The sequence below is a fragment of the Chitinimonas viridis genome, assembly GCF_030409555.1.
GTDB classification, from domain to species: domain Bacteria; phylum Pseudomonadota; class Gammaproteobacteria; order Burkholderiales; family Chitinimonadaceae; genus Chitinimonas; species Chitinimonas viridis.
In genome coordinates this window covers 1-109,470 of record NZ_JAUFPU010000007.1, presented here as the reverse complement: position 1 = coordinate 109,470, position 109,470 = coordinate 1, and the positions used below count along the sequence as shown (strand labels likewise).

110 protein-coding genes (1 of these 110 only partly in view) are annotated in these 109,470 nt (G+C 62.5%); 62 read left to right on the top strand and 48 right to left on the bottom strand.

The features are described 5' to 3' along the window. The 5 genes in view from rpsM to rplQ are tightly spaced (at most 52 nt apart) and all read left to right on the top strand, a layout consistent with a single transcriptional unit that may run on beyond the window. Positions 1 to 99 carry the final stretch of a 30S ribosomal protein S13 gene (rpsM, locus tag QWZ03_RS08625; RefSeq protein WP_284197189.1) on the top strand. 264 nt of this gene lie to the left of the window's left edge, so only the last 99 of its 363 coding nucleotides appear in the window; its start codon lies off the left edge, out of view; its stop codon occupies positions 97 to 99. Positions 100 to 116: 17 nt separating this feature from the next. Then, positions 117 to 509 carry a 30S ribosomal protein S11 gene (rpsK, locus tag QWZ03_RS08620; protein WP_072428309.1) on the top strand — a complete coding sequence of 131 codons (393 nt, stop codon included), beginning with the start codon at positions 117 to 119 and terminating at the stop codon, positions 507 to 509. Positions 510 to 524: 15 nt separating this feature from the next. Next, positions 525 to 1,145: a 30S ribosomal protein S4 gene (rpsD, locus tag QWZ03_RS08615; protein ID WP_284197190.1), complete on the top strand. Its 621-nt coding sequence runs from the start codon at positions 525 to 527 to the stop codon at positions 1,143 to 1,145. A gap of 52 nt (positions 1,146 to 1,197) precedes the next feature. Then, the gene (locus tag QWZ03_RS08610) at positions 1,198 to 2,181 is read left to right on the top strand and encodes a DNA-directed RNA polymerase subunit alpha (RefSeq protein ID WP_284197191.1); all 984 of its coding nucleotides are present in this window, start codon (positions 1,198 to 1,200) and stop codon (positions 2,179 to 2,181) included. Between the two features lie 30 nt (positions 2,182 to 2,211). Beyond that, positions 2,212 to 2,601, top strand: a complete 390-nt coding sequence (gene rplQ, locus QWZ03_RS08605) for a 50S ribosomal protein L17 (RefSeq protein ID WP_284197192.1) — start codon at positions 2,212 to 2,214, stop codon at positions 2,599 to 2,601. An 81-nt stretch (positions 2,602 to 2,682) separates the two neighbouring features. On the opposite strand, the gene QWZ03_RS08600 is transcribed toward rplQ, so the two are convergent. Beyond that, positions 2,683 to 3,585: an HDOD domain-containing protein gene (locus QWZ03_RS08600; RefSeq protein ID WP_290332332.1), complete on the bottom strand. Its 903-nt coding sequence runs from the start codon at positions 3,583 to 3,585 to the stop codon at positions 2,683 to 2,685. 105 nt (positions 3,586 to 3,690) lie between these two features. Between QWZ03_RS08600 and QWZ03_RS08595 the strand changes: the two genes are divergently transcribed. Further along, complete coding sequence (locus tag QWZ03_RS08595) at positions 3,691 to 4,515, top strand: symmetrical bis(5'-nucleosyl)-tetraphosphatase (protein WP_290332331.1); 825 nt, start codon at positions 3,691 to 3,693, stop codon at positions 4,513 to 4,515. Here QWZ03_RS08595 and QWZ03_RS08590 read toward each other — a convergent pair. The 9 genes from QWZ03_RS08590 to QWZ03_RS08550 form a co-directional block, all read right to left on the bottom strand. Continuing rightward, positions 4,499 to 5,317: a lysophospholipid acyltransferase family protein gene (locus tag QWZ03_RS08590; RefSeq protein WP_290332330.1), complete on the bottom strand. Its 819-nt coding sequence runs from the start codon at positions 5,315 to 5,317 to the stop codon at positions 4,499 to 4,501. The genes QWZ03_RS08595 and QWZ03_RS08590 overlap by 17 nt on opposite strands. A 77-nt stretch (positions 5,318 to 5,394) precedes the next feature. Further along, positions 5,395 to 6,150 carry a GNAT family N-acetyltransferase gene (locus QWZ03_RS08585; RefSeq protein WP_290332329.1) on the bottom strand — a complete coding sequence of 252 codons (756 nt, stop codon included), beginning with the start codon at positions 6,148 to 6,150 and terminating at the stop codon, positions 5,395 to 5,397. A 107-nt stretch (positions 6,151 to 6,257) separates the two neighbouring features. Next, the gene (locus QWZ03_RS08580) at positions 6,258 to 6,449 is read right to left on the bottom strand and encodes a DNA gyrase inhibitor YacG (protein WP_290332328.1); all 192 of its coding nucleotides are present in this window, start codon (positions 6,447 to 6,449) and stop codon (positions 6,258 to 6,260) included. 3 nt (positions 6,450 to 6,452) lie between these two features. Next, positions 6,453 to 7,211 (bottom strand): cell division protein ZapD, encoded by a 759-nt coding sequence (zapD, locus tag QWZ03_RS08575; RefSeq protein ID WP_290332327.1) that lies wholly within the window; start codon positions 7,209 to 7,211, stop codon positions 6,453 to 6,455. Between the two features lie 70 nt (positions 7,212 to 7,281). After that, positions 7,282 to 7,896, bottom strand: a complete 615-nt coding sequence (gene coaE, locus QWZ03_RS08570) for a dephospho-CoA kinase (protein WP_290332340.1) — start codon at positions 7,894 to 7,896, stop codon at positions 7,282 to 7,284. 31 nt (positions 7,897 to 7,927) lie between these two features. Continuing rightward, positions 7,928 to 8,797, bottom strand: a complete 870-nt coding sequence (locus tag QWZ03_RS08565; RefSeq protein ID WP_290332326.1) for a prepilin peptidase — start codon at positions 8,795 to 8,797, stop codon at positions 7,928 to 7,930. Between the two features lie 4 nt (positions 8,798 to 8,801). Next, on the bottom strand, positions 8,802 to 10,025 hold the full coding sequence (locus QWZ03_RS08560) for a type II secretion system F family protein (protein ID WP_290332325.1): 1,224 nt from the start codon (positions 10,023 to 10,025) through the stop codon (positions 8,802 to 8,804). A 25-nt stretch (positions 10,026 to 10,050) separates the two neighbouring features. Then, positions 10,051 to 11,763, bottom strand: coding sequence for a type IV-A pilus assembly ATPase PilB (gene pilB, locus QWZ03_RS08555; RefSeq protein ID WP_290332324.1), 1,713 nt, complete (start codon positions 11,761 to 11,763; stop codon positions 10,051 to 10,053). A 193-nt stretch (positions 11,764 to 11,956) separates the two neighbouring features. Beyond that, complete coding sequence (locus tag QWZ03_RS08550; protein WP_290332323.1) at positions 11,957 to 12,775, bottom strand: cytochrome C assembly family protein; 819 nt, start codon at positions 12,773 to 12,775, stop codon at positions 11,957 to 11,959. Between the two features lie 261 nt (positions 12,776 to 13,036). On the opposite strand from QWZ03_RS08550, the gene ffh reads away from it, so the two are divergent. The 5 genes from ffh (at position 13,037) to rplS (ending at position 16,664) form a co-directional block, all read left to right on the top strand. Further along, positions 13,037 to 14,386 (top strand): signal recognition particle protein, encoded by a 1,350-nt coding sequence (gene ffh, locus QWZ03_RS08545; RefSeq protein ID WP_284197204.1) that lies wholly within the window; start codon positions 13,037 to 13,039, stop codon positions 14,384 to 14,386. A gap of 245 nt (positions 14,387 to 14,631) precedes the next feature. Further along, entirely contained in the window at positions 14,632 to 14,874 is a 243-nt protein-coding gene (rpsP, locus tag QWZ03_RS08540; RefSeq protein ID WP_284197205.1) for a 30S ribosomal protein S16, read from the top strand. Between the two features lie 24 nt (positions 14,875 to 14,898). Further along, positions 14,899 to 15,447 (top strand): ribosome maturation factor RimM, encoded by a 549-nt coding sequence (gene rimM / locus QWZ03_RS08535; protein WP_290332322.1) that lies wholly within the window; start codon positions 14,899 to 14,901, stop codon positions 15,445 to 15,447. Between the two features lies 1 nt (position 15,448). Continuing rightward, on the top strand, positions 15,449 to 16,222 hold the full coding sequence (gene trmD, locus QWZ03_RS08530) for a tRNA (guanosine(37)-N1)-methyltransferase TrmD (protein ID WP_308447534.1): 774 nt from the start codon (positions 15,449 to 15,451) through the stop codon (positions 16,220 to 16,222). 61 nt (positions 16,223 to 16,283) lie between these two features. Beyond that, on the top strand, positions 16,284 to 16,664 hold the full coding sequence (gene rplS / locus QWZ03_RS08525) for a 50S ribosomal protein L19 (RefSeq protein WP_284197207.1): 381 nt from the start codon (positions 16,284 to 16,286) through the stop codon (positions 16,662 to 16,664). Between the two features lie 70 nt (positions 16,665 to 16,734). Here rplS and QWZ03_RS08520 read toward each other — a convergent pair whose 3' ends face one another. Beyond that, complete coding sequence (locus QWZ03_RS08520; RefSeq protein WP_290332321.1) at positions 16,735 to 17,622, bottom strand: AEC family transporter; 888 nt, start codon at positions 17,620 to 17,622, stop codon at positions 16,735 to 16,737. A gap of 53 nt (positions 17,623 to 17,675) precedes the next feature. Between QWZ03_RS08520 and QWZ03_RS08515 the strand changes: the two genes are divergently transcribed. After that, positions 17,676 to 18,656, top strand: a complete 981-nt coding sequence (locus QWZ03_RS08515) for a site-specific tyrosine recombinase XerD (RefSeq protein ID WP_290332320.1) — start codon at positions 17,676 to 17,678, stop codon at positions 18,654 to 18,656. 45 nt (positions 18,657 to 18,701) lie between these two features. Here QWZ03_RS08515 and QWZ03_RS08510 read toward each other — a convergent pair whose 3' ends face one another. Next, a complete protein-coding gene (locus tag QWZ03_RS08510) occupies positions 18,702 to 18,992 on the bottom strand; it encodes a PsiF family protein (protein ID WP_290332319.1) in 291 nt (96 codons plus the stop codon). Next, entirely contained in the window at positions 18,989 to 19,114 is a 126-nt protein-coding gene (locus tag QWZ03_RS08505; RefSeq protein WP_284197211.1) for a hypothetical protein, read from the bottom strand. The genes QWZ03_RS08510 and QWZ03_RS08505 overlap by 4 nt, the downstream gene beginning before the upstream one ends. Here QWZ03_RS08505 and QWZ03_RS08500 point away from each other — a divergent pair. The 5 genes from QWZ03_RS08500 to QWZ03_RS08480 all read left to right on the top strand — a co-directional run bounded on the left by QWZ03_RS08500 (position 19,113) and on the right by QWZ03_RS08480 (position 23,664). Further along, the gene (locus tag QWZ03_RS08500) at positions 19,113 to 19,838 is read left to right on the top strand and encodes a YebC/PmpR family DNA-binding transcriptional regulator (protein ID WP_290332318.1); all 726 of its coding nucleotides are present in this window, start codon (positions 19,113 to 19,115) and stop codon (positions 19,836 to 19,838) included. The two genes, QWZ03_RS08505 and QWZ03_RS08500, sit on opposite strands and share 2 nt — an antisense overlap. Before the next feature lie 161 nt (positions 19,839 to 19,999). Beyond that, a complete protein-coding gene (locus QWZ03_RS08495; protein WP_290332317.1) occupies positions 20,000 to 20,371 on the top strand; it encodes a hypothetical protein in 372 nt (123 codons plus the stop codon). Positions 20,372 to 20,439: 68 nt separating this feature from the next. Next, positions 20,440 to 22,311, top strand: a complete 1,872-nt coding sequence (locus QWZ03_RS08490; RefSeq protein WP_290332316.1) for a CHASE2 domain-containing protein — start codon at positions 20,440 to 20,442, stop codon at positions 22,309 to 22,311. A 4-nt stretch (positions 22,312 to 22,315) separates the two neighbouring features. Continuing rightward, positions 22,316 to 22,816, top strand: a complete 501-nt coding sequence (locus QWZ03_RS08485) for an SH3 domain-containing protein (RefSeq protein ID WP_290332315.1) — start codon at positions 22,316 to 22,318, stop codon at positions 22,814 to 22,816. 20 nt (positions 22,817 to 22,836) lie between these two features. Then, on the top strand, positions 22,837 to 23,664 hold the full coding sequence (locus QWZ03_RS08480) for a M48 family metalloprotease (protein ID WP_290332314.1): 828 nt from the start codon (positions 22,837 to 22,839) through the stop codon (positions 23,662 to 23,664). A 249-nt stretch (positions 23,665 to 23,913) separates the two neighbouring features. On the opposite strand, the gene QWZ03_RS08475 is transcribed toward QWZ03_RS08480, so the two are convergent. From QWZ03_RS08475 to QWZ03_RS08430, 10 genes are all read right to left on the bottom strand, one after another. Next, positions 23,914 to 26,664, bottom strand: a complete 2,751-nt coding sequence (locus QWZ03_RS08475; RefSeq protein WP_290332313.1) for a TonB-dependent receptor — start codon at positions 26,662 to 26,664, stop codon at positions 23,914 to 23,916. Between the two features lie 90 nt (positions 26,665 to 26,754). Continuing rightward, positions 26,755 to 27,867, bottom strand: a complete 1,113-nt coding sequence (locus tag QWZ03_RS08470; RefSeq protein ID WP_290332312.1) for an ABC transporter ATP-binding protein — start codon at positions 27,865 to 27,867, stop codon at positions 26,755 to 26,757. A gap of 280 nt (positions 27,868 to 28,147) precedes the next feature. Further along, a complete protein-coding gene (nagZ, locus tag QWZ03_RS08465; protein ID WP_290332311.1) occupies positions 28,148 to 29,638 on the bottom strand; it encodes a beta-N-acetylhexosaminidase in 1,491 nt (496 codons plus the stop codon). Further along, a complete protein-coding gene (locus QWZ03_RS08460) occupies positions 29,635 to 30,528 on the bottom strand; it encodes a carbohydrate ABC transporter permease (RefSeq protein WP_290332310.1) in 894 nt (297 codons plus the stop codon). The genes nagZ and QWZ03_RS08460 overlap by 4 nt, the downstream gene beginning before the upstream one ends. After that, positions 30,525 to 31,394 carry a carbohydrate ABC transporter permease gene (locus tag QWZ03_RS08455; RefSeq protein ID WP_290332309.1) on the bottom strand — a complete coding sequence of 290 codons (870 nt, stop codon included), beginning with the start codon at positions 31,392 to 31,394 and terminating at the stop codon, positions 30,525 to 30,527. The genes QWZ03_RS08460 and QWZ03_RS08455 overlap by 4 nt, the downstream gene beginning before the upstream one ends. Before the next feature lie 153 nt (positions 31,395 to 31,547). After that, a complete protein-coding gene (locus QWZ03_RS08450; RefSeq protein ID WP_290332308.1) occupies positions 31,548 to 32,813 on the bottom strand; it encodes an extracellular solute-binding protein in 1,266 nt (421 codons plus the stop codon). 179 nt (positions 32,814 to 32,992) lie between these two features. Further along, the gene (locus QWZ03_RS08445; RefSeq protein WP_308447533.1) at positions 32,993 to 34,015 is read right to left on the bottom strand and encodes an SIS domain-containing protein; all 1,023 of its coding nucleotides are present in this window, start codon (positions 34,013 to 34,015) and stop codon (positions 32,993 to 32,995) included. Continuing rightward, complete coding sequence (gene nagA, locus QWZ03_RS08440) at positions 34,016 to 35,128, bottom strand: N-acetylglucosamine-6-phosphate deacetylase (protein ID WP_284197223.1); 1,113 nt, start codon at positions 35,126 to 35,128, stop codon at positions 34,016 to 34,018. It lies immediately after the preceding gene. Between the two features lie 16 nt (positions 35,129 to 35,144). After that, complete coding sequence (locus QWZ03_RS08435; protein ID WP_284197224.1) at positions 35,145 to 35,891, bottom strand: GntR family transcriptional regulator; 747 nt, start codon at positions 35,889 to 35,891, stop codon at positions 35,145 to 35,147. Beyond that, positions 35,892 to 36,767, bottom strand: coding sequence for a glucosamine kinase nucleotide-binding domain-containing protein (locus QWZ03_RS08430; RefSeq protein ID WP_290332307.1), 876 nt, complete (start codon positions 36,765 to 36,767; stop codon positions 35,892 to 35,894). A gap of 299 nt (positions 36,768 to 37,066) precedes the next feature. Between QWZ03_RS08430 and QWZ03_RS08425 the strand changes: the two genes are divergently transcribed. From QWZ03_RS08425 to QWZ03_RS08410, 4 genes are all read left to right on the top strand, one after another. After that, positions 37,067 to 37,330: a hypothetical protein gene (locus tag QWZ03_RS08425; RefSeq protein WP_290332306.1), complete on the top strand. Its 264-nt coding sequence runs from the start codon at positions 37,067 to 37,069 to the stop codon at positions 37,328 to 37,330. Between the two features lie 231 nt (positions 37,331 to 37,561). Next, positions 37,562 to 38,089, top strand: coding sequence for an NUDIX hydrolase (locus tag QWZ03_RS08420; RefSeq protein WP_290332305.1), 528 nt, complete (start codon positions 37,562 to 37,564; stop codon positions 38,087 to 38,089). Between the two features lie 111 nt (positions 38,090 to 38,200). Next, entirely contained in the window at positions 38,201 to 39,271 is a 1,071-nt protein-coding gene (mnmA, locus tag QWZ03_RS08415) for a tRNA 2-thiouridine(34) synthase MnmA (RefSeq protein ID WP_290332304.1), read from the top strand. 191 nt (positions 39,272 to 39,462) lie between these two features. Next, the gene (locus QWZ03_RS08410; protein ID WP_290332303.1) at positions 39,463 to 41,076 is read left to right on the top strand and encodes a methyl-accepting chemotaxis protein; all 1,614 of its coding nucleotides are present in this window, start codon (positions 39,463 to 39,465) and stop codon (positions 41,074 to 41,076) included. Positions 41,077 to 41,149: 73 nt separating this feature from the next. On the opposite strand, the gene QWZ03_RS08405 is transcribed toward QWZ03_RS08410, so the two are convergent. Continuing rightward, positions 41,150 to 41,575: an acyl-CoA thioesterase gene (locus tag QWZ03_RS08405; protein WP_290332302.1), complete on the bottom strand. Its 426-nt coding sequence runs from the start codon at positions 41,573 to 41,575 to the stop codon at positions 41,150 to 41,152. Between the two features lie 243 nt (positions 41,576 to 41,818). Here QWZ03_RS08405 and QWZ03_RS08400 point away from each other — a divergent pair, with 243 nt between their 5' ends. The 8 genes from QWZ03_RS08400 to hutG all read left to right on the top strand — a co-directional run bounded on the left by QWZ03_RS08400 (position 41,819) and on the right by hutG (position 51,804). After that, positions 41,819 to 43,957, top strand: coding sequence for an AsmA family protein (locus QWZ03_RS08400; protein ID WP_290332301.1), 2,139 nt, complete (start codon positions 41,819 to 41,821; stop codon positions 43,955 to 43,957). 365 nt (positions 43,958 to 44,322) lie between these two features. Continuing rightward, positions 44,323 to 45,852 (top strand): histidine ammonia-lyase, encoded by a 1,530-nt coding sequence (gene hutH, locus QWZ03_RS08395; RefSeq protein WP_308447532.1) that lies wholly within the window; start codon positions 44,323 to 44,325, stop codon positions 45,850 to 45,852. A gap of 148 nt (positions 45,853 to 46,000) precedes the next feature. Next, complete coding sequence (hutC, locus tag QWZ03_RS08390; RefSeq protein ID WP_284197232.1) at positions 46,001 to 46,696, top strand: histidine utilization transcriptional repressor HutC; 696 nt, start codon at positions 46,001 to 46,003, stop codon at positions 46,694 to 46,696. 8 nt (positions 46,697 to 46,704) lie between these two features. After that, on the top strand, positions 46,705 to 47,208 hold the full coding sequence (locus QWZ03_RS08385) for a GNAT family N-acetyltransferase (RefSeq protein ID WP_290332299.1): 504 nt from the start codon (positions 46,705 to 46,707) through the stop codon (positions 47,206 to 47,208). A 32-nt stretch (positions 47,209 to 47,240) separates the two neighbouring features. Continuing rightward, positions 47,241 to 48,914: a urocanate hydratase gene (gene hutU, locus QWZ03_RS08380; protein ID WP_284197234.1), complete on the top strand. Its 1,674-nt coding sequence runs from the start codon at positions 47,241 to 47,243 to the stop codon at positions 48,912 to 48,914. Positions 48,915 to 49,054: 140 nt separating this feature from the next. Next, positions 49,055 to 50,257, top strand: a complete 1,203-nt coding sequence (hutI, locus tag QWZ03_RS08375) for an imidazolonepropionase (protein WP_290332298.1) — start codon at positions 49,055 to 49,057, stop codon at positions 50,255 to 50,257. A gap of 138 nt (positions 50,258 to 50,395) precedes the next feature. Then, positions 50,396 to 50,818: a hypothetical protein gene (locus QWZ03_RS08370; protein ID WP_290332296.1), complete on the top strand. Its 423-nt coding sequence runs from the start codon at positions 50,396 to 50,398 to the stop codon at positions 50,816 to 50,818. A 47-nt stretch (positions 50,819 to 50,865) separates the two neighbouring features. Continuing rightward, positions 50,866 to 51,804 carry a formimidoylglutamase gene (hutG, locus tag QWZ03_RS08365; RefSeq protein WP_290332295.1) on the top strand — a complete coding sequence of 313 codons (939 nt, stop codon included), beginning with the start codon at positions 50,866 to 50,868 and terminating at the stop codon, positions 51,802 to 51,804. A 95-nt stretch (positions 51,805 to 51,899) separates the two neighbouring features. Here the strand turns inward: hutG and QWZ03_RS08360 are convergent, their stop codons facing one another. After that, positions 51,900 to 52,232, bottom strand: a complete 333-nt coding sequence (locus QWZ03_RS08360; RefSeq protein ID WP_284197239.1) for a DMT family transporter — start codon at positions 52,230 to 52,232, stop codon at positions 51,900 to 51,902. A 3-nt stretch (positions 52,233 to 52,235) separates the two neighbouring features. Beyond that, a complete protein-coding gene (locus QWZ03_RS08355) occupies positions 52,236 to 52,862 on the bottom strand; it encodes a TetR/AcrR family transcriptional regulator (protein ID WP_290332294.1) in 627 nt (208 codons plus the stop codon). A 128-nt stretch (positions 52,863 to 52,990) separates the two neighbouring features. Here QWZ03_RS08355 and QWZ03_RS08350 point away from each other — a divergent pair, with 128 nt between their 5' ends. Further along, positions 52,991 to 54,058, top strand: coding sequence for an MBL fold metallo-hydrolase (locus tag QWZ03_RS08350; RefSeq protein WP_290332293.1), 1,068 nt, complete (start codon positions 52,991 to 52,993; stop codon positions 54,056 to 54,058). A 34-nt stretch (positions 54,059 to 54,092) separates the two neighbouring features. Here QWZ03_RS08350 and QWZ03_RS08345 read toward each other — a convergent pair whose 3' ends face one another. The 4 genes from QWZ03_RS08345 to mpl all read right to left on the bottom strand — a co-directional run bounded on the left by QWZ03_RS08345 (position 54,093) and on the right by mpl (position 58,635). Further along, positions 54,093 to 55,820 (bottom strand): ABC-F family ATP-binding cassette domain-containing protein, encoded by a 1,728-nt coding sequence (locus QWZ03_RS08345; protein ID WP_290332292.1) that lies wholly within the window; start codon positions 55,818 to 55,820, stop codon positions 54,093 to 54,095. Between the two features lie 325 nt (positions 55,821 to 56,145). Beyond that, on the bottom strand, positions 56,146 to 56,685 hold the full coding sequence (locus QWZ03_RS08340; RefSeq protein ID WP_290332291.1) for a DUF1697 domain-containing protein: 540 nt from the start codon (positions 56,683 to 56,685) through the stop codon (positions 56,146 to 56,148). Positions 56,686 to 56,731: 46 nt separating this feature from the next. After that, entirely contained in the window at positions 56,732 to 57,244 is a 513-nt protein-coding gene (locus QWZ03_RS08335; RefSeq protein WP_290332290.1) for a Crp/Fnr family transcriptional regulator, read from the bottom strand. A gap of 8 nt (positions 57,245 to 57,252) precedes the next feature. Next, a complete protein-coding gene (mpl, locus tag QWZ03_RS08330) occupies positions 57,253 to 58,635 on the bottom strand; it encodes a UDP-N-acetylmuramate:L-alanyl-gamma-D-glutamyl-meso-diaminopimelate ligase (RefSeq protein ID WP_290332289.1) in 1,383 nt (460 codons plus the stop codon). Positions 58,636 to 58,704: 69 nt separating this feature from the next. On the opposite strand from mpl, the gene QWZ03_RS08325 reads away from it, so the two are divergent. The 11 genes from QWZ03_RS08325 (at position 58,705) to QWZ03_RS08275 (ending at position 73,862) form a co-directional block, all read left to right on the top strand. Next, positions 58,705 to 59,661, top strand: a complete 957-nt coding sequence (locus QWZ03_RS08325; RefSeq protein WP_290332288.1) for a GGDEF domain-containing protein — start codon at positions 58,705 to 58,707, stop codon at positions 59,659 to 59,661. 209 nt (positions 59,662 to 59,870) lie between these two features. Next, on the top strand, positions 59,871 to 60,284 hold the full coding sequence (locus tag QWZ03_RS08320) for a YjfI family protein (protein WP_290332287.1): 414 nt from the start codon (positions 59,871 to 59,873) through the stop codon (positions 60,282 to 60,284). Between the two features lie 18 nt (positions 60,285 to 60,302). Then, the gene (locus tag QWZ03_RS08315) at positions 60,303 to 61,019 is read left to right on the top strand and encodes a PspA/IM30 family protein (protein WP_290332286.1); all 717 of its coding nucleotides are present in this window, start codon (positions 60,303 to 60,305) and stop codon (positions 61,017 to 61,019) included. Beyond that, positions 61,012 to 61,341: a hypothetical protein gene (locus QWZ03_RS08310; RefSeq protein ID WP_290332285.1), complete on the top strand. Its 330-nt coding sequence runs from the start codon at positions 61,012 to 61,014 to the stop codon at positions 61,339 to 61,341. The genes QWZ03_RS08315 and QWZ03_RS08310 overlap by 8 nt, the downstream gene beginning before the upstream one ends. A 36-nt stretch (positions 61,342 to 61,377) precedes the next feature. Further along, on the top strand, positions 61,378 to 62,007 hold the full coding sequence (locus QWZ03_RS08305; protein WP_290332284.1) for a ubiquinone biosynthesis protein: 630 nt from the start codon (positions 61,378 to 61,380) through the stop codon (positions 62,005 to 62,007). Positions 62,008 to 62,097: 90 nt separating this feature from the next. Then, positions 62,098 to 64,197 carry a flotillin family protein gene (locus QWZ03_RS08300; RefSeq protein ID WP_290332283.1) on the top strand — a complete coding sequence of 700 codons (2,100 nt, stop codon included), beginning with the start codon at positions 62,098 to 62,100 and terminating at the stop codon, positions 64,195 to 64,197. Between the two features lie 10 nt (positions 64,198 to 64,207). Continuing rightward, entirely contained in the window at positions 64,208 to 64,768 is a 561-nt protein-coding gene (locus QWZ03_RS08295) for a hypothetical protein (RefSeq protein WP_290332282.1), read from the top strand. A gap of 52 nt (positions 64,769 to 64,820) precedes the next feature. Then, positions 64,821 to 70,058 carry a DNA repair ATPase gene (locus tag QWZ03_RS08290; RefSeq protein ID WP_290332281.1) on the top strand — a complete coding sequence of 1,746 codons (5,238 nt, stop codon included), beginning with the start codon at positions 64,821 to 64,823 and terminating at the stop codon, positions 70,056 to 70,058. 51 nt (positions 70,059 to 70,109) lie between these two features. After that, positions 70,110 to 70,352, top strand: a complete 243-nt coding sequence (locus QWZ03_RS08285; protein WP_290332280.1) for a hypothetical protein — start codon at positions 70,110 to 70,112, stop codon at positions 70,350 to 70,352. Positions 70,353 to 70,561: 209 nt separating this feature from the next. Next, positions 70,562 to 73,321, top strand: a complete 2,760-nt coding sequence (gene ppc, locus QWZ03_RS08280) for a phosphoenolpyruvate carboxylase (protein WP_290332279.1) — start codon at positions 70,562 to 70,564, stop codon at positions 73,319 to 73,321. A gap of 82 nt (positions 73,322 to 73,403) precedes the next feature. After that, on the top strand, positions 73,404 to 73,862 hold the full coding sequence (locus QWZ03_RS08275) for a hypothetical protein (RefSeq protein ID WP_290332278.1): 459 nt from the start codon (positions 73,404 to 73,406) through the stop codon (positions 73,860 to 73,862). A 49-nt stretch (positions 73,863 to 73,911) separates the two neighbouring features. Here QWZ03_RS08275 and QWZ03_RS08270 read toward each other — a convergent pair whose 3' ends face one another. From QWZ03_RS08270 to QWZ03_RS08245, 6 genes are all read right to left on the bottom strand, one after another. Next, positions 73,912 to 74,397 carry a DoxX family protein gene (locus tag QWZ03_RS08270; protein WP_290332277.1) on the bottom strand — a complete coding sequence of 162 codons (486 nt, stop codon included), beginning with the start codon at positions 74,395 to 74,397 and terminating at the stop codon, positions 73,912 to 73,914. Beyond that, entirely contained in the window at positions 74,394 to 75,152 is a 759-nt protein-coding gene (locus QWZ03_RS08265) for an HvfC/BufC N-terminal domain-containing protein (protein ID WP_290332276.1), read from the bottom strand. The genes QWZ03_RS08270 and QWZ03_RS08265 overlap by 4 nt, the downstream gene beginning before the upstream one ends. Next, positions 75,149 to 75,979: an MNIO family bufferin maturase gene (bufB, locus tag QWZ03_RS08260; RefSeq protein WP_290332275.1), complete on the bottom strand. Its 831-nt coding sequence runs from the start codon at positions 75,977 to 75,979 to the stop codon at positions 75,149 to 75,151. The genes QWZ03_RS08265 and bufB overlap by 4 nt, the downstream gene beginning before the upstream one ends. 132 nt (positions 75,980 to 76,111) lie before the next feature. Then, the gene (locus QWZ03_RS08255) at positions 76,112 to 76,384 is read right to left on the bottom strand and encodes a BufA1 family periplasmic bufferin-type metallophore (RefSeq protein WP_290332274.1); all 273 of its coding nucleotides are present in this window, start codon (positions 76,382 to 76,384) and stop codon (positions 76,112 to 76,114) included. 289 nt (positions 76,385 to 76,673) lie between these two features. Beyond that, positions 76,674 to 77,669: a 2-hydroxyacid dehydrogenase gene (locus QWZ03_RS08250; protein WP_290332273.1), complete on the bottom strand. Its 996-nt coding sequence runs from the start codon at positions 77,667 to 77,669 to the stop codon at positions 76,674 to 76,676. Further along, a complete protein-coding gene (locus QWZ03_RS08245) occupies positions 77,666 to 78,406 on the bottom strand; it encodes a substrate-binding periplasmic protein (protein WP_290332272.1) in 741 nt (246 codons plus the stop codon). The genes QWZ03_RS08250 and QWZ03_RS08245 overlap by 4 nt, the downstream gene beginning before the upstream one ends. Positions 78,407 to 78,669: 263 nt before the next feature. On the opposite strand from QWZ03_RS08245, the gene murB reads away from it, so the two are divergent. From murB to QWZ03_RS08215, 6 genes are all read left to right on the top strand, one after another. After that, a complete protein-coding gene (gene murB / locus QWZ03_RS08240; protein WP_290332271.1) occupies positions 78,670 to 79,668 on the top strand; it encodes a UDP-N-acetylmuramate dehydrogenase in 999 nt (332 codons plus the stop codon). A gap of 2 nt (positions 79,669 to 79,670) precedes the next feature. Then, a complete protein-coding gene (locus QWZ03_RS08235) occupies positions 79,671 to 80,237 on the top strand; it encodes a P-loop NTPase family protein (RefSeq protein WP_290332270.1) in 567 nt (188 codons plus the stop codon). Positions 80,238 to 80,325: 88 nt separating this feature from the next. Beyond that, positions 80,326 to 81,336 carry an ABC transporter permease subunit gene (locus tag QWZ03_RS08230; protein WP_290332269.1) on the top strand — a complete coding sequence of 337 codons (1,011 nt, stop codon included), beginning with the start codon at positions 80,326 to 80,328 and terminating at the stop codon, positions 81,334 to 81,336. A 10-nt stretch (positions 81,337 to 81,346) separates the two neighbouring features. Beyond that, positions 81,347 to 82,252, top strand: coding sequence for an ABC transporter permease subunit (locus QWZ03_RS08225; protein ID WP_290332268.1), 906 nt, complete (start codon positions 81,347 to 81,349; stop codon positions 82,250 to 82,252). A 9-nt stretch (positions 82,253 to 82,261) separates the two neighbouring features. Next, positions 82,262 to 83,233 carry an ABC transporter ATP-binding protein gene (locus tag QWZ03_RS08220; RefSeq protein WP_290332267.1) on the top strand — a complete coding sequence of 324 codons (972 nt, stop codon included), beginning with the start codon at positions 82,262 to 82,264 and terminating at the stop codon, positions 83,231 to 83,233. After that, positions 83,226 to 84,227, top strand: a complete 1,002-nt coding sequence (locus tag QWZ03_RS08215) for a peptide ABC transporter ATP-binding protein (protein ID WP_290332266.1) — start codon at positions 83,226 to 83,228, stop codon at positions 84,225 to 84,227. The genes QWZ03_RS08220 and QWZ03_RS08215 overlap by 8 nt, the downstream gene beginning before the upstream one ends. 220 nt (positions 84,228 to 84,447) lie before the next feature. Here the strand turns inward: QWZ03_RS08215 and QWZ03_RS08210 are convergent, their stop codons facing one another. Then, positions 84,448 to 85,575, bottom strand: coding sequence for an ABC transporter substrate-binding protein (locus tag QWZ03_RS08210; RefSeq protein ID WP_290332265.1), 1,128 nt, complete (start codon positions 85,573 to 85,575; stop codon positions 84,448 to 84,450). A gap of 375 nt (positions 85,576 to 85,950) precedes the next feature. Here QWZ03_RS08210 and coaD point away from each other — a divergent pair, with 375 nt between their 5' ends. The 10 genes from coaD to QWZ03_RS08160 all read left to right on the top strand — a co-directional run bounded on the left by coaD (position 85,951) and on the right by QWZ03_RS08160 (position 95,180). Then, positions 85,951 to 86,445 carry a pantetheine-phosphate adenylyltransferase gene (gene coaD / locus QWZ03_RS08205; protein WP_284197271.1) on the top strand — a complete coding sequence of 165 codons (495 nt, stop codon included), beginning with the start codon at positions 85,951 to 85,953 and terminating at the stop codon, positions 86,443 to 86,445. A gap of 171 nt (positions 86,446 to 86,616) precedes the next feature. Continuing rightward, a complete protein-coding gene (locus QWZ03_RS08200; protein WP_290332264.1) occupies positions 86,617 to 87,552 on the top strand; it encodes a class I SAM-dependent methyltransferase in 936 nt (311 codons plus the stop codon). 435 nt (positions 87,553 to 87,987) lie between these two features. Further along, a complete protein-coding gene (locus tag QWZ03_RS08195) occupies positions 87,988 to 89,325 on the top strand; it encodes an aminopeptidase P N-terminal domain-containing protein (RefSeq protein WP_290332263.1) in 1,338 nt (445 codons plus the stop codon). 25 nt (positions 89,326 to 89,350) lie between these two features. Next, positions 89,351 to 89,920, top strand: coding sequence for a GDP-mannose pyrophosphatase NudK (gene nudK, locus QWZ03_RS08190; RefSeq protein WP_290332262.1), 570 nt, complete (start codon positions 89,351 to 89,353; stop codon positions 89,918 to 89,920). Beyond that, positions 89,920 to 91,083 (top strand): FAD-dependent monooxygenase, encoded by a 1,164-nt coding sequence (locus tag QWZ03_RS08185; RefSeq protein ID WP_290332261.1) that lies wholly within the window; start codon positions 89,920 to 89,922, stop codon positions 91,081 to 91,083. Before nudK ends, QWZ03_RS08185 begins: the two co-directional genes overlap by 1 nt. After that, positions 91,080 to 92,234, top strand: coding sequence for a UbiH/UbiF family hydroxylase (locus QWZ03_RS08180; RefSeq protein ID WP_290332260.1), 1,155 nt, complete (start codon positions 91,080 to 91,082; stop codon positions 92,232 to 92,234). Before QWZ03_RS08185 ends, QWZ03_RS08180 begins: the two co-directional genes overlap by 4 nt. A gap of 29 nt (positions 92,235 to 92,263) precedes the next feature. Next, a complete protein-coding gene (locus QWZ03_RS08175; RefSeq protein ID WP_284197277.1) occupies positions 92,264 to 93,001 on the top strand; it encodes a DsbC family protein in 738 nt (245 codons plus the stop codon). 17 nt (positions 93,002 to 93,018) lie between these two features. Further along, complete coding sequence (locus tag QWZ03_RS08170) at positions 93,019 to 93,702, top strand: TonB family protein (protein ID WP_290332259.1); 684 nt, start codon at positions 93,019 to 93,021, stop codon at positions 93,700 to 93,702. 59 nt (positions 93,703 to 93,761) lie between these two features. Further along, positions 93,762 to 94,424: a substrate-binding periplasmic protein gene (locus QWZ03_RS08165; protein WP_290332258.1), complete on the top strand. Its 663-nt coding sequence runs from the start codon at positions 93,762 to 93,764 to the stop codon at positions 94,422 to 94,424. A 24-nt stretch (positions 94,425 to 94,448) separates the two neighbouring features. After that, entirely contained in the window at positions 94,449 to 95,180 is a 732-nt protein-coding gene (locus QWZ03_RS08160; RefSeq protein WP_290332257.1) for a substrate-binding periplasmic protein, read from the top strand. On the opposite strand, the gene QWZ03_RS08155 is transcribed toward QWZ03_RS08160, so the two are convergent. The 3 genes from QWZ03_RS08155 to ppa form a co-directional block, all read right to left on the bottom strand. Beyond that, complete coding sequence (locus tag QWZ03_RS08155) at positions 95,177 to 96,211, bottom strand: NADP(H)-dependent aldo-keto reductase (RefSeq protein WP_290332255.1); 1,035 nt, start codon at positions 96,209 to 96,211, stop codon at positions 95,177 to 95,179. The two genes, QWZ03_RS08160 and QWZ03_RS08155, sit on opposite strands and share 4 nt — an antisense overlap. 126 nt (positions 96,212 to 96,337) lie before the next feature. Further along, positions 96,338 to 98,347, bottom strand: a complete 2,010-nt coding sequence (locus QWZ03_RS08150; RefSeq protein WP_290332254.1) for a M13 family metallopeptidase — start codon at positions 98,345 to 98,347, stop codon at positions 96,338 to 96,340. Positions 98,348 to 98,667: 320 nt separating this feature from the next. Then, positions 98,668 to 99,192, bottom strand: a complete 525-nt coding sequence (ppa, locus tag QWZ03_RS08145) for an inorganic diphosphatase (protein WP_290332253.1) — start codon at positions 99,190 to 99,192, stop codon at positions 98,668 to 98,670. Positions 99,193 to 99,368: 176 nt separating this feature from the next. On the opposite strand from ppa, the gene QWZ03_RS08140 reads away from it, so the two are divergent. The 3 genes from QWZ03_RS08140 to QWZ03_RS08130 all read left to right on the top strand — a co-directional run bounded on the left by QWZ03_RS08140 (position 99,369) and on the right by QWZ03_RS08130 (position 102,872). After that, a complete protein-coding gene (locus QWZ03_RS08140; protein ID WP_290332252.1) occupies positions 99,369 to 99,575 on the top strand; it encodes a heavy-metal-associated domain-containing protein in 207 nt (68 codons plus the stop codon). A gap of 152 nt (positions 99,576 to 99,727) precedes the next feature. Further along, positions 99,728 to 102,433, top strand: a complete 2,706-nt coding sequence (locus QWZ03_RS08135) for a bifunctional acetate--CoA ligase family protein/GNAT family N-acetyltransferase (protein WP_290332251.1) — start codon at positions 99,728 to 99,730, stop codon at positions 102,431 to 102,433. A 28-nt stretch (positions 102,434 to 102,461) separates the two neighbouring features. Then, complete coding sequence (locus QWZ03_RS08130) at positions 102,462 to 102,872, top strand: MAPEG family protein (protein ID WP_290332250.1); 411 nt, start codon at positions 102,462 to 102,464, stop codon at positions 102,870 to 102,872. A gap of 244 nt (positions 102,873 to 103,116) precedes the next feature. Here the strand turns inward: QWZ03_RS08130 and rfbC are convergent, their stop codons facing one another. Beyond that, complete coding sequence (gene rfbC / locus QWZ03_RS08125; RefSeq protein ID WP_290332249.1) at positions 103,117 to 103,662, bottom strand: dTDP-4-dehydrorhamnose 3,5-epimerase; 546 nt, start codon at positions 103,660 to 103,662, stop codon at positions 103,117 to 103,119. A 21-nt stretch (positions 103,663 to 103,683) separates the two neighbouring features. Further along, positions 103,684 to 104,190: an RDD family protein gene (locus tag QWZ03_RS08120; RefSeq protein WP_290332248.1), complete on the bottom strand. Its 507-nt coding sequence runs from the start codon at positions 104,188 to 104,190 to the stop codon at positions 103,684 to 103,686. A 112-nt stretch (positions 104,191 to 104,302) separates the two neighbouring features. On the opposite strand from QWZ03_RS08120, the gene bioF reads away from it, so the two are divergent. Then, positions 104,303 to 105,448 (top strand): 8-amino-7-oxononanoate synthase, encoded by a 1,146-nt coding sequence (gene bioF, locus QWZ03_RS08115; RefSeq protein WP_290332247.1) that lies wholly within the window; start codon positions 104,303 to 104,305, stop codon positions 105,446 to 105,448. 2 nt (positions 105,449 to 105,450) lie between these two features. After that, positions 105,451 to 106,215, top strand: a complete 765-nt coding sequence (gene bioH / locus QWZ03_RS08110; RefSeq protein WP_290332246.1) for a pimeloyl-ACP methyl ester esterase BioH — start codon at positions 105,451 to 105,453, stop codon at positions 106,213 to 106,215. 96 nt (positions 106,216 to 106,311) lie between these two features. On the opposite strand, the gene QWZ03_RS08105 is transcribed toward bioH, so the two are convergent. The 6 genes from QWZ03_RS08105 to QWZ03_RS08080 form a co-directional block, all read right to left on the bottom strand. After that, positions 106,312 to 106,674: a GFA family protein gene (locus QWZ03_RS08105; RefSeq protein ID WP_441302635.1), complete on the bottom strand. Its 363-nt coding sequence runs from the start codon at positions 106,672 to 106,674 to the stop codon at positions 106,312 to 106,314. 119 nt (positions 106,675 to 106,793) lie between these two features. After that, on the bottom strand, positions 106,794 to 107,783 hold the full coding sequence (locus QWZ03_RS08100) for an NAD(P)H-dependent glycerol-3-phosphate dehydrogenase (RefSeq protein WP_290332243.1): 990 nt from the start codon (positions 107,781 to 107,783) through the stop codon (positions 106,794 to 106,796). Next, positions 107,780 to 108,232: an SH3 domain-containing protein gene (locus QWZ03_RS08095; protein ID WP_290332242.1), complete on the bottom strand. Its 453-nt coding sequence runs from the start codon at positions 108,230 to 108,232 to the stop codon at positions 107,780 to 107,782. Before QWZ03_RS08095 ends, QWZ03_RS08100 begins: the two co-directional genes overlap by 4 nt. Further along, complete coding sequence (secB, locus tag QWZ03_RS08090) at positions 108,210 to 108,671, bottom strand: protein-export chaperone SecB (protein WP_284197293.1); 462 nt, start codon at positions 108,669 to 108,671, stop codon at positions 108,210 to 108,212. Before secB ends, QWZ03_RS08095 begins: the two co-directional genes overlap by 23 nt. An 82-nt stretch (positions 108,672 to 108,753) precedes the next feature. Beyond that, positions 108,754 to 109,011, bottom strand: coding sequence for a glutaredoxin 3 (gene grxC / locus QWZ03_RS08085; RefSeq protein WP_290332240.1), 258 nt, complete (start codon positions 109,009 to 109,011; stop codon positions 108,754 to 108,756). An 82-nt stretch (positions 109,012 to 109,093) separates the two neighbouring features. Further along, positions 109,094 to 109,470: hypothetical protein (locus QWZ03_RS08080; protein WP_290332239.1), on the bottom strand; the 377-nt coding region annotated here is incomplete at its 5' end.

The following is a 109,470-nucleotide window of genomic DNA, read 5'->3' as shown; positions in this document are numbered from 1 at the left end:
CTGCGCCATCGCAAGGGCTTGCCCGCGCGTGGTCAGCGCACCCGCACGAACGCGCGTACCCGCAAGGGCCCGCGTAAGTCGATCGCAGGGAAGAAGTAAGCACTTAAGGAATAGCAATGGCTAAAGCAAACACAGTGCGTGTACGGAAGAAAGTCAAAAAGGTCGTGTCGGAAGGCATCGTGCATGTGCACGCTTCCTTCAACAACACGATCGTGACCATCACTGATCGCCAAGGAAATGCTCTCTCCTGGGCTACCTCGGGCGGTGCTGGTTTCAAGGGCTCTCGGAAAAGTACACCATTCGCCGCCCAGGTGGCAGCGGAGCATGCTGGTAAAGTTGCCCAGGAATATGGCGTCAAGAACCTCGAAGTCCGCATCAAGGGACCCGGCCCAGGCCGTGACTCCGCTGTGCGTGCGTTGAATGCGCTGGGTTTCAAGATCACCAGCATTTCCGACGTTACCCCCGTACCGCACAACGGCTGTCGTCCGCCGAAAAAGCGTCGTATCTAATTCCGGAGACCCGAGATGGCACGTTATATCGGACCGAAATGTAAACTTTCGCGCCGCGAAGGCACAGATCTGTTCCTGAAGAGCGCACGTCGCGCTCTGGACAGCAAGTGCAAGCTGGATAGTAAGCCTGGTCAACACGGTGCTAAGCAGCCCCGTCTGTCAGGTTTTGGTGTGCAACTGCGTGAGAAGCAAAAGATTCGCCGTATTTACGGCGTTCTTGAGCGTCAGTTCCGCCGTTATTTTGAAGAGGCTTCCCGCCGTAAGGGCTCGACCGGTGAAAACCTGTTGAAGATCCTGGAAGCGCGTCTCGACAACGTTGTGTACCGCATGGGCTTCGGCTCGACCCGCTCGGAAGCTCGTCAGCTGGTCAGCCACAAGTCGATCACCGTGAATGGTGTGGTGGTGAATATCGCCTCCTATCAGGTCAAGGCTGGCGACGTGGTGTCTGTTCGCGACAAGTCGAAGAAGCAGGTTCGTATTCAGGAAGCGCTCGCGCTGGCTGAGCAGATCGGTTTCCCCGGCTGGGTTAGTGTCGATGGCAAGAAGATGGAAGGCGTTTACAAGAGCGCCCCAGAACGCAGCGACCTGTCCAGCGACATCAACGAGCAGCTCGTCGTCGAGTTCTACTCGAAGTAATCGAACCGTAAATACGGATCGTCGCTCGTTTCGATAAAGGGATTGATTGTTTATGCAAAGCAACGCGAATGACTTGCTGAAACCGCGCATCATCGATGTGCAGGCATCGTCGTCTACCCAGGCGCGTGTCGTGATGGAGCCGTTTGAGCGTGGCTACGGCCATACGCTCGGCAATGCGTTGCGCCGTATCCTGCTGTCGTCGATGCCCGGCTATGCGCCGACCGAAGTTAAGATCGAAGGCGTGTTGCATGAGTATTCGGCACTTGACGGTGTTCAGGAGGATGTCGTTGATATCCTCTTGAACCTCAAGGGTGTGGTGCTCAAGCTGCACGGCCGTGGTGAAGCCCTGCTGACCCTGAAGAAGGATGGCGAAGGCGTTGTGAAGGCCAGCGATATCGAAGTCCCTCACGACGTCGAGATCGTCAACCCTGATCACGTGATTGCCAACCTCTCTGCTGGCGGCAAGCTCGCCATGGAGATCAAGGTTGAAAAGGGCCGCGGCTACCAGCCGGCTGTCGTGCGTCTGGACAAGGAAGAGGGCCGTAACATCGGCTCCATCCTGCTGGATGCGTCGTTCAGCCCGATACGTCGCGTCAGCTACGCGGTTGAGAGCGCTCGTGTTGAGCAGCGTACCGACCTCGACAAGCTGGTGATGGAGATCGAAACGAACGGTGCCATCGATCCGGAAGAAGCGGTTCGTTTTGCCGCCCGCGTCCTGGTCGAGCAGCTGGCCGTGTTCGCTGACCTGAAGAGCACTGAAGTCGAACCTGAGGCGCCTCGTGCGCCGCAGGTCGACCCGATCCTGCTCCGCCCGGTTGACGATCTGGAATTGACCGTGCGTTCGGCGAACTGCCTGAAGGCTGAAAACATCTATTACATCGGTGACCTGATCCAGCGTACCGAGACCGAATTGCTGAAGACCCCGAACCTGGGTCGCAAGTCCTTGAATGAAATCAAGGAAGTGCTGGCCTCCAAGGGTCTGACGCTCGGCATGAAGCTGGAAAACTGGCCGCCGGTCGGCCTGGAAAAGCCGTAATCCAGGCTGGAAAGACAAGGGATAAACACCATGCGTCATCGTCAAAGTAACCGCAAACTGAATCGCACGACGAGCCATCGTCTGGCGATGCTGCGCAACCTGGCCAACGCACTGCTGAAGCACGAAGTCATCAAGACGACGCTGCCTAAGGCAAAGGAACTGCGTCGCGTGGCTGAGCCGCTGATCACTCTGGGCAAGCAGGAGCGCACTGTCGCCAACCTGCGTCTGGCCTTCGACCGCACTCGCGATCGTGAGCTGACCCTGAAGCTGTTCGACGTGCTGGGCCCACGCTACAAGAACCGTAACGGCGGCTACCTGCGCATTCTGAAGTACGGTTTCCGTCAGGGCGACAATGCTCCTATGGCATTGGTCGAACTGCTGGACCGTCCGGAAGTTGCTGAAGTGGTGGAAGCTGCCTAAACCGCAGTGTTCCAATGAAAAAGCCAACCTTAGGGTTGGCTTTTTTACGTCTAGCGTACTGCTTTCGGCATAGCGGCAGCATTAGCTGGGGTGGGCCGATATCTGTATGGGTGGTGGCGGCTCGGCGGGATCATCGCCAAACCAGTCCCAGCTTATCTGCGCTTTGCGGCTGGCTTCGTGGCACAGGTGCTGCGCCTTGTCGTAACCCATGCCGGCCAGGTCGGCGACGGCCTGATAGTCGTCAGGAAGCGCCTCATCGTTCCAGCCATTGGCACTATGGCGGGCATAGGCCACGGCGGTGGTGACGGTACGCACCCTGGGGTGTTCTGCGTGGCCTTCATCCATCAGCATCTTCAGTATCGGGGGCAGGTGCCAAGCTTCGATCAGCGCCAGCTGTAGCTCGAGCAAAGGAAAGCCCAGCACGGTCTTTTGCGCCAGTTGGCTGCGCAGACGCTTGTCCAGTTGTTGCATGGCGCGTATCCGTAGCAGCAACTTGGGGGCGAAGCAGCCCACCAGTACTTCGGCGATATCGCGCAGCAAGGCGGCGGTGCCCACCTCGCCGCCGTCGATATCGTGTCGGTGGCCGGCCCAGAGTTCGGCGCTGATGGCGGCATGGAAGGCTCGCTGCAGCACTCGAAGGACCTGCTTCAGGCCTTGTGGGTGCCCCTGCAGCATATGCTCGACTGTGTCGCACTCGACAAAGGCGCGCAGCAGGGGGTCGACCCCCACCATCAGGATGACCCGTTCTACGGTGGTGACGTCGGTCAGTTGCTGGGCGGAACGGTGTCGCTGCAGATAGCGCAGTATCTTGAGTGCCAGCAGGGCGTCGTGGTGTGCGACGGCCGCCAGATCCAGCACCGTGGCATCCTCGCCTTTCTCCACCAGCTTGACCAGCTCTGCCTTGCTGCGGGCGAGTATGGGGAAGGTGCTGGCTTCGAAGAAGCGTGTCCAGGCATCAATACTGGCTAAAGGGTGCTCTATCATCTGTCCTCCTCGCATGAGTCTAGTGCTCGCTGCCAGCGATAGCCAGCCCAGCACGCAAGCTGCCGATATCACTATAATCGACGGCTTCCCCTTATCGAGTTCACCATGGCCAGCTATGCAATAGGCGACCTGCAGGGTTGTTATCAGGAGTTTCTGGACTTGCTGGCCGCCATGGCGTTTCAGCCGGGTAGGGACCGGCTGTTCCTGGTAGGTGATCTGGTCAATCGTGGGCCAGACTCACTGGCGGTGTTGCGTTGGGTGTATCAGCACCGGGACTGTGTCGATATCGTGCTTGGCAATCATGATTTGCACCTGCTGGCGGTGCAGGCGGGCCTGGCGAGGCAGAAGGGTAGGGACACCCTGGCCGAGGTGTTGGCGGCGCCTGACGCCCCCTTGCTGTTGGACTGGCTGCGTTGTCAGCCGCTGGTGCGGCGATGCGGTGGCTATCTGCTTGTCCATGCGGGCTTGCTGCCCGACTGGACGCCGCAACAGGCGGTGGCGCTGTCGGCGGAGGTCGAGGCGGTGCTGGCCTCCGCGGGGTATAAGGAATTCCTGGGGCAGATGTATGGCAATCAACCCAGCCGGTGGCATGAGGGGCTGGTCGGCATGGACAGGCTGCGCCTGGTGGTGAATGTCTGCACCCGCATGCGCCTGCTAACGGACACAGGGGCCTTGGACCTGGATTTCAAGGGTGAGCTGGACGATGCGCCGGCCTATCTGCATGCCTGGTTTGATGCACCGGATAGGCAGCACCAGGATGTCTGTATAGTCAGCGGCCATTGGTCGGCCTTGGGCTTGATGCTGAGGCCTGACGTCATCGCGCTGGATACCGGCTGTGTCTGGGGTGGCAGCCTGGCTGGTGTGCGGCTGGAGGATAGGCAGGTGTTTCAGGTGCCATCACGCCAAGCGCGCTCTAGCGACTGGGGCTGATGTCGTCCCCGTTAGCCGGTTGCGAGGGCTCAGGTGCTGCGACGACCAGCTCGATGTCGCTACGCACCCGTTCGGCGATGCGTTGCTGCGCCAGCTGCGCCAGCTCTCGCCGGCCATATTCCTGGGCGGCCAGGGTGGGCAGGTAATCGAGGGTGACGCGCATGCGCGGTTCAGCCAGCAACAGGCCCATGGATTCAATCAGGCTCATTTCCCCCACATAGGCGGCAGCCGTGCTGCGCAGGCCGTGCTGGTCGTAGTAGCGCAGGGCGATGGGCTGCAGCTGGGCGCCAGCTTCTATGGCGGGCTGCAGCAGCGAGGCATTGAAGCTGGCGACATCCAGCCCATGGGTGGTACTGCCTTCGGGGAAGACAGCAATGCAATCGCCGCTGCTGAGCGCATGGGCAATCTGGCGATTGACCCGCACGGTGTCATGGCGGCGTTCGCGGGCCACGAACAGGGTGCCGGTCCGATGGCATAGCCAGCCTATCAGGGGCCAGCGGCGGACCTCGGATTTGGCCACGAAGCGCGATGGGCAGACCGCATTCATGACAAAGATATCCAGCCAGGACACGTGGTTGGCCACCAGCACGGTATTGGTAGGCACCAGCTCAGGGTGGTCGCCGCGTGCTTCCACCTCGATGCCCAGTATCTGGCACAGGCGCCGAGACCAGCGCGCGATGGCGCGCGCCCGGCTGGCGGCATCCCTGCGCTTGAACAGCAGGGCTACCTCGGTCAGGCCAAGCAGCAGATGCAGGAAGAGGCGGGCGGAACGCCACGCGCGTAATAGTCGCGGTGTTTTCATGGTGACAAGCCGCGAGTGTAATGTCGCGAGCAGCGGCTTGTCAGCAAACCGTGCGCTGATACCGGCCAGCACCCCGGTCATGCGGTGGCGATGAAGTGACGGGCGTAACGGTTATTCATCCGGCTCATGGGCAGCAGGATCAGCAGGTCGGCGGTGTTGAAGTCCGGATCCCATGCCGGCAGGCCGCAGATATAGGCCCCCACGCGCATATAGCCCTTGATCAGCGGCGGGATCTCGGCCGGCACGGCATCATCGAGTGCATCCAGGGGCAGCGGGCAGCGTGGATGGGCGCGCCACTCTACCGGCGACATGGATTTTTTGCTCAGCTCCCGGTAGATGCTGGCGGCAGCATGCCCGCCGTCCGCCATGCTGATGCTGGCGCAGCCGACCAGGTATTCGTAGCCGTGGCGGCTCATGTAGTCGGCTAGGCCGGCCCACAGCAGGGTGATAGTGGCGCCGGTGCGGTAGTCAGGATGTACGCAGGAGCGCCCCACTTCGACCATGCTGTTGCGGATGTGCTGGAAGCGGGTCAGGTCGAACTCGGTTTCGGAGTAGTAGCTGCCTAGTGCCTTGGCTTGGTGGGGCGGCAGGATGCGATAGGTGCCGACGACTTCGTTGCTGGCTTCGTCCCGTACCAGCAGGTGTTCGCACCAGGGGTCGAACAGGTCTACGTCCAGGCCGCTATGGCGGCTGTTGAGCCGAGCGCCCATCTCTTCGCCAAACACCTTGTAGCGCAAGGCCTGCGCTGCGCGTACGTCGCTGTCGCTGCTGGCCAGGCTGACGCTAAGCTTGGGCCGGACCGGGGTGGTGGGTTGCAGTTCGATATGCAGCATGGCGCTGGGGCTCCAGGTCTGTTCGTGGTCTCAGGAACAAACTTAGAGTGCTGCCATGACGGTCAGGTGACCGTGGAATGAAGGATTTCTTACCGGCCTAACGACGCCTAGGCGCGGTGGTCGCTACCGTCGTCAGCCAGTGGATCGACCGGGCTGCCTGCAACCCGGTACTGCTCGGCAGCCCATAGGCCCAGGTCTATCTGCTTGCAGCGTTCGCTGCAAAACGGACGCCAGGGATTATCGCTGGACCATGGGCTGAGCTTGCCGCAACACGGGCAGGGGACTTGACGTTGGGACATGGATCAGAGGTTGCAGAAGGCCAGGACGAAATCGATATCGTGATCGCACTGCCTGGGGCGGTCGGAGCCGGCGGCAGGCGTGACGAAACGCACATTGATGGCGTACTTGTTGGCCGAGAGTTCGGGAACGTAGGGAATGTCGGAGGCCAGTGTTACCTTGAGCAGCTGCACCAGCTTGCCGCCCGACATCTGCTGGAAGGCACCATTGCGGGCCACCAGGGGTACTACCTTGGCGCTGTTGCGCAATATCCGCAGCACGATGTCTATGCCGTCCTTGATGGGCAGCATGGGGCCTAGCCAGCCACCCAGTTCGTGCCGGCGTTCTTCTACCGGTTTTTGTTGCCAGTAGTGGTAGGAGGGTAGGTCGAACTCGCAAACGCCGCCGGGAATGCCGGAGCGCTGCTTGATGGCCATCAGCCACTCATTCTCACGCAGGTGCTGGGCGAACTTGCCGGTGGGCTCCAGCAGGCGGCCATGGGTGTGCTCGATATCGGCCAGTACCATATCCAGCGCTTCTTCGGAAATCTGCGGATTGTCGCGCAGTCCTTCCAGTGTCTGGCGCTGGCGGTCCAGCTCCTGCAGCAGATCTGATTTCAGATCGGCGCGGCCGGCCACTTCCATGATTTCGAACAGGCACAGCAGGGAGGCGTGATGCTCCAAGGGGTGATCGCGACCGGCAAAGAAGGCGGCACGGTCGTACAAATCCTCCAGCCGCAGCAAGGTGCGGATACGTTCGTTGACGGGGAATTCGTAGCTGATCACGTTGGGCGTGGAATGGTTAGGCCTGTATTAGCGCTCGATTGTGCAAGATTCGCCCCATTTTTACAAACGATTAAGCTGAATCGGTTTCCGATTCAGGTGCTTGCAGATACTTCTTATGTAAAACCTTAACTTTATCCGCGAGTTGCGCGAGGTCGCCGTCGTTGGTGATCACGTCGTCGGCTCGAGCCAAACGTTCGCTGCGGCTCATCTGGCCGGCCATGATGGCCCTGACCTCGGCCTCGCTGAGCTGGCTGCGCTGCATCACACGGGAGATCTGCAGTGCCTCGGGGACATCGACCACCAGGGCGCGCGTGATCGTATTGGCGTAGGCGCCCGTCTCGAACAGCAGGGGCACGGCCAGCAGGCAATAGGGTGTGGTGGTGGGCAGGTCGGCCAGATCGGCCAGTGCAGTCTGGCGTATCAGGGGGTGGAAGGCGGATTCCAGGCTGGCCTTGGCCTGGGGATCGCTGAAGATGGCTTGTCTTAGCCTGGGACGGTCGATGGCGCCATCTGGCGTCAGGTAATCTGATCCGAACAGTTGCGCTACGCAGGCGGCACCAGCCTGCCCGGGCTGGCTCAGGCGATGGGCGATCTCGTCGGTATCGACCAGGGGCACGCCCAGCACCTGGAAAGCCCGGGCGACGACGGATTTGCCCGAGCCTATACCGCCGGTCAGGCCTATCACGCGCAAGAGGGGCGCTCCGGCAGGCGAGGCATCAGTAGCCGCCCCAGATCAGTCTTTGCAGTTGCGGGCCCCAGAACAGGGTGGCGAGGCCGGCTATGGCCAGGTAGGGGCCGAAAGGCAGGGGCTTGCCCCAGCCGCGCCGCGCCAGCAGGGTCAGACTGATGCCTATGATGGCACCGGCTACCGACGACATGAGGATGATGACAGGCAGGCACTGCCAGCCCATCCAGGAGCCCAGGGCAGCCAACAGCTTGAAATCGCCATAGCCCATGCCGTCCTTGCCGGTGACCAGCTTGAAGGCCCAGTAGACCAGCCAGAGCAGCAGATAGCCGGCCATGGCACCGACGACGGCATCCTGCAAGGGAACGAAGATGCCGTGCAGGTTGAACAGCAGGCCCAGCCAGAGCAGGGGCAGGGTCAGGCTGTCGGGCAGCAGATAGGTATCGGCATCGATGCAGAACAGGGCTACCAGGAACCACACCAGCAGGATGGCGCCCACTGCCAGCAGGGAGGGGCCAAAGTGCCAGGCCATGGCGGCAGTGAGCAGGCCGGTCGCCAGCTCCACCAGCGGATAGCGCGGGCTGATGGCAGTCTGGCAGTGACGGCAGCGTCCGCGTAGCCATAGCCAGGAGAGTACGGGGATATTGTCGCGGGCGGTGATGAGGGCGCCACAGCCCGGGCAGGCTGAGCGCGGTACCGCCAGGTTGTAGCGTGGCCTGGCGGGCTCTTCGGCATCTTCGGGCAGATCGATGACCGCGCATTCGTGACGGAATTCGCTCTCCATCATCTTGGGCAGGCGATGGATCACCACGTTCAGAAAGCTGCCTACGATCAGGCCCAGGCATAGCGAGAAGACAATGAAGAACGCCGGCTCAATGCCGGCGAGGTTGAGTAGCGTCATTGCATCAGCCGCCGACGGCGGCACCCATCTTGAAGATGGGCAGGTACATGGCAATGATGATGCCACCGATGATGGGGCCCAGTACCATCATGATCATGGGTTCCATCAGGCTGGTCAGTGCATCGACGGCCTCGTCCACTTCCTGTTCGAAGAAGTCGGCGATCTTGCCCAGCATGGCGTCCAGTGCACCGGATTCTTCGCCGATGGCAACCATCTGCATCACCATGGGGGGGAAGACTTCGCTGTTCTGCATGGCGACAGTCAGGCTGGTGCCGGTGCTGACTTCGGTCTGGATGCGTTTGGTGGCGTCGGCATAGATGATATTGCCGGCGGCGCCGCCGACGGAATCCAGTGCTTCAACCAGCGGTACGCCGGCGGCAAACATGGTGGACATGGTGCGCGTCCAGCGGGCGATGGTGGCCTTGCGCATCACATCACCCAGCACCGGCAACTTGAGGGAGGTGCGGTCGATGAATTGCTGGAACTTACGTGACCGTTTCTTGAGCTGAATGATGCCGTAGATACTGCCACCTATGGCGCCAAAGATGGCCCACCAATAGGCCAGGAAGATTTCGGATATGTTGATGACCAGCTGGGTGGGGCCGGGCAGTTCGGCGCCAAAGTTGGAGAACAAATCCTTGAATGCCGGAATCACGAAAATCATGATCACGGTGATCACGATAAAGGCTGCCACCAGAATGGAGATTGGGTAGAACAGGGCGGATTTGATCTTGCCCTTGATGGCCAGGATCTTTTCCTTGTAGGTCGCCAGTCTATCCAGCAGCGCATCGAGAATACCGGCCTGCTCGCCCGCCTGTATCAGGTTGCAGAACAACTGGTCGAAGTAGAGCGGGTGTTTGCGGAAGGCCTGGGTGAGGCTGGCGCCGGTTTCCACGTCGTTCTTGATCTCGGTCAGCAGGCGGGTCACGCTGGGATTGGCGTGACCCTTGGCGACGATGTCGAAGGCCTGCAGCAGTGGTACGCCGGACTTCATCATGACCGCCATCTGGCGGGTGAAGAAGGTGATGTCCTTCTCGGTGATGCGCTTGCCCATGGATCGGGATTGCTTCTTGATCTTGAGCACGGTAACGCCCTGGCGGCGCAGACTGGCACGCACCACGGCATCGCCACCGGCGCGCATTTCACCCTTGATGGTTTTACCCGTCTTGTCCTTGCCTTCCCAGGAAAAGGTTTGTTCCTTGACCTGGCTTTTCTTATCGACCGCCATGCGGTTACTCCTTGGCTTAACAGCCTTATTCGTTGGTGACGGCTTCTACTTCGGTCAGCGAGGTCATGCCTTGCTTGACCTTGAGCAAGCCGGATTGGCGCAAGTCGCGAATACCCTCGCGCTTGGCCTGGTCTGCGATGTCTATAGAGTTACCCTGGCGCATGATGATGCGCTGCATTTCTTCAGAGATGGGCATGACCTGATAGATGCCCACCCGGCCCTTGTAGCCCGAGCCCTTGCAGATATCGCAACCGACAGGACCATAGGGCTGCCAGCTGCCGTCCAGATCGTCCTCGGTGTAGCCGGCGCGCAACAGCACGTCGTGCGGTATGTCCACCGGTTTCTTGCAGGCCGAACATAGGCGCCGTGCCAGCCGCTGGCCGGTGATCAGGATGACCGACGAGGCGATGTTGAACGGGGCGATGCCCATGTTCAGCATACGTGACAGGGTGGCGGGCGCGTCGTTGGTGTGCAGGGTGGAGAACACCATGTGACCGGTCTGGGCGGCCTTGATCGAGATATCGGCGGTCTCCAGGTCACGGATTTCACCGACCATGATGATGTCGGGATCCTGCCGCAGGAAGGATTTGAGTGCGGCCGCGAATGTCAGGCCGGCCTTGTCGTTGACGTTGACTTGGTTGATGCCGGGCAGGTTGATTTCGGCCGGGTCTTCGGCGGTAGAAATATTGATGCCGGGTTCATTCAGGATATTGAGGCAGGTATAGAGCGACACTGTCTTGCCGGAGCCCGTGGGGCCGGTTACCAGCACCATGCCGTAGGGGCGATGGACGGCGTCCAGCAAGGCCGCTTTCTGATCCGGCTCGTAACCCAGCGCGTCGATACCCAGCGTGGCGGAGCTGGGGTCGAGAATCCGCATACAGATCTTCTCGCCGAACAGCGTGGGCAGGGTGGAGACCCGGAAGTCGATGGCGCGTGTCTTCGATAGCACCAGCTTCATCCGGCCATCCTGCGGGATGCGCTTTTCCGAGATGTCGAGCTTGGAGATCACCTTGATACGGGAGGAGATTTTCTCCTTGATGGCCAGCGGAGGCTGGGCCACTTCGCGCAGCACGCCGTCGATGCGGTAGCGGACGCGGTAGAACTTCTCGTAGGGCTCGAAGTGGATATCCGAGGCGCCGCTATTGATGGCATCCAGCAACAGCTTCTGGATGTATTTCACCACCGGGGCGTCATCGACTTCGTTGGTGCTGGTGTCGGCCTCTACCTGGCTCTCCTCGGGCACGTTGAGGTCCAGGTCGTCCTGGTCGTTCACCATGTCCTTGAGGTTGGCGCCACTGGCCTCGACCAGCTTGTCGATCAACTGTCCCAGCTTGGGGTCTTCGACAATGATGGGTTCGATGACGGCGCCGCTCTGGAACTTGGCATCTTCCAGCGCTTGCAGATAGGTTGGATCGGAGATGGCTACGAACAGCTTGGTGCCGCGCTTGTACAGCGGGGCGATGCGGCGGGTCTGCATCAGTTTGCGATCCAGCGCGCCGGGCGGGATATAGGCCGGGTCGAGTTGGGCCAGGTCCAGCATGGGATAGCCGAAGGTCTGGGCGGCGAACTCGGCCACCTGCAGGCCGCTGAGTTTCTTGCTGGCAACCAGGGCCTGCACAAAGCTGGTCTGGTTGGCCTGTGCCTGTGCCTGGATGGCATCCGCATCGGCTTCCTGCAAGCGGCCTTGCTGAACCAGCGCGCGGGCGATGCCAGAGAGGGTGGATGGGGATTGCGCCATAGGTAATGCGTCCTTGCGGAAGGTGACGCGAACTGCGCCGTATTTAGAAGGCTGGCATAAATAATGCCTTTGTCAAGTTCGTATGTAAAGCCGAAAACCCTTGCGCCGTCTGGCTTTGATGGGTTTTTTATGGCGTAGGCATATATTTCGCCTTGCATAATCGCCGGATGGCGCTGCCGCTTGGCTGCGGCGATCAGTGTTGCAGCAGCGCATCCAGTACGAACCGACTACCAATATAGGCCAACAGCAGCAGGGTGAAGCCCGTCAGCGTCCAGTTCACGGCAATGCGGCCGCGCCAGCCGCGCGTTTGCCTGCCCCAGAGCAGGGCGGCGAATACCAGCCAGGCGGCCAGCGAGAACAGGGTTTTGTGATTGAAGGTGACGGCTTTGTGGAATAGCGCCTCGGAGAAGACCGTGCCGGTGACCAGGGTGGCGGTCAGCAGCACAAAGCCCAGCGCCAGGGTGGAGAACAGCAGCCGCTCAAGTGCCAGCAAGGGTGGTAGCTGGCTGAGCAGGCCGCGGCCTGGGTGGTGAAGCTGGCGATCGGCCAGCCGCATCAGGACGGCCAGCCCCGCCGCCACGGCGAAAAACCCATAGGCCAGCATGGCAATGGCGAAATGAGCCTGCATCAGGGGGGCGGACAGCCACGGTGTCGGGTGGCCGGCAGGCATCAGCAGGCTGGCACCCAGGCTGAAGGTTGCCACGGGTAGCAAGATGACCTGCAGGCCTTCCAGCTTGATCAGGAAGGCTGCTGTCCAGTAGATCAGTACCGCTATCCAGGTCAGCATGCCCAGGGCTTCGCGCGCGCCGAAATGGGGGGCAAGGCTGATCAGGGGGGTGAAGGCCAGGGGGGCGTGCAGCAGCAGCAGCAGGCCCAGCAGGCTGTGCTCCAGCTTGAGGCGGGTGGCCGGCAAGTCCTGGATGGGCGGCCGGCGTGATGCCCACAGCCAGCCGGCCAGTGCAAGGTAGCCTAGCCATACCAGCAGGGGGAGCAGGGTGAGGTACTGAGTCATGGGGCGTGTTGGCAAGTCGGGTTGCGGCAAGTCAGGTAAACTGCCGGGTTTAAACAGCCTTTGGGAATCTGTTTACGCGCTTGCCGGCATCGCTAGTGCACTGCGGCAGCTACCCCGTGCGGCTGCGGCTGCCGTGTTTGCGGCCCTGCTTCTGGCGGGCAAGATAGCGGTAAACAGTTTCCGAACCAGTCTTCGGCCTCGTGTCGAGAGGCTGCTCAAGTCTAACAGAGCACCGCTGGGTGCCGATTGAGAATTGCTCCCATGTTTGACAACCTGCAAAGCCGTCTTTCCACTGTCGTCAAAACCCTGCGCGGTCACGCCCGGTTGACGGAGGACAATATCTCGGACGCCATGCGCGAGGTGCGCATGGCCCTGCTGGAGGCCGATGTCGCCTTGCCTGTGGTGAAAACCTTCGTGGCGCAGGTGAAGGAGCGCGCTCTGGGGCAGGAGGTGATGGGTAGCCTGACGCCGGGCCAGGCGGTGATTGGTGTGGTGCACGATGAGCTGAAGAAGCTGATGGGCGACCACAACGACAGCCTCAACCTGGCTGCAGTGCCGCCGGCAATCGTGCTGATGGCAGGTTTGCAGGGGGCGGGCAAGACCACGACCACCGGCAAGCTGGCCAAGCGCCTGAAGGAAGATTCCAAGAAGAAGGTGCTGGTGGTCTCGGCTGACGTGTATCGGCCTGCCGCCATCGAGCAGCTCAAGCTGTTGGCGGGCCAGGTGGGGGTGGAGTGGTTTCCTTCCGACCCCAAGCAGGCGCCGGCCGATATCGCCCGTGCTGCGCTGGATCATGCCAAGCGGCATTTCTTTGATGTCCTGATTGTCGATACTGCGGGCCGCCTGGCGATAGACGAAGCCATGATGGCCGAGATCAAGCAACTGCATGCGCTGCTCAACCCGATAGAGACGCTGTTCGTGGTGGATGCCATGCAGGGGCAGGATGCGGTGAATACGGCGCGGGCCTTTGGTGAGGCCTTGCCGCTGACCGGCGTGGTGCTGACCAAGCTCGATGGCGATGCCCGTGGTGGTGCGGCGCTGTCGGTGCGGCATGTGACCGGCAAGCCGATCAAGTTCATCGGCGTGGGCGAGAAGGTGGGCGGGCTGGAGCCTTTTCACCCCGAGCGCATGGCTTCGCGCATCCTGGGCATGGGCGATGTGCTCAGCCTGATCGAACAGGTGCAGCAGACGGTCGATGTGGAAGAGGCCGAGAAGCTGGCTAAGAAGATGAAGTCTGGCAAGGGTTTTGACCTTGAGGACTTCCTGGCGCAGATACAGCAGATGAAGAAAATGGGCGGCATGTCCGGCCTGCTCGACAAATTGCCGGGCATGGGCCAGATGAGCCAGGCCATGCAGGGGCCGGAGGCTGAAAAAGCCATGCGCCGGGTGGAGGGCATCATACGCTCGATGACGCCGCTGGAGCGGCGCAAGCCTGAGTTGCTCAAGGCCAGCCGCAAGCGCCGTATCGCTGCCGGCGCCGGGGTCAGCGTGCAGGAAGTCAATCGCCTGCTCAAGCAGTTCGAGGACATGCAGAAGATGATGAAGCAATTCTCCGGCAAGAATATGTTCAAGCTGATGAAGGGCATGAAGGGCATGCTCCCCGGCATGTAAAAGCCTTTTCACGATTTTCCCCCGGGGAAAAGATCGTGAATAGACTCTAGGCGCCTGTTCAAGGCTTGCCGCTTTGTCGTTGTGCAACGAGGGTGCGCTGGCTGTGCGCCCCGTCTGGCAGCCGCCTGTGTGGTTTGCCGATACGGTCTAATTACTTGAGTTGCAAGATCTTCTTGCTGCTTTGTGCCGGGTGGTTGTAGAATGCCCGGCTTTCTCCGCCTAACCAGAATTTTAGGAACAACATAATGGTTGTGATTCGTCTTGCCCGTGGTGGCGCCAAGGATCGTCCGTTCTTCAACGTGGTCGTGGCCGACAAGCGCTGCCGCCGTGACGGTCGCTTTATTGAACGCATTGGCTTCTACAACCCCCAAGCCAAGGATGGCGAAGAGGGTCTGCGCATTGCTGCTGACCGCCTGAGCCACTGGATTGGCAACGGTGCCCAGCTGGCTGACAGCGTCAAGAAGCTGGTCAAGCGTCTGCCGGCCTAAGTGCCGAAGGACGTGAGCGCCGACATGAAGCCGGCGGACCAAAAGCCCATCGCAGCATCACCGGCCGGTGTACCGGCTGATCTGGTGCCGATGGGTTTTGTCGCAGGTGCGTTTGGTATACGCGGCTGGGTGAAGGTGGTTTCCGACACCGAGTACGCCGATAGCCTGTTTGATTACGATACCTGGTGGCTGGGCCGTAATGGCAACTGGCGCGCCTATCGTGTCGAAGAGGGTAATCGCCAGCCCAAGAATCTGTCTGCCAAGCTGGAAGGCGTGACGGATCGTGATGTCGCCCATGGTTTCAAGGGGATGACGGTTGCGATCCCGCGCTCCGCCATGCCGCCGGCAGATGAGGGTGAATACTACTGGGCCGATCTGATCGGCTTGGCCGTTGTCAACCTGCAGGGCGAAAGCCTGGGCAAGGTAGACAACCTGCTCAGCACCGGCGCCAATGACGTGCTGGTGGTGAAGGATGGCCAGGCTGAACGCCTGATCCCGTTCGTGGGCCCGGTCATCGACAGCGTTGACCAGGTAGCCGGCGTGATCAAGGTCGATTGGGGCCTGGATTACTGACGTGCGCTTTGATGTCGTCACGATTTTTCCTGCCATGTTCGAGGCGATTGCCCAGCATGGCGTGACGCAGCGGGCGCACGAGCAAGCCTTGTTTGGCCTGCAGTGCTGGAACCCACGCGACTACAGCACGGGCAATTACCGGCGGGTGGATGATCGCCCCTATGGTGGTGGCCCCGGCATGGTGATGCTGCCAGAGCCGCTGGAGGCCGCCATCGAGGATGCCAGGGCAGCGCAGGCTGCTGCCGGCGCCGCGCGTAGCAGAGTGGTTTATATGTCGCCGCAGGGCGCGCCGCTGACCCATGAGTCGGTGATGCGACTGCTGCAGGAGCCCGGCCTGATCATTCTGGCCGGTCGCTACGAAGGCATAGACGAGCGTGTGATTGCGCGCCAGGTGGATGAGGAAATCTCCATCGGCGACTATGTGCTGTCGGGCGGCGAATTGCCGGCCATGGTGCTGATCGATGCGCTGGTCAGGCAGTTGCCCGGGGTGCTGAATGATGCGGCCTCGGCGCAGGAAGACAGTTTTGTGGACGGGTTGCTGGATTGCCCGCATTACACCCGTCCAGAAGAATATCGCGGCATGGCGGTTCCGGAAGTCCTGCTTTCGGGCAATCATGCAGCGATCAGGCGTTGGCGGCTTAAGCAGTCGCTGGGGCGGACGTGGTTGCGTCGGCCCGAGTTGCTGCGGGATCGCCAACTGACAAAAGAGGAAGCTCGTCTTCTCCGTGAGTTCCAGTCCGAACAGGACCAGGATGCGCGTAAAGAGGATGCCTGAGCGCACCGAGAGGTGGCTGGCAGCCCGAGAAGGAACAAGCTTCACACTGGAGTATTGAACGATGAATCTCATCGCCAAGCTGGAACAAGAAGAAATCGCCCGTCTGGGCAAGACCCTCCCCGAATTCGCCCCCGGTGACACCGTCATCGTGCAAGTGAAGGTGAAGGAAGGTAACCGCGAGCGTCTGCAGGCTTACGAAGGCGTGGTTATCGCCAAGCGTAACCGCGGCCTGAACAGCTCCTTCATCGTCCGTAAGATTTCGTCGGGTGAAGGCGTTGAGCGTACTTTCCAGACCTACTCGCCGCTGGTTGCTTCGGTTGAAGTGAAGCGTCGTGGTGATGTGCGTCGCGCCAAGCTGTACTACCTGCGCGACCGCTCGGGCAAGTCCGCACGTATCAAGGAAAAGCTGCCGGCCCGCAAGGTCGCTGTTGCCGCCGCTTAAGCGACGGACACTGCTGCTGCTTGAAAGACGGTCGTCGCAAGACGGCCGTTTTTTTATGCCCGCGGGACCTTCATCCCCATAGGGCGAGGTTGAGCGGCACGGTCAGCATGGCGCCCAAGGTAGTGGCGGTGATGGTGGCGGCGACCAGCTGGCCGTCACTGCCCAGGCGCACGGCCAGGATATAGGCGGTGGTGGCAGAGGGCAGGCAGGCCAGTACCAGCGCTGCCTGGTAGTACACGCCGGTCACCCCCAGCAGGCGGCAGCAGGCAACGGCCAGCAAGGGCAGCAGCAGCAGCTTGACCACCGACCACCAGGCAACCAGCCAGGGCGCGCCGCGCCAGGCAGCCAGGCGCAGGGCGCCGCCTACGGTGATGAGACCCAGTGGCAGGGCGGCACCTGCCAGCAGGCCCAGGCCGTGGTGCAGCCAGGTGGGCAAGGACCATTCGTTGAGATTCCAGCACAGCCCCAGGGTAATGGCGATGATCAGCGGGTTGGCCAGCAGCTCGCGCCAGATGCGGTTGCCCTGGCCCTGGGTCAGTTGCAGGATGGCGACGAGGTTGACCAGTGGAATCAGCAGGCCGACCAGCACGGCGAAGGCGGCAATGCCTTGCTGGCCGTGCAGGCCGCCGATGATGGCCAGGCCCACATAGGTATTGAAGCGGTAGGCGCATTGCGTACCGCTGTTCAGAGCGGTGGGTGTGGCCTGCAGTAGCCAGCGGGCGGCATAGCCCAGCAACAGTCCGCCCAGGGTAAACAGCAGACCGGCCAGCAGCATGGGGCCGCTTTGCGCCATGTCCAGCGGTGCGCGTGACACCGCATTGAAGAGCAGCGGCGGAAACAGGACGTAGTAGATAAACTGTTCCATGCCTTGCCAGAAACCATCGTCGCGAAAGCTGCTGCGCCTGAGCGCATAGCCCAGCAGTATCAGCAGGAAGTCAGGTAGCAGCAGGGTGATCATGGGCTGGAATTATCGGCCTGTTCGAGCAAAATGCAGCATGAGGTGGTGACTTTATGTCCGCCATGACGGATCGGGACAGAATAGACGGTTTTATCGATGCTGCCTGGCTGGCGGAGGGGTGGAGCGGCCACACTGCAGATAGCTACCGGCGCGATCTGACGCAATGGGCCGATTGGCTGGCGCAATCGGGTAGCGACAGCCTGAGCGCTGGCCCCGACCAGATAAGGGATTACCTGGCCTTGCTGGCGGCGCGCTACGCCGAGACCGCGGCGTTGAGCGAGGTGGACAAGCGCCGTCTGCCCGCCTTGATGCGGGGCAAGAATGGGGCATCCCGTGGCCGCTTGTTGTCGGCCTTGCGTCGCTATTACCGGCATTTGCTGGAGGAGGAGACGATAGCCCTGGACCCCACCGGCGAGCTGGATGGGCCCAGGCTGGTGCGGCCCCTGCCCAAGACGCTGTCTGAGGTGGAGGTGGAGGCGCTGATGCGTGCGCCCGCGCTGGATACGCCGCTGGGCCTGCGTGATGCGGCCATGCTGGAACTGATGTATGCGGCTGGCCTGCGGGTGTCGGAGCTGGTGGTCTTACCGCTGGCGGCCATGAACCTGGCCGAAGGTTCGGTGCGGATAGAGCATGGCAAGGGCGACAAGACGCGGTTGGTGCCCATGGGCCAGCCGGCACAGCAGGCGTTCCGGCGCTACCTGGCCGAAGGGCGGCCTCAGTTGTTAGGTGGCCGTGCCCACCCGATTGCCTTTGTGAATGCCCATGGCCAGCCGCTGACCCGGCAGGGCTTCTGGTATATCGTCAAGCAATACGCACTGCGGGTGGGCATAGCGGCCCAGCGCCTGAGCCCGCATGTGCTGCGGCACGCCTTTGCCACCCATCTGGTCAACCACGGCGCGGACCTGCGGGTGGTGCAACTGCTGCTGGGGCATGCGGACATTACCACCACCCAGATCTACACCCATGTGGCCAAGGCCAGGCTGGCAACCTTGCATGCAGCGCATCATCCGCGTGGCCGTCGCGGTGGCGGATGACAGTGGCTCGCCAGGCGAGCCACGCCGGCAGGGGTGATGGCTGGGTTACTTCTTCAGACACTCGCTCATGAACTTCTTGCGCTCGTCGCCCTTCTTGCCTTCGGCCTCTTTGTTACAAGCTTTCATCTTCTCCTGCTGAGGATTGGCGGGCTTGGCTTTGAGGCATTCGCTCATGAATTTCTTGCGCTCGTCGCCTTTCTTGCCCTCGGCATCCTTGTTGCACTGAACCATCTTGCTCTGTTGTTTGGTGGGTTCCTTGGCCGTGGCGGGGGCGTCGGCAGCATGGGCGAGGCTCAGGCCCAGCAGGGCGGGAACGATAAGGGCAAGCAGTTTCATGGTGAACTCCAGTAGGGAAATGGCAAAGCCAAGGCAGTGTAGAAGAGCTGCCAGCCAGCAGCAAATGCCGCTGTGATAAAATGCCGGCCTTCTTCTGATTCGTTTTCGAGGATTTTTATCATGGCCGGCCATTCCAAGTGGGCGAATATTCAACACCGCAAGGGTCGTCAGGACGCCAAGCGCGGCCAGCTGTTCACGCGGCTGATCAAGGAAATCACGGTTGCCGCCAAGATGGGTGACCCTGACCCTGCCACCAACCCGCGCCTGCGACTGGCGGTGGACAAGGCCCTGGGCGCCAATATGCCCAAGGACAATATCCAACGCGCCATTGATCGCGGTGCCGGCAACCTGGAGGGCGTGGACTACATGGAAACGCGCTACGAGGGTTATGGCATAGGCGGTGCCGCCGTGATGGTGGATTGCCTGACCGATAACAAGACCCGTACCGTGGCCGATGTGCGCCATGCTTTCAGCAAGTACGGCGGCAATATGGGCACTGACGGTTGCGTGTCGTTCCAGTTCAAACACTGCGGCTACCTGATCTTTGCCCCTGGCACCAATGAGGATGCCTTGATGGAGGCGGCGCTGGAGGCTGGCGCTGACGATGTGGTGAGCAATGACGATGGTTCCATCGAGGTGATCACCCCTCCCTATGACTTCGTCACCATCAAGGAAACCCTGGAGGCTGCCGGTTTCAAGGCTGAAATGGGCGAAGCCACCATGAAGCCGCAGGCGGAGACACCGCTGTCCGGCGACGATGCCGTGAAGATGCAGAAGCTGTTGGATGCGCTGGAAAGCCTGGACGATGTCCAGGAGGTCTACACCACCGCCCTGATGGACGAGTAACAGACCAGTAGACGGGGAGTCTGCGGGCGGGCTGGCATGGCCGCTGTGACGGATTCAGTACTTCCCGACCGAGGGCCGGTTATCCGGCCCTTACGCATTTGAGCTGTGGCTTGCCTAAGATAGAGCAGGCACAGAGGCTTGTTGAGGAACGGATTGCCGCCATGTATCACACGCCAAATTATCGAAATCGTGGTAACAGCCGCTGGCGTGATCGCCTGCGCGGCTTGCTGGGCATGCGTGTCAGCCGGCAATTGCCTGACCCTGGCCCCCGGCCCCATATTGGCGACTACATCGCCTATCGTGACCTGGTCATGAAGATAGGTGAGCCGGTGGCTGATGAGCTGTGGGATTGGCTGGTGTTCAACCGCTGGCGGCAGGTCCACCCGCAACGGGATCGCCGGCGCTATCGCCGCCTGCCCAGTGAGACTTTCCGCATGCTGGCCCGTTGCGCGCCTACCCAGCGGGATGCCTTTGTGGCGCAGATGCTGCGGCAGCACAAACCAGCCCTGACGCGCATGGGGCCGTTGAAATAAGCGGACGGCACTGGAGATCGGGGCCGCAGGCTGCTAAAAAGCAAGCTGTCTGATCGCCCGGCCACGCCATGACCTCCGCCCACCTCTTACGCCTGCTGCGCCATTTTTCCTGGTGGCACTGGCTGGCCATCAGCTTGTTGCTGGTGTTGCTGGATTACACCGTATTGCACACCAGCCGCATCATCGACCAGCGCGCCGGCGATGTGCTGTTGCGTGAGCATGCCAAGCGGCGCCCGGTTTCGACCGGCGTGGTGGTGGTCGATATCGACCAGCGCTCGCTCGAGCGGATGAACGAGGCGGCCGGCAGCTGGCCCTGGCCACGTTCGGTGCATGGCGAGCTGACCGATTATCTGGCGCGCCAGGGAGCGCGCGCCATCGTGTTTGATATCCATTTCAACGAGATGGATTTTTACCGCCCCGAGCATGATCAGGCCTTTGCCGAGACGGTGGCGGCGCACAGCAACGTCTACCTGGCCATGGCGCTGCAGGACAGCGGCAGTGGTGGACCCATGGCCAGCATGATCCCGCCTGCTGTGGGGGTGGTGGCGCTGCCAGGGGCCAATCCGCAAACCCGTATCCCGGTATTGCTGCCCCTGGTGATGCTGCAGCACAAGCAGCCGGAAGCCATGCGCGGCGGGCTGATCAATTTTGTGGAAGACAGCGACCTGGTGGGCCGCCACTACCTGCTTTACAAGGACTACCAGGGGTGGCGCTTCCCCTCCATGCCAGCCCGGCTGGCGCGCGACCTGGGCTGGCCGCTGCCGCAGCAGGGTGACCGTATCCTACTCAATTGGCGCGGTGCCTGGCAGCATGTGTCCTATGCCGACCTATATGAAGACGCCCAGCGCGAGCAGCCCCGCCGTCCGCTGATGGAGTTCAAGGACAAGGTCGTGGTGGTCGGTGCGGCGGCGCCGGGCCTGATGGACCTGCGTCTTACCCCCTTGGCCAGCACCTATCCCGGTGTCGATATCCTGGCTACCAGCATAGACAACCTGCGGGCTGGTGATTGGCTGGGCGAGAAACCCAGGCCGGTGGTGCTGCCCTTTATTGCGCTGTTGCTGGGCAGCATCGCCTGGCTGTTTGCCCGTGGCTATGCGCCTACCCGTATCCTGTATGGCTTGCTGGGTGTGAATGTGCTGGTGGTGGCGATAGCCTGGTGGCAACTGGGGCGAGGGGTGTTCCTGCCCCTGTTTGCGCCGCTGGCCTGGGGCTGGGGCTATTTCTGGCTGTGTGCCCTGCTGGCCTACCTGAAGGAGCGGCAGCAGCGCGAGCGGGCCATGGGCATGTTCCAGCGTTTTCTGGACCCGCGCGTGGTCAGCGATCTGGTGGCCAATGGCGAGATCAATACCGAGGTGAATGCCGAAAGCCGCCAGGTGACGGTGCTGTTCTCGGACATACGCGGTTTTACCACGCTGTCGGAAACCCGCTCGCCCGAGGCCATCGTCTCCCTGCTCAACCGCTACTTCTCCACCCAGGTGGAAATCATCTTCCGCCACGGCGGCACCCTGGACAAGTTCATCGGCGACGCCATCATGGCCTTCTGGGGCGCCCCGGTGAATGACCCGGATCACGCCAGGCATGCGATAGCTGCCGCCATCGAGATGGCGGAGGCGCTGGTGCGCTTCAAGGCCGAGCTGACCGAGCTGGGCCATGATTTCGACATCGGTATCGGCCTCAATAGCGGGCCAGCGGTTGTCGGCTTTATCGGCTCCCGCGATAGACTGGACTACACTGCAATAGGTGACACGGTGAACCTGGCCAGCCGTATAGAAGGGCAGACCAAGGGGGTGGCGCGGGTGCTGGTGGCGGAGTCGACCATGCTGCTGGCGCAGGCGGATTTCAGCTACCGTGATTGCGGCTTGCACCATGTAAAAGGCAGGGAACAGGAAGTCAGGTTGTTTGAGCCCGGGCGTCTGGGCACGAGCGGAAACGGGAGTTGAAGCAATGAGAATAGCGATAACTGTCTTGCTGTTGGCGGCCGGCGTGGCGCAGGCGGCAGAGATGGGCACAGTGCTGCGGGCAGCAGAACTGAAACAGAAGCCTTTTGCGGATGCGGCCAAGGTCAGCGATGTGGCGGCCAAGGCGGCGGTAGAGATCGTGCAGCGCCAAGGCGCCTGGATACAGATCAAGGCCGACGGTCAGGTCGGCTGGGTGAAGATGCTGAATGTACGCACCGGCAACAGCCAGGCCAAGCCCGGTAGTGGCGGTGGTGGGCTGGGATCGCTGGTATCGGTGTTCCAGACCGGTAGTTCGTCCAAGACCCAGACTACAGGCGTCAAAGGCATCAGCAAGGATGGGCTGAAGGAGGCCCAGCCTGATATGGAGCAGTTGGCCAAGCTCAACGGCATGCAGGTCACGGCAGAAGATGCCAAGCGGTTTGCCCGCGCCGGCAAGCTGGAAGACGTGAAGGTCGACTACCTGCCCAAATCGGCTGACGGCAAATGACAGGGAAGAAGGAGCTCAGCATGCGCAAACTGATATTGCCCCTGTTGTTGGCCTTTGCCGCCCCGGCCCAGGCCTGGGATGTGGGCAAGCTGATCAAGGGGCTGGAGACTGCCAAGAAGGTGGTGGACGCCAATCGTGATATTACCGAGACCGAAGAAGTGCAGATGGGCGGCGAGTTGGCCGCCACCCTGCTGGGCGCGGCACCGCTAGTGGACGACGCCGAGATGCAGCGCTATGTGAACCGGGTGGGGGTGTGGCTGGCGCAGCACAGCGAGCGCCCAGGCCTGCCCTGGAAATTCGGGGTGATAGACCATCCCCATGTGAATGCCTTTGCCACGCCGGGCGGGCATATCCTGGTCACCCGCGGGCTGCTGCAGCGCCTGCGCAGCGAGGCTGAGCTGGCGGGGGTGCTGGCCCATGAAATCGCCCATGTGTTGAAGAAGCACCAGCTCAGTGCCATCCAGAAAAGCCTGGGGACGGCGGCCTTGTCTGACATCGCCGCCCAGTATGCCGACAACACCGGCAAGCGTAGCGCGGCCAATACCGCGAAGCTGATAGGCGGTGGCAAGGAGCTGTACCTGAAGGGGCTGGACAAGGAGGATGAGTACGAGGCCGACCGCATGGGGGTGGTGATTGCCGCGCGTGCCGGCTACAACCCCTATGGCCTGGTCGGGGTGTTGCAGACCCTGTCGGAATCGGCCAACGACCCTGGCCTGGGTTTTCTACTGGAAACCCACCCCATGCCCAATGACCGGTTGGACCGGCTGGATGCGGCCATGGGTGAGCGCATGGAGGAGTTGAGCAAGAACGTGGACAACCTGCCGCGCTTCAGCAAGCTCAGGCGCTAGCCTAGGGGTAACGATAAGCGGCGTACCGGCTTGGCCGGTGCGCCGTTTTTCATGGTGGGTGACGCATAAAAAATGGCGCGGTGGCATGGCCCACAGGGGATGCAACACGCGCCAGAGAGGAGTGAACCTTGATGGAAGATGGGCCGGGACCTGCTACGCCGCCTTGCCGGCCACCGCAATGGCGGTGTTTTGTCGCACGGTGGAACAGGGCAGGCCGCCATGCTGCGACGGCCTGCCCCTTGCCAGGGCTTAATACTTCATGCGTAGGCCGACATAGTACTGGCGGCCATTTTTGTAAAACGACTGCGGCTGCTTGGCACCGGTCTTGTCGTAGACATAGGTCTTCAGCAGTGGGTTGTTGATGTCCTTGGCGTCGAAGCTCAACGCCAGGTTGTCGTTGATGGTGTAGCCGAGCGAAGCGACCCAGGTGCCGACCGCATCCTGATAGACCGCGCTGCGACGATCGATACCGTTCAGGAAGGCGGAGCGGTAGTTGTAGGCGATGCGGGCGCTCAGCTTGCCCACTTCGTAGAAACCGCCCAGGTTGAAGGAATGCTCAGAGGTGCCGACGAGGTCGCAAGCGTGCCGGTCACCGGCATTTTCCTTGGCCTCACAGGCCACGCTGGTTTCCTTGCCATCCGCATAGGTGTAGTTGGTGTTGAAGCCAAAGCCGCCACCTATGGGCATTTCCAGCGACAGCTCTAGACCCTTGACATCACCTGTGGTGTTGATTGGGGTATTCATCAGATAGGTGCTGAATACGTCCTTGCCCTGCTTCTGGCTTTCGACACCGTTGCGGAATACGGCGTTGTAGGTACCGAACGAGACATAGGATGACAGGTCCATCGAGTAGAAGGCCGCTGACAACATGGCATTCTTGCCGAAGTACCATTCCACCCCTGCGTCAAAGTTGGTCGAGCGGATAGGCTTGAGGTAGGGGTTGCCGCCGCTGCCACTAAGCGAGGTATCGTTCAGGCTCAGGCCGGCCAGGCGGCCAAAGTCGGGACGGGCCATGACCTTGGCCAAGGCAATCCGGGCGACCAGATCGCTGCCGATATCGAGCCTGAGGTTGGCGCTGGGCAGGACGTCGGTGTAATCCGACGATACTACGCTGGCCGCGTAACGGGTGTTGCCTGGCCCCTGGAAACTGCCGTTGGCATCCAGTACATAGGACTTGATCTCTTCCTTGGTGCGGGCAAAACGGATACCCACATTACCGCTCAGGCCTTCGTCGGTTTGAATGTCAGCCATGATGTAGGCCGAACTGGTGGGCTCGCTGATGGTGTAGGAGCTGGCCCAATCCTGCCGGTCGGGGCGCTTGTACTTGTCGCCCCAGGCAATTAGCTGGTCAAAGGGAATGGCCCAGGAGCCGCCAAGCACACCACCACCCAGTCCGGCGCCGAAGTCGCTTGGATAGCTACCAGTAACGGCCCCCAGGCTGCTGCGTGGCACGCCTGCTGGGTCGGTAATGCTGCCGGACTGCTCCAGGCTGCGCTCATGCTTGGCAAAATGCAGGCCAAACTTAAGGGTGGGGACGACACCTTCAGCAAAGGCATAGCGGCCATCAATCTGGCCGTAGTCCTCGGAATCCTTGGTCAGTACCTTGCCGCCCCAGGTGTCGATATTGCCTGCCGTGGGAAAGTTTGCCACGCCTGGTATGGTGACGGTGGCCGCGCCGTTCATGCCATTGAGCTTGTAGCTGCCGCCTACGTAGGGGCCGCCAATCTCAGCGATGGTATCGCGCGGCGTGCCACCTTCGCCACGTGTGGTGCCAAGCTGGCCGGTCAGGGTGAAGCGGTCGTTGATATTGAAGCGGCCATCCAGGTTGAGGAAGTCGGATTTGGCGTAAGCGCCCTTGCGGCCGATCGCGTCCTGTATCCAGGAACCACCACAGGCGCCATTGAGATGGGCAGGGCAGGTGGCGGGGAAGGCGATGGCGGTGACGGTGCTGCCTTCTATGGTGTAGCTGGAGGGGACGACACCATTGGTGAGTGGCGACACTGCCCAGAACATCTGGTTGCGGTTGTAGTTCGAGGCGTTGAGCTTGGAGCTGAAGCCGGACAGTTCCAGGTTGATGCCTTCGGCGGGGCGGGCCTGCAGGGTGATCAGGCCACCCTTGCGCACGCGCTCCTGCTCAAACCAGGCCGAGCCGGTCAGCAGGCTGATGTTCTTGCCGCGCAGCTCGGGTGCGGCTGCCAGTACGTCGTTGTTCTTGCCCCAGAGGTTTTCCAGGGTGTCCCACCACAAGAATTCCTGGCCGTCGCGGCGCAGATGGCGCTTCTCGTTGAAGCCTTGCACCATGATGCCGAAGGTATTGGCGCTGTTCTTCCAGTTGAAGGAGGCGCTCAGCTGGGGATCCCATTTGTCGGCCAGTTCCGAATACACGGCCTGGATATTGCCGGTGGCGGAAAACTGGGTCTTGGCGTCCAGCGGGTGGCGCGTCTGGATGTCTACCGAGCCGGCGACGCCGCCTTCGGTGATGTCGGCACGGGCGCTCTTGCGCACTTCGATGCGTTCTACCAGCTCGGACGGGAGCAGGGAGTAGCTGACGCTGCGGCCTGCACCGGTCTGGTTCAGGATGAACCAGTCGCCGGTGCCGACGCCGTGGCCGTTGATGGTGGTGGCGGTCAGGCTAGGGGGGGTGCCACGCAGGCTGATACGGTCGTTTTCGCCAAAGCCGCCCTCGGTGCCGCCGGCGGTGATGGTATTGACACCAGGAACGCGCTGGAGCGAGTCTGCGACGTTTTTGTCTGGCATCTTGCCGATATCTTCGGAGGTCACGACTTCCACGACCGAGGCGGCGTTGCGCTTGGCAACCAGTGAGCGCTGCTTGGAGGCCCGGATGCCGGTGACCTTCACTTCCTCCGCCTTCACCTCAGGCTGGGCGGCCGGTGCATCGGCCGCGTAGGCGGGTGCTGCTGCGCCCAGCATGGCAATGGCTACTGCCAAGGCGACGGGCGTTGGTTTGTACTGCATGGCGAAACCCCTTTCGTTAAACATGCCGCTCTCCTGTAATTGGATTAGTACCGCTCTGATGCTGAACAACGATCCCGGCTTCGCCCTACCCGGCGAAGGCGGGGTATACGGGTGCTACGGATAGGGTTGGCCGCTGCCCGGCAGGGCCAGGCCGGCCGCATCGAACAGGTGGCAGGCAGCCAACTCGGGCTTGAGCCAGACGCGCTCGCCACGGTGTGGTGCGGTTTCCTTGCTGGGCAGGGAGAAGGCGATCTGGGTGTCCATGCCGTCGGCGCGGGCGTAGATGATCTGCTCGCCGCCCAGGTGCTCCACCAGGTCGACGCTGGCAGGGATGGCGTTGTCCTCGGCCTGGCCTTGCCAGGCGATGTGCTCAGGCCGCACCCCCAGGGTGATGGGGCTGCCGGACTGCAGGCGGTACTGTTGGGGCAGAGTAATACTGGTATTACCGGCTAGAACAATATCGCTACCACTGTTGCTACCACTGCGCAGCTGGGCCGGCAGGAAATTCATCTTGGGCGAGCCGAGGAAGCCGGCGACAAACTGGTTGGCTGGCTGCTGATACAGTTCCAGCGGGGTGCCGACCTGCTCGATGCGGCCACCATTGAAGACAGCAATGCGGTCGCCCAGGGTCATGGCCTCAACCTGATCGTGGGTGACGTAGATCATGGTGGTGGCCAGATCCTTGTGCAGCTTGGCCAGTTCGATGCGCATCTGTACGCGCAGGGAGGCGTCCAGGTTGGACAGCGGCTCATCGAACAGGAAGACGTCGGGCTTGCGCACTATGGCGCGGCCTATGGCAACGCGCTGGCGCTGGCCGCCCGAAAGCGCTTTGGGCTTGCGCTCAAGCAAATGGGTGATCTGCAGCACCTGGGCGGCGCGCTCGACGGCTTCGTTGATCTCGGCCTTGGGTTTCTTGGCCAGCTTTAGGCCAAAGCCCATGTTCTCGCGCACGGTCATGTGCGGGTACAAGGCATAGCTCTGGAACACCATGGCAACCCCGCGCTTGGCGGCGGGGACATCGTTGACCCGGCGCTGGCCTATGGACAGGTCGCCACCGCTGATGTCCTCTAGCCCGGCTATCATCCGCAAGGTGGTGGTCTTGCCACAGCCGCTGGGGCCGACGAAGACCATGAACTCGCCATCGCGGATATCGAGATCAATGCCGTGGATAACGGTGGGGCCGTCTTCGTAGGTCTTCTGCAGGTTTTTCAGTTTCAGTTCGGCCATGGACCGGTTCCTTGTTGTTGGCCAGCGGTATTGTCGTATTGACACCGCTTCAATACCAATTTAATACAAGACCGATTCAATACCACTGTAACAACACTGTCAACGCCTTTATGGTGCTTGTCTGCAAGTGTTGCGTTTGTGCGGCAGACGCTGGACGCTTGTACCAAATCCCTGTGCAAACCCCAGTGGCAGACAGCAGAAAGCCCGCATGCGACACCCCTGTAAAGGGTGGGTCATGCGGGCCTTGGAGGGGCGGGCAACGCGCTTGCGTTGCGCGGTATCAGGCGTCCAGCGGAGCGGGCAACTGGCCGGTAGCGTTCAGCTCGCCCTTGAGCCAGGCCACCACGGCATTCAGCGCCGGGTCGGCAAAGCCATAGCTGACCAGCGCTGCACAGGGCAGGTCGGCAGCGGCATAGGGGTTCCATAGCGCCAGGTGCAGGTGCGGGCGCCAGCTGCTGCGCTCGGCTGCGCTGTAGCGTTCGCGCGTGGTTGAGGCCACGATGGTGTAGACGCCATCCTGCGGGAGCTTGGCCCAATCCAGCTCGCTGCGGCGCGTGTAGCTCACTACGTCCAGCGCGTACAGTGGCGCCAGCTTGGCGATCAGCACGCTGGCCGCCAGGCCGGGCTCGGATACGCCGTCGGAGGGGGCGTCGGCCTGCAATACCAGCCTGACCCTGCTACCCAGTGGCGGCCTTTGCGCCTCGCCTACCAGAGTCAGGGCGCGCGCCCAGGCACCGGCAAACAGTGCGCGGTCGGCGGCTTCCTGTTCGGCGCTGTAGGGACGGACTTCGGCGGGATAGCGGCGGGCCATGGCGGTGACGCGCGCATCCGCCTCGGCTAGCCTTGCGGCGGGCAGCGTGCCGGCAGCGACGGCCGCCAGCAAGGCCTGCTTGGCATCGGCCATTTCATCGCTGAACTGCAGCACCAGCGACAGGTCGGCACCTGCGGCGACTGCCATGACCGTGCCCTGGGCCTGGCCCCAGCGCTCGCGTATGGCCTTCATATTCATGCCATCGGTAATGGTGACGCCCTGGTAGCCCCATTCGTCGCGTAGCAGGGTTTGCAATATGGCAGGCGAAAGGGTGGCGGGGCGCTCATTGTCGAAGGCGGGGAAGACGATATGGGCGCTCATCAAGCCAGGGGTCTGATGGATGAGGGCATGAAACGGCGACAGTTCGTATTGCTCGATGGCGGTGCGTGACTTGTCGACGATGGGCAGGGCCAGGTGCGAATCGGTATGGGTGTCGCCGTGGCCGGGGAAATGCTTGACGCAGGTGGCCACGCCTTCGCTGAGGTGGCCGGCCATCCAGGCGCCGGCCAGGCGGGCGGCTTGCACTGGATCTGCGCCAAAGCTGCGCTCGCCGATGACGGGGTTGCGGGGGTTATTGTTCAGGTCCAGCACCGGCGCGTAGTTCCAGTTGATGCCCAGCGATGCCAGGCCGCGAGCGATGGCGGCGCCGACCTGGTAGGCCAGGGTGTCGGAGCCAATTGCGCCCAGGGCCATGGCGCTGGGTGCTGCCGGCATGAACAGGGTACGCATCACGGCGCCGCCCTCCTGGTCTATGCCTATCAAAGCATCCTGGCCGATGACAGCCTTGAGGTCGGCCACCAGTTTGCGGGTTCTCTCGGCGCTGCTGACATTGCGGCGGAACAGGCAGATGGCTCGGGCATCAAGCTGCCGCAGGAAATCGGCATCGGCGGCGGTCAGTTCATCGCCGGGCACATCGACCATCAGGGCACGGCCGGCAAGCTGGTTCAGGTTCTGGGTCATTTCACGGCACCATCAAAGCCACGCAGGAAATAGCGCTGGGTAAACAGGAAGACGATCAGGATGGGGATCACGGTCAGCACGGCGCCGGCGGCGACCACGCGGGTCTTGAAGCTGAAGGAGCCCGACAGGTACTGCACGCCTACGCTGAGCGGGAAGTTCTCCGGGCTGGTCATGACCACCGAGGGCCAGATGTATTGGTTCCAGGCGGTCACCAGCGTCAGGATAGCCAGCGCACCCAGGGCGGGCTTGGCCAAGGGCAGCATGATCTTCCAGAAGATTTCCCACTCGTTGGCGCCATCTACCCGGGCTGCGTCGATCAGATCCTGCGGCACGGCCTCGAAGGCCTGCTTCATCAGGAAGATGCCGACCGCGCCCGCCAGATTGGGCAGGACCACGCCGGTCACGCTATCGGTCAGCTGCAGCTTGGAGACCGTGATGAAGTTGACCAGGAAGTTGATCTCGGCCGGCAGGATCATGGTGGCGATAATGGCGCCGAACACCAGCTTGCGCCCGGGAAACTGCATCCGTGCCAGCGGATAGGCGGCGAGGCTGCAGATCACCAGGGTGCCCACCACGGTAGCGCCCGAGATCAGCAGGGAGTTCTTGTAGAAGGCCAGCAGATCGATGGTGTCGAATACCTCGATGAAGTTGACCAAGCTGGGGTCCTGCGGCCAAAGCGGCGGTGGAAAGCTGTAGACGTCGCCGGTGGTGGAGAGGGCAGTGACCAGGGTCCACCAGAACGGATAGACGGTGATGATGGCCAGCACGGACAGCAGCAGGTAGTGGGGCAGGCGCCGGACGATGCGACGCAGGCGGGCACTGCGCAGGCCGCGCTGCAGCGCGGTGGCGGACGAGGGGGCGATTGCCGGCATGGTTTGGGCTTGGCTCATGGGTTCTTGGGCTGCAGGTAGCGGAAGTTGAGCCAGGCCAGCAGCATGCAGATGACCGACATGACCAGGCTGGCGGCCAGCGCACGACCGAAGTTGAGCGACTTGATACCGAATTCATAGGCGTAGTAGAGCGCCGTGTAGGTGGACTGGAATGGCCCGCCCTGGGTCATGATCTGTACTTCCTCGAAGGCTTTGACGGCGGCCAGCATGGACATGATGGAGCAGAGCAGGATGGTGGGCAGCAGCAGGGGCACGGTGATGCGCCAGAACTTCTGCCAGGCATTGGCGCCGTCCAGTGTGGCGGCTTCGTAGACATCGGCCGAGATGGCCTGCAAGCCTGCCAGGTAGAGCACCATATACCAGCCCAGGCCGCGCCAGATGGTGACGAACATGACGGCAAACAGGGCGATGCGGTCGTCGGTGAGAAAGCCTATGGGCTCGTTGATCAGGTGCAGCCAGCGCAGGATGGCATTGAGGGCGCCATCGTCGTTGTACATGAAGTTCCAGATGATGCCGATGACCGACACGGTGGTGACCACCGGCAGGTAATAGGCGGCACGGAAGAACTTGATGCCGGGCAGGTTGTTGTTGACCAGGACCGCCAGCAGGATGGCCAATACCTGGATGACGGGCACCACGATGAGGTAGAGGGCGGAATTCTTCAGCGAGCCGATGAACAGTTCGTCGTCGAACAGCTCGCGGAAATTCTCCAGCCCCACCCATACCGGTGCGTCGATCAGGTTGTATTGGGTGAATGCGATATAGGAGCCGAAGCCGACGGGCCAGAAGGCAAAGGCCAGGAGCAGAACCATGGCCGGGGTCAGGAACAGATAGGCCGTCAGGGTGGCTTTGCGGGAGTGGGCCACGATAGATGTCTCCATGCCGGTGTACGGCAGCTGCGTGTCAGGGCGATACCGGCCACGCCGGGATCAGCCAGGTCGCCTTGCCCGGTATGGGCGTGCGGCACCCGCTACGTCGGCCCCAGGGCGGGCGTAGCGGGTCAAGGCCTTGTATCGGTATCAGGACTTGCCGAGTTTCTTGTTCCAGAAAGCGACGGCTTCATCCAGCGCCTGCTTGGTGTCCTTGCGGCCGGTGACGGCTTGCTCGACGGCGGCGGACAGGCGGGTGGACAGCAGCTCGGCATCCTTGACGCCGCCCAGGTAGATGGTGCGTGTCTGTTCCAGGTTCTTGGCGGCGGCCACCACGGCTTTTTCCACCGCGCCGGCGTTGGCCGGGTAGGTCTGGAAATGGGTGTCCTGCGCGGCCCGCTTGGAGGTGGGCAGGGTGCCGGCAAAGCGCGAGAAGGCCAGCTGGTTCTCGGCATTGGTCAGGTAGTTGCCGAACTTGCCTATCTCCGGCAGCAGCTTGGCATCGACATTGCGCGGCACCACGAAGGTGAACTGCCAGCCGCCCGAGGCGATGCCGGTGGGGCTGAGCTGCAGGCCGGCCACATCGGTGACCTTGTAGATGCCGGGGGCGTCGTCGCGTACCCGGGTCATGGCGGCGGGAACCGATACCAGCATGGCCAGCCGCCCGCTGTTATAGGCGGCCATCGAGACCTGGAAGTTGTCCTGGGCGAACAGATTGTCCTTGAGCAGGGCACCGGCCTTGTAGGCGTCGGCCAGCTTGTTCACCAGGGCGACGTGGGCGGGCGAGTTGAATACGGCGCGGCCATCCTTCAATACCTCCAGGCCTTCCTGCGCCATCAGGCCTTCCAGCTTGGTGGGGCCCAGGGTGGGGGCAAAGCCGGCGACACCGGTCTTGGCCTTGATGATCTTGGCGTAGTTGAGCTGTTCGGTCAGGCTGCCGGGGGCCTTTTTCGGGTCCAGGCCGGCTTTTTTGAACAGCTCGGTGTTGTAGGCAATGACATTGGCGCCGTTATAGAAAGGGAAGGCGTACAGCTTGCCATCGAAGGTGACGTCCTTGAGGGCGCCGCCGACATACTGGCTCTTGTCCACCAGGGGGTCGACCGACTGTATCAGCCCCTTCTGCTTGTATTCATAGGCCCAGGGTACGTCCATATTGGCCATGGCGGGGGGCTTGCCCGAGGCGATGGCGGCGGTGAACTTGGTGCGTATCACGTCCCAGGGGTAATCCACCCAGACCACTTCGACATGGGCGTTGGACGCGTTATAGCGGCTGACCACATCCTTGAAATAGGGGGCGAACTTGGGCGCCAGGCTCTGAGTCCAGAATTCCAGGCGCTGCTTGGCTGCCTGTGCCTGGCCGCAGAGGGCAAGGCCTGCCAGCAGCAGGGCTGTCTTGGCGATACGGTTGGTCTTCATGGTGCATACACCCCATCAGTCTGTTGTCGTCTAGCAGGCGTGCGCGTTGGCACGCCCTCCAATCCTGCACCGGGCTCTTGGGCGCGGTGTCGTCTCTTCCCTGGCCTGGTGCCAGGGTGGGTCAATTGCTTGGCCTGCCGTTTGGTGGCCCACGGCGTGGCCAGTGCTGGCCCGGCGGGCTAACGGGTCAAGGTCACTTTGTTCAGGTGCCGCGGTTGATCGGGGTCGTAGCCACGGGCACGGGCCAGGGCCTCTACCATGGGGTAGAAGGCGGTGACGGCCGCAATGGGGTCGAGTTCCGGTACCGGGCCCAGCGGCAGGGTCAGTTCGCGCTCGGCCACATCGGTTGGGGCCGCCAGCAGTACCTTGGCGCCACGGCCGCGCATTTCTTCTGCCAGCTTGATCAGTCCCGCCTGCGCCGGGCCGCGCGGTGCGAAGATCAGCAGGGGGTAGCCTTCGTCTATCAGTGCCATGGGACCATGCTTGATCTCGGCGCCCGAGAATGCCTCGGCCTGGATGGCTGCGGTTTCCTTGCACTTGAGGGCAGCCTCCAGGGCAACCGGCAGGGTCAGGCCTCGGCCCACCACCATGATGCGCTCGGCCTGCTGCAACACCTCCACACCATGGGACCAGTCCACTTCCTGCGCCTTGGCCAAGTTATCGGGCAGGGCTGCCAGGCCGTTGAGCAATTGAGCGTCATCGGCCCAGTGGGCAACTAGGCGGGCGCCAGCGGCCAGGCTGGCGATATAGCTCTTGGTGGCGGCGACGGCGTATTCGGGGCCGGCTTCCAGCGGCAGCGTCCATTCGGCGGCTTCGGCCAGCGGCGAGGCGGCATCGTTGACCAGGGCTATGGTTTGGGCGCGGCCCTGGCGGAAGCGCTTGATCGGTTCGACCACATCGGGGCTGCGGCCAGACTGCGAGACGGCGACGGCGACCGTCCCTGCCACGTCCAGCGGGGCATCGTAGAGGGTGACCAGCGACATGGGCAGCGAGACGGGCAGGCGGCCCAGCCGCAGCATGGTGAGATAGGCCAGGTAGGCCGAGGCATGGTCGGAACTGCCCCGTGCCACGGTGACCAGCGCATGCGGGTCGGTATGGCGCAGGCGCGCACCCAGTTCGGCATAGCGGGCATCCTGTTTGTCTGCCTGGCGGGCGATGGCAGCTGCGCCTTCGCGCATCTCTTTCCACATGCAAGTAGTCACTTACTTCTCCGACGTCAGATTTACCGGCTCGCCTTCGACATAGACGGCCTTCAGTTTCAGGTTGCGATCAAGCACCACGATGTCGGCGTAAGCGCCGGGCTTGAGCTGGCCGCGATCATCGAGGCCCAGCAGCTCGGCCTGGTAGGTGGATAGCCGACGGGCGGCGTCGTCCAGGTCCAGGCCCAGGCTCACCAGGTTGCGCAGGGCTTCGTCCAGCGTCAGGGTGGAGCCGGCCAGCGTGCCATCGGGCAGGCGCACGCCACCCATGCACTTGGTGACGGTATGACGCCCCAGCTTGTAGTTGCCGTCAGGCATGCCGGCGGCGGCGGTCGAGTCGGTGACGCAATAGAGCTTGGGTATGGCGCGCAGGGCTGCCTTGATGGCGCCAGGGTGCACATGCAACAGGTCGGGTATCAGCTCGGCGTACTCGGCGTGGGCCAGTGCTGCGCCCACCATGCCGGGCTCGCGGTGATGCAGGCCGGTCATGGCATTGAACAGGTGGGTGAAGCTGGACGCCCCATGCTTGAGGGCTTCCACGCCATCCTCGTAGCTACCCAGGGTGTGGCCCAACTGTACCCGTATGCCGCGTGACACCAGTTCGCTGATCAAGGCCATATGGCCCTGCACCTCGGGCGCCAGGGTCAGTACCCGCAGCGGGGCGAGATTGTTGAAACTGCTGATCTCGTTGAGTACCCCGTCGCGGGCGAAGTTGGGCTGGGCGCCGAGCTTGCCGGGGTTGATATAAGGGCCTTCCAGATGCACGCCCAGTACCCGGGCACCACCGCTGGTGCGCTGCGCCACCACGGTGGCCACGCCGCTGAGCGCATGTTCTATCTCACGCTTGGGCGCCGTCATGGTGGTGGCCAGCAGGCTGGTGGTGCCGTGCCGAGCATGTATGCGGGTGATCACCGACAGGGCATCGCCCCCCTCCATGACATCACGACCGCCGCCACCATGGACATGCAGGTCGATAAAGCCAGGCAGGATGATGTCGTCGGCGTTGCCGGCGGGATCGCGTGCCTGGCCCTGCAATGCGGTGATATGCGTGTCGAAGCGCAGTTCGCCGTGTTGCCAGCCATCGGGAGTGAGGATATTGCCGTGCAGGTTTTGCATCGTTCAGGTTCTTTGCTCAGCGGCGGAGTTCGGCGATGAAGTCGTAGTAGTCATTGCGGCAATAGGAGTAGGTCAGCTCCACCGGCAGGCCGCTGTCGAGATAGCCTATTCGGGTAATCATCAGCATGGCTGTGCCCGAGGGTATGCCTGCCAGTTGGGCAATCTCGTCGGTGGCATTGACGGCCTTGATGTGCTGCAGGGCGCGGGTTACTGAGCTGCCGTGGCTGTCGAGATAGGCATACAGCGAATCGGCCACCACGGTGGGGTCGGCCAGGTAGCGGCTGGGCAGGGTGGAGGTTTCCACCGCCATGACCGTGTCGTCGGCCATGCGCAGGCGTTTGAGCCGGGCCACGTTGGCTGCCGGCGACAGCCCCAGGCGCAGGACTTCCTCCTGGCTGGCGATGCCGGTCTCGCGGCTGAGCCAGCGCGACGAGGGGGCAAAGCCACGGCTGCGGATTTCTTCAGAAAAGCTGGTGAGGCGCGACAGTGGCTGTACCAGGCGAGGGGCGATATAGGTGCCCGAGCCCTGGCGCCTGACGATCAGGCCTTGCTCGAACAGCATGTCCATGGCCTTGCGGGCGGTGACGCGGGAGATGTCCAGCATGTCGCACAGCACGCGCTCGGAGGGCAGGGCCTCGTCGGCTTGCCAGAGACCCGTGGAGATGGCGCTGGAGAGTTTGTTGGCAACCTGGAGATAAAGCGGGGTGCTGCTGTCTGCATCCGGCTTGAGTGCCAGAAGGGCGGCTTCGCGGGCCTTGTCCATTTATGTATTTCCCCTAATCAGATGCAGCGCGCCAGTGGCGGAGTCGCCCAAAGGCTGGCGCGCACGGTGGACCAGTTCTGCTGGTAGCCAGGGTTGCAATGCCGCAGCAAGACCACCACAGAACGCCAGTGGCAGATGAGATTCAGGATCCAGCGCTAGCGCTATCGCCGCAATTTCTTCACCAGCCTGGCGCAAGATGGTAGCAGCGGCGCCGTCGTTCGTGGCGTGGCTTAGTACCAGCGGCGTAAGTTGTGCGTAATTGGTCTGGCGAGCCTGCGCCAGCCAGTCATAGGCGCTGTCTACCGAGCCGCCAAGATGTTGTATTACTGCCTCAGCCAGTGGTCCGCGAGGCAGTCGTCCATCCAATGCCTTCTGCGCCAGCTGGGTGGCCTTCATGCCTATCCAAGCACCGCTGCCTTCGTCGCCGCAGGGAAAGCCCCAGCCCGATACGGTGCGCTTGCGCGGGCCGGATGGGCTGTCGCCGAACCAGGCCTCGCCTATGGTGCCGGTGCCGATGGCAACGATGACGCCAGGCTGGCCACCGTGCGCGCCCAGCAGGGTGGTGAAGCCATCGTTGTCCAGCTTGATGGCATGGAGTGCCGGCGCGGCTGCCAGGAATGCCGCGGCCCAGCTGGCGTTATGCACACCTGCCAGGCCCAGGCCCATGGCGCAGCGGGCGGCATCGAAAGGCTGTCCCAGGCTGGCGAACGCATGGTCGCAGGCGACCTGTATGGCTTGCCATGCTGGCGCTATGCCCAGCGCCAGACCCGATGGCCCGGCGCTGCCTCGTGCCAGCTCGCGGCCGTCGCGATCCGCCACTAGCACCCGGGTGCCTGTGCCGCCGCCATCGACGCCGATCAAGAATTCAAGAGACATCCACTAACTCCGCGTGACCGATAGATACCGGTCTTATTGTGACTGGTTTGATACCAGTTGAATACAATACCGATTCAATACCACTGGCGTGGTGCTGTCAACGACTTTGTGCGGCAAATCCCGATTTTGCGGGCTATGTGTGGCGTGGCTGCGCCTGGGCCAGCGGCTGGCTGGTATCAGATTTCTTGCCAATGCTGTGTCAACCGCCTTGCTGGGGTCTGCGTTAAGCCGGGTGACGTGTCATACCGTCGTAATAATTCCAAGCTGTATCCACTCCTCCTCCAATCAAAGGAAACACCATGAAACTGATCGCTGCTCTGATCGCCGGCCTGTTCGCTACCGCTGCCTTCGCTACCGAAGTTGCCAAGAGCGAAGCCCCTAAGGCTGATGCCGCCAAGGCCGAAGTGAAGAAGGACGAGAAGAAGGTTGAAGCCAAGGCCGAAGCCAAGAAGGAAGAGAAGAAGGTTGAAGTGAAGGCCGAAGCCAAGAAGGAAGAGAAGAAGGTTGAAGTAAAGGCTGAAGCCAAGAAGGAAGAAGCCAAGAAGGAAGAGAAGAAGTCCTGATAAGGACGGCTTCGGCCTGAATGGCAAAAGGCGGCGCGAGCCGCCTTTTTTGCTTTTGGCGCTGCTAATAGAGCCGCTTCGCTGGGTTTTGTTACGGTGCATGGGGTGTTGCGCTGCAGTGGGTATGGCGTGCTGGGGTGGCGGCATTGGCCAGCGATGGCGGAAAGAACTTGAAAAGGCGCTAAGCGTTTAAAATGGCAGGATTTTCCCGCTGCAAGGCTTGTATGCGCCGTGTCTGACCCCATCTGGAAACCGAATACCACTGTGGCTGTGCTGGTCGAGCAGGCCGGGCGCTATCTGCTGGTCGAAGAACTGACTGAGCATGGTCGCCGCTATAACCAGCCTGCGGGACACCTCGATGATGATGAATCCTTGCTGGCGGCGGCCATACGCGAGGCCCGCGAGGAAACCGCCTATCAGGTGTGCCCCACTGCTCTGGTGGGCATCTACCAGTGGTCACCGCCCGGCAAGCCTGGGCTGACCTATCTGCGCTTTGCCTACGCCGCCGACCTGGCGCCTGGCCAGGTTGCCGGGGTGGCGGTCTGCAGCCATCGCTTTGCGGCCGAGGCGAGGCCCGGCGACGTGGTGGCAGTGCTGGACGACGGTATCGTCCGTGCCGTATGGCTGAGCTATGAGGAAGTCCTCGCCTGCCAGGCGCAGCATCGCAGTCCTCTGGTGTTGCAATGCATAGAGGATTACCGCGCGGGACGGCGCTATCCGCTGGACCTGATACGCCACTACGACAAAAACGCTGCTTGAGCGGCAGGTATGGCGCAGGATGAAGTGCTAATTTGGGGAGTGTGTTCCCTTGCCTCAAGCAGGAAGGACATATCCCGATAACGCGGCCTAGGCCGCAGAAGAGTATTGCTTGTGACTGACAAGACCCAGCGCATAGTCGTCGGCCTATCCGGCGGCGTGGATTCCTCGGTAACCGCCTGGCTGCTCAAGCAGCAGGGGATAGACGTGGTCGGCGTATTCATGCAGAACTGGGAAGATGACAACAGCGACGAGTTCTGCTCGATCAAGGAGGACTCGCGCGATGCCATCGCAGTGGCCGACCTGGTGGGCATCGATATCGAGCTGGTGAACTTTGCCACCGAGTACAAGGACAGGGTGTTTGCCTATTTCCTGAGCGAGTACCAGGCTGGTCGTACGCCCAATCCCGATGTGCTGTGCAATGCCGAGATCAAGTTCAAGGCGTTTCTGGACTATGCCATCAGCCTGGGGGCCGAGAAGATCGCAACCGGCCACTATGCCGGCACCGACCTGGCTGCCGACGGGCGCACCCGCTTGTTGCGCGGAGTGGACGAAACCAAGGACCAGAGCTATTTCCTGTACCGCCTGAGCCAGTACCAGGTATCGCGGGCGGTATTCCCGCTGGGGGGAATGCGCAAGACCGAGGTGCGGCAGATTGCGGCTGAGATCAAGCTGCCCAACCATGCCAAGAAGGATTCCACCGGGATCTGCTTTATCGGCGAGCGTCCTTTCCGTGAGTTCCTCAACCGCTACCTGCCCAAGGTACCTGGCCGCATGCGTACGCCTGAGGGCCGTACGGTGGGCGAGCATATGGGCCTGATGTATTACACCTTGGGTCAGCGCCAGGGCTTGAACATCGGTGGGCCGGGCGAGCCCTGGTATGTGGCGGGCAAGGACATGGCGGCCAATGAGTTGATCGTGGTGCAAGGCCATGATCATCCGCTGCTGCTGAAGGATACCCTGCTGGCCGACCAACTGAGCTGGGTGGCAGACGAGGCACCCAGGCCAGGCCGCTATACCGCCAAGACGCGCTACCGCCAGGCCGATGCCAGCTGCGAGTTGCTGGAAGTGCGCGACGGCGTGGCCAGGCTGCAGTTCGATGGACCGCAGTGGGCGGTGACGCCTGGCCAGTCAACCGTGCTGTATGACGGCGACGCCTGCCTGGGTGGCGGCATCATCGTTTGATTCAGGTCAGCATCCTGCTGGCACCAACGCTATAGTGTATTTACTCGATTCGGGGCGGCGCAGGCTGGCCGTGCCCGGCGTGCGTTGCTGCTGCAGTTGATACCTCTCTGGGAGGGTGCCGGGCAACGTGGGCTGGCGCGCGTGGCTTCGCTGGCTGTAGGCGAAGGCGAAATCCAGAAAGGAACACCGATATGTCCATAGGCAAGCGTCTTGTCGTGATGCTGGCTGTTGCCCTGGTTGCACTGCTTGCGGTGGGTGGCATAGGTCTGAAGGCCTTTGTTTCACTGAATAACCAGGTGCAGTCGCTCACTGTCGAAAGTATTCCCCGGGTTCAGGCCACCAACGATATTGCCATTGCCTACCGCGAGATGCGGGCTTTGCTGCTGTCCCACATCATGGAAGAGGATGTGGACCTCAAGAAAGCTTTCAACCAGAAGGTGGATGAGGCAGTCAGCAAGGCCAAGCTGGCGGTGGATGGCTATGCCAGCTTTGCCTCGGATACGACCGATAAGGCCAACTATGGCGCCATGAAGGCGGCCTTCGACACCTACCAGGCCGGTTATGCCGAGGCGCTGAAAAGCTCCAACGCGGCCCAGGCCGACCAGGCGGTGGCGGCCCTGTACGGCAAGGTGATACCTGCCGAGCAGGTGCTGCAGGCTTCCATCGAGAAGATGGCGGGCTACAACATCAAGATGCAGGAGGCCGCAGCGCTGGAGGCGGAGAGCGTGTATGAGTCGTCACGCAATCTGTTCATGGTGGTGATTGCGCTGGGCGTGCTGGTGCTGGTGGGGTTTGGCTGGTGGATCTACGGCGCAGTCTCCGGCCCGCTGGCCTTGATGGAGCGCACGGTGGAGCGCATAGGTCGGGACCTCGATTTTACCCAGCGCGTGCCCATCAGCAGCCGCGACGAGGTAGGCATGACGGTGGCGGCCTTCAATCGCCTGCTCGATACCTTGCAGACCAGCTTCCGGGATATCGCCAGCGGCGTCGACGGCGTCGCGGGCCAGGCCAACGGCATGGCCGATGCGGCCCGGCAGATGTCGCACAGTTCCACCTCGGCCAGTGAATCGGCCGCCAATATGGCGGCGACCGTGGAGCAGGTGACCGTCAGCATCAACCATGTGGCCGACAGGGCCAATGAGGCCAATACCATGTCGCGGCGGTCAGGCGATATGGCGGGCGAGGGTGAGGTGGTGATCAAGGCCACGGTGGCTGAGATCAACGGCATTGCCGAGCGGGTGGCGGATGCCTCGGAACAGATCAATCTGCTGGCGCGCGAGAGCGCCAATATCGGTGCCGTGGTCAGCGTGATCAAGGACGTGGCGGACCAGACCAATCTGTTGGCGCTGAACGCCGCCATCGAGGCGGCCCGCGCAGGTGAGCAGGGACGGGGATTTGCCGTGGTGGCCGACGAAGTGCGCAAGCTGGCGGAGCGTACCTCGGTGTCCACGCAGGAGATAGGCGCCCTGATCGCCACCATACAGCAGGGGGCGGAGGCGGCGGTGAGCCGTATGCGCGAGGTGGTGGAGCGGGTTGATGTCGGCGTGGAAAAGGCCAGGGGGGCCGGCGAGACCATCTTGCAGATACGGCAGGGCTCGGGCCAGGTGGTGGAAATGGTGGACGATATCAGCCATGCCATCCGCGAGCAGAGCGCGGCCAGTACCAACATCGCCCAGCAGGTTGAGCGCATCGCCCAGATGTCTGAGGAAACCAGCGGCGCTGCCGGCGTCACGGCGGATGCGGCCAACCAGTTGCAGGCCCTGGCCAACCAGATGCAGGTGACGGTGTCGCGCTACCGGGTTTAGGTTAAGGCCAGCAAGGCAAGCAAAAGCCCAAGACCTTGTCTGGGCTTTTCGCGTCTTCAGGCGGCTTGCGGTATCAGCTGGCTGGTGGCCAGTGCGGCAAGCGCTCGAACATGGTGCGCAGCTCGCCATCCATGGCGATGGCGCTACCTTGCTTGGCATCGAAGATCACGAAGGTGACATCCGCCTCGGCGATGACGGTATCGCTGCCTTTGAGGCTGACGACCTGGTGGATGACGGCGCTGCGGCTGCCTATCTTCTGCATGGCCGTGGCGATGCTCAACTCTTCGCCCATCAGCGCGGCGCGGCGGTAGTTGATATTGATGTTGACGATGACAAAGGCGAGGCCGGCTTGGCTGAAGAATTCCAGCGAGCCATGGTCTTCGGTGAAGCCCCAGCGGGCTTCTTCCAGGAACTCCAGGTAGCGGGCGTTGTTGACGTGGCCGTACAGATCCAGGTGGTAACCGCGTACCTTGATCTCGGTAATGTGTGGATTGCTCATGCTTGATGGGCTCGTGAGTGAGGATGGCGCATCATAGAGCCTGCCATGGATGCTAGTCACTGATTGCTAGCTAGGGCTGTGCAGGTGCCAGGTGCTTGGCCACTATCTGTGCACTGCGTTGTTGCTCGCTGGCAGGGCGTTGCGCCGTGTGGGGCATCCGCAAGCGCTTGATTTGTATTCGGGCAAATATAAATCGTGCAAGGGTCGTGGCATGGTGAGCCTTGCCACAGGCATAATCGGGCCATGCCTTTGTACCAGATTCCCTTACGGCTACGTCGCTGCCTCTATGTCTTCGCCTTTTTACTGGCGGTGGTGGTCGCCGTGCCGCTATTCAACCTCAGTGCCCTGGGCGACAAGCTGGCTGCCGATGCCAGTGATTCGCTGGGTCGCAAGGTCGAGATAGGTGCCTTGCGCCTTGCCTTGTTGCCGCGTCCCAATGTCACCCTGGAAAACCTGACCATCAGCGAGCCGGATGGCCGCGCCCTGTTTGCCCACTTTGAGAGCGCGCGCTTCTCGCTCGGTTGGGGGGGGCTGGTGAAGGGCCGGGCCGAGCTGGTCGATGCCCGAGTCGAAGGCCTGGTAGTGAATGCCTACCAGCGCCTGGATGGCACGCTTAATATCGACGATCTGCTGGCGCGGCGCCCCAAGCCTGGCCGTGTGGATTGGCGGCCGGAGCGGGTGGACCTGGTGTCGGCCGCGCTGAACTGGCAGGACGCCCATGGCGCCACGACACGGTTTCGCAAGCTGGACCTGCACGCGCTGGACCCCGAGGGGGAGAATGGAGCGGTCACGGTGGTGGGGCAGCTGACTGCACCGGACTGGGGCGGTGGGCTGCGGGTGGATAGCAAGCTGCGGGTAGACCGGGCGAAGCTGGCGGCCAGGCTCAAGCAATTTCGCCTGGCCATCAATGCGCAGACACCGGAATGGCGCGATGGCCGGTTCGAGCTGGCTGGCGACCTGGAGTTGGGGGCCTTGCCATGGCGGGCGCAGCTACAGCAGGTGGTGGCGCAGGCAACCGTGCAGCGGGGCGAGCAGCGCTGGCAGGCCAAGCTCAGAACGCCGGCGCTGCGTGGTGGCGAGGGTGGGCTGGCAACCGGCGAGATCGAGGCGGAGTTCGGTATCAAGAGCCGGCTCAGCGAAATCGCCGGCCAACTGAAGCTGGCACGGCTGGCTGCGGAGCCCACGGGTGGCCTGGCTGCCGACCAGGCCAGACTGACCCTGCAGCTGCTGGATGACACCCAGAACGCCCAGCTGGAGATAGAGAGCCCCTTGCGCATGGGCAACTGGCGCACCATGGAGTTGCCGGCCTTTACCCTGACGGGCTCATACCGTAACAAGGCCTTGCCGCAAGGCGCCATCAAGCTGGCGCTGGCTGGCCGCACGGCGGTGGATCTGGAGCGCGAGCGCTTCGACTGGGATAGCCGGGGCCAGTTGGATGGGGCGCCAGTCACGGCACAGCTGTCGCTGGAGGATTTTGTTTCCTCACGCTATGCCTTTGCACTGGATCTGGCCAAGCTCGATCTAACCCCCTACCTGCCCAATGCCGAAGCGGCGCCGCTGCTGGACCCGGCACAGCCGCTGTCGCTGGATTGGCTGAGCGGCCTGGTGGCGCGTGGCGAGGTGCGCATAGGCGAGCTGGATATAGGCCGTTTCCGGGTATTCAACCTGCAGACGCATGTGGATACCAAGCGGCGCCAGCTCAAGCTCGATCCGCTGCGGGCGGATATCTACGGCGGCCAGCTCAATGGCAAGCTGTTGCTGGAAGGGGGGGCTAAACCCAGGCTGCACATGCTGCAGACACTGACCGGCATGGAGGTGGCGGCACTGATGTCCGATACCTTTGGCATAGACCGTCTGTCAGGCCGGGGTACGCTCAATCTGGATATCACGGCGCCGGCCAGCAGTATTGCGGCACTGCGCCAGGGCATGTCGGGGCGGGTGGATCTGATGCTGACCCGTGGCGCCATTGCCGGCCTGGATGTGGGCGATGTGTTGCGCGGCCTGCGCACCAACCTGGCCAGGTTGACGGGCGGTGCCATACCGGCAGACGTGGCCCGGCGTACCCGCTTTTCCGACCTCAGCGCCCGTTTCGTGATCAAGGAAGGCGTGGCCGAGAGCCGTGACCTGGTCATCCGTGCGCCGTTCCTGAATCTGGCGGGCGATGGCCGTATCGATATAGGCCGGGGCGAGGTGGACTATCTGCTCAATGCCACCGTGCGTGGCGGCAGCGGCGTGCCCGAACTTGATGCCCTGAAAGGTGTGCAGGTGCCGATACAGATCAGCGGCCCGCTGGCGTCGCCCAGCTACAAGCTCGATACCACGGCCCTGCGGGAGAAGCTGGGTAACGCCGCCAAGCCAGCGGCCGCTGCGCCCAAGAAATGACAAGCCTATAGGCGAGACTTCATGCCAGTGGGGTGGTGATGAATGGCGCAGGCGCCTGGGTAACCCCGGCGCTGGGCGTGAGCGCAGCCTGAGCCGGCGGGTTCTCTCCTGAGGGGGTCACACCCCTCGCTGCCGTCCGTCAGCATTCTGAATGCGCGGCGGTTTTTCAATGATTCAAGTTCATAACAGCCGCTGAGGCAGCCAAGGCGGGTTGGCCGCCTGTCCCAGCCTTTGGGTGCTGGTGGCGGGCCAGCGATGGCTGGGGGATTTCCCTTGCGGGTCAGGTTTTTTTGCAATCGATCTTGTCTATACAAATGTAGACGAGTAATCTGTGTTTCATTCGATCATCCGATGCGAGAGACACCATGCAAGCCATGACCCTGACCCCCGGTAAACTGACCCACAAGCAACTGCGTGCCATCATGGCGGGTGGTGTGCAGCTAACGCTGGACCCTGCGGCCGTACCCGGCATTGAGGCAGGCGCTCGCGCCGTGGCGGCCATCGTGGCCAAGGGGGCGCCGGCTTATGGCATCAATACCGGCTTTGGCCGCTTGGCTTCCACCCATATCCCGGCCGATCAGCTGGAACTGCTGCAAAAGAACCTGGTGCTGTCGCACGCCGTGGGCGTGGGCGCGCCGTTGCCCGCATCCATGGTGCGCCTGCTGCTGACGCTCAAGATATCCAGCATGGGCCGTGGCTATTCCGGCATACGGCTGGAAGTGATCACGGCGCTGCTCAAGCTCTTGAATGCCGATGTGCTGCCCAGCATCCCTGCCAAGGGTTCGGTTGGGGCGTCGGGTGACCTGGCCCCCCTGGCCCATATGGCAGCCGTACTGCTGGGTGTGGGCGAGGTGATGGTGGATGGCAAGTTCCTGCCGGCCGTGGAAGGACTGGCCCGTGTTGGCCTCAGCCCCATGACCCTGGGTGCCAAGGAAGGCCTAGCCCTGCTCAACGGTACCCAGGCTTCCACTGCTATTGCGCTGGTGAACCTGTATGCCATAGAAGACCTGTACCAGACCGGCCTGGTGGCCGGTGCCTTGAGCGTGGACGCGGCTGCTGGCTCGGTAGTGCCGTTCGACCGCCGCATCCACGAGCTGCGTGGCCATGCCGGCCAGATTGACGCTGCGGCGGCCTATCGCCAGCTACTGGATGGTTCCGCCATCAATGCCAGCCACAAGGAATGCGACAAGGTGCAGGACCCCTATAGCCTGCGCTGCCAGCCGCAGGTAATGGGTGCCTGCCTGGACCAGATGCGTCATGCCGCCAATGTGCTGCTGCGCGAGGCCGACGCGGTATCCGACAACCCACTGGTGTTCCCCGATACCAATGAAGTGCTGTCCGGCGGCAACTTCCACGCCGAGCCGGTGGCCTTCGCTGCAGACAACCTGGCCATCGCCATTTCCGAAATCGGTGCGCTGGCCGAGCGTCGTATTGCACTGCTGATCGATGCCACCCTGTCCGGCCTGCCACCCTTCCTGGTGAAGGATGGCGGGGTGAATTCTGGTTTCATGATTGCCCATGTGACGGCTGCTGCGCTGGCCAGCGAGAACAAGACTCTGGCGCATCCGGCCTCGGTGGATTCTCTGCCGACGTCGGCCAACCAGGAAGACCATGTGTCCATGGCAACCTTCGCTGCCCGCAAGCTGGGCGATATTGCCGAGAATGTGGCGCATATCCTGGCGATAGAACTGCTGGCTGCGGCACAGGGGGTGGATCTGCGTGCGCCGCACCAGACCTCGCCACGTTTGCTGGCCGCCATGGCGCTGATCCGTGGCAAGGTGCCGCATTACGGTATCGACCGCTACTTTGCTCCCGATATCGAGGCCATCACCCAGTTGGTGCGCGACGGGGCTTTTGCCAAGCTGGCGCCGTTCCGTTTCGATTCGCAGGCCTGAGGCGGCGTGCCACGCGCCTCGGCGTAGGTGCGTGGATTCAATCACGGGGGCTGCTGGTACTGGCTGCCTTGCTGCCTGGTGGCACCCGTGTAATCCGCTACAAGCAGCGATGAATTGAGTCCATGACGGGCTCTGAGGTGAGGAGAACATGAGTACACCGGCCTACCAACAGATCAAGGACTACCTGCTGAGCGAGATACAGGCAGGCCGCTGGCGTGCCGGTGATCAGGTGCCCAGCGAGAACGAGCTGGTCAAGCGCTTCGATGTGGCCCGTATGACAGTCAACCGTGCCGTGCGCGAGCTGGCGGCCGAGGGGGTGCTGACCCGTAGCCAGGGCGCGGGCACCTTTGTGGCGGCCACCAAGTACCAGAGCACGCTGGTCGACATCAAGAGCATCGCCGAGGAAATCCGCGCACGTGGGCATGAGCATACGGCCGAGCTGCTGAAGCTACAGGCAGTCAAGGCCGATACCACACTGGCCGCCGAGATGGGCTTGCAAGTGGGGGCACCGCTGTTCTATTCGCTGATACTGCATCGCGAGAACGGGCTGCCCATCCAGCTGGAGGAACGCTGGGCCAATCCACAGCTGGCGCCGGACTACCTCAAGCAGGATTACAGCCGCATCACCCCCAACGAATACCTGACCCGTGCCGCGCCCTTGTCACGGGTGGAATACCGTATCGAGGCCCGCCGGCCCGATCGTACTGCCAAGGCCAGGCTGGCCATGGACAAGGACGAACCGTGCCTGGTGCTGCATCGCCGCACCTACTCGCGTGGCCTGGTGGCCAGTGTGGCCAACCTGTACCACCCGGCCGGCCGCTATCAGTTCAGCGGGCATTTCTAAGGTAGGCCATGATGCATCTGCGCCTTGCCCCCATCCAACTGGACGATGATTTTGCCGAGGCCTATGCCATGCGGCGGGATTCCTACCAGGTATCGTTCGGTACCACCGAGTCGTTCGACCGCGATGCCGGACCGGCGGGCGAGCTGTACCGGGCCAGGTTGGCGCAGCGTTGCGCCGACTACCCGGATGGTTATGTGCATGCCTGGCTGGGGGATGAGATCGTCGGTCAACTGGAGGTCAGGCACGAGCTAGATCAGCCTGGGCAGGGCTATGTGCATCTGTTCTACCTGCTACCGGCTTGGCGCCATCAAGGCCTGGGTGGGCAGTTGCACGACTATGCCGTCGACTATCTGCGGCGCCACGGCTGCCATACCGCGCGACTCAGCGTGGACAGACATAATGCTCCTGCTCTGGCCTTCTACCGCCGGCATGGCTGGCGCTTCGACGCTGCCAATCCCAAGCATCCAACCACCGATTTTCTGCGCCTGGACCTCAGCCCCGGCGCAGCCTGATTCGATCTACCCTTCCCCGACAGGAGACCACCATGACCGATCCCCGCATCGACCCCAGCCGCGTCATCCGCGCCCCGCGCGGCAGCGAGCTGAGCTGCAAGAGCTGGCTGACCGAAGCAGCCTTCCGCATGATCCAGAACAATCTGGATGCCGAGGTGGCGGAGCACCCGACTTCGCTGGTGGTCTACGGCGGCATAGGCCGGGCGGCGCGCGATTGGGCCTGCTATGACCGCATTCTGGATACGCTCAAGACCCTGAACGACGATGAGACGCTGCTGATACAGAGCGGCAAGCCGGTGGGGGTGTTCCGTACCCATGCCGACGCGCCGCGCGTGTTGCTGGCCAACTCCAATCTGGTGCCGGCCTGGGCCAACTGGGACCATTTCAATGAGCTCGATAAGAAGGGCTTGATGATGTACGGCCAGATGACGGCCGGCTCGTGGATCTACATCGGTACCCAGGGCATAGTGCAGGGGACCTACGAGACTTTCTACGCCGTTGCCAACCAGCATTTCGATGGCAAGCCGGCAGGCCGCTGGATACTGACCGGTGGCCTGGGTGGCATGGGTGGCGCCCAGCCGCTGGCCGCCACCATGGCGGGCTTCTCCATGATTGCGGTGGAGTGCGACGAGACCCGCATCGATTTCCGCCTGAAGACCCGCTATGTGGACAAGAAGGCCCATACCCTGGATGAGGCGCTGGCCATGCTGGATGCCGCCCGGGCTGAAGGCAAGCCGGTATCGGTGGGCTTGCTGGGTAATGCCGCCGATGTGTTTGGCGAGCTGGTGCAGCGTGGCATCACCCCCGATGTGGTGACCGACCAGACCTCGGCCCATGACCCGGTACACGGCTACCTGCCGCAAGGCTGGAGCGTGGCGGAGTGGCGCGACAAGCAGAAATCGGCACCCCAGAGCGTGGTGGAGGCGGCCAGCCGCTCCATGGCTGTGCATGTGCAAGCCATGCTGGACCTGCAGGCGCGCGGTGCAGCCACCCTCGACTACGGCAACAATATCCGCCAGGTAGCACTGGACCAGGGCGTCAGCAACGCCTTCGATTTCCCCGGCTTTGTACCGGCCTATATCCGTCCCTTGTTCTGCAAGGGCGTAGGCCCCTTCCGCTGGGTGGCGCTGTCGGGCGATCCCGAGGACATCTACAAGACCGATGCCAAGGTCAAGGAACTGATACCCGATGATCCGCACCTGCACAACTGGTTGGACATGGCGCGCGAGCGTATCGCCTTCCAGGGCCTGCCGGCCCGTATCTGCTGGGTGGGTCTGGGCGACCGGCATCGCCTGGGGCTGGCCTTCAACGAGATGGTCAGGACGGGCGAGCTGAAGGCTCCCGTGGTCATCGGCCGCGATCACCTGGACTCGGGTTCGGTGGCCTCCCCGAACCGCGAAACCGAGGCTATGCGCGACGGTAGCGATGCCGTCTCGGACTGGCCCTTGCTCAATGCGCTGCTGAACACGGCTGGCGGCGCGACCTGGGTGTCCTTGCACCACGGCGGTGGCGTGGGCATGGGCTATTCGCAGCATTCCGGCGTGGTTATCGTCTGTGATGGCAGCGATGCTGCCGCCAAGCGTATCGAACGGGTGCTGTGGAACGACCCGGGCACAGGCGTGATGCGCCATGCCGATGCCGGCTACGAGATTGCACAGACTTGTGCCCGCGAGCAGGGGCTGAACCTGCCCATGCTGGGTCGCTGATCAGGCGGGGTGCCGGCCACCAGACGGCAGCACTCCCCCCTGCTGCCTACTCGTGCCGCCGCGCTATTGCCCGGCGGCACGGCCTATTGAAAAATTGAAAACCTGGCCTGAAACCTGGGTCTGCAGACAACGCCAAAGCCATGAACCTGCTGATACGCCACACCCACCTTGCCACCTTTGCCCAGCCCGACGGCTACGGCGAGCTGCATGATGCCGCCCTGCTGGTGCGCGATGGCCGCATAGCCTGGCTAGGGGCAGAGCAGGATATCCCGGCCGGCCTGGGTGAGTTGGAAGAGGTGGACGGGCAGGGTGGCTGGCTCACGCCTGGGCTGATCGACTGCCATACCCACCTGGTATTTGGCGGAGACCGTTCGCATGAGTTCGAGTTGCGGCTCAATGGCGCCAGCTACGAGGAGATTGCCCGTGCTGGCGGCGGCATACGCTCCTCGGTCAGCGCTACCCGCGCTGCCAGCGAGGCCGAGCTGCTGGCGCAGAGCCTGCGCCGGCTGGACGGCATGCTGCGCGAGGGGGTGACCACGGTGGAGGTCAAGTCCGGCTATGGCCTGGATTTCGACAGCGAGCGCAAGATGCTGCGGGTGGCGCGGCAGCTAGGCCAGCAGCGGCGGGTCGGCGTACAAGCCACCTACCTGGCGGCCCATGCGCTGCCCCCCGAATTCCAGGGCCGGCCGGATGACTATATCGAGGCCTGCATTGCCTGGCTCAAGCCGCTGGCGGAGGAAGGGCTGGTGGATGCCGTCGATGCCTTCTGCGAGCAGATAGGCTTCAGCCGCGATCAGGTGGCGCGCCTGTTCCAGGCGGCCAAGGCGCTGGGCCTGCCGGTCAAGTTGCATGCCGAGCAGTTGTCCGACTCTGGCGGGGCGCTGCTGACGGCCCAGCATGATGGGCTGTCGGCTGATCATCTGGAGTGGCTGGACGAGCAGGCCATTGCCGCCATGGCGCAGCATGGCACGGTCGCCGTGCTGTTGCCCATCGCCTTCTACTGCCTGCGCGAGACCAAGCTGCCACCTATCGCTGCCTTGCGGGCGGCGGGTGTGCCCATGGCGGTCTCCACTGACTGCAATCCCGGCACGGCGCCCGCCTCCAGCCCACTGTTGGCGCTGAACATGGCATGCACGCTGTTCCGCCTCACTCCGGCCGAGGCCCTTGCCGGCATGACGCGCCATGCAGCGCAGGCGCTGGGCCTGCAGCAGCAGACCGGCACACTGGAAGTCGGCAAGCGCGCCGACCTGGCACTATGGCAGATCAACCGGCCGGCCGAGCTATGCTATTGGTTGGGCGGCGAGCCGCTGCTGGGGCGCTGGTACAACGGTCAACAGGGTTAGCGCATGGCTCCACCCAGCACAAGCCAGGCGTGGCGATGGTTATCAAGGCCGGGCGGTTGGTGGTATCAGTGCCGCATCGGTTCCTGGCACTTATTCTTGCTACCCGCCGGCATCGTGACCTTGCAGATGTATATGCTCATGATGGGCATCTACCTGTTTGTGTTGTGGGACAGCGATATGGCAACCACGCTTCTGCTGTTGCCACCCTGGCCGGTTTGGGTCTGGTGCCTGCTATTGTTGCCGTTGGGCTTGCTTGAGGTACTGGTGGTTGGCAGGCGTGGCGTGACCTACTACCGAATGTGCCTGTTGCTACCTGTCTGGCGTACTGCCATCCGGCCAGGAAGTGGCCTGTATCTTCATCCTGGCGTGGCCGATTTGCCTGCAGAGTGCGTCTTTCTGCGCCGGCCCGGTTACGCCTACGATGGCATCGCGCTTGGCAACCGACGATCTGCCCAGCCGCTTTTCGCGGCGTTGGCCGAAGTGCTGCAGGCTAGCGGCTGGCAATGGCAAAGGCCCCCTGGCAAGCTGCAAACCGAATTATTCCTGTCCTATCCTGGCTAGTGCCCGTCCATCCCAAGCCGGGAGGCTATTCTCATTGGAGCCCCACTATGTACCAAGCTGCTGATATGGCCGTATGGCAAGGCCGCGTAGACGCCGAGGAAGGCCCGCTGGCCCGCCGCTGGCATGAGTGCCTGCAGGCCTTCCACGATGATGCGCCTCCTGGTACGGCCTTGCTGGGCTTTGCATGCCATGCCGGGGTGCAGCGAAATCACGGCCGGCCTGGTGCAGAAGAGGGGCCGCTGGCCCTGCGCAAGGCGCTGGCCAACCTGGCCTGGCACCATGAGGGGCATATCTACGATGCCGGTAATGTGCGCTGCGTGGGCGATGCGCTGGAGGAGGCGCAGCAGGAGCTGGGCAGGCAGGTGACCCATCTGCTGCAACGCGGGCATTTTCCGCTGGTGCTGGGCGGTGGGCACGAGATTGCCTATGGCAGCTTCCTCGGCCTGGCACGCCACGCCGAGCTGCAGGGCAGGCCGCCGCGCGTAGGCATCGTTAACCTCGACGCCCATTTCGATCTGCGGGCAGGCGAGCGCGGTAGTTCCGGCACGCCGTTCCGGCAGATTGCCGAGGCCTGCGCGGCCAACCGGATGTCGTTCAACTACCTGGTCTATGGCATCTCTGAACCGGGCAATACCGAGGCCCTGTTCCACCGTGCCCGCGAGTTGGGCGTGCAGTGGCGCGGCGACGAGGAGTGTACGCGCGACAGGATGGAAGACCTGCTCGATACCCTGGCCTTCTTTGCCGACGAAGTGGACTGGCTATACCTGACCGTCTGCCTTGATGTCCTGCCGGGCAGCGTGGCGCCGGGCGTTTCGGCGCCGGCAGCCTACGGCGTGGAGCTGTCGGTGGTCGAGGCCCTGATCGATGCCGCCAAGGCTACGGGCAAGCTGATGCTGGCGGATATCGCCGAGCTGAACCCGGCCTTTGACCGCGATGGTGTCACCGCCAAGGTGGCGGCACGGCTGGCTTGGCGGATTGCCCGCTAAGTCTGCACAGGAGCGACATCGCGTGACCTAAAGTCGCCACTATGGCTTGAATGATGGGCTCGGCGCGCCTGGTTTGATGTGACTTCCTGCGTGCCTTAATGCGCTGCCGCCTTGGAGTAGAGATTGATGACCACTACCCCGGCGATGATCAGGGCCATGCCCAGCAGGGCGGGCGCGTCGAGCTTCTGGCCGTGCAGCAGCCAGGCGATCAGGGCGATCAGGACGATGCCTGCGCCTGACCAGATGGCGTAGGCGGTGCCCATGGGGATGGTGCGCAGGGTGAGCGACAGGAAATAGAAGGCAATGCTGTAGCCGCCCAGGGTGAGCAGGGAGGGCCACAGCCGGGTGAGGCCATCGCTGGACTTGAGGGCCGAGGTGGCGATGACCTCGGCGACGATGGCGATGGCGAGAAAGAGCCAATTTTGCATGGGCTAGGTTCCAGTGGGGCTGGGCTGGGCGTAGTAGCCCAGGAACATGTCTACTGTGGTGGTCATGATGTGCTGCCTTGCCTCGGCCGAGGGGCGGGGTTGGCCCATGGTGACCTGGGGCCAGAAGGCAAACGCCTTGAGCAAGCCATACAGCTGGTGGGTGGCGAACGCCGGGTCGTGCGGCCTGAGCCTGCCGTCGGCCTGGGCGGCCCTGAGCCAGGTGGTCAAGCCTTCTTCCCGCTCGCCCATCTTGGCCACCATGGCCTGTGCCCGCTCGGGCGTATGTATGGTCTCGGCGATGGCGACGCGGGCCAGGTCGAGAAAATTGTCGTCGTCCAGCATGTCCAGCTTCTGCGCCACCAGAGCCAGCAATTGTTCGCGCAGGGAGAGATCGGCGCGATAGGGCAGGTCGCGCCGGGCCAGGCTGCGCTGCCAGAGCTGCAGCAGGATTTCGGCGAACAGTTCTTCCTTGCTGGGGAAGTGATTGTAGACCGTACGCTTGGAGACATCGGCGCTGGCGGCGATCTTGTCCATGCTGGTGCTCTGGAAGCCGTTGGCACGGAACTCGGCAATGGCCGCAGCCAGGATGGCGGCGCGTTTCTGGTCAGTCAGGCGTAGTGGTTCAGACATGGGAGGGCGGATACCTGGGGGGGTTGAATCTGATTTTACACTGACCAGTGTACTTTTTTCTTGCATAAAACTACACTGTGTAGTGTAATTTATCTCGAAGGGGCAGAGGATCTGCTCCGGAGAACCCGATGAAGCCCCTACGCCTGACCCTGATAGGATTGACCGTCGCCATGGCCTACCTTGCCTTGAATGCCTGCAGCACCGTGCCTGCTTATCCGCGCTCCACGCAGTTTGAAGCAGGTCGTTTCCGCAATGTCGCCACCACGCCCAGCCCCGGCTTGGGCCAGACCCTGCAGGCCGCCTGGAGCATGCTGGTGGACAAAGCGCCGGACACCACGCCCCGCAAGGCGATTCCGGTGCTGGCGCTGAGCCAGGCCGACCTGCTGGCCGCGCCTGACAACACCCTCTACCGCCTGGGCCACTCCACCATGCTGCTGAAGCTGGAAGGGGCGTTCTGGCTGACCGACCCGGTATTCTCGGAGCGGGCGTCGCCCTTGCAGTGGCTGGGGCCCAAGCGCTTCCATCAGCCCCCCATCAGCCTGGAGGCGTTGCCGCCCATCAAGGGGGTGATACTGTCGCATGACCATTATGACCACCTGGACCATGCGGCCATACAGGCGCTCATCCCCAAGGTGGAGCGCTTCTATACCCCGTTGGGTGTGGGCGACCGTCTGGTGGCCTGGGGCGTGCCGGCAGCCAAGGTGCAGCAGCTGGACTGGTGGCAGGAGACACGGGTAGGCGGGGTGATGCTGGCCGCGACGCCGGCGCAGCATTTTTCCGGCCGCAGCCTGAGCGACCGCAACAGCACCCTGTGGGCATCCTGGGTGATTGCCGCGCCAGGGCTCAAGCTCTACTTCAGCGGCGACACCGGCTACCACGCTGGCTTCAAGGCCATAGGCGACAAGTACGGCCCGTTTGACCTGACCCTGATGGAGACGGGCGCCTACAACGAGCAATGGGCAGATATCCACATGCTGCCGGAGCAATCCTTGCAGGCGCATCTGGATTTGCGTGGTAAGTGGCTGCTGCCCATACACAACGGCACGTTCGACCTGTCGCTGCATGCCTGGCACGAGCCTTTCGAGCGCATCAGCGCCCTGGCACAGGCTCAGCAGGTAGCCTTGACCACGCCGCGCATGGGGCAGCCGGTCGACATGTTGCAACCACCGGCCGGGGATGCCTGGTGGCGTGAGTAGGTGAGGCAGCAGGGTCGACCCTGCTGCCTGATCGCTACAAACCCAAGACCTGACTCAGGCTGGCGATCTCCTGGCGCCATTGCTGCTGAGCCTGCGGTCTTTGCTGGCGCGGCTTGCGGCCAAGGTCGTCGGCCAGGCGTGCTTCCAGCTCGCACAAGCGGGCCAGCATCTGGTCGGTATCGCTCACCGCAGCTGGCGCGACCGGTGCTGAGGCTGGCCGGCTGAGGGTGGCGGGCGCCACCTCCTGCATGCGGGCATAGGCTTGTGCGGCATCCTGCCATTGTTCTATCCGGCCATCGCGTATCAGCCAGTAGCGGTTGCAGGCGCGCTCTATCAGCTCGCGGTCATGTGATACCAGCAACACGCCGCCGGCGTAGCCGAGCAGGGCTTGGGCCAGCTCGGCCTTGCCATCCATATCCAGGTGGTTGGTCGGCTCGTCCAGCAGCAGGAGATGGTAGCTGGCCAGCGATAGCCCCAGGAACAGCAGGCGCGAGCGCTCGCCGCCACTGAGTGTCGCCACCTTCTGGCCATGCCGGGGGTAGGCAAATCCGGCGCTGATCAGGGCCCTGCGCCTGTCCATCTCGGCGATGCGGCCGGACAGGCGGGCAAAGGGCGCCAGTGCGCTCATCAGGTCATCGTTGTCGCGCAGCTGCTGTTGTGACTGATCGTAGTACCCAACGGCAGCCTGGCTGTGGAACTGGATGCCGTCAGCCTGGGCTTCGTGCTGCAAGGCCTGCCAGCATTGCCGCAGCAGCGAGGACTTGCCCAGGCCGTTGGCGCCCAGCAGGGCAACCCGGTCGCCGGCCTTGAGGCTGCAATCCTCCAGCGTAAACAGCGGCGGCAAGCCTGCGGCGGGCCTTACCGGCAGTGCGCTCAGCGCCAGCAGGCGGTCGGCCGCCAGGGCCTGACCTTGCAGGGCCAGGCGCCATGGCGGGCCTTGGGTGACGAAGGTCTGCTCCTCGCGCAGCCGGTCGGCTCGCTTCTGTATGACCTTGGCCTTGCGTGACAGGTCTTCATTGTCGTAGGTACGGCCCCAGATCGCCAGGCGCTGGCTGCTGCTGGTGAGCCGGTCTATTTCCTTCTGCTCGGCGGCATGGCGCTGGCTGGCGGCCTGGTCCATCTCGTCCAGCGCTGCCCGCGCCGTGCTGCAGGGCAGGTCAAAGCAGTACAAGCGCTTGTCGCGCAGTATCCAGCTCTGCCGGGTAACGTTGTCGAGCAGCCTGGCATCGTGCGAGACCAGGATAAAGCCGCCCGTCCAGCGCTGCAGGAATTGCTCCAGCCAGAGCAGGGAGGGCAGGTCCAGGTGGTTGCTGGGCTCGTCCAGCAGCAACATATTGGGTTCCTGCAGCAGGGCACGGCCCAGCAGCAGGCGGGTGTGCTGGCCGCCACTCAGGCCGGAGACGGGCACCTGGGCGTGATGGGGCTCGAACCCCAGCTCCTGCAGCATGGCATCCGAGCGCCAGCGTGCATCGGGATGGTTGCCCACGGCTGCGCAGAGGGCGGCGTGCAGGGTCAAGCCGGCCAGCTCGGCAGGCAGATGCTGCTCCACATGTTGCAGGCGACAGGCGCGGGCGTGGTGCACCGTGCCGGCGGTGGCCTCGCGGGTGCCGGTCAGCAAGCCCAGCAGCGTGCTCTTGCCGCAGCCGTTGTGACCCAGCAGACCTACACGGTCGCCCAGGTTGAGGGTAAAGGACAGATCCTGGAACAAAGCGCCGTCGGCGGTATCCAGTTGCAGGGAGAGTGCGGAAATCAGTGTAGTCATCGCTCTTGCCATATTTTTGGGATGCAGGCATCCACATCAACACAAGCGCTGACGACAGGAGTCGGGAAAGGACTCAGGAAAAGCGGAAGAAGGGCTTTTCGGCAGGAATGAGGGCTTTGCTCCGACCCACTATCGCAACGCGACAGAAATGGGGCAGGAGCGGGCGTACATGCCATAAAGGCGTGCGAACCAGACGGTGCACGAAGACATAACCATATTGACCTCCTTTCTTTGTAATGAGGTGTATCGGGGGAGCGCCAACAAGTGCGGCGAGGCGCTTGCTGCACCCAGACATCGCCACTTTAGCCGGCAGTAGCGATGGTGATCAAGCGGCTGGGTATTTTGCCGCCAGCTTCTGCAGCGTATTGATGCCACGCAGGGTGGTCTTGAGCTTGAGGGTCTTCTCGAACAGCATATTGCTGAATACCGACTCGCTTGCTTGCTGTCGCCGCAGCCAGTACACCTCGCGGCCATGTATATGGAAATCGTCGTGTTCGTTGCGCATGCCCAGCAGAGTGGCCTGTTGCGCAGGGCTCATGGGCTGGGCCAGCAGGCAGACTGCCAGTGGGCCGCTGCCAGTCCTCTCCACCTCGAAAGCTGGATGGCTGGCGATGGCGGCCAGTTCGGCATCGCTGCGGACAAAGGTGGCTACTTCGTAGCCTAGCGTCTGCTGCAGATGGTGCGCGATGGCCTGTTCGAGTTCGACAGCCGTGCGCTCGTCGCGATCAAAGATGACGTTGCCGCTGGCAATAAAGGTCTCCACACCCGTCAGGCCCAAGGCCGACAGGTGCCGGCGCAGGTCTTCCATCCTGACATGGTGGCCACCGACATTGATGGCGCGAAGAAAGGCGATCTGGCGGGGCATGGTGGTGGCTGGCAGGCGGTGGCTGGGCCGACATGCTAGCAAGACCCTAGCCAACAAAGTAGCGCTGGGTTTCGCTGGCCAGCTTTTCGAAGGCTTGCTTCTCCTGGCTCTGCTCGGCCATCTCGGCCAGCCTGGCGTCGGTTTCGCGCAAGCGGCCTGCCATCATGATGGCCAGGTTGCGGTAAAGCTTGGTTTCCAGCCCGGCCAGGCGCGGCATGCTGGCACGCTTGAATACCAGCACCCGCACATCGTCTATGGCCACTACGCTGGCAGAGCGCCAGCCGAAATCGATCAGGGCGAGTTCGCCAAAGGTCTCGCCTGGCCCCAGACGGGTCAGCTCGTGCTCGGTGATGCCGGCGAAGCGGTTGACGGCTACCGTACCCGACAGCAGTACGTAGAGCTCGCTACCGTCTTCGCCTTCGTTCAGCAGGCGCTTACCGGCCGGGTGCTGCTCGAACTGGCAGGCGGCGAGATACTGGCGGGCTTCTTCGGCGGTAAAACCGCCAAACAAGCGCACCGATTGAACCAGTCGCTGTACCAGGGCATCGTTGTTCTGCATGGTTATCCTCAGGGTGCTAAGGCTGCCAGCAGCTTCTGGTGTATGCCACCGAAACCGCCATTGCTCATGACCAATATGTGATCGCCAGGCCGTGCTTCGGCCGCGACCGCTGCTACCAGCTTAGTCAAATCATCGTGGGCCTGGGCGATTTCACCCATGGGAGCCAGCGCCTCTGCGGCATCCCAGCCCAGGTTGGCCCCGTAGCAGTACACCCGGTCGGCCTCGGCCAGGCTGGCGGGCAGCGCTTGCTTCATGGTGCCCAGCTTCATGGTGTTGGAACGTGGCTCCAGTACGGCCAGAATGCGCGAGCGGCCTATCTTCTGCCGCAGACCGGCCACGGTGGTCGCGATGGCGGTGGGGTGGTGGGCAAAATCGTCGTAGACGGTCACGCCATGGACGGTACCGCGCACTTCCATGCGGCGCTTGACGTTGCGGAATCCGGCCAGAGCGGCGATGCCGACCTCGGGCGTGACACCCACATGGCGGGCAGCGGCCAGGGCGGCCAGGGCGTTGAGCTGGTTGTGCTCGCCCATCAGGTCCCAGCGCAGGCGGCCTTGCGGGGCGCCGTCGAGGATGATGTCGAAACCATCGTCGTGAACCGCGCCGACCTGCCAGCCGTCGGCACCGCCAAATCGCGCCACCGGCGACCAGCAACCGCGCTTGAGCACCCGCTCCAGGCTGTCCTCGCGGCCATTGGCCACGATCAGGCCCTGGCTGGGGATGGTGCGGACCAGGTGGTGGAACTGGGTCTCGATGGCGGCCAGGTCGGCAAAGATGTCGGCGTGGTCGAATTCCAGGTTGTTGAGGATGGCGGTACGGGGCCGGTAGTGGACAAACTTGGACCGTTTGTCGAAGAAAGCGGTGTCGTATTCGTCGGCCTCTATCACGAAGAAAGGTGAGCGGCCGCCGGGCTCCTGCCGTGGTTCGCCGGGCAGGCGGGCCGATACGCCGAAGTTCTCGGGCACGCCGCCCACCAGGAAGCCTGGCGCCAGCCCGGCGTATTCCAGTATCCAGGCCAGCATGGAGGTGGTGGTGGTCTTGCCGTGAGTGCCGGCCACGGCCAGTACCCATAGGGGTTGCGCCGGATTGCGCAACACATGCTCGGCCAGCCATTGCGGGCCGGAAACATAGGGCAGGCCGGCGTCCAGTATGGCTTCCATCAGCGGATTACCGCGCGTCACCACATTGCCGATAACGTAAATATCAGCCTTGAGATTGATCTGTTCGGGCGAGTAGCCTTCAATGAGTTGTATACCAGCTGCTTCGAGCTGGGTGCTCATGGGTGGGTAGACATTGGCATCGCAGCCTGTCACGGTGTGGCCGGTGGCGCGAGCAAGCTGGGCGATACCGCCCATGAAGGTGCCACAGATGCCAAGAATATGGATGTGCATAGAGTCCTGTTGTGCGATCGCCCCGGCTCAGTTGCGCGAAGCTCTGGTAATATAAGTGGTTGACGATAAATGAACGAACGCTCGATGACGCCTTCCCAGTCACCCACTCTGACGCCGTCGGATATCGCCCGCATCGCGCTCAAGCGCCTTGCGGAGCTGGGTTTGCCGCCGACACCGGAAAACTATACGAAATTCTACAACGCCATTGCCGCAATCAAGTCCCCCACGGATAAAAGCGACGAGGAATTGAAGAGTGCGTATCAGGTGCTGTTCCGTGTTTCAGACGTGCTCGACGGCATGAGCGAGACCTCGGAAGTGCTGCTGGAAGACCTGTTGCGTGGCAGCGAGGTCATGGATCAGTCGCTGGATGCCCTGCGCAGCAGCCACGATGCCGATACGCTGGAGCAGGTGTTGAGCACCTTGATCGAATCCACCGGCTCGGTCCGTCAGACCGTGAATGCGTCGCATCGCGACCTGCAGGAGCTGAAGGCGACCATGGACAAGATACAGTCCGATCTCGCCATCAACCGCAAGACGCTGGAGCAGGACCCGTTGACCGGGGCCCTCAACCGGCAGGGTCTGGAGCATCTGCTGACCCGTGAAGTGAAGCGCGCCCGCCGTGCCAATCTGCCGCTGACGGTAGGCATACTGGATCTGGACGAGTTCAAGCAGGTGAATGATAGATTCGGCCATCTGGTGGGCGATAAGGTGCTGATGCATTTCTCCAGCATAGCCAAGGCAGTGCTGCGCGAGAGCGATGTACTGGTGCGTTACGGTGGCGAGGAGTTCCTGGTGCTGCTGCCCGAAACCGACCTGAACGGCGCACGCTTTCTGGTGGACCGCCTGCGCCAGGTCAACGCCAAGACGCCCTTCTTCCATCACAGCCAGCATATCGACATCCGGTTCTCGACCGGCGTGGCGCAGCTGAAACAGGACGAAAATGGCCATGCCATGCTGATACGGGCCGATGAAGCCATGTACCAGGCCAAGAACAGTGGCCGTGATCAGGTGATCTTTTCCGACTAGCAGCGCCATCACAGTCTAGCCACGGGCCGGTGTATACACCGGCCCGTTTTGTTTTCCGGGCCGCCGCCGGCCGCCTGGCGGGGGCTGCTGTGGGTGTGTGACATTTTATGTCTTGACATTTTATGTCGGAAATTCTAACTTCAACGCACACGGCAATCAGTAGGACGCGACAGGCGCGCACCGATGGCCGCAGGTAGAAGAGGTGGGAAATGACCGAGTTTCAAAGCAGGATGGAAACAGCCGCGCGCATTGCCGAGGCGGTCTATGGGCTGACCGTGGAGTGGCAGCCGATACCGGGCGAGGTGGAGGTGGTGCAGGCCACGCTGGCCGGGCGTGAGGAGCTGCCCATCTACCTGACCCATAGCGGCGAACAGATCATCTGCATCTGCTATCTCTGGCACGACAAAGAGGTGCTGGCAGAGCGCCGGGTGGCGCTGCTGGAGGCGCTGCTGGACTTGAACATCCCCATGCCGCTGTCGTCGTTTGCGCGGGTGGAGGGCTGGTTCGTGGTGTATGGCGCGCTGTCGCGTCAATCCCGTGCAGAGGAGCTGGCGCAGGAGCTGGCTACCCTCAGCGAAAACGCGGTGGATGCGCTGGATGCATTTGCCGAGTATCTGAAGTAAGCGAGAAGGAGCGTCATCATGTCTATCTTCAACAAGATCGTTACGGCAGTACGCGGCAGTGTGCGTGAGTTGGGCGAGGCGGTGGTGGATGCCAACGGAACCCGCATCTACGAGCAGGAAATCACCGACGCCCGCCAAGCCCTGACCCAGGCCAGGCAGGACCTGACCATGGTGATGGCCAAGGAAATGCAGGCTGGGCGCGAGATCGAGCGGCTGGCGGCTGAGCAGGCGCGCTTCGAGAACCACGCCGTGGCCGCCATGGACAAGGGCGAAGATGCCCTGGCGCTGGAGGTGGCAGACCGCATCGTGGCGCTGGAGACCGAGTTGGCAGCGCAGCAGCAGGCACGCACGGAATTCGCGGCCAGCATTGCCAGGCTGAAGGAGCTGATCAAGCAGGCCGAGGCCAAGGTGCGCGAGCATGAGCGTGAGCTGGTGATGGCCAGGACGACCGAAAGCGTGCACCGGGCGACGCAATCCATCTCGCATAGCATGGGCTCGGGTGGTTCCAAGCTGCTGTCGGCCAGGGAGTCGCTGGAGCGCATCAAGCAGCGCCAGCAGGATCTGGCCGACCGGATGACGGCGGCGGCCGAGCTGGACAATGAGATAGGTGGGCAGGCGCTGGAGCGCAAGCTGGAAGCCGCCGGCATAGGCGAGAACGCTGGCCGGCGCGCTGCGGTGCTGGCACGGATTGCCGCCCGCCGTGCGGCCCCTGCGGATGAGCCTGGCGATGCCTAAGCTACCGGCACGCTGGGGCGAGGCCGAACCGGCAATCAAGGCGGTGCAGGTGGCATTCGATGTGGAGGAGGCGGTGCTGCGCGCGGTGCGCTATGCCGCCTATCGCAATGAGCTGTCGCCGTCGGATCAGATAAGGCAGGTGCTGAACCTGCCCGTATCTACCCGCCCCAAACGGCCACGTTTGACGGTGTCGCTGGCCGAGGCGGACTACCATGCATTGGGTGCCCGCTTTGGCCTGGCGGCGGAGGACAGGCTGGCCATCAAGGAGCGGGTGACGGCGGAGCTGATCGCCTTTGCCCAGCGCCACCCGCCGCCGCCGTGATGCGGTATGGCGCGCATGACATAGGACAACAACAAGATGCTAGATGTAATCACGACCACTCTGGCCAGCTACCCCACCAATCTGCTGACAGTATTGCTGGGCGTGCTGCTGATCTATTGGGTGCTGGCGCTGTTCGGGCTACTGGACTTGGATGCGCTGGACATTGATGTCGACCTGGATGCCGATCCTGGCGAGCTAGGCCAGATCGCCAGCTATGTGGTGGCCTTTGGACTTACCGGCGTGCCGTTCTCTGTGGTGATCAGCCTGGTGGTGCTGATTGCCTGGCTGCTGTGCTACCTGGCAGACCGCTACCTGCTGTTCTGGATGCCGGGCTGGATGACGCTGCTGGCCGGTACGGTGGTGCTGATAGCGGCACTGGCGGCTGCCGTATTTGTCACCGCGCGCGCGCTGCGCCCCATGCGTGGCCTGTTTGTGGAACACAACGCCCGGGGTAATGCCAGCTTGGTGGGGCTGAGCTGCCAGATCACCACGCTGAAGGTGGATGAGCGCTTTGGCCAGGCCAATGTGGAAACCGAAGGCACGGCCATCGCCATCCGGGTCAGGGCTGCCGCTCCCAATAGTCTGGTCAAGGGCTCGGTGGCCACTATCATCAGCTACGACGAAGGCAGTGGCTGCTACGAGGTGGTGGAGTCACCGCTGATTTGATGCCTACGCAATAGCTGTTCAACAATAAATTACTGGATTACCCGCTACAGAGCCTCGCCAGGGGCCGTCAGCTCAAGGAGAAATACCCCAATGGAAGCCATTCTGATCGCTGTCGGCGTACTTGCCGTCATCATTTTCGGCATCTTTGCCTTGTTCGCGAAGTTCTACAACAAGGTGGAGCAGGGCCATGCCCTGATCATCAACAAGCTTAAGGCCGTGCCGGATGTCACCTTCACCGGTGGGGTGGCCTATCCCATCATCCACAAGAAGGAAACGATGGAGATATCGCTCAAGACCATCGTGATCGACCGCTCGGGCAAGGAGGGATTGATCTGCGCCGACAATATCCGCGCCGACATCAAGGTCACCTTCTTCATCCGCGTCAACAAGACCGCCGAGGATGTACTCAAGGTGGCGCAGGCTGTTGGCTGCGCCCGTGCGTCCGATCAATCGACGCTGGAGGAGCTGTTCTCTGCCAAGTTCTCCGAGGCGCTCAAGACTGTGGGCAAGTCCATGGACTTCGTTGATCTCTACCAGGCGCGCGACCGATTCCGCGACGAGATCATCCGCCAGATAGGCGACGACTTGTCTGGCTACGTGTTGGACGATGCGGCCATTGATTTCCTGGAGCAGACGCCCATCGAGAAGCTGGATCCCAGCAATATCCTGGACGCCCAGGGCATACGCAAGATTACCGAGCTGACGGCGGTGGAGCACGTGCAGACCAATGAGCTGCAGCGCAATGAGCAGATGCAGATCAAGAAGAAGGATGTGCAGACCACCGAAGCCCTGCTGGAGCTGGAACGGCAGCAGGCCGATGCCGAGGCGCGGCAGCAGCGCGAGATCACCTCGGTGCGTGCCCGGGAGGAGGCTGAGGCCGCCAAGGTGCAGGCCGAGGAAAGACTGAAGGCCGAGACCGCCCGCATCAAGATGGAGCAGGACCTGGCTGTACAGAACGAGAACATGAAGCGTGAAACCGAGGTGGCGGAGAACAACCGCAAGCGCGCTGTGGCCATCGAGGAAGAAAAGGTTGTCCGTGCCCGCGAGCTGGAGGTGGTGGCACGCGAGCGCGAAGTGACCTTGCAGGAGATAGACAAGGAAAAGGCTGTTGAAGTCGAGAAGAAGAACATCGCCGAGGTGATACGCGAGCGGATTGCCGTGGAACGTACCGTGGCGGAACAGGAGGAAGCCATCAATGAGCTGCGGGTGGTGTCGGAAGCCGACCGCAACAAGAAGGCGACCGTGATCAGCGCCGAAGGTCGGGCCGCCGAGCAGATGGTGGTGGATGTGAAGGCGGCCGAGGCCGAGGAGCTGCGCGCCAAGCACAAGGCGGCCGAGCAGCTGACGCTGGCCGAGGCCAAGCTCAAGGTGGCAGAGAAGGAAGCCGAGTCGAAGAAGCGCGAGGCCGAAGGTATAGAGGCACTCAGCGCGGCAGCCGGCCTGGCTGAGGCCAAGGTGATGACGGTACAGGCCGATGCCAAGGAGAAGGATGGCATGGCGGCGGTGCGGGTGAAGCTGGCCGATGCCGATGCTGTGGCCAAGTTTGGCCATGCCGAAGCCAGCGCGCTGAAAGACAAGCTGGAAGCTGAGGCCACCGGCAAGGAGAAGCTGGGCCTGGCCGATGTGCATGTGCGCCTGGCGGATGCCGATGCCTTGCGCCAACAGGGCGAGGCCGAAGCGTCTGCCATCCAGGCCCGCTTCGTGGCCGAAGCAGCCGGCCTGAAGGAGAAGTTTGCCGCCATGGGCGCGATGACCGAAGACACCCGCTCGCACGAGGAATTCCGCATGCGGCTGGACAATGCCCATATCGAGACCCTCAAGGCCATCGAGGCCAATACCTCGATTGCCCGCGAACAGGCCGAGGTCCTGTCCACTGCTCTGGGCAACGCCAAGATCGACATCGTGGGGGGCGACGGCGACTACTTCCAGCGCTTCGTCAATGCGCTGGGCATAGGCAAGGCCATAGATGCCACCATAGGCAAGAGCGAGACCCTGCAGACGGTGTTCAAGGGCCATCTCAATGGCGAGAAGGACTTGCTCGCCGATGTGAAGGGCATCATGGGCAATGTGGGCACCGATGATCTGCAGAACCTCACGGTATCGGCCTTCCTGGCCAAGGTCATGAGCGAAGGCAGTGAAGAGCAGAAAGCCCTGATAGGCCAGTTACTGGGCAAGTTCGGGCGTAAGTAAGGGGCTGACGATGGCGACCAATTGCATACGTTGCAGCGACCAGGTGCTGGCAACGACCGAACTGAGCCCGGGCCTCAAGGCTGATAGTTGCGCGCAATGCCACGGTAGCTGGCTGGCCATGGAGCACTGGCGGACCTGGCGTGCCAAACGCCAGGCTGCCGGCAAACCCGAGCCGGTGGTGGTGGGCGGCGAGGATGTCGCTGCTGAGGTGGCGCAGGCAGCTGCCTGCCCGCATTGCCATCGCTTGATGAACCGCCTGCGGGTGGCAGCTGGGCTGCCCTTCCGGCTAGACCATTGCGCTGGCTGCCAGCATGTCTGGCTGGATGGGAATGAGTGGGCTGCCCTGAGCCAGCATGGTTACGATGGCGTGCTGGATGAGGTGGTGTCGGCGCAGTGGCAACGACGGGTGCGCGAGGCAGAGGCCGTGGCACACCGGGAGTCGGCCTGGCGCAGCCGCTTGGGCGAGGCGGTCTACCAGGAGGCCGTGCGGCTGAGGCATTGGCTGGATAGTCAGGCCAACCGTGCCGAGCTATTGGCCTACCTGAGCCGCGACGACAGCAAGAGCCATTGATCCTGCAACCGCGCAGGGTGGTACGACCGCCCTGCGCCATGATTGAGTACCGATGCAGACCACAGACCAAGAAACCGACCTGCAGGTAGCGGAGAGCGGCGGCTATGAGCTGGTAAAGGGCCGCCTAGCCAAGCAGGGCCGCGAGCTGGAGGGCAAGACCGAAGCGCTCAATACGGCACGCCTGGCCGAGTTTGGCGAATCCAAGCTGGCGCTGGCTGCCCGGGTGCGGGCCCGTACCGAGAGCAATTGCACCGCCCGCGATATTGTCCGAGTGGGCGATACACTGCTGTTTGGCTACAACGTGTTCCTGGGGCTGAAGCAGGAGACACGCATCAGCGATGTGTTCGGTCTCTACCGCCTGGCCGAGTCGGCCGATGGACCTGAGCTGGAGGCGCTGCCGCTGGCGGGCAGTCTGCTGGACGACGCCCGCTTCGAGCAGGATTTCCGCGAGCTGTATGGCTATTATAAGGAGGCCAGTCTGCTGCAACTGCGGCTGGTCAACGGCAAGCTGCTGGCGGCATTCAAGACCGGCCCCAGCATGCAGAACCTGCGGGTGTTCCGCTGGGAGCTGGCGGTCGATGGCCGTGCCAGCTACATCGACAATCGCGGTGAGCGCGATATGGCCCTGCCGCCCAGCCATGATTTCGAGTGGCAGGCCACCACCCGCGAGCAGCATGTGCTGGGGCGCCATCCACACGTCAATGTCCTCGATACCGTGTTTGTCGAGACGGTGGGGGGTGACCTGACCATCAAGGTGGAGAACAATACCGAGACCGGCCTGGGTATCTATAGCGAGCCGGTGGAGGACAGCACCCAGTCCCTGATGGATGCCGACATCCAGTACGCCCGCGCCGGCGGCGTGCTGCTGCTGAAGATACGGCCATACCGGGAGGCCGCTTACCGCTACCTGGTGTTCAACCCCCGTACCCGTTCGGTACAGCGTATCGATGCCCTGGGCCAGGCCTGCATCAGCCTGCCCGAGGATCAGGGCATCATCTTTCCCGGCGGCATCTACCTGGCCAGCGGTGAGTACAAGGACTTCGGCCCCGACTGCGCTGGTATGGGGTTCGACCGGCTTATCCGCTCGCCCAATGGCGAGGATGTGCTGTATGTCTTCTGCAATCTGGAGGCGGGCCGCTACGGCCTGTTTCCCTACAACCTGATACACAAGCGCTTGGCCAATCCCATCGTCGGCCATGGCTATGCCCTGTATGCCGATGGCCGCATGCTCGCGTTTTCGGTTGATGCCGACGAGCCTGTCAGGCTGCATCCCATGCAGTTGTGGGATACGCCTTTCCATACCGACGAGCATGCGGCTGGTGCGACGGAGAAGCAGAGCTTTCTTGGCAAGCTGGGCAATGGCGAGCTGGTACGCGGCATTGCCGAGCTGTTTGGGCTGGCCCGTGCCGCACAGGCATCGGCCCCTGCCCGCGCCATGTATGAAGACCTGGAAAAGCGCGCGCGCCGCGTGGTGGATGGCTATTTCTGGCTGGCCACGCCGGAAGTCGATCTGGCGGAGGGCCTGAAACAGCTGGCCCATACCGCCAGACTGATGCTGGACGAGTTCGACAAGGTCGAGCAATACCGCCGTACGGCCGCCCAGGCCATCGCCGAGGCTGAGGCCAATCAGGCGGCATTGGTGGCGGAGATCAAGCGCACCATCTGGCAGCACCCGCGCCAATTCACCGAGTTGCTGGATAGGCTTCGGCAGGCAAGGGGCAAGCTGCTGACGCTGAAAGACCTGCGCTATATCGATACGGCCCGGATTGCCGAGCTGGATGCCATCCTGGCACGCGAGCAGGATCTGCTGGGCGAAGGCGCGGTGCGGTTCCTGTCGGAGCCGGCAGCATTGGCGGCGTTTGATACCCAACTGGCCGAGATTGCCGCCAAGGTGCCGGGCGCCGCTACTGTTGCGCAACTGGCGCCTTTGCTGAGCGCACTGGACGATGTGGGTGACAGCCTGGACCTGCTGACGGAAACCCTGGGTGCGCTCAAGGTAGGCGACGCAGTGCTGCGCACGCGTCTGCTGGATGCTATTTCCACGGTCTATGCCAGGGTCAACCAGTTGCGTGCCGAGGCCGGCAACCGCAAGAAACAGCTTGGCGTGGCTGAGGCCCAGGCGGAATTCGGTGCCCAGCTCAAGCTGTTTGGCCAGAGCCTGGACAATGGCCTCAACCTGGCGGCAACGCCGGAAGCCTGCGACGAACAATTGGCCAGGCTGGTGGGGCAGCTGGAGGAGCTGGAAGGCCGCTTTGGCGAGCATGAGGCCTTCCTGGGCGATATCCTGGGCAAGCGCGAGGCGGTATTCGAGGCCTTTGAAGCCAAGCGCCAGGGCCTGCTGGCCGAGCGGCAGCAGAAGCTGGGCAGCCTGAAGGCGGCGGCCGACCGCCTGGCCGCCGGCGTTGCCAAGAAGATAGGCAAGTTCGCCGATGCCACGGCGCTGCAGACCTATTTTGCGGCCGACCAACTGGTACTCAAGCTGCGTGAGTTGATCGCCAGCCTGCGTGGCGCGGGCGACAACGTCAGTGCCGACCAGCTGGAAGGGCAGCTCAAGTCGGCCCAGGATCAGTCAGTACGCGCCTTGCGCGACCAGGCTGACATCTTTGAAGACGGCGGCAAGCTGATACGGCTGGGCAAGCACCGGTTCAGCGTCAGCCAGCAGGCGCTGGAACTGGCATTGGCTGCGCGGGACGATACGCTGTGTGTCCACCTCAGTGGGACGGACTATACCGAGCCGGTTGCGGATGACCGGCTGACCGGACTGCGCCCCTACTGGGGATTGGCCCTGCCGTCCGAGAGCCCAGAGGTGTACCGTGCAGAGTACCTGGCCTGGCAGGTGCTGCGCGCGGCGGAACAGGGGTGGGAGGGCCTGAGCAATAACCAGCTGGATGTGGCAGCGCTGGAAGGTACCCTGCTGCAGAAGGTGCAGACCTTTGCCGCACCCCGCTATCAGGAGGGCTATCAGAAGGGCGTGCATGACGAGGATGCTAGCCGCGTGCTGGCAGCCCTGCTACCCATGCGCACGGCTGCTGGGACGCTGGCCATTCCGCCACTGAGCCGGGCCGTGGCCCAGTTGTTCTGGGCCAGCCTGGACGAGGCCCGCCAGCATGCCCTGGCATTGCGCGCGCGCCAGGCCAGCCTGCTGCTGGGCGAATTTGACGAGCATGGCGCCCAGCAGCAACTGGTGGCCGAGCTGGCCGAACAGTTGGAGGCCTGGCTGCAACAGGCAGGGTTTGAGGCGGCCGACCAACTGCCGGCTGCCCCGCTGGTGGCCAGCTACCTGGCCGAGGAGCTAGGCCAGACGGCGCTGCAGTTTGTGTTGTCGGCAGCGGCAGACGACTTGGCGCAGGCTTTTGTGCGCACCCTGACCGAGCGCGGCCATTTTGGCGACTGGCGCGATGCCTTGGGACATGCCGGCCTGGTACAGCGCTGGCGTGCGGTGCAGTCCTGGTTGCAGGGCTATGTCCGGCGTCATGGCGGCTCTACCCATTTTGTGGCCGAGGCCGCCGCCGTGCTGCTGGCTGACCTGCCCAGGCGGCGCGTCAACGCGGTGCTGGAGGTGGAGGTGACAGGTTTGCTGGGTCAGCATCCCCGACTGCATGAGGGGTGCTTGCAGCTGACGCTGGACGATTTCGCCCAGCGCCTGCGCCACCATGTGGAGCAGGTGTTGCCAGGCTTCGAGCAATATCAGGCGCTGCGTGGCGAACTGCTGGGACGGGAGCGGGAACGGCTGCGTTTGAAGGATTTCCAGGCCAAGCCGCTGAGCAGCTTTGTGCGCAACAAGCTGATCTCGGAAGTCTATCTGCCTCTGGTGGGGGCGAACTTTGCCAAGCAGATAGGGACGGTAGGCGATAGTCGCCGGGTGGACCAGATGGGCCTGCTGCTGCTGATTTCGCCACCGGGCTATGGCAAGACCACCTTGATGGAATACCTGGCCAACCGGCTGGGGCTGGTGTTCGTGCGCATCAACTGCCCTTCGCTGGGGCACGAGGTCAGCTCGTTGGACCCGGCCGACGCACCCGATGTCACCGCCAGGCAGGAGCTGGAAAAGCTCAATCTGGCGCTGGTGATGGGTAACAATGTGATGCTCTACCTGGACGATATCCAGCACACCCATCCGGCCTTCCTGCAGAAATTCATCAGCCTGTGCGACGCCACCCGCCGCATAGACGGCGTGTGGAATGGCCAGCCACGGACCTGCGACCTGCGCGGCAAGAAATTTGCCATCGTCATGGCAGGTAACCCCTATACCGAGTCGGGCGATGTATTCAAGATTCCCGACATGCTGGCCAACCGGGCGGATATCTACAATCTGGGCGATGTGCTGGGTGGCAAGGAGGATCTGTTTGCACTCAGCTATATCGAGAACTGCCTGACCAGCAACCCGGTACTGGCGCCGTTGGCCAACCGTGACCCGGATGACCTGCACCGCTTCCTGCGCATGGCGGCCGGTGAAGAGATACCGCCGTCGGCACTTTCCCATCCCTACGGCCAGGCCGAGATCAGTGAGATCGTAGGGGTGTTGCAGCGCTTGCTACGCCTGCGCGATACAGTGATGAAGGTCAACGCCAGCTATATTGCCTCGGCCGCCCAGGCCGATGCCTATCGCACCGAGCCGGCATTCAAGCTGCAGGGTAGCTACCGCAATATGGCCAAGCTGGCCGAAAAGGTGAACGCCCTGCAGAGTGAAGCTGAGCTGGCCCAGCTATTGGCCGACCATTACCAGGGCGAGGCGCAGACCTTGACTGCAGGTGCCGAGGAAAACCTGCTGCGCCTGGCTGAGCTGCGAGGTGGCATGTCGGCCGCCGAAGCCGAGCGCTGGGCCCAGATCAAGCGCGACTACCAGCATATCAAGCGCACGGGTGGCGACGAGGCCGATGGCGCCAGCAAGCTGGCTACCCAGCTGTCGCACATCACCGGGCAACTGGGCGAGATACACCTGGCCTTGCAGGCTGGCCATGCCCCGCAATGGGCCGAGGGCGTGCAGGCAGCCCTGGCGAGCCTGGGGGCGGCCATGGCAGCGCAGCAGACCACGGTGCAGGTGGCCCCGCCAGACCTGGGGGACTTGTCCGAAACGGTCAAGCGCATGGCGCAATCGTTCGATACCGGGCTGGTGCCTGTGGTCAGCGCCATGAACCACAAGATCAGGCTGGACCATGACATCTGGGACCGGGTGCAACTACTGAACGAACAACTGCAGGCTATCGCCAGCAAGGTAGGGGCCAGCAAGCTGCAGCTGAAGCCACGCAGCAGCGAGCCACCACCCGCCGCCGATGAAATACCGATCTGACGACCGGCATCGCCGACCCAGACAACTAACCCCTTATGCAAAGGAAGAAACATGAGTCAAAACGAAGCACACGATTACCTGGAGATGAGCTTTCGATCCATCAGCTGCTTTGGCAATGACGGCAAGCTGGACCGCGCCGAGTTCGACCAGATACTGACCATCGCCCTGCGCGACGGCAAGCTGGACGATAACGAGAAGCGGGTGCTGGGCCGTATCATCAGCCTGCTGCAGCCAGGCGAGGCTGCGGAGCTGGCGCCGAGGATTGCGCAGTTGAAGGCGCTTTACGACATCTAAGAGCCTGTGTAGCCCTTGCTACGAAGCAGGAAGCCTACTCTGGTGCGCAACAAAGCCCGCTGTCATGCGGGCTTTGTTGCGCCTGGGTGGTAGAAAAACGGCAAAGCAGAGGATTTTCCGGTATGTAGTTCGACTACAATTCCCTACACGGTGTGAGTCCTTTACTCTCGCTAGCGCACCGCAGCATCCCCACCGACACGAGACTCGCCATGGCCCTTTACGACAATGCCGCCGCCAAAGACCTGCCGCTGGAGCAGGATCTTGATCTGCTTGCCCGCCTGCTGGCCGATACCATACGGACCGAGACCGGCGAGGACACCTTGAAACAGATCGAGGCTGTGCGCGAGCTGGCTGTGCGTTTTGTCTGGGAGGCAGACTCCACGGCGGCAGATGAGCTGGCCTCTACCCTGGCTACCCTGTCGCATGACAACACCGTGGCACTGGCGCGGGCATTCAGCTATTTCTCGCATCTTTCCAATATTGCAGAAGACCTGCATCACAATCGCCGCCGCCGTTACCACCGCATGCAGGGCAGCCAGCCGCAGCGCGGCAGCCTGGCGCATTCGCTGGATGCGCTGGTGGCGCGCGGTATCTCGGCCGAGGCCATCAAGAATATGGTGGCGGCCACCCTGATTGCGCCGGTGCTGACGGCGCACCCCACCGAAGTGCAGCGCAAGACCCAGCTCGATTGCGAGCGCACCATTGCCCGTACCCTGACCATGCGGGATCGCCAGGCGTTGACGCCGGAGGAGCTGGAAGAGAATCAGATCGCGCTGCAGCGGGTGGTGCTGACGCTATGGCAGACCCGCGAAATCCGGGCGTTCAAGCTGTCGGTCAAGGACGAGATCGAGAATGGGCTGAGCTATTTCCGCTCGACCTTCCTGAAGCAACTGCCGCGCATCTATATCGAGCTGGAGGACAGGCTGTCTACGCTGACGGGTGCGCCGGTGACCTTGCCGACCTTTATGCATGTAGGTTGCTGGATAGGCGGCGACCGCGACGGCAACCCCTTTGTGACCCCGGAAGTGACCCTGCATGCGGCGGCCCGTCAGGCGGCCGTGGCGTTTGACTTCTATTTCGAGGAAGCCACCAAGCTGGAGGGCGAACTGAGCCTGTCGTCCCGCCTGGTGACAGTGAGCGAAGCGGTGCGGCTGATTGCGGCAGGCTCGCCCGACCAGCCCATCAGCCGGGCAGAAGAGCCCTACCGGCAGGCCATGGCGGCGATACGCCAGCGCATCCTGGCGACGGCTCACCTGCTGGGCAAGTTCCGGGGCGAGATACTGCCGTTCGAAGGGGCGGCCCCCTATGCCTGCGCCGCCGACCTGGTTGCCGATCTGCAGGCCATTGCCACGTCGCTGGCCAGCCATGGTTCTGCCCTGCTGGCCAGTGGCCGGCTGCGCCGGCTGATACGGGCGGTAACGGTGTTTGGCTTTCATCTGGCACCCCTGGATATGCGCCAGCACAGCGGCGTGCATGAGCGCTTGGTGGCCGAGCTGTTCCAGAAGGCGGGGTTGGAAGACTATCTGGCACTGGATGAGGCTGCGCGGCGTACCGTGTTGTTGCGCGAGCTGGCCAGTGCTCGTCTGCTGGTGACGCCCTATGTGCAATACAGCGAGGAAACGGCCAAGGAACTGGCCATTGCCCGCACCGCTGCCCTGGTGCATGCCAAATATGGCGCGGCGGCTTTGCCCAACTACATCATCTCCAATGCCACTAGCGTGTCCGATCTGCTAGAGGTGGCCGTGCTGTTGAAGGAGGTCGGTCTGGTGGCCCTGTCGCCCCAGCCCTTTGCCGCCGTCAACATCATTCCGCTGTTCGAGACCATACCCGACCTACGTGGCAGCGACAGCATAGTCCGCGAGCTGTTCGGCCTGCCCGCCTGGCGCCAGTTGCTGGCCAGCCGTGGCAATGTGCAGGAGATCATGCTCGGCTACTCCGACAGCAACAAGGATGGCGGCTACCTGACCTCCAACTGGGAGCTGTACAAGGCGGAAGTCAAACTGGTGGAGGTGTTCCGCCAGGCAGGTATACAGATGCGGCTGTTCCATGGCCGGGGTGGTTCGGTGGGCCGTGGTGGTGGCCCCAGCTACGAGGCCATCCTGGCGCAGCCAGCAGGTTCGGTGGCGGGGCAGATACGGATTACTGAGCAGGGCGAAATCATTGCCGCCAAGTACTCCGATGCCGAGGTGGGCCGCCGCAACCTGGAAACCCTGCTGGCGGCCACCCTCAGCGCCAGCTTTCCGCCTGAACAGGCATTGCAGGCCGATACGCCGGAGCGGCTGGAGCTGCTGGAGCGGCTGTCGGGCATGGCCTACCGTGAGTACCGCGACCTGGTCTATGCCACACCGGAGTTCATTACCTATTTCCGCGAAGCGACGCCGATTTCGGAGATTGCCAAGCTCAATATCGGCAGCCGTCCGGCGGCACGCAAGGCGACCAACAGCATTGCCGACCTGCGCGCCATACCCTGGGTGTTCTCCTGGGCGCAAAGCCGTTTGATGCTGCCCGGCTGGTACGGTTTTGGTACGGCCATCGAGGACTACCGCCGCGAGCGCGGTGAGGCGGCCATTGAGGAGCTGGCTGCCTTGTATCGTGACTGGCCCTTCTTCCGCGCCACCATCAGCAATATGGAGATGGTGCTGGCCAAGAGCGATATCCAGATCGCCAGTCGCTATGCCACGCTGGTGAAGGACGCCGATATTGCGGCGCGCATCTTTGGCCGCATCAAGGCTGAATGGCGGCGTTCAGTCGATGCCGTGCTGGCCATCACCGGTCACAAGGAATTGCTAGGCGACAACCCGCTGCTGGCGCGCAGCCTGAAGAACCGGCTACCCTATCTGGACCCGCTGAACCATATACAGGTGGACCTGATCAAGCGGTTCCGCGAGGGCGACGAGAGCGAGGATGTGCTGTATGCGATACATCTCACCATCAATGGCATTGCGGCCGGCCTGCGCAATAGCGGCTGAGTCAGCTGTGTGCCGGCGGCCGGGGCGCAGCACGCGCCACCGCCTTGCCATCAGGCTGACGGCCCTTGGGGCGTTGGCGGTGATGGCCGCTGCGCCGGCATGGGCACTACCTACCGATTTCAATGACAAGGTCGAGTCGGCCCTGCTGTGCCGCTCGGACTGGAGCACGGCGTTCTGGCAAGGCTATTTCGACAAGCACTTGCAGGCCAGCATCCGCGATTGGGGCGAGGCCCGCTGGTGGAGCTCGCAGGGGGCGCAGCTGGGCGGGGCCAGCACGGTGGAAGTCTTCACCAATGTGGACACCAGCCGTGCGCTGATGCTGGGTGTGCTGATTGCCCAGCCGGTGGAGGAGGTCAAGCGCACGCTGGAGCAAAACCTCAAGGTGGCATTCAAGCCGGTGCAGACGGTGGATGGACTGCGCTATGTCAGCGATACCTTGTCGGTCCTGGTGGGTACCACCAATCAGCAGACCAAGTGGTACTGTGCCAAATGGAACCTAGGCAACCGCGAGCGGGTACAGCCGCTGGCACCGCAATACTGAGCCGTTGACCCAGGCTGCAGTGCCGTGAGAGGGCGTGTGCAGCCAGGTTTCAGGCGGCCTTGCCGAGGTCGGGCCAGCGATGCCGTATCAGGGCATCGAGCGACAGCTTGCCAGGGCCATGGGCGATCAGGCTGGCCAGCAGCAGACCCCAGACGAGGTGGTGGGTGAGGCCGGCAGCTTGTTCGGGCGTACCCAGCACATGCCAGTAGGAGACGACGGCCATGAGGTTGACGCCGAACAGGCCCAGCGCGCCCAGCCTGCCGACCAAGCCCAGCGCCAGCAGCACGGGGAAGAACAGCTCACCGAAGGTGCCCCCCAGGGCGGCCAGGTTGGGGGGGAGCAGGGGGACACGGTATTCTTCGGTGAACAGGAAGAGGGTGGTGTCCCAGTCATTCAGCTTGGTCAGGCCGGCGGAAAAGAATACCTGGGCGATATACAGGCGGGCGGCCAGATCGGCCACCGGGGCGAACCAGCGGTCTGTCAGATGGATGGCGCAACGGCCCAGTTGCAGACTACGGGCGAGCAGGGTGTTCATGTTGACGGGCTTTCATTGAAATCGACGATGACTTGGTCGTGCAACCACTGCTGCAATGACAGTCCGAAATCAAATTCCATGTCTTCATCCATGGCGCACTCCAGCGCTTCGGCCAATGGTAGCTGGCGGGCACAGGCTGCCAGGAAGGCGTGATCGGCAGGCATGAGCCGGCGTACCTGTACCCGGTTATGCGGATTGCGCCAGGCCAGCGCCATTTCACCGCCCTGGTCGGGCGAGGGAAAATCGCCCCCCTCGGGCTGGTGCGCCAGCCACAGGCTGGCGACGGGCCAGGGTGAGCGCAGCAGGCTGACGGATGGGGCCAGTTGAAAATGCAGGCTGCCATGCTGTTCTGCAGGCACGCTGGCCAGGCGCGGCAGATCGAAGGGCGGGTTGTCCTCGGCGTAGTAGGCCAGGTGGCACAGCCAGTCCAGCCGGGCAGCATCGGCCAGGAAAGGTATGTCCTGGGCGGGGGGGAAGTCGCGGATGAACTCGGCAAAACCATCGCCGTAGCGATTCAGATCGCCCGAGCGGGACGGAGTGGCGCGGGCATAGGCTCGGGCCATGCCGCCAAAGAAGTCATCGCCTACCAGCTGGCGTACGATGGGGTAGGCTTCGGCCAGGGCATCGGCGCGGTTGAACAGGGTGTTGTTGGCATAGGCGCTGGCCCCGTGGGCGCTGGCGCCGAACAGTGCCTGGGCGGCTGCTGCATCGTGCAGGGCCTGGGCAAAACGTCGCTGCAGTTCATCCAGTTTCATGGCCGTACTCCCAGTCTGTCCAGCGCGGCTTGGGCACGGCTGGTTTCCTGCAGCAGATCGGCCAGTGGCGGCAGCTTGGTGTCACGTTCCAGCAGCACGGGCAGTGGGCCAAACCGGGCCAGTGCGGCATCAAGCAGATCCCAGACAGCTTCGCGCACGGGGGTGCCATGGGTGTCCAGCCACAGGCCGTCGTCGCGCTCTTCGAAGCCGGCGATATGGATTTCGCCCACGGCCTGCAGCGGCAGTGCCGCCAGGGCGGCGTGGGCGCTGCGTCCGAGATTGTGCTCGTTGACATGGAGGTTGTTGAGATCCAGCAGCAGGCCGCAACCGCTGCGGCGGCTCAGCTCGGCCAGGAATTCACCCTCGGGGATGGCATCGTCGACCAGGCTGACATAGGACGACAGGTTCTCGATCAGCAGGGGGCGGCCCAGCACGTCCTGCGCTCGGCCAAGCTGTTCCACCATGAAGTCCAGCGCGGCGGCACTGTAGGGCAAAGGCAGCAGGTCGTTGTAGCACTCCTCGCCCGTGCGGTTCCAGCACAGGTGCTCAGAGATGCTGGCAGGCTCCAGCGCGTCGATCAGGTCGCGAAAACGGGCCAGATGCCCGGCATCCAGCCCCACCGCCGACCCCAGGCCCATGCCCACACCATGCAAGCTGAGCGGGTAGTCTGCCCTTACCCGGCGCAGGGCGGCCAGGTTGGCCCCACCGCCAAAATAATTCTCGGGATGCACCTCGAACCAGGCAACGGCAGGGCGGCTGTCTATCACTTCGCGGATATGGGGTAGCCGCAGTCCCAGACCGGCGGCGAGGGGGAGGGAGGTATGCATGGTGGCGGTATGGACTAGGGGCAGGGGCAATGCAAAACGGGCGGTATGACCGCCCGTTGCGTATTCCAGTTGGCCTGGGCTTAGAGTCTGTACACGATTTTTCACCCCGGCGAAAAGATCGTGAACGGGCTCTTAGGACTTCTTTTCGCCCGGCTTGGTGCTGCCACCCATCTTTTCGCAAGTACCCTTGGCGACGTACTTCCACTCGTTGCTGTCGTTGTCGGTCTTGGATTGGCCGGCGCAGCTGTGGGAGCCGTTGGCGGCGGCACAGTCATTCTTGCCAGCCTTGGCCACGCCGTAGCATTTTTCCTTGGCGGCCTTGTCGTCGGCCATGGCGCCGGAGGAGAGGCCGAGGGCGATCAGGCTGGTCAGGGCGCCGGCGATCAGAGCTTGCTTTTTGTCCATTTGGGTAACTCCTGTTTGGTGTAACGGTGTTTAAGGGGAAGATCCGGTGAACCTTGGTCGAGCATGAGCCGGCTTTTCTTACACCCCATCCTTTGCGTGTGACCATTCTGCCATGGCTGGGTGAACACTTGCTGAATGTACTACGACCGCTAACAAAACCTTATTGGTGTCGTTGTGAGGGCTTGCCGTGCTTGCGTACTGTCGTCGTCCACACGCCTGACCAGAAACGCTACGCTGGGTTTTGGGCGCGACGCTATCCAGGCAAGGCCGGTGTCACAATTACCCGTGTTCAACATGATATGGCATTGATCAGCGTTTCGCCTGCGGCAAAGGCTCGGACATTCTCCAGCGTAGTGTCGGCGATATTGGCCAGTGCCTCTCGGGTGAGGAATCCCTGGTGGGAACTGATCAGCACATTGGGGAAGGTGGTCAGCCTGGCCAGTTGATCATCGGCGAGGCCCGTGCCCGACCAATCCTGAAAGAATACGCCTTCTTCCAGTTCGTACACATCCAGCGCTACCCCGCCCAGCTGCCCCCGTTTGAGCGCAGCGATCAGGGCGGGCGTGTCGATCAACCCGCCACGGCTGGTATTGACCAGGATGACGCCGGGCTTGCAGCGCGCCAGTGACTCTGCATTGATTAGGTGATGGCTGTCGGGCGTCAAGGGCAGGTGCAGCGAGACGATGTCGGACTGGGCAAGCAACTGCGGCAGCTCGCAGTAGCTGGCATCCAGTTGCTGGGCAAAAGCTGGATCGGACTGGGGGTCGCATAGCAGCACCCGGCAACCGAAGCCGGTGGCGATACGGGCCGCTACCCGGCCTATGCGGCCGGTACCGATGATGCCCAGGGTTTTGCCGTGCAGATCGAAACCCACCAGCCCATCCAGCGAGAAATCGGCCTCGCGCACCCGGTTGTAGGCGCGGTGGGTCTTGCGCACCAGGGTCAGCAGCAAGGCGAAGGCGTGCTCGGCTACGGCGTGGGGAGAGTAGGCCGGCACCCTCACCACGGTCATGCCCAGTGCCTTGGCGGCGGCCAGGTCTATGCCGTTGTAGCCAGCCGCTCGTAATGCGACCAGGCGGGTGCCACCCTGAGCCAATTGCTGCAAGGTGGCCGCATCCAGGCGGCAGTTCACAAAGGGACAGACGGCGGCAAAGCCGGCAGCCAGCGACGCCGTGGCGGCATGCAGGCGGGGTTCGAAGTACACGATCTCGTGTCCATGGCGTACATTGGCCGCGCTAAGGGCCTGCTGGTCGTAGCTATGGGTGTCGAATACGGCCAGCTTCATTCTATGGCGTGCTTTCGCTTGAGCTGGTCTACCGCCTCCCGCGCCTGCAGGCGCTCGAACGCGGCTTGCAATCGTTGTAGCAGGGCGGGGTCTGATTGCTTATTGAGGGCAAAGTAAAAGCCCTCGGGCTGGCGCAGCAGGGTCAGGCTGATCTCGAGCTGGTCTGGCTGTATGCCGGCGCGGCTGGCCACGTACTGGATGAGTGTGGGGCTGGCGACGATAAAATCCAGCGAACCCAGTTGCAGCAGCCGCACCAGATCGTTGCGCTTGTCCAGTGGGATCAGATTGACGCCCCGGACAAAACCCTGGGACAGCAACAGCTCCATGCCGGCATCGCCATTGATGACGCCGACCTTGTAGGCTTTTGCCTCCTGCAGGCTGCTGGCACGGGCATGCCCGTCGCGCAGCCGCATCATGGCGGTGCTGCGGGCGGCAATCGGGCCTATCCAGTGAAAGTGCGGCTCGCGCTCTGGCGTGCGGGCGATGGTGAATATGAGGCTGCCTGGCTGCTGGCGCGCATTGCTGAGGGCGCGGGCCCAGGGCACCAGCTCCAGCCGGTATTCCTGCTGGGCCTCCTTCATCAGCAGACCCAGCAATTCCACCGCATAGCCGCTGGGCTGGCCTTGCTCGTTGAGTGTGTTGAAAGGCGGGAAGTCCTCGGTATAGGCCCGCACGGGTTCCGCGCAGGCCATCAGGCCGCACAACAGCAACAGCAGGTAACGGGCGAGCATGGTCATACGTGCTGCGATGGATGGACTTTGCTCAGTATAGGGCAGTTCCAGCAAGCCCACTTTCGTCGAGTATGCTGAGGGCGCTCCCTGACTGTCTTTACCCCTCCGACACTCGCCGTTGCTTGCCCCTGCCTGAATTGGCCTATGGAGCGGGTTTCAGTTTTTTCACCAATTAAGCCCATAAGCGACGCTTGGAAGCCGAGGTTTCCAGCAGCTCCCCTTATAATCGCCAAATTTCGTATTCTTTGCCCCGGTGCACAAGGACCAACATGATGACGACCGAGGCGGCTGATCTGCAGCCGCTGCACACCTTGGGCTTGCTTGCACGGGCGGAGCGGCTTAGCCGCTTGACCGAGGCGGCACAGCTGGCGCCGCTGCTGGCTGGCGCCGTGGCGCCGGTGCGGGTGCTGGGCGGCGGCAGCAATCTGGTGCCTGGCACCACGGTGGATGGCACGGTAATCAAGGTCGAGCTGCAGGGCCGGCAGTTGCTGGGTGAGGATGAAACGGCCTGGTATGTGGCCGCAGCGGCGGGCGAGAACTGGCATGATTTTGTGCAGTGGACCCTGGCCCAGGGTTGGCCGGGGCTGGAGAATCTGTCCCTGATACCGGGTACGGTGGGGGCCGCCCCTATACAGAATATCGGGGCCTACGGGGTGGAGTTGAAAGACCATTTCCATGCCCTGACCGCATTGAGCCTGGCAGATGGTGCTACCACGGTGTTTACCCCTGAGCAGTGCGCCTTTGGTTACCGCGACAGCGTGTTCAAGCAGGCCGAGGCCGGTCGATGGCTAATTGCCGACGTATTGTTCAAGCTGCCCAAGCAGTGGCAGCCACGGCTGGACTACGGGGATTTGCGCAGCAGGCTGGCCGGCGAGGCCATTACCCCGCAGGCAGTGGCGGCGGCCGTGATGGCTGCCCGCCAGAGCAAACTGCCCGACCAGGCTGTGATAGGTAATGCTGGGAGTTTCTTCCACAACCCCATCGTGCCTGCAGCGCAGGCCGATGCCTTGCGGGCAGCCTACCCAGGCCTGCCGGTGTATCCCCATGCCGAGGGCAGGGCCAAGCTGGCGGCGGGCTGGCTGATCGAACAGGCAGGCTGGAAGGGCCGGCAGCTGGGGGCAGTGGGCATGTACGAGAAGCAGGCCCTGGTGCTGGTCAACCATGGTGGCGCCACGGCAGATGATGTGCGGCGGCTGATGCAGCAGGTGCAGGCCGATGTGGCGGAACGCTTTGGTGTGCAGCTGCAGCCCGAGCCGGTGTGGTGGTAGCCGTGCAACGCATCTGGGTGACGGCGACGACGGGTGCGGGCAAGACCACGCTGGCACGCCGGCTTTGCGCGCGCTTGGGGCTACAGCATATCGAACTGGATGCGCTGCACTGGGAGGCCGACTGGCGGCCGGCCGCCCCGACGGTGTTCCGCGAGCGGGTCGCTGCAGCGGTAGCGGCGCCGGCCTGGGTGGTGGATGGCAATTATTCGGCCGTGCGTGATCTGTACGCGCCACATCTGCAACTGGTGATCTGGCTGGATTACGGCTTTGCCCGCAATCTGTGGCAATTGCTGGGGCGTACCTGGCGCAGGGTGAGCAGCCGGGAGCGTTTATGGGCTGGCAACCAGGAATTGCTGGGCAAAGCGCTGAGCCGGGATTCCATCCTGTTGTGGTTTCTGCAGACCTATTGGCGCCGCCGCCGCGAACTGCCACCGGTGCTGGCCGGGCTGGCCGCGCAAGGCGTACAGATACAGCGCTTTGATTCACCTCGTCGATTGCAGATTTGGCTAGACGGGTTTTCCGTAGCTGTGGCGCAAACACCATGCAGCGTAGGCATGCAGGAGCGGTAATTGCCGCTGGCGTTAGTCGCGCGTAACATCGCGCGCTTTTCCACCCCCCGATCAGGGTTATTCACCCTGGTGTCTCGGAGGTAAGTACATGTTTTCCTTCATCCTCAGGAAACTGGCAACTGTCATACCGACCTTTATCGGTATTACCCTGGTTGCCTTTGCCTTGATACGCATGATTCCAGGCGACCCGATCGAGGTCATGGTGGGCGAGCGCAAGCTCGATCCGGTCATGCACGCGGCGGCCATGCAGCGCCTGGGACTGGATCAGCCCCTGCACATCCAGTACTTCCGCTATGTCAAGGATCTGGCCCAGGGCGACCTGGGTATTTCGCTGGTGACCCGCGAGCCGGTCACCAAGGAATTCCTGACGCTCTTTCCCGCCACCGTCGAGTTGGCCATCTGTGCCCTGCTGTTTGCCGTGCTGGTGGGCTTGCCTGCCGGCATGATTGCGGGTCTCAAGCGAGGGTCGGTGTTCGACCATGGGGTGATGGGGGTGTCCATGACCGGATTCTCCATGCCCATCTTCTGGTGGGGCTTGATCCTGATCATGTACTTCTCGGTGACCCTGGGCTGGACCCCGGTTTCAGGCCGCATAGACATCGAGTTCGACATCGCCCAGCGCACTGGCTTCCTGCTGATAGACAGCTGGCTGTCGGGCGAGGAGGGGGCTTTCAAGTCAGCTGCCATGCATCTGATACTGCCTACCATCGTGCTGGGCACCATCCCGCTGGCGGTGATAGCCCGCATGACCCGTTCCTCCATGCTGGAAGTGCTGCGTGAGGACTATATCCGTACCGCCCGCGCCAAGGGCCTGGCACCCACCCGCGTGGTGGTGGTGCATGCGCTGCGCAATGCCCTGATACCGGTGATCACCGTGATCGGCCTGCAGGTGGGTTCCCTGCTGGGTGGCGCGGTACTGACAGAGACCATCTACTCCTGGCCCGGCATAGGAAAATGGCTGGTGGATTCCATCTCTCGCCGTGACTATCCGGTGGTACAGGCAGGCATCCTGGTTTCGGCCACCATCTTTATCGTGGTCAACCTGTTCGTGGACATCCTCTACGGCGTGGTCAACCCGCGTATCCGTTCGGCCAAGTAAGGGAGCGAACATGACGACTCAAGTCCAAATCGCTGATGTGGTACCCAGCTACCCGTCTCCGCTGAAGGAGTTCTGGCAGAGCTTCTCGCACAACAAGGGCGCCGTGGTGGCCTTGTTCATCTTTCTCAGCGTGATTTTCTGCGGTGTGTTTGCCGGCTGGATCGCACCGCATGATCCGGTCGAGCAATACCGCGACCATATGCTGACGCCGCCGTCCTGGGCCGGAGGTGGGATGTCTACCTATCTGCTGGGTACGGATGAGCTGGGCCGCGACATTCTCTCTCGCCTGATTCACGGTGCCCGCATCTCGCTGTTCATTGCCTTCATGTCGGTGCTGATGTCGCTGATACCGGGCATGGTGCTGGGCCTGCTGGCGGCGTTCTTCCCCAAGGGGGCCGGTACGGTCATCATGCGCGTGATGGATGTGATGCTGGCCTTGCCCGGCATCCTGCTGGCCATCTGCATCATCACCATCCTGGGGCCTGGTCTGATCAATACCATGATCGCCATCGCCATTGGCACGCTGCCCAGCTACACCCGACTGACGCGGGCGGCCGCCATGGCCGAGATCAACAAGGAATACGTGACAGCCAGCCGTGTGGCGGGTGCCGGCGCGCTGCGTCTGATGTTCCTGACGGTGCTGCCCAACTGCATGGCGCCCATCATCGTCAATGCCACCCTGGGCTTTTCGTCCGCCATCCTGGAAACCGCTGCGCTGGGCTTTCTGGGCCTGGGCGTGCAACCACCCACGCCGGAGTGGGGCACCATGCTGTCGGCCGCGCGTGATTACATTGAGCGGGCACCCTGGGTGGTGACCATGCCCGGCGTGACCATACTGGTGACCGTGCTGTCGATCAACCTGATGGGTGACGGCCTGCGCGATGCGCTGGACCCCAAACTCAAGCGTGCAGCCTAAGGAGCGGTCATGAGCTTGCTAAAAATCCGCAACCTGCGCGTGGAGTTCGGCTCGCTGGCGCATCCGTTTCCGGCCGTAGACGGCCTGGACTTTGATATTGACCGTGGTGAGCTGGTTGGCATCGTCGGTGAATCGGGCTCTGGCAAATCGGTCACCATGATGGCCCTGATGGGCCTGATCGATGCGCCTGGCCGGGTGACGGCAGACGAACTGGTGTTCGATGGCCATGACCTGCTCAAGCTCAAGCCGGCCCAGCGCCGCAAGATCGTGGGCAAGGACATCTCCATGATCTTCCAGGATGCGCTGACCAGTCTCAATCCATCGTATACCGTGGGTTTCCAGATCAAGGAATCGCTCAAGGTACATATGGGTCTGCGCGGTGCTGCGCTGGAGAAGCGGGCGCTGGAGTTGCTGGAGCTGGTGGAGATACCGGCTGCCAAGAGCCGCCTTGGTGCCTATCCGCACCAGCTTTCCGGCGGCATGAACCAGCGCGTGATGATCGCCGTGGCAATTGCCTGCAATCCCAAGCTACTGATTGCCGATGAGCCGACCACCGCCCTGGATGTGACTATCCAGGCGCAGATCATGGATCTGCTGGAGCGGCTGCAGAAGGAACACAATATGGGGCTGATCATGATTACCCATGATCTGGCCGTGATTGCCGAGATGGCCAAGCGTATCTGCGTGATGTATGCCGGCCAGGTGGTGGAGCAGGCGCCGGTGGCGGATTTGTTCCGCGCTCCCAGGCATCCCTACACCCAGGCCCTGCTGGAAGCCATACCCGAACACTCCAAGGGCGCCCGCCGCTTGTCGGCCCTGCCCGGCATCGTGCCTGGTCACTATGACCGGCCCAAGGGCTGCCTGCTGTCGCCGCGCTGCCGCTATGCACAGGATAAATGCAGCCAGGAGCGGCCCGCCTTGCTGGATGGCGTGCGCTGCTACTACCCGCTGAATGCCGAAGGGGAATCGACTCATGGCTAATCTGGACAATCTCCCGCCGACCCAGAGCGATCTGCTGGTGGCACAGGACCTGACCCGGCACTACCAGGTCAGCCGTGGTTTCATGAAGGGCCAGGCCACGGTCAAGGCGCTCAATGGCGTGTCGTTTACCCTGCAGCCGCGCAAGACGCTGGCTGTGGTGGGCGAGTCGGGCTGTGGCAAGTCCACACTGGCGCGCCAGCTCACCATGATCGAACCGGCTACCTCGGGCGTGCTCAGCATCGAGGGGGTCAATGTGGCCCAGGCCAACCACGCTACGGTGAAAGCCATGCGTGCCAAGGTGCAGATGGTGTTCCAGAACCCCTATGCCTCGCTGAACCCCCGCAAGACCATCGCCGCCACACTGGATGAGCCGCTGTATATCAACACCAGCCTGAGCTCGGCCGAGCGCAAGGAGAAGATCGACGCCATCGTGCAGAAGGTCGGCCTGCGTCCCGAGCATGTACGGCGCTATCCGCATATGTTCTCGGGTGGCCAGCGCCAGCGCATCGCCATTGCCCGCGCCATGATCCTGAATCCGCGCATCGTGGTGGCGGATGAGCCGGTATCGGCACTCGATGTTTCCATACAGGCGCAGATACTGAACCTTTTCATGGATCTGCAGGAGGAGTTCGGCGCCGGTTACGTGTTTATCTCGCACAACCTCAGCGTGGTGGAGCACGTGGCCGACGACCTGATGGTGATGTATCTGGGCGCTGCTGTGGAATATGGCAGCAAGAACACCATCTACGCCCGGCCCTTGCATCCCTATACCCAGGCCTTGATGAGTGCGACGCCGGCCATACGCGAGGAAGACCGCCGGCTCAAGATCAAGATCACCGGTGAGTTGCCCAGCCCGCTGAATCCGCCGTCGGGTTGCGCTTTTCACAAGCGCTGCCCTCACGCGGTCGAGCGCTGTCAGCAGGAAGTGCCCTTGTTGCGGCCTATCGATGATCGCTTGGTGGCTTGCCACCGGATTGAAGAGATTGCTGCTTAAGAGCCTGTTGGGGACTCAAGACATGGCTGGGCAGGTGCCAGGGTAATCCTGGCGTTCGTTACGGTTGTGAATGGGCTTCGGTTTTTCAACGCTTCAAGCCCATTGCAGACGCCAAACCAGATAGTCGCACCACAAACAAACGGCCACCCTTGGGTGGCCGTTTGTTTGTGGTGCGTGGATGGCTATGCGCGGGGCTGCCACGATTTGGCTGGAGGCATAACTACCGCGACAACTCCCCCTTCTGGTTGATGATGGTCAGCTCGACAAAGCGCGATCCGGCCCGGTCGGTCGGGCTGTAGCCTATGCGGAAGCCACCGTAGTTGACCTCGCCCAGGTTGGACAGCGCCTGGAATACCCGGCTGCGGCTGGGGCTGGGGCCGGCACGGCCTATGGCTTCTGCTACCAGCTTGGCCATGATGAAGCCTTCCAGTGAGGCATAGCTGATGGGGGTCTTGGTTGAGGCATATTCGGCCATGGCGGTGCGGTACTCGCGTATCAGCTTGTTCTGGTTGTCCCAAGGGTAGGGATAGACCTGGGCGATGGCCAGGCCGTGGGCCAGCTCGGCGCCGACTTCACGCACCAGTTCGTCGAAATCGACGGTGGAAGTGTGATACAGGATGGCACCGCCACCCAGGCCACGGAAAGCCTTGATAAAGGCGCCGGTAGGCTTGGTGATGGAGATCATCAGGATGGCGGGCGGGTTGGCCTCGGCCAGCTTCTTGGCAGCGCTCTCCACCGTCAGGGTGTTGGCCTTGTAGCTGCCGGTCGCTACGATGCTCAATCCGGCCTTCTTGGCCTCGGCCTGAGCGACCTTGAGGCCATCGCGGCCAAAGGCATCGTCCTGGTAAAGCACACCAAAGCGGTCTATGCCAAGGCGCTTCATCTGGGTGACCAGCTTGATGACCTCGTCCTGCTGGCCTGCACGGGTGTTGAAGATATAGGGCGAGGCGGCATCGCGTACCGAGCTTGCGCCACTGGTGAGACCCACCAGCGGGATGCCGGCCTGCTCCAGCCAGCTGCGTCGCAGCAACTCATAGGTCCCGTCGGCGCCGAAGTAACCCATCAGCGCTACGGCCTTGTCCTGGTCTATCAGCTTGCGCGTATTGTCCAGTGTGCGCTTGGCGTCAAAGCCGTCGTCATAGACGATATGCTTGACCTGCTCGCCGTTGATGCCGCCGGATTGCTTGTTCAGGGAAAGAAAGTAGGCTTTCGCACCCTCGGAAAGATGGCGGCCATATTCGCCCGCCACGCCAGTGAGCGGTGCGCTCTGGCCGACGACAATGGCGGCTTGTGCCGCGCTACCCATCAGGCAAAGGGCCAGCAGGATTCCCTGTGTTACTGCGCGCATAAGGTTTTCTCCCTTTTATCTTGGTCAATGCCGGACTGAGTTTGCGCCTGATTGCCCAGTGCGTTCAATATGGTCGTATCGTGATGCGCTAATGGTATTGTCGCTGTTGGAAAATTGCCGTGAAGGATGGCGTAAGCACTTGTTGTAAAAGCAAAGTGGTCTGCTTGGCGGTGTGGCAAGAAACGCAGCAAAAGGCTATGCGTGCGACATGTTCTGGCGCCTTGATGTGGGCCGTTTTTTTGCCGGATGTCATATGTTGTTTAGCCTGTTGGCTGCGCTGGAAAGATAGCGGCGGGCAATGCCACAAATGGGCAGGTGAAATAGTTCGGCGCAGGCTCTAGAATGGTCGGCCCAGTGAACAGGAATGCCCTTACGATGAAACGCGCGGTCTACGCAGGCAGCTTCGACCCGGTGACCAATGGGCACTTGTGGATGATAGAGCAGGGCTACGAGCTGTTCGACGAGATGATCGTGGCCATCGGGGTGAACCCGGATAAGCGCAGCACCTTTACGGTGGAAGAGCGCGAAGCCATGCTGCGCGAATGCACCACCCACCTGCCCAAGCTCAGGGTGGTGAGCTTCGAGAACCAGTTTCTGGTGAACTACGCCCAGTCGGTTGGTGCCAATTTCATCCTGCGTGGCATACGCACTGCCAGCGATTACGAGTTCGAGCGCACCATGCGCTATGTGAACAGTGATCTGGTGCCGGATATCGACACCGTGTTCCTGATGCCACCCCGTGAGATCGCCGAAGTGAGTTCCACTATGATCAAAGGCCTGGTGGGACCGGTGGGATGGGAGTCGGTGCTCAGGCAGTATGTGCCTGCGCCGGTGCATAGGCGTTTTATCGAGATGACGCTCAAGGGCTAGCCAGTTGCCTGGGTGCAAGCGCCCCTGGCGCGCGCTGCATATATTTCATCTTCATACTTATTAAGAGCCTGTTTACGATTTTTTCGCCCCTGGTGTGAAAATCGTAAACAGGCTCTTAGAGCCGGCGGGTGCTGATTCGCCGGCTTGTCACTTCTTCATTCGAGTCTAGCCATGTCTGCCCTGCAGGATTTCCAGAACCGCCTTGCCAAGAGCCACAAGCACTTTGCTAAGTGGGCCAAGCGCCAGCATACCGAGGCCTACCGCATCTATGACCGGGATATTCCCCAGTACCCGGTCGCCGTCGATATCTATGGCAGTCGCGCTCATATTGCTGAGTACGATACCGGCTGGCAGCAGACCGATGAGGAGCATGCGGCCTGGGTGGCTGAGGTCAAGGCCTGCGTGGCCCAGGTGCTGGGCATGGAAACCAGGACCGTGGCCTTCAAGCTGCGCCGGCGGCAGAAGGGGGAGTTCCAGTACAGCCGCACCGGCCACCACAGTGAGGATTTCGTGGTCAGCGAGCAGGGTCGGCGCTTCTGGGTGAACCTGGACGAGTACCTGGATACCGGACTGTTTCTGGATCACCGGCCCACGCGCAAGCGGGTAGGGGAGGAGGCGGCAGGCAAGCGCTTTTTGAACCTGTTTGCCTATACCGGCAGCTTTACCGTCTATGCGGCCACGGGCGGCGCCACTGACTCGGTGACGGTCGATTTGTCCAATACCTATCTGGAGTGGGCCCGCCGCAACTTCGAATTGAACGGGTTGGACCCTGTCCGGCACAAGTTGGTGCGGGCGGATGTGTTCCGCTATCTGGAAGACGCCATGGATGAGGGGCAATTATTCGACCTGATCGTGATGGATCCGCCCAGTTTCTCTAATTCTGCCAAGATGCTGGATATCCTGGATGTGCAGCGCGACCATGTGAAGCTGGTGCAGCAGTGCCGCAAGCTGCTGATGCCCGGTGGTGTGCTGTACTTCTCGAACAACCTGCGCGGGTTCGAGCTGGATGCTGGGCTGCAGCCGCTATGCCGCGATATCTCGGCGCAGTCGGTGCCTGAGGATTTTCGCAACCGCAAGATCCACCAATGCTTTCGCTTCGAGGCATAGCGCTGGCGGCTTGAAAGATCTGCCACCTGTCGCAACCGATAGCCATCCGTCTGGTCAGATCTAAGAGCCTGTTCAATGTCTTTTCGCCGCGTCGTTCGCAGCCTTGCCGGCGAAGGGCAAGGCGCAAGACGCACAGCGGTACGGGTACCGTAAGCGGCTTGCAACGCGGCCATTCGCCGGCAAGGCTGCGAACCCGCAGGGCTGAGCTGGAAAACGGCCACTCACTGCGTTGTGCCGCTTGGCAATAACTTGTTATTGCCTGCGCGCCACGCCTTGTGCTTGGCCATTTTCCAGCTCAGCGACACGACGAAAAGACATTGAACAGGCTCTAACACCCATCGCACCGGGGCGTAGCCCTGGCGGATGCGGCTATAATCGTGCGTCTATCCAGCCCCTCTCCCATGATGAGGGAGGCACCCATCCGGAATGCATACCATGCAGATCAATGTTGAACGTCACCGTGGTCGTCGTGCCAGCCTGAACGAGCGCCTGCCCGAGGGGCTGGTGATACTGCCGACGGCGCGCGTGCGCAATCGCAGCAACGATACCGACTACCACTTCCGCTACGACAGCAGCTTCTATTATCTGACCGGCTTTCATGAGCCGGAAGCCGTGCTGGTGATACAGCTGGGCGAGCAAGCGAAATCCACCCTGTTCTGCCAGCCCAAGAACGAGCTGCGCGAAATCTGGGAGGGTTTTCTTTATGGCCCGGCAGCGGCCCGTGAGCAGTTTGGCTTTGATGAGGCCTATGCCATCGATCAGCTCGATGCCAAGCTGATCGAGTTGATCGCCGGCCAGCCACGGCTGTACTTCCCCATCGGCTTTGACGAGCAGTGGGATCGCCGCATCATGGGGCTGGTTCAGCAGGTGCAGGCGCGGGCACGCAACGGCAAGCCGGCACCGATTGAGTTTGTCGATGTACGTGCCGCCGTGGCCGAGATGCGGCTGTTCAAGGACGATAGCGAAGTGGCCATCATGCGTGAGGCCGGCCGCATTTCGTCCGAGGCACATATACGGGCCATGCAGACTACCCGCGCCGGCCAGTTCGAATACGAAGTGGAGGCCGAGTTGCTGTACCACTTCTACAAGAACGGCTCGCGCTATCCGGCCTATGGCAGCATCGTGGCCAGCGGTGCCAATGCCACCTGCTTGCACTACCACGAGAACAACCGCCGCATGCATGACGGCGATTTGCTGCTGATAGACGCCGGCTGCGAGCTGCATGGCTACGCTGCCGACATCACCCGCACGTTCCCGGTCAGCGGCAGGTTCAGCGGGCCGCAAAAGGACATCTACCAACTGGTGCTGGCCGCCATGGAAGCCAGCTTCGAGCAGGTGCGCCCTGGTGCCAGCCGTATTGCCTACCATGATGCCTCGGTCCGCACCCTGACGCAGGGCCTGCTGGATCTGGGTATTTTCAAGGGTACGGTGGATGGCCTGATAGAGAGCGAAGCCTACAAGCAGTTCTACATGCATGGCACCGGCCATTGGCTGGGGCTGGATGTGCATGATGTCGGCGAGTACAAGATCGACGGGCACTGGCGTGCGCTGGAGGCCGGTATGGCGCTGACAGTGGAGCCTGGCCTGTACTTCCGCCCCTTGCTGCCGGATTCGCCGTCCCACTATGTCGAGGTACCCGAGGCGTTCCTGCATATCGGTGTGCGCATCGAGGACGACCTGGTGGTGACCCGCGATGGCCATGAGAACCTGACGGCGCTGACGCCCAAGACCGTGGCGGACATCGAAGCCACCATGGCCCGTCAAGCCGGGTAAGCCTGCCGTGAGCCGGGTCGAGATCATGGACAGTCAGTTGCTGTCGGACAACTGGTATCTGCTGCATCGTTACCGCTACAGGCTGACGCGCCGTGATGGCGAGGTGCAGGAGCAGATCCGCGAGGTCTACGACCGTGGCAATGGTGCGGTCATCCTGCTCTATAACCGTGCCCAGGGAACCGTGGTGCTGACCCGGCAGTTCCGCTTGCCGACCTGGGTCAATGGCAACACTGATGGCATGCTGGTGGAGGCCTGCGCCGGCTTGCTGGATGCCGATAGCCCGGCCGATTGCATACGCCGCGAGGTGGCCGAGGAAACCGGCTACCGGGTGGGGCAGGTGCAGAAGGTGTTCGAGGCCTATATGTCGCCTGGCTCGGTGACCGAGATACTGCACTTCTTTGTGGCAGAGTATCAGCCGGCCGACAGGCAGGCTGAAGGTGGCGGGCTGGAGCAGGAAGGCGAGGATATCGAAGTGCTGGAGTGGTCGTTTACCGAGGCTGTCGCCGCCGTGGCCAGCGGTGCCATACGCGATGGCAAAACCATCATGCTGCTGCAGTATGCCCAGTTGCATGATTTATTGGGGGTGGGGCGCTGATGCGCGATTTCCCCGATCATCTGGATCTGATTATCGTCGGCGGCGGGCCGGTGGGGGGCGCCTTGGCGCTGTTGCTGGCCCACCGTGGCTGGCAGGTCGGTGTGCTGGAGGCACGCCAGCAGCCCGCGCAGGACAGCCGCGCCCTGGCGGTGGCCCATGCCAGCCGGCAGACCCTGGCGGGCCTGGGTGTCTGGCCACAGGCGGCCGCAACGCCAATACATACCGTGCATGTCTCGCAGCAGCAGGCTTTTGGTCGGGTCAAGCTCAGTGATGTAGACCTGGGCTTGCCAGCGCTGGGCTATGTGCTGCCCTATGCAGACCTGGCCATGGCCATACACGCCAGACTGGCCGAACAGGCCGGCGGCGTGCATTACCTGACGGGGGCGCAGGTGAGTGGCCTGAAGTCGCTGGATGGCTATGCCGTGGTCACCGTCAGCCAGGGCGGGCAGGAGCGTCTGCTAACGACCCGCCTGGCCGTATTGGCCGAAGGTGGGAAGTTGCTGGCTGGCAGCGGCATAGGCCAGTCCGAACATGATTACCAGCAGCAGGCTGTGGTGGCTGAAGTCTGGTCCGATACACCGCACCGTGGCCAAGCGTTCGAGCGTTTTGCGCTGGACGGCCCGATTGCCATGCTGCCCAAGCAGGATCATTACGCCTTGGTCTGGACGCGGCCCGCTCACGACCCCTTGGCAGTGCTGGGATTGCCTGATGCCGCGTTTCTGGCTGCCTTGCAGGACCGCATGGGCGATCGGGCCGGCCTGCTGACGCGCGTGGGGACACGGGCTGCGTTTCCGCTGCGGCTGAAGTGGGCGGATGCGCACCATGGCCGCCGTATCGCGGTGGTGGGCAATGCGGCCCAGACCCTGCACCCGGTAGCGGGCCAGGGCTTCAACCTGGGCTTGCGTGACGCGATCACCCTGGCCAGGGTGATCGCGGCGACGCCGCCGCCCGCGCTGGGGGATATGGACATGCTGGCCCGCTATGCTGCCTTGCGACAGCGCGACAGCCTGGCGACCGTGGGCTTTACCGACGGGCTGATACGGCTGTTTGGCCTGGAATCGGTGCCGGTGCGGCATCTACGGGCCGCAGGCCTGCTGGCGCTGGACAATCTCCAGCCGCTGCGGCGTGGTTTTGCGCAACGCATGGTGTTTGGTACGGCATGAATCAGCGAGAATTTGATATCGTGATCGTGGGTGGCGGCCTGGTCGGTGCCAGTTTGGCCCTGGCCCTGGCTGGACAGTGGCGGGTGGCCTTGCTGGAGCGAGCCCTGCCGCCGCTGCCGGCCTCCCTGCCGCAGGATTGGGACAATCGCATCTTTGCCATCAGCCCCGGCAGCCAGGCTTTTCTGGCGGGTCTTGGCGCCTGGCCGCCCTTGCGCGCCGGCTGCATACGCGAGATGGACGTGCGGGGCGATGCCGGGGGGCGTATTCATTTCGATGCGCTGGAGCTGGCCAGTGAACAACTGGCTGCAACGGTAGAAAATAGGGGCCTGCAAGCACTGCTATGGCAGGCCTTGCAAGGCCGAGTGGAACTATTGGCGCCGGCCAGCCTCCATGCTGTGCAATTTGATGCGGACCACGTCAGCCTGACCTTGGCGGACGGGTCTAGCATTCAGGCTCGTCTTGCCGTGGCTGCCGACGGCGCGCATTCCTGGCTGCGTGAGCAGGCCGGTATCGCCTTTGCCCGCCAGCCCTATGAGCAACAAGGTGTGGTGGCCAATTTCAGCTGCCAGCGACCACATGGTGATATTGCCCGGCAATGGTTCGGTCATGATGGGATACTGGCTTGGCTGCCCTTGCCGGGCAACCGTATCTCCATGGTCTGGTCTACCGGCAATCAGCACGCGACCGAGTTGCTGGGCCTGGCGCCTGAACTGCTGGCCGCCCGGGTTGCGGCTGCTGGTGGGCATGGTCTGGGCGTATTGGTGCCCTTGTGCCCTGCGGCGGGGTTTCCTCTCAGCCTAGGCCGTGCCGAGCGCAGCATAGGTAGACGACTGGCCTTGGTGGGGGATGCTGCCCATACGGTGCATCCTCTGGCTGGGCAGGGCGTTAATCTGGGGTTTGGCGATGCCAGGGTGTTGGCGGATCTGCTCAACGCCAAGCCGGGGCGTGACCCGGGCGATGCCATGCTGCTGCAGCGCTACGCCCGCAGCCGTGCCGAAGAAGTGCTACTGATGCAGACCGTTTGTGACGGCCTGCAAAAGCTGTTTGCCAGCCCAGACCCGGTTCTGGGCCGTGTACGCAATATGGGCCTGCAACTGACCGATGCATTGGCGCCGCTTAAGCGGACCCTGATGCGGCAGGCTTTTCGTTAATCTTTTTTACACCCAACGCAGGACATCACATGATTGCTTTCAACAAACGGTTATTCGCAGCGCTGGTGGGTTTGTCGCTGGCAGCGTGTGCCAATGCAGCTGGCGATGCGCCTGCTAACCTCAAGGCCGACATCCAGAAGAAATTCCCCAATCGGCCGATTGAGAGTGTGCGCACCACGCCGCTCAAGGGTATTTACGAAGTGGTGATGGAAGGCCGCCAGATCATCTACACCGACAACCGTGGCGACTTCATCCTGGTCGGCGATCTGGTGGACGTGAAGAACAAGGTCAGCCTGACTGAAAGCCGCATGAAGGAGCTGACGCGGGTGGATTTTGCCAGCCTGCCGTTGGATAAGGCGCTCAAGCTCGTACGCGGTACGGGTGCGCGCAAGGTGGCGGTGTTCTCTGACCCCGATTGCCCTTTCTGCAAGAAGATAGAGCGCGAAACCATTGCCAAGCTGGACAATGTGACGGTCTACACCTTCCTCTACCCCTTGGCCCAGCTTCATCCCGATGCGGCCCGCAAGTCGGCACTGATCTGGTGTGCGGCTGACCGGCAGAAGGCCTGGCAAGGCTGGATGTTCGAAGGCAAGCTGCCCGAGGGTAGCGATAGCTGCCCTAACCCGGTGGCCGACACGGTGGCCCTGGCGGACAAGCTGGGCATCAACGGTACGCCTGCCATGGTATTCGAGAGCGGCGAGCTGGTATCGGGCGCCATCCCGCTGGAAGAGTTTGAAGCCAAGCTGTCGGCCAAGAAGACCAAGTAAGCCGTATTGCCGTGCCCATGCCGCGACGACTCTTCTATGCCTTGGCGGGTTCTGCGCTGGTGCATGCAAGCTTGTTGTCGCTGCTGGGGGCGGAAGCAGTAACAGGGCAGGGGCGCCATGCCCTGGCCCTGGATGTGACACTGCAGCCCAAGCTGGCCAGGGTGGCGCTTCAGCCCGCCCCGCCGGCGCCCTTGCCGACGCAGCCCGGTATGGCTGAACCACAGCCTGCGGCACCCGTAACGCCACCCACGCTAGAAGCCCCAGCCACGCCTGCAGCCGAGCCGGTCGAGGTAGCCTTGGTGTCATCCTTGCCCAGCGCCATAGCGGTGTTTGGCGGCACTAGCGATACCACCTGGTACACCAGCGAGGAGGTGGATGTCGCGGCGGAATCGTTGGTGGAAGTGCGGGTCGATACGCCCTTGGACATGGGACATGCCAAGCTGGATGGGCGGGTGAAGGTGGCGGTTTATGTCGATGAGTTTGGTGTGACCGACCGTGTCGAGGTGGTGGAATCCACGGCGGACGAGATACTCAACAACCTGGCCATCGGTGCCTTTCGTCGGGCGGTATGGCAGCCCGCCATGCTGGAGGGGCGGCGGGTGCGCAATCTGAAGCAGATTGAAGTCTGTTTTGGCCGCTGCGATGCCACGCCCTTGCGCTATAAAGAAATGATTGAGGTTATAGAGCCGCCCAAGCCGTGATCCGTCATTTGCTACTTGTCAGCTTGTTCCTACTGTCGTGCGCCTGCGCGGCGGAGAAATTGCGCATAGGCTTTGGGACCCATAAGCCACCATACATCTTTGAGCAGGAAAAGCGCGGGCTGGAATACGATATCGTGGTGCAGGCCGCCATGGCGGCAGGTTTCGAAGTGGAACCTTTTTTTGCACCCATGGAACGGCTGCATCGCATGCAGGAGATGAGCCAGATTGATGCCATTGCCACAACCAATACCCGCAGTGGCGTGCCGGCTCATTACTCCAAACCGTACATCGAATACCACAATGTGGCGGTGGCGCTGGCCTCGCGCAAGCTCAATCTGCGCAGCATTGCGGATCTGGGGGGCTATTCGGTCAGCGCCTTCCAGCGCGCCCGCACCCTGCTGGGCACGGAGTTCCAGGCCATGGCGTCCAACAATCCCCAGTATCGGGAAGAGGCTCAGCAAATTGCTCGCAATCGCCTGCTGTATTCGGGCCGTATCGATGTGGTAGTAGGTGACAGACGCATCATTCAATACTTCAATCGCGAAGTATCGGACGTGGTGGATACCCGCCAACCCGTCAACTGGTTTACCTTGTTTCCCCCTACGCCCTACCAGGTGGCCTTCAGGCTGGCTGAACAACGCGATCGTTTTGATGCGGGCTTGGATGCGCTGCGCAAGAGCGGGGAATACCTCGCCATCGAGAAGAAGTACGACAGCTATTGATGGGACTGCCAGGAGGAGATCATCATGCGATTGTTGTTGCTGCTTGTCGGCTTGGTGCTGCCGGGTGGGCCCGCAGCCTGGGCTGAGACGCTGGTGGTGGGCTTTGGCAGTTACAAGCCCCCTTATATCTTCGAGACCGGCAATACCGGCCTGGAATATGAAATCGTGGTGGCGGTGGCGCAGGAGGCGGGTTTGACGGTGCAACCCTTTTTTGCCCCGCAGGAGCGCCTGCACCAGATGCTGGCGGAGGGCGGAATCGATGCATTGACCACCACGGGCGAGCAAAGCGGGGTCAAGGCGTTCTACTCCCAGCCTTATATCCGGTATCACAATTTCGCGGTCACGCTGGCCGAGCGGCGCATCGTTCTGCGCAATGTGGCGGATCTGGGCCGCTACTCGGTGAGTTCATTCCAGCGGGCGCGTAGCTTGCTGGGGCCGGATTTCCAGGCCATGACCGTGGCCAACCCCCTGTATCGCGAGGAGCCGCAGCAATTGCGGCGCAATCAGCAGCTGATGGGTGGCCGGGTGGATGTCATCGTCGGTGACAAGCGCATCATCCAGTACCATCTCAAGCATGAAATGGCAGGGCAGCCAGGCATGGGCAAGCCACTGGCCTGGCACGAACTGTTTGCCCCCACCAACTATCGCATGGGATTTCGCAACGCCGTCCAGCGAGACCGCTTCGATGCGGCGCTGGCGGCCCTGCGCAAGCGGGGCGATTACGCCGCCATCGAGCAGCGCTACGCCAGCTTCTAAGGGGCAGGATTAGGGTAGCGCCGGTGGATAGCTTCTATTCCATCCAGCACGGCCTGCGGCAACACCAGTTCGGTGCTGTCCAGGTTTTCGGCCAACTGCCCCAATTGGGTCGCGCCTATGATGGTGCTGCTGACATACCAGCGGTGCTGCGCCCAGGCCAGGGCCATCTGGGCAGGCTTGAGACCATGCTCCCGGGCCAGCGCGACATAGGCGGCGACGGCAGGCGGGAGCTGTTCCTTGCCATAGCGCTGGCCAAAAGCAGGAAAGCGGGTGATACGGCCGGCGGCCTGCGGGTCATCCAGGTATTTGCCACTCAGGTGGCCGAAGGCCAGCGCACTATAGGCCAGCAGCCCCACATGCTCGCGATGACAGACTTCGGCCAGGCCCTGCTCGAAGCTGCGGTTCACCAGGCTGAAGGCATTCTGTACGCTGGCGACGCGGGGCAGGCCGTGCTGCTCTGCCAGCTTGATGAACTGGCAGACACCCCAGGGGGTTTCGTTGGAGAGGCCCACATAGCGTATCTTGCCCTGTTCCACCAGCCGTCCCAGCGCAGTCAGTTGCTCGTGCAGGCTGGGCTGGTGGCGCTCATCGGCTGGTTCGTACTGGCTGGCCCCAAACAGCGGGACGCTACGGGCAGGCCAGTGCAATTGGTAAAGATCGATGTAATCGGTACGCAGGCGCTGCAGGCTGGCCTCTACGGCCTGTTGAATCTGCGGGCCATCGCAACGCAAGGGTGAGCGCAGCCATTGCAGCCCTCGGCCAGGGCCGGCCACCTTGGTGGCAATGATCAGCTTGTCGCGCGGTTGCCGTGCCAGCCAGGTACCGAGGTAGCGTTCGCTCAGCCCCTGGGTTTCTGCCCGGGCGGGGACAGGGTACATCTCGGCCACATCAATGAAATTGATGCCGCGCTCATAGGCCAGGTCCAGCTGGGCGTGCGCCTCGGCCTCAGTGTTCTGTTCACCAAAGGTCATGGTACCCAGGCAGAGGGCACTGACCTGGAGTTGGCTGCTGCCCAGTGGCTGGTAGCGCATGGCGGTCTTCCGTGTCGGATGGGGAGCACAGAATAGCGCAAGGGCAGCGGCTTGTGGGGCGTGGGACAAGGGGGGCATGACCAACAAAAAAAGGCCGCTTGCGCGGCCCCAAGAAGCGTTGGTGTCCTACCAGATGCGTATGCGCTCGCTGGTGGGTTTGAACATGCCGTCGCCCTGCTTGACGTTGAAGGCCTCCATAAAGGCATCGCTGTTGACGGCGGCGCCGATGGGGCGCAGCGTGGAGGGCGAATGCGGGCCTGTTGTCAGTTGTTGCAGGAGTCGGGCTTCGCGGGTCTTGTTACGCCAGACCTGGGCAAAACCGATAAAGAAGCGCTGCTCGCCGGTATAGCCGTCCAGCGTAGGTGCCGGCTTGCCGTCCAGGCTGAGCAGATAGGCCTTGTGGGCAATCTGCAGGCCGGAGAGATCGGCGATGTTCTCGCCCAGCGTCAGTTTGCCGTTGACGTAGCGGCCGGCTATGGGTTGGTACTGGCTGTATTGCGCCACCATGCGCTCTGCCAGCTTGCCAAAGGCGGCCTTGTCGCTGGCCTGCCACCAATTCTGCAGGTTGCCTTGGCCGTTGAACATGCTGCCTTCGTCGTCAAAACCGTGGCTGATCTCATGGCCGATGACCGCGCCTATGCCGCCGTAGTTGACCGCATCGTCAGCCTCGGCGTCAAAGAACGGGGCCTGCAGGATGGCCGCCGGGAACACGATCTCATTGAGGGAGGCGTTGTAATAGGCGTTCACCGTCTGGGGCGTCATGCCCCATTCCTCGCGGTCTATGGGCTGGCCCAGGTGGGCAAGTTCGCGGGCATAGTCAAACTGGTGGCCGCGCAGCACATTGCCCAGCAGGTCATCGTGCTTGATGGTCAGCCCGCTGTAGTCGCGCCAGCGCTTGGGGTAGCCGATCTTGACCGTGTAGTTGGCCAGCTTGGCCTGGGCCGCCTGCTTGGTGGCGGGGCTCATCCATTCCAGCTTGTCTATGCTCTGGCCATAGGCCTTGAGCAGGTTGTCCACCAGGGTTTGCATCTTTTGCTTGGCCTGGGGCGGGAAGTATTGCGCCACATAGAGCTGGCCCACGGCTTCACCCAGGTTCTTCTCCACTATTTCCACGCCACGTTTCCAGCGTGGTCGTGGCTGTTTGGCACCGGCTATGGCCTGGTCGTGGTAGTGGAAGCTGGCGTCGGCAAACGGGCTGGACAGATAGGGGGCGTAGCCGTCCAGCACCCGGATGCGCAGGTAGTCCCGCCATAGCGGCAGCGGCTCGCTGTGCAGCAGCTTGGCCAGGGTGCTGATGTAGCCCGGCTGGCTGATATTGGCCTCGGTGGCCTGGGCGGCGTCCGCTGCGGCCAGGAAGGCGTCCCAATCCAGCTGCGGCGCCAGGGCTTTGAGGCCGGCACGGTCAAGCTTGTTGTAGGTTTTCTCGGGGTCGCGATTGTCGACCTTGCTCCACTGGGCGTGTGCAAGCCTGCCCTCCAGGGCGATCACTGCGTCGGCCTTGGTGCTGGCGTCCTGGGCCGTTTCGCCATCCAGCATGAGCAGGGTCTGCAGATAGGTCTTGTAGGCGGCACGCGCTGCGGCCATACGCGCATCCGGCTCGCTGTAATAGTCGCGATCGGGCAGGCCTAGCCCGCCCTGGCGGATATCCAGCAGGTAGCGGGTGGCGTCCTTGCTGTCTTGATCGACGCTGATACGCAGCGGCAGGCGCACGCCCCGGCTTTGCCATAGTCCCAGCGCGGTCAACAGGCCAGCCTGGTTTTTGATGGCGGCTATCTGCTCAAGCAGTGGCTTGAGTGGTTTGTTGCCCAGCTGCTCTACCTGGGCTTGATCCATGAAGCTGCCATACAGTGCGGCGATCTGGCGTGCGTTGGCATCATCCTGTTTGGTGGCCGCTTCGATGATGCCGCGTACCTGCTGTTCGGACTGATCACGCAACTGCTGGAAGGCGCCCCAGCTGGTGCGGTCGGCCGGGATCTCGGTCTTTTTCTCCCAGCCGCCATTGACCGCTGCATAGAGATTGTCCTGTATGCGTATGCTGGTATCGAAGTTGCTCAGGTCTATGCCGGATTTGGGTGCGCCAAGGGCACTGAGTGGTAGTGCCAGCGCGAGTGCGCAGGTGAGGCGGGTCAGTTGCATGTGTTGTCCCCTGTTGTAAGCTTTTTAGTTGAAAAGCCGAAGCCAGCTCGTGGGCTACCCAGCGCCAGCGCAGCGGGAGGGCTGGGTATGGGTTCAGTCAGGGAGCGCCTGTTGGCCCAGGCTGCACTGACGTCCCGCGCCTGGGTTTCCTTGACGCCTGTTCCGTTCCGCCCATCAGTGACTTGGGTTCTTCGCGGGTTCTTATGCCAGAGAGGCAAGGGCGGGGGCCAGTACGATGCGACGAGCTGTCGATCAAGGGGATGAATGGAAATGAAAAACGGCCGCTTGCGGCGGCCGTTTTGGGCGGTGACTGAGCAGGCTTACTTGTAGCGCGCTACGCCGTCGACCAGTTCCTTCTGGGCGGCTTCGATGCCGTCCCAGCCGGTTACCTTGACCCACTTGCCCTTTTCGAGGTCCTTGTAGTGCTCGAAGAAGTGGCGGATCTGTTCCAGCAGCAGCGGGGGCAGGTCGCCGGTGGACTTGATCTCCTTGTACATGGGGCAGAGCTTGTCCACCGGCACGGCGATCAGCTTGGCATCGATACCGGCCTCGTCTTCCATCTTCAGCACGCCCAGCGGACGGCAGCGCACCACCACGCCCAGGCTGAGGGGGAAGGGGGTGACGACCAGCACGTCGACCGGGTCGCCATCCTCGCTGAGGGTCTGCGGCACGTAGCCATAGTTGCATGGGTAGAACATGGCGGTGCCCATGAAACGGTCCACGAACATGGCGCCGGTTTCCTTGTCCAGTTCGTACTTGATGGGGGCAGCGTTGGCGGGGATTTCGATGACGACGTTGAAGTCGTTCGGTACGTCCTTGCCAGCAGATACGCGGTCGAGATTCATGGTTTGTCCTTGGTTCAATGCAGGAGAGATTTAATCAGCGGAAGGATTATACCCGCCCGGTATCGGCTCTGTTGACCACAACGTGCGCGGAAGATTGCTGCACTATGGCAGGGGACGGCGTGGTGATAGGCTTGGTGCTCAGGTCATGTCCGTAGCGATAGGCAAAGGAGCAAGTGATGGAACAGGTATTCAAGGTGGAAGGCATGAGCTGCGGTGGTTGCGTGGCTTCGGTGGAACGCGCCGTCAAGGCGGTGGCTGGCGTGAGTGCCGTACAGGTGCGCCTAGCGGAAGCGGAAGCGACCGTAGTATTCGAGCCACAGCAGGCCACGGTGGCTGCAATACGCGCTGCCATAGAGGCTGCGGGCTTTGATGTGCCGGCTTGATGCCCGTCTGTAGAGGATGGGGCTGCAGGCAGGTTCAGGAGCGCTGCGGCATGCCTGGGCTGCATGCTGGGCGGCGATAGCGTCACTAGCCTTGCCTGGGCAGCGGCTACACTGTAACTGCCCGCTACAACCACACGAGATGGGATGGCTCCATGGAGCGCTGGACCGCAATGAAGGCGCATTACCTCAGCCCGCTGTTCCAGCCGAACAATATCGTGGTGATCGGTGCATCCGAAACCACGGATTCGGTTGGTGCCCGCGTGTTCCGCAACCTGCTCGATGCACCCTTCAAGGGCGCTCTGTTTGGTGTGAACCTGCGGCATGGCGCGGTGTTTGGCGAGCGGGTGTACGACCGCATCGCGGCGGTGCCGGTCGATGAGATAGACCTGGCTGTCATCACCACGTCGGCTCGCACCCTGCCGGGGTTGATGCGGGAGTGCGGCGAGCGTGGTGTGAAGATGGCGCTGGTGCTGTCGCGCGATTTTGTGGCAGTGGATTCCAGCAATCGCGCCCTGCTGGAAGAGGCGGTGGCCATGGCGCGGCAATACGGTGTGCGCCTCTTGGGCCCCAACCTGCTGGGCATGATGCGGCCATCGCAGGGGCTGATTGCTGCCAACTACCAGGGGCATGTGAAGCCGGGCAATCTGGCCCTGGTGTCGCAGTCCAGCTCGGTGGCCAGTGCCATTCTGGATTGGGCCGAAGCCCATGAGGTGGGCTTCTCGGCCGTGGTCTCCATGGGGGCGGCGGCGGATGTGAACTTTGGCGAGATACTGGACTTTCTGTCGCAGGACTCCCAGACACGGGGCATTTTGCTGTACCTGGAGGATGTAGGCGAGGCTCGTGGCTTTATGAGCGCGCTGCGCGCCGCTGCCCGGCAGAAGCCGGTGGTCTGCCTCAAGGTGGGACGTGACCCCAACCCGACAGACCATGCCGCCCGTACGCATTCTTACCGGCTGATAGGGCGGGACGATGCGTTTGATGCCGCATTGCGCCGGGTAGGCGTGTTGCGGGTGCCCACCATGGTGCACATGAGCATCGCCATCCGCATGCTGGCGGCCAACTACCGCACGCGCGGCCGCCGGCTGGCGGTGATTTCCAATGGCTATGGCGCCGGTCGTATGGCGGTGGACAGGGCGCGCGAGCTGGGGGTGGAGATGCCCAGGCTGGATGCGGCCACGGTGGCCTACCTGGATCAATCGCTGCCGCCCATAGGCAATCACGATAACCCGGTGGATATTCTGGGTGATGCGCCGCCAGAGCGCTTTCTGGTAGCTGCCGAGGCCTGCCTGGCTGACCCGAGTGTTGATGGCGTACTGGTGGTGCTGACCCCGCAGGCGGGGACGGATCATCTTGCCACGGCTGAGCGGATGATCGCGCTGCGGCGCAAGACCGACAAGCTATTGATGCTGGTCTGGCTGGGGGACAAGAAGATCGCCTTGTCCCGCAAGTTGCTGGATCGGGCCCATATGGCGTACTTCTTCTCGCCCGAGCATGCGGTGGAGGCGTTTGCCAGCCTGGCGGCCTGGAATTACATACAGGAGCTGAGCCTGCAGACCCCCGGCCCGCTCAGCAGCCGTAGCGAGCCCCATGTGGCACAGGCCAGGCAGGTGATAGCGGGCGCCCTGGCGGCAGGCCGCAGCCTGTTGACCACGGCGGAGTCGCTGGTGGTGCTCGATGCATTCCATATTCCCCATCCACCCACCCTGCCGGCGGCGACGCCGGAGGAGGCGGTGGCTGCTGCTGCCCGCATCGGCTTGCCGGTGGCCTTGAAGATCGATGCCGACAACCTGATACATAAAAGCGATATCGACGGCGTGCTGCTCAATCTCAATTCGCTGGAGCAGGTGGCCGATAATGCCGAGGCCATGCTGGCCTACGCCCGGCAGCGCTTGCCGGCGGGCAGCGTGCATGGGCTGGTGGTGCAGAAGATGCATGGCAAGCGCCATGGCCGGGAGTTGATGCTGGGGGTGGCGCGTGACGCGGTGTTCGGGCCCATCATTGCCTTTGGTTCTGGCGGACTGACGGTGGATGTATTCGAGGATGTGGCGGTGACCTTGCCACCGCTCAATGACATGATTGCAGGCAACCTGATCAAGCGCACCAAGGTGGCCAGGGCATTGGGGCCGTTCCGCAACCATCCGGCGGCCGATGTCGAATCGGTTAAGCAGATACTGCTGCGTTTGTCCGAGATGGTGTGTGAGCTGCCGGAGATGGTGGAGCTGGATCTGAACCCGGTCGTGGTGGATGAACACGGGGCGGTTGCCGTGGATGCCAGCATAGTCGTGGCGGCATTGCCGCCGGGCTTCCGCCGTTATAGCCATATGGCGGTGCACCCCTACCCGGCACATCTGATCACCCACGGCCAGTTGAAGGACGGCATGGCCTGTGTGCTCCGCCCGGTGCGGCCGGAAGATGCGGATGAGCTGCAGTATTTTGTTCGGGTGGAGCTATCGGATGAGAGCCGCTTCAACCGTTTCATGAGTACGCTGAAGCAATTGTCGCCCGGCATGCTGGTGCGTTTTACCCAGCTCGATTACGCCCGCGAGATGGCTGTGGCTGCCACGGTGACGGAGGATGGCCGTGAGCGCATCGCCGGCGTGGCTCGCTATACCGCCAACCCCGATGCCGCCAGTTGCGAGTTTGCGGTGTCCATTGCTGATCGTTGGCAGGGCAAGGGCCTGGGCGTGCAATTGATGGAGGCGCTATTCAAGGCCGCCCGTGATACTGGTTTGTCGTCGATAGAGGGCGATATCCTGGGATCCAATACGGCCATGCTGGGTTTGATGAAGAAACTGGGGTTTGATATACGCCCCCACCCCGATGACGCAACCCTCAAATGGGTGGTGAAGGCGCTTTAACCGTGACGCAATAGACGAAGGAGTAGGTATGAATCCCACTGCGGTGGCCTTGCTGGGCTACGCCGGCTGGTGTGTGCTGATGGTGCTGTTGTTGATCAATCACCGTGCCTTGTTCCTGCTGCGGGGCGAGCGGGCGGTGAACGGCTTCACCGCCGACAACAAGGGGCTGGGGGATCTGGCTGAGCGTATCGTGCGGGTACATGGCAACTGCATCGAGAATCTGCCCCTGGTGGCCACCGTGCTGCTGTATGCCATTGCCACCGGCCAGACCGCCGTCACTGATGCGGCGGCGCCTCTGCTGCTGGGGCTGCGGGTGAGCCAGTCGCTGGTGCACCTGAGTGGTACGCGGGCCTGGCAGGTGTGGCTTAGGCTGAGTTGTTTCCTGGGGCAGCTGGCCATACTGGCGATGTGGCTGCTGCAGTTGCTGATGAAACTCTGAACACCTGCCATGGATGCAAGGCAATGCTGTGGGGATGCCTGAGCTGGCGGCTGGTAGCCCCTGGCACACGCCGTCTTTTTGAGTGGGCTTCAGCTTTTCAGCGATGCAGGTTCATCGCAGGCGCTGAGGCGGTACGCAGCATGGACTGTGGCGCTTCGTTTGGCCCTTGCGGTGTCAGGCCGGGATGGTGGCGAGGTCGCCCAGCTCGCCTGGGGCGGGCTGGGCTTGTCGTGCTGAATGGCGCTTAGTCGAACAGGTCGGCCTCGGCCAGGAGTTTGCCCTGCTGATCCTTGCCGGACAATTGCGGCTCACCGTCGAACTCCCAGTCTATGGCCAGCGTCGGGTCGTTCCAGGCGATGCAGCGCTCATGCGCGGGGGCGTAGTAGTCGGTGGTTTTGTAGAGAAACTCGGCGGTCTCGCTCAAGACCACGAAACCGTGGGCAAAGCCTGCAGGCACCCAGAGTTGGCGCTTGTTTTCGGCCGACAGGCGCACGCCCACCCACTGCCCGAAGGTAGGGGAGGACTTGCGTATGTCCACTGCGACATCCAGTACTTCGCCAGACGCAACCCGAACCAGTTTGCCCTGGGCTTGCTGCAACTGGTAATGCAGGCCGCGCAGCACACCTCGGACTGATTTCGAGTGATTGTCCTGCACGAACTCGACATCGCTGCCGGTCAGCTCGCGGAACAGCCGGGCGTTGAAGCTCTCGTAGAAGAAACCGCGTTCATCGCCGAAGACCTTGGGCTCCAGGATGACGACATCAGGTAGGGCTGTACGTATCGCTTGCATGCGGGTGCTCTATGTCTTGGTTTAGGCGGCGTTGACAACCTTGGTGTCGGCAATCAAGTCGTGTATGCAGCGCTTGTCATCGCGGAAGATGAACAGTACGTCGATGACCGTGAGAATGCCGCCCACTACCGGAATGATGGCCACAACCGAGATGGGCAGGTAGCGGCGCAGCAGCAGCTGGGCCAGGGGCACAGGCTGGTCGCTGGTGCTGACGATACGTATGCCCAGCAGGCTCTTGCCCACTGTCTGGCCTTTGGTATGCAGCAGGTAGCCATGGATGGCGACAAAACACAGAAAGCCCAGGCCTGCCAGCATCAAGGTGGTGCCGAACGAGGGTGTCTGCCCCTTCATGGCCAGCTGCATGGTGCCAAAGGCAAAAGCCAGGGGGATGGCATAGGCCATATTGATCAGTGCATCAATCAGTGCAGCCCATAACCGTGTCCAGCGACTGGCGAGTTCACCGGTACGGGGATCGTCGTCCAGGTTGACGGTCTGGCTGGCGTAGGGATTGATGTTTGGGTCGGACATGTGTGCCTCCTGAATATGGGCAAGTCTTTTTGATGAGGCAGAAAGATAACAGAGCTGCCGTGGTGTGTGGCAACGGCGGTATAAAATGCCAGCCATGACTGATCGATTCTCTATGCTAGATGAGTTGGAGGCGGGGCTGATTGCGCTGGACGCCGGCCATCTGCGTCGCCGTCGCCGTGTGGTGAGCTCGCCGCAGGCAGCCCGCCTGGAGGTGGACGGCAAGCACCTACTCAATTTCTGTGGCAACGACTATCTGGGCCTCGCCAATGATGTGCGCTTGCGGGTGGCCGTGCAGGCGGGGGTGGAGGCCTATGGCGTAGGCAGTGGCGCATCGCACCTGGTTTGCGGCCACCAGCTGCCGCATGAGCAGCTGGAACAGCAGTTTGCGGCCTGGCTGGGTTTGCCGGCGGCACTCGGGTTTGCGACAGGCTATATGGCCAATCTTGGGGTGATCACGGCGCTGATGGGGCGGGGCGATGCGGTGTTTGCTGACAAGCTCAACCACGCCTCGCTCAACGACGCCTGTGTATTGAGCAGGGCGGATTTTCGCCGTTTTGCCCACAACGACCTGGCGGCATTGGAGCACTTGCTGGCGGCAAGCACGGCGCGGCGCAAGCTGATCGCCGTGGATGCGGTCTACAGCATGGATGGCGATATGGCGCCCTTGCCCGCCTTGCTGGCGCTGGCGGAGCGCTACGACGCCTGGCTGTATGTGGATGACGCCCATGGCTTTGGTGTGCTGGGTGGGGGCCGTGGCAGCTTGGCGCACTGGGGGCTGCGCTCCCCGCGGCTGATCTATCTGGCCACGCTGGGCAAGGCGGCTGGCGTGGCCGGGGCCTTGGTGGCCGCCGAGACGGCGGTCATCGAGTGGCTGATCAATAAGGCCCATACGGCGATCTACACGACGGCTGCACCGGCGGCCATTGCACAGGCCGCCTGTGCCTCGCTGTCGGTCATGGCGGCAGAGGGTTGGCGGCGTGAGCGCCTGCAAGCGCATATCGCCCAGCTGCGCGAGGGTCTGCGAGCCAGCCGCTATGCGTTGCTGCCGTCGGAGAGCGCCATACAGCCCATCGTGGTGTCGAACAGCGAGCAGGCCTTGCGGCTATCGCAGCAGCTATGGGAGCGCGGTATCTGGGTAGCGGCGATACGCCCGCCTACGGTGGCAACCGCCCGGCTGCGGGTGACGCTGTCTGCCACGCATGAGACGACGGATGTGGCGGCCCTGCTTGCCGCCTTGCTTGAACTAGTTGGTAATTAGGCATGTCTTTGTATATGGAAACCCTGGGCCAGGGGGCGGATCTGGTTCTGATACACGGCTGGGGCATACACGGTGCGGTGTGGCAGCGAACTGCCGAGCAACTGGCGGCGGATTTCTGCGTGCATATCGTCGATCTGCCCGGCTGTGGTGCCAGCGACATGGTGCATCCCTACGACCTGCCTGCCCTGGCGTCGGCGCTGGATGAGACCTTCCCCTTGCCGGTGCATGTGCTGGGCTGGTCGCTGGGGGGCGCCGTCGGGACGGAATGGGCGCTGCGCTCACCCCACAAGGTGCGCTCGTTGACGCTGTGCGCATCCTCGCCCTGTTTCATGCAGCGGCCGGACTGGCCTAGTGCAACGCCCGCCGAGACATTGACGGCGTTTGCCGACAGTCTGGCGCGGGACTATGCGGCTACCCTGGATATGTTCCTGGCGCTGCAGGTGATGGGCAGCCAGGATGGCCGCAGTGTGCTGCGGGCCCTGCAAGCCAGCCTGGCGGCGCGGCCAGCACCGCAGCGGGCGGCGCTAATGGCCGGCTTGGGCATATTGCAGCAGGCTGATCTGCGCCCGCGCATGGCCGCGGTGCAGTGCCCGGTTCTGTTGCAGTTTGGTGAGCGTGACCGCATGACGCCGCCAGAGGCTGGCCATTGGTTGGCACAGGCAACGCAGGGGGAGCTGGTGCTGCATCAGGGGGCCGGGCACGCGCCCTTTATTTCGCACGAAGGCGAATTCGTGGCGGCGCAGCGGCGGTTTCTGGCGGCCTTATAAAGTACCCGTTGAGGGCGTCATCATCGGCTGCGCCAGCAGTTTGCCCGGGGGAGGGGCACCGGGTTGGGGATGGACGCCTCAGGATGCTTGGGCTGCTTATGACATGGCGGCGCCGACTGCCTGGCGAACCGGTATGCCCTCAGGGTTGAAGCCCTCAAGGCAGTGAACGTTGATGCCAAGATGGTCGGGGGTGACGCGCTTGCGGTGGAAGGGATAGATACCGCAGACCTTGCAGAAGAAGTGTCGTGCTGTCTTGGTGTGAAACTGGTACTCGGTGAGCGAGTCGTCGCCTGCAAGGAGTTTGAAGCTGCTCTCGTGCACCTTGACCATGAGTGCGTTCTTCTTCTTGCAAATGGAGCAGTCGCACATCGTCAGTTCAGGGAAGTCTGTCTCGACTTCGAATTGGACTGCGCCACAGTGGCATGCGCCACGGTAAGTTTGAAGCGGGTGGGATGGCATGCCTAGTGGGCTTTCTGAGCTGGGATTTGCTGCGGCAGGCTGCCGCGTCAGCCTTCCCGCTGCTGTTGTACGCTTGATGGCGCGCGGGATGCTGCTTGGCTGACGCGGTCAGGGCATGCTCAGGCAGCTTCCTTTTTGACGCCACGGCCCATGAGGCCGGCAATGGCTTCTGCGGCGGGTAGGCCGTCGAACAGCATACGGCAGACCGCTGCGGTAATTGGCATCTCGACCTGCTGGCGCAAGGCTTGCTGCTGCACTGCCTGGGCGGTATTGACGCCTTCGGCCACATGCCCCAGGTTCTGGATGATCTCGGCCAGTGGTTTGCCTTCGGCCAGCAACAGGCCTACCTTGCGGTTGCGCGATAGATCGCCGGTACAGGTGAGTATCAAGTCGCCCAGGCCGGACAGGCCGGTAAAGGTTTCCGGGCGGGCGCCCAGTGCCACGCCAAAGCGGGTGATTTCGGCCAGCCCGCGCGTCAGCAAGGCGGCCCGGGCATTGTGGCCCAGCTTCAGGCCATCGCTGACCCCGGCTGCAATGGCCATGATGTTCTTGACCGCGCCGCCTATCTCGGCGCCGATGATATCGGTGCTGGAATAGATGCGCAGCTTGCTGGAATTGAGGGTGGCCGCCATGCTGCCGGCGAAGACTTCGTCCTCCGAGGCCAGGGTCAGCGCGGCGGGCAGGCCGGCGGCCACTTCCTGGGCGAAGCTCGGGCCGGTGAGTATGCCGCGCGGCACCGAGGGTGGCAGTTCGGCATCGGCGACTTCATGGGCCGGTTGCTGGGTGTCGGCCTCCAGGCCTTTGCAGGCCCATAGTACGGGCGCCTGGTTGCCCAATGCAGTGAGGGCGCGCAGCGAGGGCCGCAGGCCGGCGGTCGGGGTGACGATCAAGACCAGCTCGGTGCCTGCCAGCGCACGCGGCAGGTCTGATTCCAGGGCCAGGCCTGCGGGGAAGCGTTGGCCGGGAAGGTAGCGGCTGTTCTCGCCGACCTGCTGCATCTGTGCGATTTGCTCGGCATTGCGGGCCCATAGGGTGACCTGATGGCGCTCGGCAAAGCTCATGGCCAGCGCGGTACCCCAGGCACCAGCGCCCAATACGGTGAGTTTCATAGGCCCCAGACCTCTTCTATGCGGATATAGCCTTGTGCGCCGTCGCGATGCCTGACCTTGACCCAGCCAGTCTTGCCGGTTTCGAGCAGTTCGAAAATGACGCTCTTGTCGGCGACGAACAACAGGGGGGATTTGAGGTCGGCGGCGCCATGTATCTCGGCCCGGTTTACCGCGATGACGACATTGCGCTTGGCGTTGAGCGTGGTTTTGGCTACCCAGGCCAGCGTACCCGACTGATCGCGCACCCGTAGCCAGTCCTTGTTGTCGACCAACACTTCTACCGGCAAGCCTTTGCTGGCGACGAACAGCTTCTTGGCCTGGAGGGAGGGGGCATCATAAAAAACCGCGCCGTGTTCCGCCACCGAGCGGAACTCCAGCGCGGTGGCGGAGAGGGCGGCCAGGCCAGCAAGGCTGGCTGCCAGATACTTACTGAACAGTTGCGGGCGCATCTTGGCTGGCTGCCTGAGCTTGACGCTGGCTATACAGCTGTTCGAAGTTGATCGGTGCCAGGATGACGGGCGGGAAGCCGGCACGGTTGATCAGATCCGACACCACTTCGCGCACATAGGGGAAAAGGATGTTAGGGCAGGCGATACCGAGGATGGGCTCAAGATCTTCATTGGGGATGTTGCGCACCTGGAAGATGCCACCCTGGGCTACTTCGGCCAGGAATACCGTCTTCTCGCCCACGCGAGCCGTCACGGTGACGGTGAGCATGTTCTCGTAATAGCCTTCGTCGATAGCCTTGCTCTCGGTATGCAGCTGCATCTCGATTTCAGGCTGATTGGCTTCGAGGTAGATCTGCGGTGCGTGGGGGACTTCCAGCGACAGGTCTTTGACGAAGAGTTTTTCGATGGAGAAAACGGGTTGTGCTTGCTGATCGCTCATGGCGACTCCTGCTGAAAACGATTGAACTGTTGATAAGAAATGGCGGGCGAATCATCGCAGATTCAGACAGCATATGCCATGTTTAGCGACCAAGCAGGGTATCGAGCTTGCCGGCGTGATCCAGTGCGGCCAAGTCGTCATAGCCCCCTACGTGGAAGTCGTCGATATAGATCTGTGGCACGGTGCGGCGACCGGTGCGTGACATCATTTCATCGCGGCGGACGGGATCCAGATCCACGCGTACCTTCTCGTCTATGGCAACGCCCTTGCTCTTGAGTAGCTGCTCGGCACGTATGCAATAGGGGCAGACGCCCGTGCTGTACATGGTGATGGTAGGCATACGTTTTCCTGGCGGTATGTTCGGGTGGGCTGCGCAGTTGCAGCCTCTCTGCTGCTTAAGTTGTGGGTGGGGCTTGTGATTTTCAAGTGGCCCATGCTATTCGCGCGTTCACTAAACTTATATAGCAAATTTCGATCACCACACCCTCGAACGCCCCGCTTGCGGGGCGTTTTGCCTGGTTTTTGAGGTTTTCTCGGTTTTTTTGCAGGGCGCGATCTTTCGCTGCGTGCGAGTTGGCGCGGGTTTTGGTTGGGAAGCGATAAAAATAGGGTGTTGCGGAGATATTACAGATCAGCGACTTAGGCGTGTTGGTGCGGAAAGTAGCGGAATTTTGCGGAGGAGGTGTTGACGGGTACGGGGAGGGTGCGTATAGTTCGCTTCTCTGCTGCTGACGCAGACAAAAACGAAGCGAAACGAATGAGTTTAGCGGAGTGGGTCTGAAGAAGCAAACGCTCTTTA

Excerpts from the sequence above, each read along its gene's own strand:
- QWZ03_RS08335 (WP_290332290.1), bottom strand. The coding sequence starts at position 57,244 with ATGCAGAACAACGATGCCCTGGTACAGCGACTGGTTCAATCGGTGCGC.
- QWZ03_RS08225 (WP_290332268.1), top strand. The coding sequence starts at position 81,347 with ATGACGACTCAAGTCCAAATCGCTGATGTGGTACCCAGCTACCCGTCT.
- QWZ03_RS08355 (WP_290332294.1), bottom strand. The coding sequence starts at position 52,862 with ATGTCTGAACCACTACGCCTGACTGACCAGAAACGCGCCGCCATCCTG.
- secB (WP_284197293.1), bottom strand. The coding sequence starts at position 108,671 with ATGAGCGATCAGCAAGCACAACCCGTTTTCTCCATCGAAAAACTCTTC.
- QWZ03_RS08595 (WP_290332331.1), top strand. The coding sequence starts at position 3,691 with ATGGCCAGCTATGCAATAGGCGACCTGCAGGGTTGTTATCAGGAGTTT.
- rpsP (WP_284197205.1), top strand. The coding sequence starts at position 14,632 with ATGGTTGTGATTCGTCTTGCCCGTGGTGGCGCCAAGGATCGTCCGTTC.
- QWZ03_RS08400 (WP_290332301.1), top strand. The coding sequence starts at position 41,819 with ATGCCTTTGTACCAGATTCCCTTACGGCTACGTCGCTGCCTCTATGTC.
- QWZ03_RS08370 (WP_290332296.1), top strand. The coding sequence starts at position 50,396 with ATGATGGGCATCTACCTGTTTGTGTTGTGGGACAGCGATATGGCAACC.
- QWZ03_RS08230 (WP_290332269.1), top strand. The coding sequence starts at position 80,326 with ATGTTTTCCTTCATCCTCAGGAAACTGGCAACTGTCATACCGACCTTT.
- pilB (WP_290332324.1), bottom strand. The coding sequence starts at position 11,763 with ATGGCGCAATCCCCATCCACCCTCTCTGGCATCGCCCGCGCGCTGGTT.
- QWZ03_RS08385 (WP_290332299.1), top strand. The coding sequence starts at position 46,705 with ATGATGCATCTGCGCCTTGCCCCCATCCAACTGGACGATGATTTTGCC.
- QWZ03_RS08515 (WP_290332320.1), top strand. The coding sequence starts at position 17,676 with ATGTCCGCCATGACGGATCGGGACAGAATAGACGGTTTTATCGATGCT.
- QWZ03_RS08100 (WP_290332243.1), bottom strand. The coding sequence starts at position 107,783 with ATGAAACTCACCGTATTGGGCGCTGGTGCCTGGGGTACCGCGCTGGCC.
- QWZ03_RS08105 (WP_441302635.1), bottom strand. The coding sequence starts at position 106,674 with ATGCCATCCCACCCGCTTCAAACTTACCGTGGCGCATGCCACTGTGGC.
- QWZ03_RS08315 (WP_290332286.1), top strand. The coding sequence starts at position 60,303 with ATGTCTATCTTCAACAAGATCGTTACGGCAGTACGCGGCAGTGTGCGT.
- QWZ03_RS08470 (WP_290332312.1), bottom strand. The coding sequence starts at position 27,867 with ATGGCCGAACTGAAACTGAAAAACCTGCAGAAGACCTACGAAGACGGC.
- QWZ03_RS08580 (WP_290332328.1), bottom strand. The coding sequence starts at position 6,449 with ATGTCCCAACGTCAAGTCCCCTGCCCGTGTTGCGGCAAGCTCAGCCCA.
- QWZ03_RS08290 (WP_290332281.1), top strand. The coding sequence starts at position 64,821 with ATGCAGACCACAGACCAAGAAACCGACCTGCAGGTAGCGGAGAGCGGC.
- QWZ03_RS08405 (WP_290332302.1), bottom strand. The coding sequence starts at position 41,575 with ATGAGCAATCCACACATTACCGAGATCAAGGTACGCGGTTACCACCTG.
- QWZ03_RS08130 (WP_290332250.1), top strand. The coding sequence starts at position 102,462 with ATGAATCCCACTGCGGTGGCCTTGCTGGGCTACGCCGGCTGGTGTGTG.
- QWZ03_RS08150 (WP_290332254.1), bottom strand. The coding sequence starts at position 98,347 with ATGCAACTGACCCGCCTCACCTGCGCACTCGCGCTGGCACTACCACTC.
- rimM (WP_290332322.1), top strand. The coding sequence starts at position 14,899 with ATGAAGCCGGCGGACCAAAAGCCCATCGCAGCATCACCGGCCGGTGTA.
- QWZ03_RS08600 (WP_290332332.1), bottom strand. The coding sequence starts at position 3,585 with ATGATAGAGCACCCTTTAGCCAGTATTGATGCCTGGACACGCTTCTTC.
- rfbC (WP_290332249.1), bottom strand. The coding sequence starts at position 103,662 with ATGCAAGCGATACGTACAGCCCTACCTGATGTCGTCATCCTGGAGCCC.
- QWZ03_RS08220 (WP_290332267.1), top strand. The coding sequence starts at position 82,262 with ATGAGCTTGCTAAAAATCCGCAACCTGCGCGTGGAGTTCGGCTCGCTG.
- bufB (WP_290332275.1), bottom strand. The coding sequence starts at position 75,979 with ATGCATACCTCCCTCCCCCTCGCCGCCGGTCTGGGACTGCGGCTACCC.
- QWZ03_RS08460 (WP_290332310.1), bottom strand. The coding sequence starts at position 30,528 with ATGAGCCAAGCCCAAACCATGCCGGCAATCGCCCCCTCGTCCGCCACC.
- hutG (WP_290332295.1), top strand. The coding sequence starts at position 50,866 with ATGTACCAAGCTGCTGATATGGCCGTATGGCAAGGCCGCGTAGACGCC.
- QWZ03_RS08285 (WP_290332280.1), top strand. The coding sequence starts at position 70,110 with ATGAGTCAAAACGAAGCACACGATTACCTGGAGATGAGCTTTCGATCC.
- QWZ03_RS08140 (WP_290332252.1), top strand. The coding sequence starts at position 99,369 with ATGGAACAGGTATTCAAGGTGGAAGGCATGAGCTGCGGTGGTTGCGTG.
- coaD (WP_284197271.1), top strand. The coding sequence starts at position 85,951 with ATGAAACGCGCGGTCTACGCAGGCAGCTTCGACCCGGTGACCAATGGG.
- QWZ03_RS08175 (WP_284197277.1), top strand. The coding sequence starts at position 92,264 with ATGATTGCTTTCAACAAACGGTTATTCGCAGCGCTGGTGGGTTTGTCG.
- nagA (WP_284197223.1), bottom strand. The coding sequence starts at position 35,128 with ATGCAAAACCTGCACGGCAATATCCTCACTCCCGATGGCTGGCAACAC.
- QWZ03_RS08480 (WP_290332314.1), top strand. The coding sequence starts at position 22,837 with ATGCGCAAACTGATATTGCCCCTGTTGTTGGCCTTTGCCGCCCCGGCC.
- murB (WP_290332271.1), top strand. The coding sequence starts at position 78,670 with ATGATGACGACCGAGGCGGCTGATCTGCAGCCGCTGCACACCTTGGGC.
- QWZ03_RS08585 (WP_290332329.1), bottom strand. The coding sequence starts at position 6,150 with ATGCTGCATATCGAACTGCAACCCACCACCCCGGTCCGGCCCAAGCTT.
- QWZ03_RS08180 (WP_290332260.1), top strand. The coding sequence starts at position 91,080 with ATGAATCAGCGAGAATTTGATATCGTGATCGTGGGTGGCGGCCTGGTC.
- QWZ03_RS08495 (WP_290332317.1), top strand. The coding sequence starts at position 20,000 with ATGTATCACACGCCAAATTATCGAAATCGTGGTAACAGCCGCTGGCGT.
- bioH (WP_290332246.1), top strand. The coding sequence starts at position 105,451 with ATGTCTTTGTATATGGAAACCCTGGGCCAGGGGGCGGATCTGGTTCTG.
- QWZ03_RS08250 (WP_290332273.1), bottom strand. The coding sequence starts at position 77,669 with ATGAAGCTGGCCGTATTCGACACCCATAGCTACGACCAGCAGGCCCTT.
- QWZ03_RS08550 (WP_290332323.1), bottom strand. The coding sequence starts at position 12,775 with ATGACTCAGTACCTCACCCTGCTCCCCCTGCTGGTATGGCTAGGCTAC.
- QWZ03_RS08095 (WP_290332242.1), bottom strand. The coding sequence starts at position 108,232 with ATGCGCCCGCAACTGTTCAGTAAGTATCTGGCAGCCAGCCTTGCTGGC.
- QWZ03_RS08590 (WP_290332330.1), bottom strand. The coding sequence starts at position 5,317 with ATGAAAACACCGCGACTATTACGCGCGTGGCGTTCCGCCCGCCTCTTC.
- rplQ (WP_284197192.1), top strand. The coding sequence starts at position 2,212 with ATGCGTCATCGTCAAAGTAACCGCAAACTGAATCGCACGACGAGCCAT.
- QWZ03_RS08435 (WP_284197224.1), bottom strand. The coding sequence starts at position 35,891 with ATGGACAAGGCCCGCGAAGCCGCCCTTCTGGCACTCAAGCCGGATGCA.
- QWZ03_RS08200 (WP_290332264.1), top strand. The coding sequence starts at position 86,617 with ATGTCTGCCCTGCAGGATTTCCAGAACCGCCTTGCCAAGAGCCACAAG.
- QWZ03_RS08245 (WP_290332272.1), bottom strand. The coding sequence starts at position 78,406 with ATGACCATGCTCGCCCGTTACCTGCTGTTGCTGTTGTGCGGCCTGATG.
- rplS (WP_284197207.1), top strand. The coding sequence starts at position 16,284 with ATGAATCTCATCGCCAAGCTGGAACAAGAAGAAATCGCCCGTCTGGGC.
- QWZ03_RS08430 (WP_290332307.1), bottom strand. The coding sequence starts at position 36,767 with ATGTCTCTTGAATTCTTGATCGGCGTCGATGGCGGCGGCACAGGCACC.
- QWZ03_RS08450 (WP_290332308.1), bottom strand. The coding sequence starts at position 32,813 with ATGAAGACCAACCGTATCGCCAAGACAGCCCTGCTGCTGGCAGGCCTT.
- grxC (WP_290332240.1), bottom strand. The coding sequence starts at position 109,011 with ATGCCTACCATCACCATGTACAGCACGGGCGTCTGCCCCTATTGCATA.
- QWZ03_RS08120 (WP_290332248.1), bottom strand. The coding sequence starts at position 104,190 with ATGTCCGACCCAAACATCAATCCCTACGCCAGCCAGACCGTCAACCTG.
- QWZ03_RS08410 (WP_290332303.1), top strand. The coding sequence starts at position 39,463 with ATGTCCATAGGCAAGCGTCTTGTCGTGATGCTGGCTGTTGCCCTGGTT.
- QWZ03_RS08255 (WP_290332274.1), bottom strand. The coding sequence starts at position 76,384 with ATGGACAAAAAGCAAGCTCTGATCGCCGGCGCCCTGACCAGCCTGATC.
- QWZ03_RS08485 (WP_290332315.1), top strand. The coding sequence starts at position 22,316 with ATGAGAATAGCGATAACTGTCTTGCTGTTGGCGGCCGGCGTGGCGCAG.
- QWZ03_RS08270 (WP_290332277.1), bottom strand. The coding sequence starts at position 74,397 with ATGAACACCCTGCTCGCCCGTAGTCTGCAACTGGGCCGTTGCGCCATC.
- QWZ03_RS08520 (WP_290332321.1), bottom strand. The coding sequence starts at position 17,622 with ATGATCACCCTGCTGCTACCTGACTTCCTGCTGATACTGCTGGGCTAT.
- QWZ03_RS08170 (WP_290332259.1), top strand. The coding sequence starts at position 93,019 with ATGCCGCGACGACTCTTCTATGCCTTGGCGGGTTCTGCGCTGGTGCAT.
- QWZ03_RS08360 (WP_284197239.1), bottom strand. The coding sequence starts at position 52,232 with ATGCAAAATTGGCTCTTTCTCGCCATCGCCATCGTCGCCGAGGTCATC.
- QWZ03_RS08300 (WP_290332283.1), top strand. The coding sequence starts at position 62,098 with ATGGAAGCCATTCTGATCGCTGTCGGCGTACTTGCCGTCATCATTTTC.
- QWZ03_RS08610 (WP_284197191.1), top strand. The coding sequence starts at position 1,198 with ATGCAAAGCAACGCGAATGACTTGCTGAAACCGCGCATCATCGATGTG.
- ffh (WP_284197204.1), top strand. The coding sequence starts at position 13,037 with ATGTTTGACAACCTGCAAAGCCGTCTTTCCACTGTCGTCAAAACCCTG.
- nagZ (WP_290332311.1), bottom strand. The coding sequence starts at position 29,638 with ATGACCCAGAACCTGAACCAGCTTGCCGGCCGTGCCCTGATGGTCGAT.
- rpsD (WP_284197190.1), top strand. The coding sequence starts at position 525 with ATGGCACGTTATATCGGACCGAAATGTAAACTTTCGCGCCGCGAAGGC.
- QWZ03_RS08185 (WP_290332261.1), top strand. The coding sequence starts at position 89,920 with ATGCGCGATTTCCCCGATCATCTGGATCTGATTATCGTCGGCGGCGGG.
- QWZ03_RS08265 (WP_290332276.1), bottom strand. The coding sequence starts at position 75,152 with ATGAAACTGGATGAACTGCAGCGACGTTTTGCCCAGGCCCTGCACGAT.
- QWZ03_RS08325 (WP_290332288.1), top strand. The coding sequence starts at position 58,705 with ATGAACGAACGCTCGATGACGCCTTCCCAGTCACCCACTCTGACGCCG.
- QWZ03_RS08475 (WP_290332313.1), bottom strand. The coding sequence starts at position 26,664 with ATGTTTAACGAAAGGGGTTTCGCCATGCAGTACAAACCAACGCCCGTC.
- QWZ03_RS08305 (WP_290332284.1), top strand. The coding sequence starts at position 61,378 with ATGCTAGATGTAATCACGACCACTCTGGCCAGCTACCCCACCAATCTG.
- QWZ03_RS08565 (WP_290332326.1), bottom strand. The coding sequence starts at position 8,797 with ATGACGCTACTCAACCTCGCCGGCATTGAGCCGGCGTTCTTCATTGTC.
- QWZ03_RS08340 (WP_290332291.1), bottom strand. The coding sequence starts at position 56,685 with ATGCCCCGCCAGATCGCCTTTCTTCGCGCCATCAATGTCGGTGGCCAC.
- QWZ03_RS08275 (WP_290332278.1), top strand. The coding sequence starts at position 73,404 with ATGGCCGCTGCGCCGGCATGGGCACTACCTACCGATTTCAATGACAAG.
- QWZ03_RS08345 (WP_290332292.1), bottom strand. The coding sequence starts at position 55,820 with ATGACTACACTGATTTCCGCACTCTCCCTGCAACTGGATACCGCCGAC.
- QWZ03_RS08500 (WP_290332318.1), top strand. The coding sequence starts at position 19,113 with ATGGCCGGCCATTCCAAGTGGGCGAATATTCAACACCGCAAGGGTCGT.
- QWZ03_RS08295 (WP_290332282.1), top strand. The coding sequence starts at position 64,208 with ATGGCGACCAATTGCATACGTTGCAGCGACCAGGTGCTGGCAACGACC.
- QWZ03_RS08505 (WP_284197211.1), bottom strand. The coding sequence starts at position 19,114 with ATGATAAAAATCCTCGAAAACGAATCAGAAGAAGGCCGGCATTTTATC.
- QWZ03_RS08425 (WP_290332306.1), top strand. The coding sequence starts at position 37,067 with ATGAAACTGATCGCTGCTCTGATCGCCGGCCTGTTCGCTACCGCTGCC.
- hutU (WP_284197234.1), top strand. The coding sequence starts at position 47,241 with ATGACCGATCCCCGCATCGACCCCAGCCGCGTCATCCGCGCCCCGCGC.
- QWZ03_RS08560 (WP_290332325.1), bottom strand. The coding sequence starts at position 10,025 with ATGGCGGTCGATAAGAAAAGCCAGGTCAAGGAACAAACCTTTTCCTGG.
- hutI (WP_290332298.1), top strand. The coding sequence starts at position 49,055 with ATGAACCTGCTGATACGCCACACCCACCTTGCCACCTTTGCCCAGCCC.
- ppa (WP_290332253.1), bottom strand. The coding sequence starts at position 99,192 with ATGAATCTCGACCGCGTATCTGCTGGCAAGGACGTACCGAACGACTTC.
- ppc (WP_290332279.1), top strand. The coding sequence starts at position 70,562 with ATGGCCCTTTACGACAATGCCGCCGCCAAAGACCTGCCGCTGGAGCAG.
- QWZ03_RS08135 (WP_290332251.1), top strand. The coding sequence starts at position 99,728 with ATGGAGCGCTGGACCGCAATGAAGGCGCATTACCTCAGCCCGCTGTTC.
- hutC (WP_284197232.1), top strand. The coding sequence starts at position 46,001 with ATGAGTACACCGGCCTACCAACAGATCAAGGACTACCTGCTGAGCGAG.
- QWZ03_RS08195 (WP_290332263.1), top strand. The coding sequence starts at position 87,988 with ATGCAGATCAATGTTGAACGTCACCGTGGTCGTCGTGCCAGCCTGAAC.
- bioF (WP_290332247.1), top strand. The coding sequence starts at position 104,303 with ATGCTAGATGAGTTGGAGGCGGGGCTGATTGCGCTGGACGCCGGCCAT.
- QWZ03_RS08155 (WP_290332255.1), bottom strand. The coding sequence starts at position 96,211 with ATGCGCTACCAGCCACTGGGCAGCAGCCAACTCCAGGTCAGTGCCCTC.
- rpsK (WP_072428309.1), top strand. The coding sequence starts at position 117 with ATGGCTAAAGCAAACACAGTGCGTGTACGGAAGAAAGTCAAAAAGGTC.
- QWZ03_RS08310 (WP_290332285.1), top strand. The coding sequence starts at position 61,012 with ATGCCTAAGCTACCGGCACGCTGGGGCGAGGCCGAACCGGCAATCAAG.
- nudK (WP_290332262.1), top strand. The coding sequence starts at position 89,351 with ATGGACAGTCAGTTGCTGTCGGACAACTGGTATCTGCTGCATCGTTAC.
- hutH (WP_308447532.1), top strand. The coding sequence starts at position 44,323 with ATGCAAGCCATGACCCTGACCCCCGGTAAACTGACCCACAAGCAACTG.
- QWZ03_RS08490 (WP_290332316.1), top strand. The coding sequence starts at position 20,440 with ATGACCTCCGCCCACCTCTTACGCCTGCTGCGCCATTTTTCCTGGTGG.
- QWZ03_RS08215 (WP_290332266.1), top strand. The coding sequence starts at position 83,226 with ATGGCTAATCTGGACAATCTCCCGCCGACCCAGAGCGATCTGCTGGTG.
- mpl (WP_290332289.1), bottom strand. The coding sequence starts at position 58,635 with ATGCACATCCATATTCTTGGCATCTGTGGCACCTTCATGGGCGGTATC.
- QWZ03_RS08510 (WP_290332319.1), bottom strand. The coding sequence starts at position 18,992 with ATGAAACTGCTTGCCCTTATCGTTCCCGCCCTGCTGGGCCTGAGCCTC.
- QWZ03_RS08210 (WP_290332265.1), bottom strand. The coding sequence starts at position 85,575 with ATGCGCGCAGTAACACAGGGAATCCTGCTGGCCCTTTGCCTGATGGGT.
- QWZ03_RS08320 (WP_290332287.1), top strand. The coding sequence starts at position 59,871 with ATGACCGAGTTTCAAAGCAGGATGGAAACAGCCGCGCGCATTGCCGAG.
- QWZ03_RS08350 (WP_290332293.1), top strand. The coding sequence starts at position 52,991 with ATGAAGCCCCTACGCCTGACCCTGATAGGATTGACCGTCGCCATGGCC.
- QWZ03_RS08160 (WP_290332257.1), top strand. The coding sequence starts at position 94,449 with ATGCGATTGTTGTTGCTGCTTGTCGGCTTGGTGCTGCCGGGTGGGCCC.